Raw genomic sequence first — 115,343 nt, 5'->3', positions numbered from 1 at the left:
ATCAAGAGGCTTACCAAGCAGCACATAAAATGAAACCGACTATAGATTTGTTTGAGCTTGGTGTATTAGATAAATTAATTGAAGTGCAAGATTGGGGCAAGTTTACTAAAACCGATGAGGATGTTACGGCTCAATTAAACATTGTACTTACGGCAGTAAATAAAGCTAGTGCCGAAATGAAATCTGATTTTAAACTATAATGAGGGCAGAAATAATCACTATAGGTGATGAACTTTTAATTGGTCAAGTTGTAGATACCAATTCTGCTTTTATGGCAAAACAGCTAAATAAAATAGGTGTTTCTGTTTTTCAAATTACTTCCATACAAGATGATAAGGCGCATATATTACAAGCCTTAGCCGATGCCGAAAACAGAGTAGATATTATAATATGTACAGGTGGTTTAGGCCCAACAAAAGACGATATTACTAAAAAAACCATAGCAGAGTATTTTAATGATACCTTGGTTAGAGATCAATCCGTTTTAGAAAACATAGAAAACATTTGGAAACAACATGTAAGAACGCAGTTGCTTCAAGTAAATAAAGATCAAGCCTTTGTGCCAAGTAAAGCCAAGGTGTTAATGAATAAGTTAGGTACAGCTCCTGGCATGTGGCTAGAAAAAAACGATAAAGTTTTTATTTCTTTACCAGGTGTGCCTTACGAAATGGAAGCTTTAATAGAAGAGCAAGTTGTACCTAAATTAAAAGTTAAATATAATTGTCCTTTTATATTACATAAAACATTATTAGTTTACGGTTTAGGCGAAAGTGCGTTAGCTGCAAGAATTGAAGCTTGGGAAGATGCTTTACCCAAACACATTAAATTGGCATACTTACCCAATCTAGGGAAAATGCGTTTGCGTTTATCCACCTCTGGGTTTAACGAAGTCCAATTAAAGCAGGAAGTTCAAGCGCAAATAGATAAGGTTATACCTTTAATACAAAAGGAATACGCTGGTTTAGAGGATGAGGATGGATCTGTAGAAGTTGTAATAGCAAAACAATTAACTAAGTTAGGAAAAACCTTAGCCATTGCAGAAAGTTGCACAGGCGGAGCAGTTGCCGAACGATTTACAACACATTCTGGAGCATCGGCATTTTTTAAAGGAGGTATAGTAACTTATGCAACCGAATCGAAAATTAACATTTTAAAGGTTCCAAAAGCAGAAATTGATGCGCATTCTGTAGTAAGTTTTCAAGTTGCCGAGGCTATGGCAAAAAATGCACAGCAATTATTTCAATCAGATTTTGCTATTGCAACAACCGGAAATGCGGGACCAACAAAAGGCGAGTCCGATGCAGAGGTAGGAACGGTATTCGTTGCTATTGCTAGTAAAACAGGCGTTTATTCCAAAGGATTTAACTTCGGGAATTCTAGAATAAAGGTCATAAATAAAGCCGTAAATAAGGCGTTGGAAATGATGCTAAAAGAAATTTTTAAAAATTGATAAAAATATGGTTGTCAGATTATAAAGATTTTATATATTTGCACCTCGATTTTAAGCAACAAAGAATTTAAAGTTATATACAATGTCAAGAGTTTGTGAACTTACAGGAAAGAAGGCCATGGTTGGAAACAATGTGTCTCATGCAATGAACAAAACTAAACGCAAGTTTCATGCGAATTTAGTTAAGAAACGTTTTTACATTCCAGAAGAAGACAGCTGGATAACTTTAAAGGTTTCTACATCTGCGTTAAAAACTATCAACAAAATAGGAATTTCTGCAGCAATTAAAGATGCAAAATCTAAAGGATTTTTAAAATAATAGCTGTATTTAATAAGAAAAAGACATGGCAAAGAGAGGCAATAGAATACAAGTAATCTTAGAGTGCACAGAGCACAAGGAGTCTGGAAAACCAGGAACTTCAAGATACATTACAACAAAAAACAAAAAGAATACGCCAGATAGAATGGAGATTAAAAAATTTAATCCTATCCTTAAACGTATGACAGTTCATAAAGAAATAAAGTAAAAAAAATAGATCATGGCAAAGAAATCAGTAGCATCATTACAAACAGGATCTAAAAGATTAACAAAAGCAATAAAAATGGTTAAGTCTCCAAAAACAGGAGCTTATATGTTTGTTGAATCTATTATGAATCCAGATCAAGTAAACGACTTTTTAGCTAAAAAGTAATAATCCTTGTTTCAAGATATTATAAGCTGCTTTCTATACGAAAGCGGCTTTTTTATTTTATATTTATATGCCATAATAACAGGTATTAAGTTTATGGTAAGGTAATTGACTCTAGTTTTTAGGGCGTTACCGCAAGGGTCGGGCTTTCCGCTGTATCTTTTGCGAAAAAGCAAAAGGATGTCGCTGCAATCCCTAACGCACTTTGTAGTTAATATTAACCAACCAACAAGAAAAATGAGCTTTTTTAAAAAAATATTTTCTTCAGAAAAAAAAGAAACCCTAGATAAGGGATTAGAAAAAACTAAAACTAGCTTTTTAGGTAAGCTAAGTAAAGCTGTAGCAGGAAAATCTAAAGTAGATGATGATGTTTTAGATAATCTTGAAGAGGTTTTAGTATCTAGCGATGTAGGTGTAAATACAACTTTAAAAGTAATAGAACGTATTGAAGCTCGTGTCTCTAAAGATAAATATTTAGGTACCGACGAACTAAATAAAATACTACGCGAAGAAATTGCGGCATTATTAAGCGAGACAAATTCTGGCGAAGAAACCGAATACACAATTCCTACTTTACCAAAACAAGCCAACGGAACCAAAACACCTTATGTGTTAATGGTAGTAGGCGTAAATGGTGTTGGAAAAACAACAACTATTGGAAAACTAGCATATCAATTTAAAAAGCAGGGTTTAAAAGTAGTTTTAGGTGCAGCCGATACGTTTAGAGCAGCAGCCATAGATCAACTTCAGGTTTGGGCAGATAGAGTAGATGTACCAATGGTACGTCAAGATATGGGCAGCGATCCTGCTTCTGTAGCGTTCGATGCTTTAGAGTCTGGTGTAAACCAGGAGGCAGATGTTATTATAATAGATACAGCTGGTCGTTTACATAATAAAATAAACCTAATGAACGAGCTTACTAAAGTTAAGCGTGTAATGCAAAAAGTGGTTGGCGATGCGCCACACGATGTTTTATTAGTTTTAGATGGTTCTACCGGTCAAAATGCATTCGAGCAAGCAAAACAGTTTACAGCGGCAACCGAGGTAACAGCTTTAGCAGTTACAAAATTAGATGGTACTGCCAAAGGTGGTGTTGTAATTGGTATATCAGACCAGTTTAAAATACCTGTAAAATATATTGGCGTTGGCGAGGGTATTGAAGATCTTCAGGTTTTTAATAAATTCGAGTTTGTCGATTCGTTTTTCAAATAATAGGTTTTTATTCTCGCTAAGGTGGGAAATTCACGATATTGCTTCTTACTTTTTAAAACTTCCGCAAGCGAAGTCGCGATTGTGATGCTAATTAATTAGTGCATTAATTTTTGCCCATAAATCATTATCAAAAGTAGAAAGGGCAAAGTTATCCTCATCGGCAGCTTCTCCCATTCGTATTACAACAAGCTTTTTACTAGGCACAATATATATTTTCTGATCATTCTTACCCAAAGCAGCAAACATATCATCGGGAGCATTTGGTATGAGTTTGCCATTAAATTCAATTTGCGAAGCAGGTAAATGATAGCTGTCTTTTCCATTTAACCACCACATATAACCATAAGCTTTATTTATATTTTGAGAAGTATTTGTAGCATCGGTTAAAAAATCTTGAGGTATAATTTGAGAATCTTTCCAAGTACCTTGAGCAGCAATTAATAGACCAAAGCGGGCCATACTTCGTGTATTACTCCAATATACGCTTAGGTCGCCTAAATTAATCCATTGCCCTGTCATACCAATTTTGTCTCTTAGTGTACTATTAAAATATTCAGACCATTCTTGGTTACTAGCACTAGCAATAACATCTTGCATTTTTACATATACATTATGGTAAGCCCAACGCGAACCTGCATCGGCGAGGTATTGTAAGTTTTCTGAAGATACATCATCACCTAAACTATCATCCAAACCAGAATTCATGGATAATAAATGTTTACACGTAATTAAATTTTCTTGTTCTATGGTGACGCTTGTCCAGCCTGTTCCTAAATAATCAGAAACCTTATGCTCTATATTTAGTAATCCTTCATCTTGAGCAATTCCAGTAAGCGTTGTGGTTAACGTTTTTCCTGCGCTTGCCCAATACCATGATTTAGTGTTACTATGGTCGTTCATGTATTCCTCTAAAACAATTTTTCCGTTGTGCAGAATCATAAAACTTTTAGTGTTTTTTTCTTCTAAAAAATCTAGTAGAGGTTGTAAGTTGTTTGTGTTCCAATTTAATTCTGCTATAGTGGTGCTTTCCCAATAGTCACTAGTGTTTTCAGGAAAATACATGGTATCTGGAGTTAATTCTTCTTCTTTTGCAATATCTTCAGAAGTATTAGAGCAACTATTAAAGAGAAGTAGAAAAACTATAGAATAATAAAGTATAGATTTCATCTTGATTTTGTTGTTAGACGATTGAATTTTAATAAGGTTTAATTATGTATTCAAGGTCTTACTATTTTCTTGTGCTGGGTTTAGTAAGGTATAGGCATAATAGATTATAAAATATAAACCAAAAATATAAAAAGTACGATTAATTGTAAATAATATATTAGAATCAAAGCTATAGCCTAAAATATTTATTATGTCAGACAGGATGTACAAGGTTACAAAAACAACAAAATAGCTGGGTATTTTATCCGTTACCATATTAAGCCAAAAGGTAACGGTCGCTAATAATATATGTGCTGCACCAAGACTATATATGGCTATACTACTATATTTTAGTGTGCCAGTATAATAATCCACTAAACCGTTTATGCTGTAAATTAAATAGATGTTTAAAAGAATTAAAACCACCATAATTATGTACAATCCAAAGTTATGATATGTTATTGTTTTATGCTTAGGGTAAATATGTATGATAAAGAAAATATTAGCAAATATTCTAAATAAATGAAGCCAAAGCCTTAGCATGGGGCTTTCATAATCCAAATAGCAAATTGAACTAAAGACTAAAAAAATAAAACCTAAAAGTAAAGTGTAATTTCTTTTAGCGTATGGTAAAAAAAAGATGAATAATATAGAAGTGCTAATAATGTTTACTATAGATAGTGTTAATCTTTCACAAAAAATCACCACTAACCCATTTACTAAAATGAGCAATAAGGTTACTATTAGCGCCTTTTTATTAAATATAAACATTGTTTGGGACAATTTTACTTGTAAATATAATAAAATACTTACGCAATTGTATTTTTTATCCATAAATTCTTTAGCAATAGATTAGCTCTAAGGTAGTTTACTCTTCAAATCATTTGTTATCTTTGCGCACTAATTTTAAGCTATGCGCACAAAAACTCTTAAGAAGAACAAAATTAATGTAGTAACCCTTGGTTGTAGTAAAAATGTTTACGACAGCGAAGTGTTAATGGGGCAGTTAAAGGCCAATGGAAAGGATGTTGCTCACGAAGAAGAGGGGAATATTGTTGTAATTAATACCTGTGGATTTATTAATAATGCCAAGGAAGAAAGTGTAAACACTATTCTTGAGTATGTTAAGAAAAAAGATGAAGGTGAAGTAGATAAAGTTTTTGTAACAGGATGCTTAAGTGAGCGTTACAAGCCAGATTTAGTAAAAGAAATTCCTAATGTAGATGAGTATTTTGGAACCACGGAGTTGCCAGGACTTTTAAAAGCTCTAGGTGCCGATTATAAACATGAACTTATTGGAGAGCGTTTAACGACAACACCAAAAAACTATGCATATTTAAAAATTGCTGAAGGTTGCGACAGACCTTGTTCGTTTTGTGCTATTCCTATTATGCGTGGGAAACATAGAAGCACACCTATTGAAGAGATTATTATTGAAGCTGAAAAATTAGCAGCTAATGGCGTAAAGGAATTAATTCTTATCGCTCAAGATTTAACCTATTACGGATTAGATTTATATAAAAAACGAAACTTAGCCGAATTATTAGAAGCTTTAGTAAAGGTAGAAGGCATTGAGTGGATTCGATTACATTACGCTTTCCCTACAGGATTTCCTTTAGATGTTTTAGATGTTATGAAGCGCGAGGATAAAGTGTGTAACTATTTAGATATTCCGTTGCAGCATATTTCTGATGATATTCTTAAAAGTATGCGTCGTGGTACAACTAAAGAGAAAACTACAAAGTTAATTTCTCAATTTAGAGAAGCTGTTCCAGAAATGACTATTAGAACAACACTTATTGTTGGGTATCCTGGTGAAACTGAAGCACATTTTCAAGAATTAAAACAATGGGTTCAAGATATGCGTTTTGAACGTTTAGGATGTTTTACCTATTCTCATGAAGAAAATACGCATGCTTACAATTTAGTAGATGATGTTCCAGAGGAGGTAAAAGTAGAAAGAGCAAATCAAATTATGGAAATTCAATCTCAAATTTCATGGGAGTTGAATCAACATAAAATTGGGCAAGTACTAAAAGTTGTTATTGATAGAAAAGAAGGTAATTATTTTGTTGGTAGAACCGAATTTGACTCGCCAGACGTGGATAACGAAGTTTTAATTGATGCGACTAAAACCTACCTTAAAACAGGAGAATACACAACTGTTAAAATTATTGAAGCCGAAGATTTTGATTTGTATGCCGAAGTAGTAACAGCGTAAAACCGCATTAAACAAAGGTGTCATCTTTTACCGTTGACTCTTCAAGGGTATCAAAATTATAAAGGTTTCTGTCTAGTAAATGAGAAGGATACACGTTTTGCAGAGCATTCATCATAACAGAACTTCTATCAGGAAAATCGGTTTCCCAATCGGTAATCATTTGTTTTACCTTTTTACGTTGTAAATTCTCCTGCGAGCCACATAAATTACAAGGAATTATTGGGAAATTCATGTAGTTTGAATAGACTTCTATATCACTTTCTTTGCAAAAGGCTAAAGGTCTTAAAACAACTAAATCGCCAGCATCGTTTTTAAACTTTGGTGGCATGGTTTCAAGCTTTCCTGCAAAAAATAAATTTAATAAAAATGTTTCTATAATATCGTTTCTATGATGACCTAAGGCCAGTTTGTTACAACCTAAATCTTTGGCAGCTTCGTATAATGTACCGCGACGTAATCTAGAACACAAGCTACAAGTTGTTTTGCCTTCCGGGGTTTTCTCCATAACCACCTTATAGGTGTTTTTTTCTATTATTTTATAATCAACTCCTAATTGGCTTAAGTAAGTTGGTAAAATGGCTTCAGGAAAACCAGGTTGTTTTTGGTCTAAGTTAACTGCTATAATCTTAAAGGATATTGGCGCTACTTTTTGAAAATGTAACATCATTTGCAACAGCGTATAGCTGTCTTTTCCTCCAGAAAGACACACCATAATAGAGTCGCCATCTTCAATCATTGAAAACTGTTTAATGGCTTCGCCAACTGCACGATGTAATTTTTTTGTAACCTGTTCTTTGTTTTCCATGAATGCAAAAATATTATTTAATTGGATAATATCGAATATTTTAATCTTAAAGAAATTCTTTATTACTTTTGGATAATACCTAATTAATAAGCCATTGAGATTTTTAGAAGTACTTAAAGAAGTAGAAGAGCAGCCAATACAGGTTATAGATGCTTCAAGATATATTCCGTTGGATTTATCTGAAACCAATTCTGAGCTAAATACTATCGATGTGTCATCTGCAGAAAAGCTTGGAGATTATGTTAATAGTGTAATATCAAAAGGTCAGGCAGAAGTGGCTTACGGTGGCTATTTAGAAGTTAGAAACATTTATAAGCGCAGTATTCATTTTAATAATCAAGCCGATAGCGAACGCAATATTCATTTAGGTGTGGATTTATGGTGCGCAGCACAAACCCCAATTTATGCACCTTTAGATGGCCGTGTGCATAGTTTTAATAACAATACCAATTATGGCGATTATGGTCCAACTATAATTTTGGAGCACCATTTTAATGGCATGGTATTCTATACGCTGTATGGCCATTTAAGTTTAGCTTCTATAAATAGCTTAAAAGTTGGAACCGTTTTTAAACAAAATGAAGCAATAGCAACTCTAGGTGATGCTTCTGTAAATGGCGATTATCCACCACATTTGCATTTTCAAATTATTAAGGATTTAGGAGACTTTAAAGGGGATTATCCCGGAGTTTGTAATAAAAACGATTTGGAGTTTTATAAAGAAAACTGTCCAAATCCGGAGCTTTTACTAAGCATCAAGGGCTAATTTGTACTTCAATTAAAAGTACTAGAGTTTTACTGATAGGTGGCCAAAATACGGGCAATTTTAGTTAAATCTGTTTCAGCTATTTCGGTTTCTGGAGCTAAAGGAAACGTTTGTTGTCCTGGTCTGTTTACAAAAGCAGCGCGCCAACCTGCCCAAAGTGCACCGGCAACATCCCAACCATGGGCTGCAATAAGCATACAGTCCCCTGGTTTTACGTCCATTTGTTTTGCTCCCCAAAGATAGGTGTCTGTAAACGGTTTAAATTTTCCGGTAGACTCAACACTAAGCATGTCATCAAAATAATCCGTTAATCCAGCATTTTTAAATTGGTTTTTTAATCCATCTTGCGATGAGTTTGTAAAAGCTACCAATTGGTATCCAGCGTCTTTTAAAGTAACTAAAGCATCTTTGACTTCGGGGTGTGGCCGTAGGTTTTGCATAGAATCTGTAACAATGTTCCGAGCCTCATTTTCAGAAATTGTAATGTTATGGTTTGCTGCTACCATTTGCAGTGTAGCAGCACCTATATGTCCAAAAGAGTGATACGTACCACTTGCCGAAACCACTAACGAATACTGTAACATTGTTGTAAACCACAAAGGGAGCAATTCCTCTTTGCCGCCTAAAGCCTTTCCAATCTGTTTTTTCATAGTAGATAGATCTAAAAGCGTTTCGTTTACATCAAAAAAAAGTACTTTAGGTTTCAATGGTGTCATAGTATTCGTTATATAGGTTTACTAGGTATGAATTCTTCTTATGTTACGTATTAGCTTGTTCCGCCATTAACTCGGTTAGTACTTGTTTAAATGTATCTACGGGTTGCGCTCCTGTAACAGCACTTTTACGATTAAAAACAACTGTTGGTACCGAATTTACTCCTAAGTTTTTCCAATAGTTTTGGGTTTGCCGTATTTGGTAACGCGCGTCTTCATTATCTAATTGGGCTAATGCTTCGTCTGCATTTAAACCTACGTCCATTAAGGCTTCTTTTAAAATATTTAGATCGGACACATCTTTACGGTCGCTAAAAAACGCTTTAGTAAGTGTCATTTTTAATTCGGTTTGCTTACCAAACGCTTTAGCATATTCTAATAAAATATGGGCATCGAAAGTATTTACCATACGCATGTCATCAAAATAATCGAATTTAAAACCGAGTTCTTCTCCAACTTCAGTCATGTGTTGTTGAGATTCCTTCTGCTGTTCTAAAGTAGCTCCATATTTTTCTGCAATATGTTCGGTTACATTTTGACCTTCAGAGGGCATATTAGGATTCAATTCAAACGGTTGCCATTCAATTTCAATTTGGTCTTCAATACCTAATTCCTTAATGGCTTTTTCTAAACGCTTGTAGCCAATGGTACACCAAGGACATACAACGTCTGATACGATATCTATTTTTAATTTTTCTTTCATAAGCTTAAAATTAATAAACCTTCCGTAAATACGGAAGGTCTACTGCTATTAATCAAATTTAAATTATTAAGAGTTTACTTCTTCTTTAGACCAAGCAAATTTTTCAAAAGCGGCATCTACAGGTGTGTTTGCAATATGGTTTGTATAATTACTTATAGTTTTTTGAGATAATCCTAAAATGATATCTAAAACATGTTTTTCTTCATAACCAGCTGCGTAAAAGGTTTCTAAATCTGCTTGCGATACGTTACCACGATTTCTAACAATAGTTAAAGTCATAGTACGTAAGGCTTCTAATTTAGAACTTTCTAAAGGTGTTTCGTTACGTAAAGCTTCAGTAATAGCATCATCAACTTTCATCATTTTTGCGATACCTGTATGTGCAGGAACACAATAATGACATGCATGCTCTACGTTAATGGCTTGCCAAACCACAGTTAATTCTTCTTCGTTAAATGAAGATTGAGTAAATAGCTCATGCAAGGTTTGGTATGCTTTTAAAATTTGTGGAGAACCCGCTAAAACCCCGTGTAAACCAGGAATCATACCGTATGCTTTTTTAGAGTTTTCTAATAAATGTTTTGCTTCCGTTGGAGCCGTTTCAATGTCGTGAATTTTTAAAGTTGTCATAATTTTTATTTTATATTTATGTTAATTATTTCTAAACGTTCGTTTAGTTATTGTGCAAAAAAAAGGGTTATATATTTTTGAAGGTCATTTCAATATAATCTTCAATTTCTTGTGTTGTGTTTACTCTTGCTGCTGCTGCTAAACCATGCTTTGCTAATAGTAAATAGTTAGCTTGTTTTAAAACAGTGTCTTCAGTTTTGGTAGTATCCATCTTTAATTTTTCAATAATGATAGATTTTAAATTATCCATAAAAGAATCCATCTGCTCTTTTATTAATTCGTCTTCAGTTTCAGAAAATTCATTATAAGTGTTTGTTACAAAACAGCCTTTTAAATGGTCGGTTTTAAAATTAGAACTTACAGAATCATAGAAAAATTGTTTAATATCCTCAATGCCCTTAGTTCCGTTTTTAAACTTTTGTAAAACATCGTTTACTCTAGATTTATACTGTTTTAAACTTTCTAGAAACAACCCATGTTTATTGCCAAAACTAGAATAAATGGAAAACTTATTAATGCCCATTTCTTTTTCTAACATTTGCATAGAGGTTGTCTCATAGCCGTTCTTCCAAAAAAGGTGCATTGCTTTTTCAAGGACTTCCTCTTCGTTATATTGTTTGGTTCTAGCCATTATTATGTTTTACACTACAAAACTAACCAATCGTTTAGTAATAAAAAAAGTTTTAACATTATTTTAGTTTTTTGAAAATGAAAATAAGAATGCAATCTATTTAACGGCGTGGTTAAAAACAATAAAGCCACTCTGTTTTAAGAAAGTGGCTTTTAAAAAGATGTGTTTAAAAATTAAGACTTTGTAGCCTTAACTGTAACTTTTAATTCCATATCGTCATTAATAAATTTATCACCTAAATTATCAAAAATAGATTTAGAACCATATTGTACATTCCATTTTGTACGGTCTATAGTAAAGGTTTCACTAGTAAGTGTAATAGAACCGTTTTCATTTGTAACCGTTACAGGAAACGTAACATTGTTTTTAGTTTCTTTAAGTAATAAGTTACCAGAAAGCATTGTTTTACCATCTACTTCTTCTAAACCAGTAATAGTAAAGGCAGCGTTAGGGTGTTTTTCAACATCAAAGAAATCTGCATTTTTTAAGTGGCCAACTAGTTTAGCATTTCCTTTATCGTCTGCAGGAATGTCCAAAACAGTAATAGAGTCCATGTTAATAATAAATGAACCTCCAACAATTTTACCGTTAGCAACATCTAAAATACCATTTTCAATAGCAATAGTTCCATTGTGTGATCCTGTAGGTTTGTAACCTGCCCATCCAATATTAGATGCTTCTGTGTTAACCGTATACTTTTCTGCATTTACTACTTTTTCAACAGCTTCGGCTGCTGTTGTAGCAGCTTCTTTTGCTTTGTCTTTACAACTTGTTGCTGTTACAGCTAATGCTGCTACAAATAAAATCTTTGCAATATTCTTTTTCATTTTAAAATGTTTTAATTGTTATTGTGTAAAATTAGACAATACCAATCAAAAAAAAAATTATAATTATTTTAATGACATTATGACATTTTTATAATAATGGCAGTACTTTTGCCAACTTAAATTTAAGATTGAAAAAATTGGATTTACCATGAGTAATAAAGAAAATAACGATATAGAGAACGAACAAGTAGAATCTACCCAAGACCAAGCAGTTGAGGTAGAAGCACAAGTTGAAGAGCAAGTTGAAGAACAACTTACCAATGAAGAAAAACTTGAAGCTGAAGTAAAGCAAGAGAAAGATAAGTTTTTAAGGCTATTTGCAGAGTTTGAAAATTATAAAAGACGTACAGCTAAAGAACGTATAGAATTATTTTCTACAGCAAGTGAAGGTGTTATGAAAACATTATTACCTGTTTTAGATGATTTTGAGCGTGCTTTAACACATATTGAAGACGATAAAGAGGCTGAAGAATTACGTAAAGGTGTATTATTAATTTACCAGAAATTAATAAAAACACTTGAGCAAAAAGGACTAAAGCCTATGGAAGTTAAAAAAGGCGATGTTTTTAATGCCGATAACCACGAAGCTATAACGCAAATACCAGCGCCTTCTGATGATATGAAGGGTAAAATTATCGATATAGTTGAAAAGGGATATCTTCTAGGAGAAAAAGTAATTCGTTTTCCTAAAGTAGTTATAGGGCAATAAAAAGTATTAATAATTAAAAAATGTCCTTTCTTTTTGGAAGGGTAGGAACAGGAATGGCTAAAAGAGATTTTTACGAAATATTAGGGATTAATAAGGGGGCAACTGCAGCCGAAATTAAAAAAGCTTATAGAAAAAAAGCAATTGAATTTCACCCTGACAAAAACCCAGATGATAAAGGAGCAGAAGCTAAGTTTAAAGAAGCAGCTGAAGCATATGAAATATTAAGTGACGAAAATAAAAAAGCACGTTACGACCAATACGGACACCAAGCTTTCGAGAATGGTGGCGGTGGCGGCGGCTTTGGTGGCGGCATGAATATGGACGACATATTTAGTCAGTTTGGTGATATCTTTGGAGGCGGCGGAGGCGGTTTCTCTGGTTTTGGCGGTGGCGGTGGCCAACGTCGAGTTAAAGGGAGCAACTTACGTATTCGTGTAAAATTAACTTTAGAAGAAATAGCTACTGGAGTTGAGAAAAAAATTAAAGTAAAACGTAAAGTTCAAGCACCAGGAACTACTTATAAAACATGTTCTACATGTGGTGGTTCTGGACAAGTAACAAGAATTGCCAATACTATTTTAGGTAGAATGCAAACTTCTGCACCTTGTAATGTTTGTGGTGGTGCGGGACAAACTATCGATAAAAAACCTAGTGATGCAGATGCACAAGGTTTAAAAGTAGCTGAAGAAACTGTATCTATTAAAATACCTGCGGGTGTTGTTGATGGTATGCAACTTAAAGTTTCTGGCAAGGGTAATGAAGCTCCTGGAAATGGAATTTCTGGAGATTTAATTGTTGTTATTGAAGAAGAAGCACATGCAAAATTACAGCGTGAAGGCGATAATTTACATTACGATATGTATGTAAGTTTCCCTGATGCTGTTTTAGGAACATCAAAAGAAATAGATACCGTAACAGGAAAAGTGCGTATTAAGGTTGAAGCTGGAGTACAATCTGGTAAAATTTTACGCTTACGCGGAAAAGGAATTCCAAGTATAAACGGTTATGGTAAAGGCGATTTATTAGTACATGTTAATGTATGGACGCCAAAAACATTGAATAAACAGCAAAAAGACTTTTTCGAGTCTATGCAAGATGATGAGCATTTCTCGCCAAAACCAGAAAGCTCTGATAAATCATTTTTTGAGAAAGTGAAAGATATGTTTTCTTAAAAATAGTTATATAGTGATTAAAAAATCCGCTTTTAAGCGGATTTTTTTTGTTTATAAAAATGGGAGGTATTTTATTAAAACTTGAAATATCCGTATAAGTTTACAAGTTATTTTGGTGATTATCTAGTATTTGTATTGAAAAAAAACTATATTTGAATATCACTAATTTATTTTAGTGATAATTTTTCTTTTTCATAGCAATTTTTTTCCCATCCTTAATTTATTGAGGGTGGGTTTTGTTTTTTAAGTAAAACTTAGCTTTTAGAAGACTTTAAGTCCTGCTTAAAATGCTAAGTTGATATAATTCTGAATTTAGTTACAGGCTTTTCATTAATTTACAAAGCTTGTATTATAATAATCATAATTATTAGTAAAAGCATCAAGCTTCTATTACAACATTTAATATATTTACGGTCTTACAGTTAATTAAAAATTCAAGATGAATAACTTACTTGAAGTCAATAATGTTTCTAAGTATTTTGGAGACTTTAAAGCTTTAAACGACGTTTCGGTATCCATACCTAAAGGAAGTATATTTGGTCTTTTAGGACCTAATGGCGCAGGAAAAACAACGCTAATCCGTATTGTAAATCAAATTACAATGCCAGATTCTGGTTCGGTAATTTTAGATGGCGAAAGGCTTTCTCAAAAGCATATTATGGATATAGGCTATTTACCAGAGGAACGTGGCCTATATAAATCTATGAAAGTAGGTGAACAGGCTATTTACCTTGCACAATTAAAAGGTTTAAGTAAGGCCGAAGCTAAAAAACGTTTAAAATATTGGTTTGAGCGTTTGGAAATTGGCGATTGGTGGAACAAAAAAATTCAAGAGCTATCAAAAGGGATGGCGCAAAAAATACAATTTGTTGTTACGGTATTACACGAACCTAAACTTTTAATATTCGATGAGCCATTTTCGGGTTTCGATCCTATAAATGCCAATTTAATTAAAGATGAAATTTTACGCTTACGCGAAAATGGAGCAACCGTAATATTTTCAACCCATAGAATGGAATCGGTAGAAGAGTTGTGCGATGATATTGCATTAATTCATAAATCAAATAAAATATTGGATGGTAAATTGGTTGATGTAAAACGACAATTTAAGATTAATAAGTTTGAAGTTGGTATTCGATCAAACAATCAACTAGAGCTAGAAAAAGAAATCTCCGAAAAGTTTAGTGTTTCAAAGGCTAATTTTAAAACCTTAGAAGATGAGCTTAAGTTAAATATAAAAATAAACCCAGGCGAAAATCCAAATGATTTATTAAACTATTTAACCCAAAAAGGCGAGGTATCTCATTTTGTAGAGCTTATTCCTAGTGTAAACGATATATTTATTCAAGCTGTAAATAATAGTTAATAGTATGAACCATTTACCACTTATTATAAAACGAGAATATTTAACTAAGGTTAAAAACAAATCGTTTATTATTATGACGTTTTTGAGTCCGTTAATCTTTATTACGTTTATAGCTGTTGTTGCCTATTTAACACAATTAAATAACGATAAAGTAAAAGTTATTTCGGTTTTAGATGATTCAGGATTGGTGCGTCATGTGTTTAAAAGCACCGAGCATACGGCTTATAATAATTTAGAAGGCATGTCGTTAAATGATGCTAAAGCTTTGGTGCAGGAATCAGAAGGTTACGGATTGCTATATATATCTAAAGTTTCAGAAGGACCAATAAAGTCTAAAAATGTAACGTTTTATTCAGAAGAGTCGCCATCAATTACTTTAATTTCAGCAATAGAAAATAAAATTCAAACGGAATTAACCCTTCAAAATAGAATACATGAAGGCATAGATGTAGAAAAGTTAGAAGCTTCAAAAGTTCAAATTGAAATAAATCAAGAAAGTTTTAAGGGTGAAAAAACATCGAAAGTAGATAGTGTTGTAAAATTAATTTTTGGAGGTGCAGCGGGTTATTTGCTCTTTATGTTTATCATTATTTATGGTAATATGATAATGCGCAGTGTTATTGAGGAAAAAACGAGTAGAATTATAGAAGTTATTATTTCTTCAGTAAAACCTGTACAACTAATGTTGGGTAAAATTATTGGAACCTCGCTAGCTGGGATATCGCAATTTGTAATTTGGATTATTTTAGGCGGTGTTTTAATGACGGTGGCATCGTTTGTATTAGGCGTAGACTTAGCACAAATGCAAACACCACAGCAACAAATGGTGGAACAAGCCATGGCAACTCCAGAGATTAATAGTGAAATTCAAAACATTGTTAAGGCATTTTTTAACTTGCCTTTGCTTAACTTAATAACGGCATTTATTTTATTTTTTATTTGCGGTTATTTACTTTACAGTTCGTTGTATGCAGCTATAGGAGCAGCTGTGGATAATGAAACCGATACACAACAATTTATGCTACCTATTTTAATGCCACTAGTACTGGCGGTTTATATAGGTATATTTACGGTTATTGAAGACCCTCATGGTACGGTGTCTACCGTGTTTTCATTTATACCATTTACATCGCCAGTAGTTATGCTTATGCGTATTCCTTTTGGTGTGCCTATTTGGCAACAAGTGGTATCTTTGATAATATTAATAGGCACATTTATGTTTACCGTTTGGTTTGCTGCAAAAATTTATCGTGTTGGTATTTTAATGTACGGTAAAAAACCGAGTTATAAGGAATTGATTAAATGGATTAAGTATTAAAATGAATCAAAGTATAGAACAAATAGAAGAGACTATAAAAGAAAGCTCACTTTGGGAAAAGATTACAGACTTTTTAAATCTGCACTACGATTTTAGTAAAGATATAAGTATTTCTATTAGGGATGTTATCGTTATTATAACCGTAATTTTTATTACTACCTTATTACTAAAATTAGTTTTAAAAATTATTACTAGAAATTTACCAGCCGAGAATAAGGGTAAATTTAATGTGGTTTATGGCTATTTTAGGTGGTTAATATACTTGGTTATTTTATTAATTACGTTAAATAGTTTAGGTGTTAATGTTACGGCTGTTTTTGCGGCATCGGCAGCATTAATGATTGGTATTGGTTTAGCGTTACAAACCCTGTTTCAAGATATTATTTCGGGTGTTTTTATTCTTATAGACCAAACGGTTCATGTAGGCGATATTATTGAGCTAGAAGGCAAAGTAGGACGAGTAGAAGAAATTAAATTAAGAACCACAAGAGCTACAACTATAGATAATAAAGTGCTTATTATTCCAAATCACTTATATTTAACAACTAGCTTGTATAACTGGACGCAAAACGGAACATCAACAAGAGAAAGTGTTTCTGTAGGAGTGGCTTATGGAAGCGATGTGCAATTAGTTAAAAAGCTACTTTTAGAAGCTGCAAAAAAGCAAAAAGATGTTCTTAAATTTCCAGAACCAACAGTACTATTCACAAATTTTGGAGATAGTTCATTAGATTTTAAAGTGGCCTTTACTATTAACGATAGTTTTAATGCGCGTATTCCACAAAGTGAAATTCGATTTGAGATTGATAGATTATTCAGAAAACACAATATAACCATACCATTTCCGCAAAGAGATGTTCATATTTTTAACCCAAAAGAGTAATACAAATTAAGACCATAATATTTAAACATAGAATTAAAGATGTCCTAAAATACCTGCTTATTTTAGGAGGTTTTGTATGTTTTCAATTAGGTAATGCCCAACTTACAGATTTAGCGCGTTTGGAGTATTCCTTTATTCCGCAAAGTAATTCCGAAGATCAATATACAAGACTAAGAGCGCTTGTAAATTACCCCATTAAAATTAAGGATGATAATTATTTAATAGTAGGTGCAGAGTATAATCGTATTTTACTTAATTTAGAAGACGGTTATCCTTTTGATGTTTCAAGTCTAAAAAAAATTCATGTCATCGATTTAAATTTAGGCTACACATTTAAATGGAACCAAAGTTGGCGGTTTGGTGTAAAGGTTAATCCTCGAATAGCTTCTACGCTTTCTCAACCCATAAGTTCTCAGGATTTATTTATTAATGGTGGCGCGTTTTTTATAAACGATAAAAGGAAAGACGAGAGTTTAAAACGGCCGTATCGCTTAATTTTAGGGTTAACTTATAATGCGACTACAGGACTTCCGTTTCCGTTGCCTTTTGTTAGTTATTTTAGAGAAATAAACGAAAATTGGAGTTTTAATGCCGGGGTGCCAAAGTCCAATTTAAAATACACGTTTAACGAGCGCAACAACATGCAGGTTTTTGTGGGCTTAGATGGATACTTGGCGCACCTTCAAGATGCTACCATTATAGATGGTAAAAAAACAGAACATATATCATTATCTGTTGCTATTGGAGGATTAGGGTACGAACATTGCTTTACAAAACATTTAGTAGCTTACATGTATAGCGGTTATACATTTAGGTTAAATAACGTTTTACGTAATAAAGATAGAGATGAAGTTTTTAAATTTAACACGTTAAATGCTTTTTATTTAAGAACAGGATTAAAATTTAAAATTTAAGTATGTCAAAAATTTTAGTAATTGAAGATGAAGCAGCTATTAGACGCGTGCTTGTAAAAATTCTTTCAGAAGAAAACGAAGCCTATAAAGTAGATGAAGCAGAAGATGGTTTGGCAGGTATTGAAAAAATAAAAGATGAAGATTTCGACTTAATACTTTGCGATATTAAAATGCCAAAAATGGATGGTGTAGAGGTGCTGGAAGCTGTTAAAAAAATAAAACCTGAAATTCCAATAGTTATGATTTCTGGTCATGGCGATTTAGATACAGCAGTAAATACAATGCGTTTAGGGGCTTTTGATTATATATCGAAACCGCCAGATTTAAACCGTTTATTAAATACCGTACGCAATGCTTTAGATAGAAAAGAATTGGTTGTCGAGAACAAAATTCTTAAAAAGAAGGTTAGCAAAAAATATGAGATGATTGGCGAAAGCGATGCCATATCTCAAATAAAAGATATTATTGATAAGGTTGCTCCAACCGATGCACGTGTGTTAATTACTGGACCTAACGGAACAGGAAAAGAATTAGTAGCACATTGGTTACACGAAAAGAGTACACGATCTAAAGGGAATTTAATAGAAGTTAACTGTGCAGCCATACCAAGCGAGTTAATTGAAAGCGAATTGTTTGGTCATGTAAAAGGCGCGTTTACAAGTGCAAATAAAGACCGTGCAGGAAAATTTGAAGCCGCTAATGGTGGTACTATTTTTCTAGACGAAATAGGCGATATGAGCCTTTCTGCCCAAGCCAAAGTATTACGTGCATTACAAGAAAGTAGAGTGCAACGTGTAGGTAGCGATAAAGATATTAAAGTTGATGTTCGTGTAGTAGCAGCAACCAACAAAAATTTAAAAAAGGAGATAGAAGAAGGTAGATTTCGAGAAGATTTATACCACAGACTAGCGGTGATTTTAGTTAAAGTTCCTGCCTTAAACGATAGGCGAGAGGATATACCACTTTTGGTAAATCACTTTGCAAACAAAATAGCCAGCGAGCAAGGAACAGCCAAAAAAGGCTTTTCAGATAAAGCTATAAAACTGCTTCAAGAGTACGATTGGACCGGGAATATTAGAGAACTTCGTAACGTTATAGAGCGTTTAATTATCCTTGGTGGTAGCGAGGTAAGCGAACAAGATGTAAAGCTATTTGCATCAAAATAAATTTAAAATATAAAGACACATGCAAGTAGACAATTATAAAGTAACGTCAGCCATTAGTCTGAAAAAATCGGTAACAAAAGTTGTTGTAGACGATGCCGAAAAGGAACTTAAAAAAGTTCGTAAAAAACTAGGTAAACTTCAAGATACCCTTTATGCACACGGTAAATATGCTGTTTTAGTGTGTATTCAAGGTATGGACACCGCCGGAAAAGACAGTTTAATTCGCGAAGTCTTTAAAGATTTTAATGCACGAGGAGTGGTGGTTCATAGTTTTAAAGTGCCAACGCCGTTGGAGTTAAAACACGATTTTTTATGGCGCCATTACATCGCGCTTCCGGCACGCGGTAAGTTTGGCGTTTTTAACAGAACGCATTACGAAAATGTGCTGGTAACACGCGTACATCCAGAGTATGTAATGGGCGAAAATATTCCGGGTATAAACACTGTAGACGATGTAAACGATGCCTTTTGGGATAAGCGTTTCGAGCAAATAAATAACTTCGAGAAGCACATTGCCGAAAACGGAACCATAATTTTTAAATTCTTCTTAAACCTATCAAAGGACGAACAGAAAAATAGACTTCTACGTCGCCTTAATAAGAAAGAAAAAAACTGGAAATTCTCGGCTGGCGATTTGGAAGAGCGCAAATTATGGGACGAGTATCAAACCTATTATGAAGAGGCTATAAACAGAACATCCAAGCCACACGCACCTTGGTTTACTGTGCCGGCAGACGATAAACCATCGGCACGATTCATAATGGCAAAAATCATGTACGACACCTTAAGCACATACACCGATATTAAAGAGCCGGAATTAGACGATAAGGTTAAAGCCAACATAGAAATGTATAAGCAAGAGCTAAGTAACGAGTAGGTTTTGGGCGTTTTAACACGCTTTCACTACTCAATCTTTTTTGTGTATTTAGTTTTTTCGTAGCATTAAAAAAGGGTGTTTTATTTAAATATTTAACCCATTTATAAGGTATTAGCTAACACAAAAAAGGATTTCAAACATGCCGTTCAATCGTTAACGCACTTGCCTCATGCTATTAACACAAATTTATGTTTCTGTGTAATACTTGATTTTTAAGAAATAGTATCTTTAAAAAAAATAACACCATGAAACGAATACTTCTAATTTTAATAGTAATTAGTACTTCAATTGGCTATTCTCAAACCGATGCCGAAGTTTTAAGAACCATTTACACACAATCTTTAACAAACGGAAAAAGTTACGATTGGTTAAACCATTTATCCAATCAAATTGGTAGCAGGTTATCGGGTTCTCTTGGTGCAGAACGCGCTGTAGCTTATACAAAAGAGGAGTTAGGAGCCTTAGGATTAGATAAGGTTTGGTTACAACCCGTTATGGTTCCAAAATGGGTACGTGGTGCAAAAGAATTTGCCTTTATAGAAACCGAACCAGGTAAAACTACTAACGTTAATATCTGTGCTCTTGGTGGCTCGGTAGCAACGCCAGCTTTAGGATTAAAAGCCCAAGTGATAGAGGTGCATAACTTTCAAGAATTAGAAGCCTTGGGTACTGAAGGCGTAAAAGGTAAAATAGTATTTTATAATCGCCCTATGCAAGCCGATTTAATTCAAACTTTCGATGCTTACGGTGGCTGTGTTAACCAGCGTTACCAAGGCGCAGTAGAAGCTATAAAATATGGCGCTGTTGGTGTTATTGTGCGATCTATGAATTTACGCATGGACGATTTACCGCATACAGGAAGTATGACCTATAGCAATGTACCAGTCGATAAACGTATTCCTTCGGCAGCTATTAGTACAAACGATGCAGAGTTATTAAGTACCATGTTAACCCTCGATAAATCTATTCAGTTTTATTTCAAACAGAACTGTAAGCAACTTAAAGATGTACAATCGCATAACGTAATAGGCGAAATTACAGGAAGCGAATTCCCAGACGAATATATTATTGTTGGCGGCCATTTAGATTCTTGGGATTTAGGTGATGGCTCTCACGATGATGGGGCAGGCGTAGTGCAATCTATGGATGTTTTACGCTTGTTAAAAGCATCTGGAATTAAACCAAAACGCAGTATTCGTGTGGTATTATTTATGAACGAAGAAAACGGATTACGCGGTGGTAATAAATATGCCGAGGTTGCCAAACAGAAAAACGAGAATCATATTTTTGCTCTAGAAAGTGATGCGGGAGGCTTTACACCTCGAGGTTTTAGTTTCGATTGTAGCGATGCTGCTTTTAGTCAAGTATTAAGTTGGCAACAATTGTTTAAGCCTTATCTTATTCATTATTTTGAAAAAGGAGGTAGTGGTGCAGATGTAGGGCCTTTAAAAACAGAATCTAATGTTTTGGCTGGTTTACGTCCAGATTCTCAGCGTTATTTTGATCATCACCATGCTAGTAACGATACTTTCGATGCTATAAATAAACGCGAACTAGAACTAGGCGCTGCAACAATGACATCTTTAGTGTATTTATTTGATAAGTATGGCGTAAACCCTATTTCTAATAGCACTTCAATAAAAAACTAAAGCTTTTCAGGTAAAGTTTAGGTTTATGAGAACTTCACTTTTAATACTCAACTTACTTTTTACTACGGTTTTTATGGCGCAAATAGATAAGGAACTTCCATTTTATGAACTTCCACATAACCCGGAAATATATACTGCAGGAACCTTAGCAGCAAGAACTATTGATGGTTTAGGATTTCGTTTTTATTGGGCTACCCAAGGTTTAAGAAATGAAGATTTAAGCCATAAGGCTAGTGCGTCTGGAAGAACTTCTGCCGAAACTATTCCGCATATATATGGGCTTTCAAAATTTATTAGAAATAGCATCTTAGTAGATAATAAAGACGAAAATAAAACCGAGTTAAGTTTTAAAGAACAGCGTAAACAAACCTTACTTAACTTAAAACTAGTGTCCGATGTGTTACGTGATACAAAAACACCATACAATCTTGAAAACTCCGAGATTCCTTTCTGGAATATCATAAATGGCCCAATAGAAGATGCGTTGTGGCATTGCGGACAAATTGTTATGTTACGTCGCGCTTCTGGAAATCCTTTTAACTCTGATGTAAATCTATTTAGAGGTTCATTAAAAAAGTAATATCTAAGCCTTTTTATTTTTCCTAAATCTTAGTATTAAAAATACTAGAGATAGCACAGCTATACATAATATCGTCGTTATTATTTCATTTTTGCCAAGGCTAGATAAAAAGTAAGCAATAATGCCCATTGCTAAAACGGGTACTAAAAGACCACCCGGAATTTTAAAAACATCTTTCTGCTCGCTATCAGATTTACGTAATTTAATAACAGATACAGCAACACCAAAATAAAGTATTAACATCGAGCTACTGGCAATGACTGCCAGTTGTTCAAAACTACCAGAAATGGCAAAAATAAAACCCAAAGTGGCATGAGTTATAATGGCTATATAGGGGGTTGCAAATTTTTTATGGATTTTAGATAATGCTTTTATTGGGATTACTTTATCTCTTGAAAGGGCATAGGCTATTCTAGGGCTATTAAGTATCGTCCCGCTCATATAACCAAACATGGAAATTACAGCTCCAATAAGTAACAGGCTATATCCAAAAGATCCCATAACCACTTTGGCTGTTTCGGCAAGTGGCGTAGCTTTAAAGTTAGGTAAGTTAGCACCTAAAACACCTTGCGAAACGGTTTGTATTAAAACATATAGTATCACAACAACCGAGATGCTAATTAAAATGGCTCGAGGTATAGTGCGTTTAGGATTAATAACTTCGCCGCCCACAATAATACCTGTTTCGCAACCTTGAAAAGCAAAGAATAAAATAAGAGAGGTTTCTCCTAGCGTTTTCATACTCGGCATATTTTCAATATATAAATTACTAATAGTAACATCTTTAAAACCTAATATAATAAGCAGAAGAAGGGGGATTAGTTTAATCATGGTGTTAAACTTTACTAAGCCAATACCTTGTTTTAATCCAATAACATTAATGTAAACTAACCCATAAAAAAGGACAAATAGAAATAAAAAACGTGGCCAGCCTTCGTCAAAAATAGGATATGCAGTGCCAATAATGTTTACTAATGCGTTTGATACGGCTGCATCGGCAAATAAATTACTTCCAATGGCAAAAGTGCCAGCAATAAAACCGGCATAATCTCCAAATGCTGTTTCTATGTACGTGTACGGACCACCAGTGTTAGTTACTTTGCTTCCAACTTCTGCAAAACAAAGCATAACCATAGCCATTAGAAAACCGCAAAACAAATAGGCTATTATACTAGAAGCTCCCATATAACTAGCAACAACAGCAGGCAATACAAAAATACCAGACCCAACAATAATATTAATTATGTTGGCAGATAGTCCTAATACGCCAATGCGTCTTTTTAAGCCTTCTTCTTTTTTTATCATATTTAACTTATTAAATTATAGATAGCTTAACCACCATTTGTCTTTATTGTTAGCCTTGTAGATCATATATTTTTTTGATGGATAGTAAAGGAGAGCAATTACGAAAACCCAAACCATATAAACCACAAATAGCGAATAGCCATAATCAATTAGTTTAGCGTTCTGGAAGACTTCTTTTGTTAAAATCATGTCTTGCCAATTTCCTCCAAAAAGGAGAATGCCTAGTATAGCTAGAACATGAATAACTAAAATGTGAAGGAAGTAGTAAAATAGTGGCACACGACCAAAAACTAAAAAGAAATCACTTATTTTATTTTTAGTGTTTTCTATTAGATATAGAAAAATTAAAGCTGGACCAATAGTAATTAAAATGTATGCTAAAGATGGTGGGTATTTGGTGACTTTAAAAAAGGCTAATACAGTTTTTGTATAGGTATCTTGTACTGTCCATGGCACTAAATCACCATAAATATTAATGCCTCTAATTATAAAGAATAATACAATGGCTGTGGTGCCAATAGCTAAAAGATATTTTTTTCTGAGTTCTGCTGAAAAACTGTTTTTATAAAGTGTACCAAAACAATACCCTAATGAGATAACCCCAAACCAAGGTAAAATAGGATAAGCAATGGCAAACATAGTATTATTAATTACTAAAAACTGTCGTTGGTGCAAAATATACCATAAAATAGATGCAGTACTTGTACCAGTAAAGGTGATGCCATCCAATAAATTATGTCCTATTACAAGTATAAACCCCAGCGCTAGTATAACTTTAAAAGGTAAATAAATAGCGAAAGCTAATAGCATCATGCATAGTCCAATAGCCCAAATAACCTGCAGAATAATAAAACTGTAGGTAACATCAAACTTCCATAAAAAGTTATTGACTATCAATGCTAAAATAACCAGCCAAATGCCTCGTGTTAATAAAAACTTGAATAATTGATTCTTAGTTTTTTTTGCACCGTATAAAAAAGCAGAAGTGCCAGCAAGAAATATAAAAACAGGGGCACAATAATGGGTTATAAACCTAGTGAAGAATAAAAAAGGTGTAGTGGTCTCTAAATCCATTGGGTCGCTAAAAAACGAGCCGTAATGGAAATAGTCTCTAACATGGTCCAAAGCCATAATAACCATAACTAGACCTCTTAATATGTCTATAGATTCAATGCGCTTGGTTTTAATATGCATGGTTAGTTAGGTCTTAAATATTGGATAGCAGGTTTTTAAATTTATGTAATTAAAGCCTATTTAGTCTTGTTTACTTTTTTTATTCTTTGTAATGCCCTTTTTTCTCGTCATTTGGTAAGTTGTATTTTTAGTTTTTGGATTAAAGTTTTTACTTCAATATTAATCGAGTATGCGCTGTCTTGGTTATTAAGTGTTTACAGACATGGGTACAGTAATTTGATCTATTGCCGTGTGTTTGTCTTTTAAAGCTTTAAGCGAAGGATCGTTTAAAATAGCCTGAAATTTTTCCATATTGGTGACTTCAATTATTAGTACTACCGAATTTGGGTTATCTGCATCTTGAAATGTTTTAAGATCTGATATGGCAGGAGCAAATATATCAAGCCTGTCTTGGTGTCCTTTTAACCAAGTATTAAAATTTCCTACTTTGTGTCTGGTAACAATCGTTTTTTTTCATATTGTTTCGATTTATTGTTATTTAAGTTGGTATTGTTCTAATGCGTTTCATTAGCACTCCACATACCGTAAATGGAAACCCATCTTCCAGTATCGTCGCGTTTTAGTATTTCTGTATATTTACCTATATCGGTAATAATGGTGCCATCTTCAGTTTGAAATTTTAATGTAAACGTGCCAATTTCATACCCCAAATTACCATCACTATTAGCATCGATGGTTTTTACTTTCGCATCAATTAAACCTGCATCAATAGCACCTTGCCAGTAGTTTTTTATGTTTTCTCTTCCCGTAACTATAGGTTCGTTGGGTGGTAATAGAGATGCTGTTTTACCATATGCGTTTGCAGCTGCTGTGGCATCTTTAGCTATTAGAGCTGCTGCAAAATCACGGTTCATTTGTCCGAGTTCTTCAACTGTAGCTGGTTGTTTTTGATCTACTGTAATGGCTTCTTTTTCTTTACAACCTATTAGTGAAACGGCTAATAGGATGGTTAGAGTTAAACGGGATATAAGTCTGTTTGCTTTCATTTTTATAATATATAAATTGTTTATTTATAGGCTATAGCGGCACTCGATGGACCTGCCAAAGGCAATAGTGTTGTAGATTTAAATCCAACTTGTTTTGCCCATCCAATAAAATCATCGAAGGTATAATCAAAGCCATCACCAGTTTCAATAAGCATGTTTAGGCTCATCATCATACCAAAGACGTTTTTGCGTCTCTCATTATCAATAACGTGTTCTATTGCTACAAAAACACCACCTTCGGGCAGAGCGTTATAAGCAATTTGCATTAATTTAATTTTGGTTTCTTCGTTCCAATCGTGAAGTACATTTCCCATCGTGATAACGTCCGCTTTCGGTAAACCATCTTTAAAAAAGTCGCCACTAACAGATTTTACGCGATCTGATATTTGAAATTTTTGAATGGTTTCGTTTGCCATAGTTTCAAGCATTGGCAAGTCAAAGGAACTACAACTCATATTGGGGTTATTTTGAGCAACCATAACTGATAACACACCAGCAGAACCACCAGCATCTACCATAGTCTTATATTTTGAAAAATCAAAAGTTTTAGAAAAGGCTATAAAATTGCCCATTTGCACACCGGTCATACCGTTTACGAATTTCTTAAACTGTGCTGGGTCTTTATATACAAAATCGAAAATGGAGGCTTCATTATCTTGCATGTCATGTTGAATCAATCCAGTTCGTAATCCTTCATCAAGTTTAGCCCAAACTTTCCATCCTTGGTCACTTTGCATTTCTAACAGGCCACCCATGTAGGAAGGCTTGGATTTATCTAAGAAAATGTCCGTATCTACTGTGTTTGAATAGTTAGCAGATTCTAAAAGACCTTCTCGAACTAGAAATCCCAACCCTGTTAAGCAATCTAAAAAGTCAAAAAGGTTTCTATTGCTGCACTTTAATTGTAATGTGTTTTTTATCTTCTTTGCAGACATCGATGGGTGTGTTGCCAGATGTGTAAACAGTTCGAAATTAACGGCAGTAAGTAATACTTTTGATGCCCAAAACCCCGTTCCCATTTGTAGGATGGCTGCTGGTGTTGGTTGGCTAGTTGTGGTTTCCATAATTTTATGTTTAAAATTTCTATAAGTACGTTTTAATAGGTTTGCTTTTAATTAGTTGTAATTATGAAGAAAATGAAAAAGCATCAACTTGTGTTAGTTGATGCTCCTTTATAAAATTAAGAATCAACTGGTAGGCTCTTATTTTTTTTACTTTGATATTAAGCTCTGGCTGTAATAAGTCATTTCTGAAACTATTTTACCATCAGCATCAAAACTATTGCTAAAATGAAATGGAAGTTCAATTTCTTTTTTATCCGATTTACGGATTAAATGATAATTCCACCATGACAGTACCTCGCGACCTTCTCCCATTTCGTATTCTAAATAATCAGGATAGCCAATTATATCAATACTAACTATTTCATACTCATCTAAAAATTTCTGCCACATTGGCTTTATTTCGGCTTTTGTATTAGAGTCTCCAAACTTTTGATGAATACTTTGAAAACTGGCATCATCGCTGTAGTAACTTAAACATTTGTCTATATCTAAGTTTTCAAAGGCATACATCGCTTTTCGAATTGTGTTAATATTATCGTGATGATTGTATATGGTACCGTTTGTTCTATTTACAAAACTGCTACCTATCTCATCAAAAACACTTTGGTTGGAGTAATTGATTATGGTTTTTATTTTATTGTTTTTATTCACAACAAAAAGGCGATGCATAGGCATATTTACTTTTACCCCAGTTTTTTTATGGACTCCTTTAATGTCTTCCCAGGTTTGTACCCAAACCACCTCTTCTTTATTATCTTTCTTGTATTCAATAGCGTCTGGATAAGCGCCTTTTGTTTTAGTTATATTAAAATAATCTAACCCATTTTTCCATCCTATAGCATTCCCAGAAAAAGTTGCTTTATCTGTTCCTTTTTGATTTGTAGTTAAGCCTACTCCATTATAAGACTTAAAATCATCGGTTAAATAACTGGATACTTTTGCCGAATCGCCTTTTACAAAAGCTTGGGTCATGGCTTCAACGGTTTTTATAGCAGGATGTTCTATATAAACAGTGCCATTGGTTTTTGTTTGTGCGTATGTGAAGATACTTATCATCAACATAAAAATTATTGCTTTATTTTTCATGGTTTTTGGTGTCCGACTTTAATGTGCTGACGCTGCACTTTTAATTATATGTTAAGGTTTCTGTTATTCTGAATAATTTTTTAAGGTTTCTATGATAGGTTTAAAATGAATGGCTAGATCCCTTTTAGCTAAATCGTTCTTGTAAATAATACTTGGTTTTTCTTTGGGTTTTTTGTTGTTTAGCATAGCGTTCATATCTGATACTTTATAGGTTTCACTACTTAGTAAATAATCTTTACCATGAAGCCCTGTTGTGGTTGCTGCTTTATATATGGCATGGGCAACATCTTCAACATCAACCATAGCAAATGGTACATCGTTATCAAAAAGCATTTTAATAAAATCGTTAGGCATAATTTTGTTTTTAATGAGGTGTTGTAATCCACTGGATGTGGAATCATCTCTTTTTGAAAGTGATTTACCCATAACAGCAACAGGAGAAACCGATGTAATTTCATAATGTAAATTAGTGTGCTCTTTAATGAATTTCAAGACGGTTTGGTTGGCAATAAATTTTGCTTGTGCGTAGGGATGACTTTCTGCACTGGTAAATCTCGTCTCGTTTTCGTTATAGGTATCTGTAATACTTTTTGTTCCTGCAGGAAATGGGAAATTAGTATTCCAACCTGCTACCGATGCTATTAGTACTACTTTTTCAATACTAGGCGTGTTATTAATAACCTCTAAGAAATTTTCTGTGCCTTTAATAGTAGGGTCGAACAATTGTGTTTTTGGGTTTTCGATATCCAGTATAAAAGGGGTGCCTCCATGGATAACAATATCGCAATCGCTTACAAAATCTTTTAGGGTTGCTTTGTCTGTTACATCTAGTTCGCTTATGTACAAATTATCGGCGTGGTCAAATAGCATGAGATGCTCATATTTTTGTTCGCTAGAAATATTGGTAGTCGATACTTTAACCTGATATCCATGATTTAAAAACACTTTAGTAATATGACTTCCTATGAAACCTGATCCGCCTATGATACCTGCTTTTTTCATTGTATAAAATTTATATTATCTTGAATTTTGAAAGCTCTTAATACTAGAGGTAAGCTTTTGGTTTTATTGTTGTAGATTCTTAATAGAATAAGAGTAATTCTAGTTTAGTTTTAATAGAAAAAACAGGTAGATTAACTATTGCGAGTGACTAACTCTTACTAATTATAACATTAAGTTGAAATTAAATGCTGTCAATTTTGATTATCTACCTGCTTTATTTTAAATCTGAAAGGTTGAAAATCCTTGCAGATTAAGGTTAGTTACTAATTATAGCTTGGTTGAATAGCTTAAATCGTGACGGATAGCACCAGATTTTTTTTCGTATTTATGTGTTAATTCCAGTAATTGCATAAACATTAACTTGTCTTTATCCCCAAATAGAGTTTCTGCATTATCAGATGTTTTTAAATAGGATTCCTCATCTTTTGCCGATATAGACGCTACATAATATTCTCCCATAACTCCAAATCCGCTATGGTAAATTCTATAAGATTCTTTGGCGTTTTTATTAACGTAAATCGCTTTTATAGCTATTAATTTTTCAGCAAAAGCTTTAGATTTAGATGGTGTTACGTGAAAGTAATGCCATTTTCTATAATTTTCACCAGCTATTCTTCCAATGGGCATATACGATAATGCTTCATTATAAAACATAATATAATCGCCATGGGTATCGTAGCATTGGTCAAAGCGTTTAAATAAAGCTTTAAATTTATCTTCACCCATTTTTTCGGCTAAAGGTGCTAATGGATTTGAATCGAAATCGGCCATTTTGTTAATAGGTGTAATGCTTAAATAGACACCATCTTCCATGTAAGCCGTTTTCCAATCCGCATTTTGTAAGTTGTGTTTTTTACAAGCTTGGATAAAATCTTTTGTAACTTGTTCGTACTCATCGGTTTTAGAAAGATTTACTTGATCTTCATGAATCCAATAGGCTTGGTCTTGCGCGTTTAAAATAAGAGCGGCTAATGGTAATAATACCAGGATTAGCATTTTGGTTTTGAGAGACTTCATACTTAAGGGTTTAATGGGTTGGTTTAATAGTCCTAAGTAATGAAATTAAAGCCTTGTTTAAAAACGGGTTAGGACGAAACGGGTTGAATAATGTCCAAAGGCGCTGTTTTATTTATCGGCATATAATGGGCTTGTAGATAAAACGATTTAATTATGTAGTAAATGTTTATACCGCTTGTTCTAATTGAAAGTCGAAAATAAAGGTTGTGCCATTTTGATTTTCTTCTTTCATAATGCCATTTAATTGTTTAGTTAGTAAAGAAACTAATTGAGATCCAAAACCAGTGCCTTGGGTAATTCCGGTTTTTCCGGTGCCATTATCTGAAACCTCTAAATGCAATATAGTATCATTTTGCTTTTCTAACTTAATGGTAACTGTACCTTGATTATTGTTAGGAAAGGCATATTTAACGGTGTTAGTTAGCAATTCATTAATTATCAATCCTAAAGGAACGGCTGTATCAATATCTAAATCTAATTGAGACATAGCCAAATTAAGATTTACCTTTTTTTCTGCGCCTAAACTATCTAAAATGCTCTCGCTTAAATTTAAAAAGTAATCTTTCATTTCAATGGCACCTAGATTTTCGCCTTGATATAATTTTTGGTGTACAATACCTATGGAATTTACACGATTTTGACTTTCTATCATGGCTTCTTTGGTATTGAGATCTTCAATTTGCGCAGATTGTAAGGATAATAAACTAGAAACTACTTCTAAATTGTTCTTTACTCTATGGTGTACTTCTTTTAATAACAGTTCGATTTCTTCATTTTTTGCAGCTAATAGTGTATTGGTTTTACTGCGGTTACGATAGCTTATATAACCAAACACAAGTAAGCCAATTAACAGTGCAACAAACCCCAAACTTAAAGTTTGAATTAATTGTTGCTGAGAAATTTTACTTTCTTGACTTGCAATGGTCTTTTCCTTCTTTTTTGTTTCGTATTGGGTTAAAAGTTCAGACATTTTTGCATCACTTTCAATAGAGGCAATACTATCTCTAAGAGTATATGCTTTTTGCTTATAGTCTAAAGCAAATTTGTAATTTTTAAGCTTACTATATATCGTGCTAACGTGGTTGTAATTTTCTATTAAATTTGAAAAGTCGTTATTTTTTTCTTGCAGTTTTACAGTTTCTAATTGGTATTCTAAAGCATCACTATAATTACCCAAAAGCATATTAACTTCGCCTAAATTGGCAATTACTGTACTGGTGGCATTGGGGTAATTTGCTTTTTTTGCTAGTGCTAAACAGGCTTTATAACTTTTTATGGCCTCAGGATAGTTTCCTAGCCTTTTATAAGCATTTCCTATGCCGTTTGTAACATCTGCCTCGTTAGGTAAGCCTAAGTTTTGCTCTTGTGCTATGGCTAAAGCTGTTTTATTATATTCTAGCGATTGGGCATAATTCTGTTTTGCCATAGCAACATTGGCGGCATTAAAATTAACATAGAACATTTCAGATGTTAAGTTGTTTTCTTCTGCAAACCGTATGGCTTTTTCAGCATAATCTAAAGCCTCAGTTAAGCGGTTTTGGTGAGTTAAATCGGTAGAGACTCTGGTTAAACCATCGCAAATTCCATTTTTGTAACCTAACAACTCCATTATTTTTAAGCCAGATAAGTCTTTTTGTAAGGCGTCATCTAAATTTCCGTTTTTTTTATCTACCCAAGCTAATTTAAAAAGGGTAGTAGCCCTACCTTTTTTATTATCCACAAGGTCATAACCTTTTAGGGCTTTGTTAAAAAATGATGTTGCAGAATCTAGGTGAAGTAAGTTGGCATGCATCCTGCCTTGCATTTCATAAAATTTTGGTTGCCAATTTTTGTTGTTTGCTTTTTCGGATAATTCTACTCCTAATTTCGAAAATTTTAAAGCTTGAGCCATGTCTTGGTTAAAGGCAATGTTAACCATATCATTAATAATTTCTAACTTTTTTATAGATTCCTTTTCAAGATTTAATTTTTGCTGAAGTTGAATAATTGTTATGTTATCTTGACTGTATGAGAAGGTATTTATAATGAAAAATAAAAAGATCAATTTTTTCATATATGAGAGGTAATACTAGTTATACTTTTTGGATAAGTTGCAGTAATAGTTTTTTAGATTCTGAACTAATAGGAATAGCCTTTTTGGAAATAACAATATGGCTAGTTGCAATTTCATCAATGTTTGATAGATTTACAATAAAGGATCGGTGCACTCTAATAAAATGCTGGTTGGGTAGTTTTTCTCCCATATCCTTAAGCGTTGTTGCTAATAGATAAACTTTGTCTTTGCAGTAAATGCGGCAATAGTTCCTTTCGGCTTCAATATAAAATATGTCTTTTATATTTACTCTTACCATTTTTTCTTGATGGCGAACAAAAATACAATCGCTTAAAATGAAAGAGGATGCTTTTTCATCACCTGTTAACGCTTTTTCTTCATTTTCAGATTGAATTCTTTTTACTGTTAATTCAATTGCCCGTTGTAAATCTATTTTTTTGAAGGGTTTAGAAATAAAAGCATATGGTTTGGTGGCTTTAGCCTCGTTAAAATGCGAAGTATCTGCATTGGCTGTAACATATATAATAGGAATGTTATGCTCTTGTTGTATAATTTGTGCGGTTTCAATACCGGAAAGTTCTCCTTTTAAGTTTATGTCCAGTAAAATAAGATCTGGTTTACTTTGAGTTATATGTACTAGGGCATCTTCACCCTTGGGCATAATTCCTGTAACATCGTAACCAATAGAAGTAAGTTGCAATGAGATGTTGGCTGCAATTATCATTTCATCCTCAACAATTAATATTTTAATTGGCTGCTTCATTTGAAGCTGTGTTGAGGTTTATTTGTATAATAACTGTTTAGCTGATGCGAAAAATGTGAATTCAATTTTAACATACAAGTCTTTTTATTTATGCTATTAATAAAAAAGACTTAGGGAATAGGTATAATATTAGATAAAAAATTGACTATTACCAAATGTTTTAAAGTATATATAATATATAAGGTGCTTGTGTAAAAAAAGACTCCGAAATCACTAAGATTTTTCAGTTAGTTTTTTAAAATCTAAGAAGTTAGCTTTTTAAGGTTTCTGCTTCCATTTGCTTTCGTAGTTGTTTAATGGTTAGGGTACTACCATCATGACTCCAACCTGGTGCACCAAAAGCATACATAAATTTATGGTACCAGTTTTTAGATTTCTTCATATCATTCCAGATATCCTTGTATTCATGGGTCAAAATAACTAATGGATTATAAGAGTTTGGAGCGTGCGTTACACCGTATTTTATTTCAATATTTTCATCTAGTTCTTTCCAGGTACCAAACATTTTATCAAAAATATTTAAAAATCCACCATGGTTTTTATCCATATACTCTAGATTTTGAGCGTGGTGTACTTGGTGCATGGTGTGTGTATTCATAAATTTTTCTATGAATCCCATTTTTGGAACATAAACCGAGTGCAACTGAAATTGCCAAAGCGCTTCTATACCTAAACAAACGACTAGCATTTCTGGGGGAAAGCCAATTGCGGGTATCCACATATAGAAAAATGGCTTATAAAATATAGTAAACCAACCGTTTCTTACGGCCGTTCCTAAATTAAAATTGTCTGAGGAATGGTGTACAATATGAGCTGCCCATAAAACACGAACATTATGGTTTTGCCTGTGAAACCAGTAATAACTAAAATCATCTAATAATTGGCAAATTAGCCAGATATACCAAGCATATCCAAAGGATTGCCAACCCATAATGTTCATACGAACACCATCAACAAGTGGATTAAAAACTTCATAAACATAATTAAAAAGTACTATAGCTGCAATAGTTTTGGTAAGTGGTGCTAAAACGGCAGAACCTATACCCATAGTAAGGCTCGCCATTAAATCTTTATTATCGTAAAGCTCTTTACTTTTTTTATCTTTTCTATGATGTCTGCTATATGTAAATTCAAGAAGTATGAGTCCAAGAAAACAAGGTACACCGTAAACGAGAGGGTTTGTAAAATCCATGAAATTATAATTTTATCAAAAATATAACGATTTTAATTGTAATGCTTAATAAGCTTCAATTTATTTCAAAAAAAATGGCTTTAAAACAGTTTTTGAGTTTAAAAGCCAGTAATTTATTTTCAGAAAGCTATTATTTTGCTAACACAGTTTCTTTTTTTGAAGTGAAGTCAACTTCAACTTGATTATTTATAATGTCTTCAAAAGTTTCTCTTTTTCTAATTAAGTGCGCTTTGTTATTATACCACAAAACTTCAGCAGGACGGAATCTAGAGTTATAATTACTAGCCATAGAAAAACAATAGGCTCCAGCGTTTTTAAAACTTAAAATATCACCATCATTAATTTCATTTATACGCCTGTTATTACCAAATGTGTCGGTTTCGCATATATAACCAACAACCGTGTAAAAGCGCTCTCTTCCTTTGGGGTTAGAGATGTTTACAATATCATGGTGTGAGCCATAAAACATAGGGCGAATTAAATGATTAAAACCAGAATCTACTTGAGCAAACACAGTTGAGGTAGTTTGTTTTACAGCATTTACTTTAGTTAAAAAGCTACCAGATTCGCTTACTAAAAACTTACCAGGTTCAAAGGCTAAGGTTAAATCCTTTCCGTAAGACTTACAGAAATCATTAAATCTTGCCGACAATTTTTTTCCTAATTCTTCAATATTAGTCTCTATATCTCCTTGTTTGTAAGGCACTTTAAAACCAGAACCAAAATCGATAAATTCTAAGTTTTTGAATTGTTTAGCAGTATCAAATAAAATTTCACTTGCATAAAGGAACACCTCAATATCTAAAATATCACTTCCAGTATGCATGTGTATACCGTTAATGGTCATTTTAGTGTTTTCCACAATTCTTAAAATATGAGGTATTTGGTGAATAGAGATACCAAATTTAGAATCTATATGACCTACAGAAATATTAGCATTACCACCCGCCATAACGTGCGGGTTAATACGAATACACACGGGCACTTTTGGATGTTTTGTTCCAAATTGTTCTAAAATAGAAAGGTTATCTATGTTTATTTTTACTCCTAGTTTAGAAGCTTCTTCAATTTCATCTAAAGAAACGCCGTTTGGAGTAAATATAATTTGATCTGGCGAAAAACCTGCAGCCAGTCCTAATTGCACTTCTTGTATTGAAACCGTATCAATACCAGAACCTAAAGACTTTAAAAGTTTTAATATCGAGATGTTAGATAATGCTTTAACCGCATAGTTTATCTTTAATTTCTTTACATTTTTAAAGGCAGACGTAAGTCTTTTGTATTGGTTTTCAATTTTCTCAGCATCATAAACGTATACTGGACTTCCAAAATCTTGTGCAATTTTAAGCAACTGATTATCTAACATGATTCATTTAATTTTTGTCAAAGATATTTGTTTGATTTCAAAAAAAAATAAAAAAATAAAAAATATATCAAATTAAACATTTTGTTAATTATTTAACATTTTAAATCTGTTAATATTTTTTAAATGTTTTCGTAAATAAATATTAGGGTAAGTAAACGCTATTATTTACATTTGTGAATCTTAAAAAAGAAGCCATATTATGAATTTACACGAATATCAAGGTAAAGAAATATTAAATAGTTTTGGAGTACGTATCCAAAGAGGTATCGTAGCACAAAATGCTCAAGAAGCAGTTGCTGCTGCAAAACAATTAACAAGTGAGACCGGAACAAGCTGGCACGTAATTAAAGCACAAGTACATGCTGGAGGACGTGGAAAAGGCGGAGGCGTTAAGCTTGCTAAAAATTTGAAAGAAGTTGAAGAAATTTCTGGTCAAATAATAGGTATGGATTTGGTAACACCTCAAACTTCTGCTGAAGGTAAGCGTGTGCACCAAGTTTTAGTTGCCGAAGATGTTTATTACCCAGGTGAAACTGAAACTAGTGAGTTTTATGTATCTGTTTTATTAAATAGAGGTACAGGACGTAATATGATTATGTATTCTACTGAAGGTGGAATGGATATTGAAACTGTTGCAGAAGAAACACCGCATTTAATATTTACTGAAGAGATTGATCCTGCTGTGGGTTTAGTGCCATTTCAAGCAAGACGTGTTGCTTTTAACTTAGGTTTATCTGGTTTAGCATTTAAAGAAATGACAAAATTTGTTACTAATCTTTATACAGCATATGTAAAATCGGATTCTTCTTTATTTGAAATTAACCCAGTTTTAAAAACAAGCGATAATTTAATTATGGCTGTTGATGCTAAAGTGACTATTGATGACAACGCATTATACAGACATAAAAATTATGTTGATTTACGTGATGTACGTGAAGAAAGCGCTATTGAGGTTGAAGCCGGAGAACTAGGTTTAAACTATGTAGATCTTGACGGAAACGTAGGTTGTATGGTTAACGGAGCTGGTTTAGCAATGGCAACAATGGATTTAATTAAGCAAGCCGGTGGAGAACCAGCTAACTTTTTAGATGTTGGTGGTACTGCTGATGCTGCTCGTGTTGAAGCTGCATTTAAAATTATTTTAAAAGATCCTGCTGTAAAAGCAATTCTTATAAATATTTTTGGAGGAATTGTACGTTGTGATCGTGTAGCACAAGGTGTTATTGATGCTTATAAAAATATGGGGACTATAAATGTGCCAATTATTGTACGTTTACAAGGAACTAACGCTGATATCGCTAAGGAGTTAATTGATAACTCTGGATTAGATGTTATGAGTGCTACAGAATTTCAAGAAGCTGCTGATAAAGTACAGCAAGTATTAGGATAAAAGTTAAGGGCTAAAATTTTTAGCACTTTAATTATTATATAAAAAAAGAGCAACATTTAAATGTTGCTCTTTTTTGTTTGTATAAATAGTATGGATAATTCTATTTTTTAATATCCTTTGGTTTAGAGGACTTACTCCCCTTTTTAGGATCAAATTTTGGTTTATCCTTTTGCTCGATTTTTTCATTTTTCTTTGGCATTGGGCCTCTAAGATGAATAACAAGTCCGTTTAAAAAATTACGTAATATTTGGTCGCCACATTCCATATACTTTGGATGATCTTCTTTTCTAAAAAAAGCACCTAATTCGCTTTTAGTAATTCTAAAATCTACAAGCTCTAAAATCTTTACTATTTCGTCGTCTCGCAGCTTTAAGGCTACTCTTAGTTTTTTTAAAATGTCATTATTTGTCATTGTTGCTTTATATTTTCTTAAGGCCTATGCATTTCATCGATTTTGAATTTTGCTAAATGAAATACTACCGTTTTTTACATGTGGTAAAGATACCTTAAAAAATGAATTTTTAAAGGACGCGTTTTTAGAGTTAGAATTTGTGATTATGTTCTTGAAATACAGCGTGTTACTGTGGTGGTTTATATGCTAAATTAAAGGGCTTGTAAAAAGATAAAGTGCAGTTTTATTAGTTTAATAATTCAATTTATTGATGAAACCAATAAAAATCACGATTAAAAGCCTACTGTTTTTCGATAAGTTACATTAAATCCACGATTATTTATGAACCCCTTCTGTGTAACTTTATGTTATAATTAATTCATCCCTTTAAGAAAACCCTCAAAAACCCTTGATAATGGTAAATAGAGTAGAAAAATTAAGCCTTTTGTCAGAAATGATCGCTTTTGCAAAGTATGATAAGGATATTAAACGCATAGAGTATAACTTTTTACTAGGAGTGGCTAAGCAATTAGAAATTTCTCGTGATGATTTTGACTATCTATTAGATAATCCTGTATCGTATACACATTTAAAATCGCATAGCGAACGTATTGTTCAATTTCATAGATTAGTATTACTTTTAAATATTGAACAAGAAACCAATGAGGATAATAATTCTGCTGGCGTAATCAAGTTATATAACTTTGGTTTACGTATGGGGTTAAGTCATGAATCTATTACCAAAGTATTATACCTAATGGAAAGTTTTCCTAATAAAATAGTACCACCTGATGTTTTGATTGATATTTTTAAAACTCAATACAACTAACACATCGTCTCTCACCTTTAATTTTTAAAGGTTTACTATAATAAGTGTTCATTATAATTTACAAAGGTGTTGCTTATAGAAAGCTAAAAGTTTATACTTTTAGCTTTTCTAGTTTTTCTTGGTAAGCTTTAATCTCATCTCTAAGTTTTGCAGCGACTATAAAGTCTAAAGCTTTCGCAGCTTCTTCCATTAGTTTGCGTCGTTCTCTAATTTTCTTTTCCAGTTCGGGTTTGCTTAAATATTCACTTTCTGGTTCGGCAGCTTTTAGCGCTTCAAGTTCATAACTGTAAGTACTTACCGAGTTTTTAGAAAGCACGTTATCTAAACTTTTATTTAATGCGGTAGGAACGAGGTTGTGTTTTGTGTTGTATGCAATTTGTTTTTCCCTTCTATATTCTGTTTCGTCAATCGTTTTTTGCATGCTTTTAGTAATTTTATCAGCATACATTATAGCCTTGCCATTTAAGTTTCTAGCGGCTCTACCAACAGTTTGGGTTAGCGAACGTGCAGAACGTAAAAAACCTTCTTTATCGGCGTCTAAAATGGCTACTAGCGATACTTCAGGTAAATCTAGACCTTCACGAAGTAAATTAACACCAACCAAGACATCAAAAAGTCCTTTTCGTAAATCTTGCATGATTTCTACACGCTCCAAAGTATCAACGTCACTATGTATATAACGACAACGAATTTGAATTCTATCTAGATATTTGGTTAACTCTTCTGCCATACGCTTAGTAAGTGTTGTTACTAAAGTACGTTCGTCTTTTTCAATACGCTGTTGTATTTCTTCAATTAAATCGTCAATTTGATTTAAACTTGGGCGTACTTCAATAATAGGGTCTAATAAACCTGTAGGACGGATAACTTGTTCAACAAATATACCGTCAGATTTTTGTAACTCGTAATCTGCAGGTGTAGCACTAACATATATAATTTGATTTTGAATGGCTTCAAACTCTTCAAATTTTAATGGCCTATTATCCATGGCAGCAGGTAATCTAAATCCATATTCAACCAAGTTCACTTTTCTGCTTCTATCACCTCCATACATGGCGTGAACTTGAGATATAGTTACGTGACTTTCATCTACAACCATTAAATAATCATCTGGAAAATAATCTAATAAACAAAAAGGTCGTGTTCCTGGTAAACGACCATCTAAATAACGCGAATAGTTTTCAATACCCGAGCAATAGCCTAATTCGCGAATCATTTCCAAATCAAATTCGGTACGTTCTTTAAGACGTTTAGCTTCTAAGTGCTTACCAATCTCTTTAAAATAATCATGTTGTTTTACCAAATCGTCCTGAATCTCTTTTATAGCGCCTTGTAAAACATCTGGCGAGGTTACAAACATGTTTGCAGGATAAATAGTTAGTTGGTCGTATTTTTCAACGACTTCATTGGTTTGGATATCAAAGGATTCTATATCTTCAATTTCATCTCCAAAAAAGTGAATTCTAAAGGCATCATCAGCATAGCTAGGAAAAATATCAACGGTATCTCCTTTTATTCTAAAGTTTCCGTGTCTAAAATCGGCTTCGGTTCTAGAGTATAAACTTTGTACTAATTGATGCAGTAATTTGGTTCTTGAAATTTCTTGATCTCTTTTTAAAGTAATAACGTTTTTTTGAAACTCAATGGGGTTTCCAATACCATAAATACAAGAAACAGATGCAATTACTAGAACATCACGACGGCCAGAGAGAAGAGACGAAGTAGCGCTTAAACGCATTTTTTCTATTTCTTCATTTATAGATAAATCTTTTTCAATAAATACTCCCGAAACAGGGATGTATGCTTCTGGTTGATAGTAGTCGTAATATGATACAAAGTACTCAACAGCATTATTAGGAAAAAACTGTTTAAATTCCGAATACAATTGGGCAGCTAAAGTTTTGTTATGCGCCAAAACCAAGGTTGGCTTTTGGACCTCCTCAATAACATTAGCTACCGTAAATGTTTTTCCAGAACCCGTTACACCAAGTAGCGTTTGGTATTTTTCGCCAGAAGTAATTCCCTTAACTAGCTGTTTTATCGCTTGTGGTTGATCGCCGGTTGGTTTAAATTCCGATTCAATTTTAAACTGCATATGCCTTTAATACTTTAAGTGTCTAAATTACTTAAAGTTGATGGAATTAGGAATTTAACTGATGGAAATTTAATTTTTATCGTTTTAAAGCGAAGTGGCCAGAAAACGTTCTACCATCATCTAACTTAACCTGAAACCAATAGTCGTTATTAGGCAGTATATTGCCTTTAGATGTGCCATCCCATCCCCGGTTACTTACTAAAAGTTGCTTAATTAATTTCCCGTAGCGATCATAAATATAAACAGTTGTATTAGGCTGAACTACATTGTTAACGCCTTTTATTTTCCAATAATCGTTTACGCCATCACCGTTTGGTGTGAAATATTTAGGGTAACCTATAACGGAAATATCTAAGGCTGAAACACCACAAATGTCATCTTTTATGTGAATGGTATAAAACCCAGGTTTTACGTTATTAAAAGTAGCTTTGGTTTGGTAGTTTATAAATGGTGAGTTTTCTTCTTGCAACGCATACTGATAATTTCCGTTACCTAAATTTGTGGTATCTATAATTACAGTATTGTTATCTGAAAGATCTTTAATAGTAACAGCATCTTGGGTTATTACTGCTTGTTGAGATGCATCTACAAAAATACTTTGGGTTTTAGTACAGTTTGTGCCATCTGTTTTTGTTAATGTAATATTATATATTCCTGCTTCAGAAACCGAAATAATTCTATTGTTTGAAACAAATTGATTTGTGATTGTACCATCTAAACTAGAAAACACCCATTCGTAGTTGAAGCTTTCTGTAATATTAGCTTCAAAAGGTTGTAAATCGATAGCGAATGAAGGATCTGAAGAACAAACAAGTCTTGGTGTATCTACCGTAAAATTGGGTAGTGAGTTAACAATAAAATTTATAGTTGTGGTTGCTGTACAGGTATTATTCTCGGGGTTTATTACTTCGGCAATAATAGTTTGCGTTTTAGAGTTTAATGGATTTGGCAAGCTACTTTGGTTTGATAACAAGTTCCCATTTTCGTTGGTATAGGTGTAATAAATCTCCATACCGGTTTGACTCCCTAATATGGAAGCGTTAAATGCAGAAGTATCGAAAGGGTAGAAGTTATCGCTATCGTTATCTCCAGCGCTTCCGTCGCAAACAATTAGTTCTGGAATGGTGTTGGCAATAGGCTGTGCATCTACAGTAAAAGTGAGTGTTGTTTCATCAAAACAAGGACCATCAGGAGCAGTAGTAGCCTTATTACTTACCTGAACGGTAATAGTTTGCGAGGCGGTAATAAACGGGTTTGGTAAAGGACTAGATAAGGCTGTTCCGTTTTCATCAAAATAAGAAAACGTAAAATCTGCAGGGTTTAGGGTGCCTAAAATATCATTTTCTATTTGTGTGGTATCAAAAGGGTATTTACCATCGTCATCATCATCACACTGTCTTGCTATAGTTATGGTGTTTAATTCTGGTAATGGCTCTACGGTTAATAAAATATGAGCACCTAAAGCTAAACAGTCGTTAGATAAGGCACTATCCACTCTAACATATATATATTGAGAATTAGGATAACCAATATTTCTATAATTTGAAGGGTCTGTAATTTCGTTAACTTCAGCTAAAGCGTCAACTTCATTTCTGTAGTACCGAGGTGGTAAAGTAGATTGCCCAGGAGGAGTAAAACTTATAAAAGAATTAGTTACACTACTAAAGTCGAAGGTTGCAATACCATCTCTATCGTCGTTATTGGTGGTGTCGTTACCATCAATATCGAGATTATCGTCACATTGATTAAAATTTATAATATATGTTGAAGGTACTACAGTAGTAGAAACATTTATTTCAATTTGAGCTACAGCAGCGCATCCGCCTTGAGATTCTACACGAGCCCAAACTACATCGTTACTAACAGTTCTATTTTCAAAACTAGTAGGATTGCTAATAAAATCGGCACTTGTAATATCGCCTAACACAGCCGAAGATTGCGTTAGGTAGTAAGAAAAGGTTTCATTTGAAGCATTTGCAGAAATTTCGTTATTAGCTTCTGTTAAATTAAAAGGACTAAAGCCTAATGTTGAAAGGTCATCGTCATCGCATTGTACTAAAATTAATGTTGGGTTGATTTTTGGTTGCGCATTTACTAATAATAAAACTTCATCTGTAAACGTGGTACATCTAGTACCTGTGCTGTTCAATTTTGCTCTAAACCAATTATTGTTTAATGAGGTTGGCACATTGGCGATTTTTAAATCTCTAGATTGTGTGCCACTAAAATTGCCTGTCTCTGTTAATGGTGTCCATGTTATTTTATCGGGGCTTGTTTCCCATTGAATAGTTCCGGCATCGGTAACCAAAGAGAAAATAGCTAAAGATGATTCACAAGCGGTAGTGTATTCGGGTTGTTTGGTTATGCTTATTCGTGTTGGGGTTGAGTAATCGGAATGTGGTAAGGTGTAACCATCAGAAGCATTGATAACTACTCCATAATCATCAACAACAGGAGGTGTGTCTCCTAAGTAAAAATCATTATTGCCATCGGAAAAACTAGCTTCATATACATCCGAACAGCCATCACCATCTGTATCTTCATCAATATAACTAAATATATTATCAGCATCTAAATCGTCTAATATATAGCCTATTTGATTGCTGTCGGCAGACGTTTCTGCATTATCGTCCCAACCATTCAATCCAATTGTTGAATTGATATTATCAATTATGCCATCCATGTTGGAATCTAATAATCCGCTACCAGATTCTAATACATCATAAATACCATCATTATCGCTATCCAAATCATAAAAATCGTAAACACCATCGCCATCATAATCTAAAGGAAAGATTGAAAAGAACACATCATCTAGTCCATTTTTATCATTGTCTATTCCAGACAAGGCAATCTGTGAACCTCTATATTCTATACTATCAGGAATACCGTCATTATCAGAATCTAAATCAAATTCGTCTTTAATACCGTCTAAATCATGGTCGTTTTTAAAACACTTTAATCCAATATTTGCCGAAAACGTAGAGGCTGTTGTTATGTTTTCTAGTTTATGAATAAAAGAAAATTGATCTACTTGATTTGCTAAAAACTCGTATGGAATCGTTCCAATGGCGTTGGGGTTGGGTTTAAAATGTATTTCGGATCCTGAAATACTAGTTATACCAGTTTCAAAAATACCATCGAAATTTGAATCAACCAGAAGCCTGTTACTAGGATCAATAAGGGTGATGTTTTTATTAACAGGAAATACTTTTACAATATAAAATGCGCCATCTACATTAGTGTGTGTCGCTGTAATGTCTTCATAAAACTTAACATTAACGGGTTCGGTAAATGTTATATTGTATTCATTTTCGGCATTATTATCTTGCGGAATTGTACTGGTAATATGTCCTGTAGACATTAAATTTATAGTGTTAGTACCAGTAGTTGTACGGTTTAAAACAGTGGTGTTAGTTGCTATAGTGGTGTTACTTGTGCCATCTTCAAACCTAAGGATAGGCGAGCTAGTATTTGACAAATCAAGAATTACATCACCTCGCGATTCTGTACAGTTTAAAATGCCATCATTGTCATTGTCAATATCTATATTATCAATAATACCATCATTATCTCTATCATCGGGGCAAACGCTAATAGGTATTTCTATAGATTCTAATTCTTCTCCTGTACATGTAATAATGCCTACCAATTTATATTTCCCCGGAAGGGTAGGTGTAATGCTTGTTGTGGTAACTAACAAATCGATAAAGCCTGAGCCAGAACCATCATCAAACAGCCACTTAAAACTATCAAAACTTTGCGTATTGGCCGCTTCTAGAGTGATGTTAGGTATACAATTTCCTAGTGTAGCAAATTGTGCATCAAAATTAATTTCTGGTGCCGATGGAAAACCGGAGTAAAAACTTCCGGAAGTGGCTGATCCATTATAATTAAAGTAGGCGCAATATAACTCATCATCACTTTGTACAGCTATATTTCCTGATAGCCCTTTTACTTTATAGGTTATATAATCGGGTTTGCCATTTACAGGATTGGAAGCTACGCTAATAGGTGCACCGTTAATGGTAACTGTAGCACCAACCTTAGTTACTATTGAAATTCCCCCACTGTAATTGGTGTTTCCTATGTTATTTATATTAGCAATATTATCTAGATTACCACGCGTTTCGCAACTTAAAGGCGGTACAAAAAACAGACCTTGGTTGGCCTCATTTGCAGAACCATTATTGCCTAAACCGCCAACGCCTTGGTAAGCAAATGCGGGTTGAGATGTTTCTACGTACATGTTTCCATTGCTATTGTATTGGTTGCCCTCAATAACGTAATAGTCTCCCGCGTTAATGGAAGTAATAGGTGCATTTCCATTTATGCTTACGGTTGTATTATTTGAATGTGCAACAATTAAAACATTTTCCCAAGCGTTATCGCCATCGCCACGAACAAAAATATATTCTGTTCCAACTTTAGACACATCTACAATTTGATCAATACCATAATCTCTACCGTTACCAGTACCAAAACTGCCGTTTGCGGAACCACAATTAACAACAATGGGTTTATCTGAATTTACCAAGCAGCCAATAAGGCCATTTTGATTAATAACAGTGTCGTCGCTATGAGTTGCTAATGTGTAGCTTTCACCCTCGTTTAAAGTTATATTTATTGGTGTTGCTCCTGAATAATTGGTTATTTGTAGACCGCTTGGTAAATTACTAAAGTTAACAGAGGTGTTATCTTCGGTTGCCATTACCGAAACAAAGTTTAAGTAATTATCACTAGGGTTTGCATTGGTAAAACTGCCCACACGAAAGGTTGTGCCTAAAGCAGATAGTCCTTTACTAACTAAGGCGCCTGCTTGAGCGCCTCCACCAGCGTTCATTCTAATAGAAACATAAATAGGAGCTTCTGCTTCTATAATATAACCTCTGTTATTTGTTACCACACTCGACACTGTTGATGGTATAAAAAGTTGACCATATCCTGTGCCTACAGTTATTTGCTGAGGTAATGCATTTGAAACGGTACCAGTAATATAATTTGATGCAGGTTGCCCTACAGGAATAATGGTATAAGGTACGTTAGAATTGTTGGGAGTTGATATATAAATATATTGGTCTTCTGGATTGGCATTACCAAAAGCAGCACTCGTTAATGGCGGTATATAATGCGTTTTGCTTAATTGTGCGAAACCTTGAAGGCTTAACTGAATAATTAGTATAGGAAGTATAAATTTTAAAAACTTCTTAATAAGTAAGACTTTATACATAAGTGCCAATCGAATTGAAATCGCATTACTAAAATATGCTTTTTTAGTAATGTTGGACTTAAAAAAAGTATAAACGTTTAATATTAATTTAAAAACTATCTAAATGCTATACTAATTTGAAATTTTACCTAGTTACCTTTTTAAAGCAAAATGCCCTTTAATATTAAATGTTTCTCCATTTTGAACTATATCTGCAGAGAACCAATAATCGTCCGAAGGCATATTTTGGCCATTAAAAGTGCCATCCCAACCAATGGAATTATAAGGTAGCATTTTTAGTAATTTACCATGCCTGTTGTAGATATATACTTCGGTACCTGGTAATTGATCTGCGCCAATAATGTGCCAAGTATCATAGGCGTTATCATTGTTTGGCGTTACAAACTTAGGAATGTCAAAAACAAAAACGGGCTGCGATATATCCATACACCCATTTAAATCTCTAACGGTTACAAGATGGCGCCCAAATGACACATCGTTAAAAATATTAGATATTTGTGGTTCGCCACCATCTAATATAAAAACATAGTCGCCAATTCTGCCATTATTAATTTCTACAGTAATTCTATTAGGATCTGCAAAATTAACTGTTGATGTAAGTGTTATTTCTGCTTCTTCCGAAGGGATTACCTCAAAGTCATGAGTTGTACTACAGTCCGATCCAACCGTGTTTGGTCTCGTAACAGTAACAGAGTAATTTCCAATGTCTTCTGGAGCAATTATTATTTCGCTTGTTCTGGCTCCGGTAGACCATAAATACTGGTCTCCAGGTACACCGGTATCTGCGACTACAAGTAGAGGTTCGTCATTACATAATGGAACGATTTCTTCTAAAGGAATTTCTGGTTTTGGATTCACCAATAAATCAAATTGTGTGGTGTTAAAGCAGCCAGTAGTTCTGTTTTCTAGTCTTACAAAAATGGTTTTCTCCGTTGAAGATGTGTAATTGTTGGAAAGCGCATCGGTTTCAGTTTCGGCATTATCTAAATTGTCGTAAAAAGTAATGCTATGATTGGAAGCCGATAAACTACCAAGAATGGCATTGTTATTATCGGTTAAATCGAAATCCTGTTCGCCATCAAAATCATCATCACAAATAACTAAATCTGGTGGTCTGTTAGCTGTTGGGTTTTGATTTATTTCTAATACAAATGATGTTACAATTGGACAACTTGTAATAATATCTGAAATTCTAATGAAGATTTCATGGCTACTAGCCGTATAGTTGAACGTATTGCCTATAGGAGCCACATTATCAATAGCTTCTTGTTCTGTAACATGGTATGAAATAGTTACTAGAGTAGGATCGTCAACCACTAGGCTATTAACATCGGTTAAATCATAGGTTTTAGTGTCGTTATCGCAAATAGGAATATTATTTACCGTATTTATTACAGGTGGTAAATCCACATTTAATTCTATTGGCACTAAAGTGAAACAACCTGTTAAGGTGTTAGTAATTTTAATATAAACGGTTTTTGCTTCAGAATCAAGACTTGTTGGATCTGTTATTTCATTGGAATTATCTAACCCATCATCTTGATTAATATCGGCTATGTCTTCAAAATAATTGATGATGAGGTTACTTTTTACACGATCTAATACTTCAAAATCTGTTGTTATAGTATCTAAATTGTAAAATGTTAAATCGAAGTTGGCTATACCTGCTTCTGTTGGTGAGCACTCTGTTATTGAAGGCGAACCGACTAAAATATCGGGAGCCGAAACAATATTCATTCCTAATTCTTCTACAACATAACAAAAAGAAGCACTACTTTCTATTCTTATATAAATACTTTGTGGGTTGGTTACGTTTGTGTAAGTTGAAGATAATGGATTTAAATTGTCCATAGCATCTTGAGGCGATAGGTGAAAAGTAATACCTAACACATCCGATGAATTTGTTTGGATTTCTGTTTCTTTGTCGTCTAAATTAAATTCGAAGAAACCATCATTAGAAGCATCATCACAAACTAAAAAATCAATTATAGGATCGTAAATGGGGTCTGGTGCTACTTGTATTTCAATAGATCCGGTAGCAAAACAGGTTTGGTCTGTTGTATTTTCAACTCTAACATATAGGGTTCTAGAATCGGAATTATAAGGTGTGTCTGCGCCTTTAGGAAGGGCATTTACTATGTTTCTGTTTATTGCATCAATTTCATCCTCAAAGTAGTAAACAATTTTGCCGGTTTGTGCGTTTAAAACTTCTTCATCTATTTCAGATAAAATAAAATCAGCAAAATTATCGCCATCGTCTTCACAGACTTGAAAAAGGATATCTGTTGGGATAATTGGCAAAGTATTTATTATGGCTTCAAATGAAACTATAGAAGTACAGTTTGTATCTGTAATAGAGTTTTCTATACGAATGTAGATGGTTTGAGTATCTGTGTTGTATGCAGCACGTTCCGATTCTGGAATAGCCTCGGTAAGCGTGTTGTTGTTTGCAGCTTCAAGATCTGTAAAAACATCAATATTTAATCCCGTTCTACTGGCTACGGCTTCGTCTATTTTATCTTCAATATTTATAATATAGAATCCATCATCGTCGTCATCACATATAACAATGTCGTCTGGTTGGTTAGAGGATGGAGCAACCAATACTTCTATTTGAAATGGGTTAACGGTGGCACAACCCGTATTTACACTTTCTAATCGAGCATAAAGCGTTTCAGTAGAGCTTGTGTTGTTGTAAAATGGTGGTAGTTGGTTTGCAGTGTTATTCGTTTGGGCATCTGTTTCGTCTGCAAAATAAGTTACCGTAAAATTAGTGTTTCCGCCAGTTACGGTTTCATCTAAAGAATGTAAATCAATACTTGCAAAGCCATCATCATCATCATCACAGTAAGGCACAGTTACTTCTGCAAAAAGTAAAATAGGATTTACTAAAAGGTTTATTTCAGTCGATTCAACACAACCTCCACCAGCAATACTTACGTATAAAACTTGCGGACTTAACGCAGGGTAAGGCACTGTTTTATCAATGGCATTAACACCATTATCACGGTCATCTTCGTCTTCATAAAACGTTACTGTAATAGAGCTAGGTAAATCGTTAGCTATAAAAGTTTCAACGGTATTTAAATCGAAATCTAGGGTATCTGTAGAATCACCATTGTCATCACATAATGCAAAATCTCCTGTATCTGTACCTGTTAATAATAAATTGGTATGAATTTCAAAAGGCACAATAGTTGGACATCCTGTAGTATCGTCTACAATTCTTAAATAAATAGTTCCAGAACCTGGTTCTGTTACGGCGTTAGTGTATTGGTAGTTTGTTTCGTCTGCAATGGCATTAGTGTTCATTTCGGCATCGTTAAACGACTGATGAAAAGTGGTTGTTACACCGGTTAAACCATTTAAAACGGCAGCAATTACTTCGGTTAAATCAAAAACAGCGCTTCCATCTAAATCCCTATCGCAGGCATCTAAATATTGGGTGTCTCTATTTACAATTGGGCTTATGGTAATATCTACATCTAATGTTGTTGTGGTAACGCAACCAGTTTCTGTATCAATAATTCTTACATAAACTAAGTCTGGTGTGCTTGAGTTGATATATGGAGTAGGTATTGGGTTTGCTCCAGTGCCAACATCCAAGGAATTATAATGGTATGAAACCACTAAGTTACTCTGACCCGAAGTAATCTCATCATTCTTTTGTGTTAAATCAATAACCGCAAAACCGTCTGGATTATCATCACTGTCGCAAATTTCTAAGGTTGTAGGCTCTACAATATTTGGTAAAGGGTTAACAACTAAGTTGAAGGTTGTATATGAAAAACAATTACTATCAGAGTCTTGAACGCGTACATAAATAGTTTGAGGCGATGATGTGTTTTGTATTGGTCCCGTAATTGGGTTTATGTTTAGTCTGGCATCACTATCTGATAAATGATAACTGAAAGCGTAGTTTGTAAAAGGCGCATTTGCTGCAACTTCTCCATCTTTTAGACTAACGTTAAAGGTTTCAACGCCATCACCACTAGAATCGTCACATAATTGATAGTCGGAAATAGCATCCATAGGTTCCTCTGTGTTTAGAACAACTTCTACTTCGTCTGTTTCTACACAAGTACTTCCATTTATAGGAACAGCTACTTCAACGCGGTACGTGCCATCTAATATTGCTGTGTATGTTGGGCTAACTGCACCAGGAATTAAAATATCGTTTCTGTACCATGCGTAAGATGCTAGAGCGTTTTCTAAATCGGCATCTAAAGTTACAGAACTGGCACAGGTGGTTATATCTTCTCCTAAATCTAAAACCTTAAAGCTATCACCTTCTATAAATACAGCAGAATCAAATTCTTTATTGTTTTGATCGGCAATGATCAATTTAATTTGGTAAGTTACATTTGGGGTAATCGTACCTGCAGCAGTTAATACCGTTGTTCTACCATTATAGTTTGTGTCTCCAAGATTGTATCCAGCAAAATATTGCTCGTTTTGTGGGTTACAATTTAAAGTACCTGCATTGGCACTAACATTATGAATTGTACTTGTATTTACAGGTGTTGTTGTACCCGGAACTAATGCGATATTTTGATACGGATCGCTACTTCCTGCTTCTCTAATAAGAAAAGCAAAACCATCCGCAAACTGACAAGGATAAATCCCAAAATATTCTTCGGAGGCAAGGATGTAATTAAATTGAAATTGATTAGATATTGAAACAAAATCGAACTCAATAGATGTAGCATTTAATGTATTTGTAATTCCCAATGCAGCTTCTAAATCTGGGTCGGTACCCCAAGTTGTTGCGCCTTCGCTAAGCGTTGGTGTTCTTAATGAATTTCCACCGGAAGTAGCACCACCTGTAGATAGCATGATACCTTTTTCAAAAGGGAAATTAGACCCAGCCTTTTCAAAATAAGCATAACTATTAAAGCCACTTGAAGCTCCGTTAACCGAAGAACTGATGTTTGATATGTTTACACAGCCATTAACTAAATTATCTTGAATTAAGGATTGTAGACCAACATTATCATTTACAGTGATTTGTTGAGAAAACCCAATAGCTCCACAAAAAAATAAGGTAAATATGATGAAGGAAATCGATCTCATAACTGGTAGTAGCTTTCTAGTTCTTTTTTTTAGTGCTTATTAAGCATTTTGTTGGGGTGAAACAAGGCCGAAAATAGATGTTTTTTAGATGAAATGCAAAATTAATCAGATAAAATGCAGTTTTTTTTGATTTGAAATAGACTGACTATTAGTTTATTAGCGAAAAGTGATTTTTGTACACCCTACCGTCTTCTAGTTTAACTGAAAACCAATAGTCGTCGCTGGGCAGAACTTGTCCGTTTAATGTACCATCCCATCCTTTTTCGGTAGCTGTAATCTCTTTTAATAGTTTTCCAAATCTGTTATAAATGTATACCTTAGATTCGGCTTGAAATTGATTAGAGACTCCTAAGATTTGCCAAGTGTCATTCATACCATCGTTATTTGGGGTAAAATATTTAGGGAAACCAATTACGGATACATTTTCATTTACAATACCGCAATCATTTTTAACATCTTTAACTGCAACTTGGTAAATTCCTGGATATATGTTCTCAAAAAGGTTACTATCTTGAAACGGCTTTATAGTTAAATTATTGCTATCAATTAAGCTATATTGATATGTGCCTTCTCCCGAAACCAAAACGGTTATCGTGTTATTTTGAACCGCATCGGTTACATTAAATGCTGGAGCGTTAAATGTTGCAATATTAGATGCTGCAACAGTAACTGTTCTGGTTTTCGAGCAGCCATAAGTTTTGTCTGTAACTGTAACTGTAAAAGTGCCTACAGTATTTATTCCTGTTTCATAACTAGTATCGCCATTAGACCAGCTAAAGTTGTAATTGTTAGGTGAATCATTTATAAGTCCGGCATCAATAGATACCGTATTCGGGAAATCATTTAAGCAATAGTATTCCAAACTTTCAGTTTCAATATTTGGTAAAGGATTTACTGTTAGTAAAACATCGCTAATCCCGTAACAGTTATTAGCATTTTCAACGCGCGCAAATATGGTTTGCGAATATGGTTTTGTATTAGTGTATATTCCTGTTATGTTGTTAGACTCAATTAAGGCATCATCATAAGTTTCAAAATAGGTAACGTTTAGTCCTGTTGGTAAACCATTAACAATATTAATATTTGCGTCGTTTAGGTTAAAACTATGAAAACCATCTTCGGTACCATCATCGTCGCAATGCACTAATTCGGTATTGTTAGCATCGGTTACGCTGGCTTGCAGAGTTAACTCAGAAAAACTACTACAACCCGAAGTGTCGTCTATTACTTCAACATAAATGGTTTGAGGGTTTGATGTGTTTGGGAAATTGTTGCCATTAACTTCAATAGTTCTTGCCGAATCTGTATAGAATTTAAGAGATCGATCTAGAATGCCACCTGTTAAATTATTATGAGATTTGTTGAGGTTGAAAATGGTAAGGCCATCGGTAGTTCCATCTTCATCACATTGTAATAAGGTGTCATTGTAGGCTTCCGGATTAGGGTTTAAGCTCACAAAAGCTTGACCTTCTAAAACACCACAATTTCCGTCGTTAAGATCTATAAAAACTTCATAATTTCCTGTGGATGATACTTCAATATCATGCGCTATGTTTGATAAAGGCGTTTTATTTACTGTCCATATATAGGTAGCACCTGCAATATCTGGAGCGCTTAAAGTGTATTTATAGCCATCGCAAAGGTCTAAAGTTGAAGACCCTGTTCCGTTATTTATAATATCTACTTTTTCGTTAAAGAAAGATTGAATAAAAGGAGGCAAGCCTTGTGATGATAGGTTAGGAGATACACTTAGTCCGTAATGTTCATAATCGCAAGCAATACCAACAGCGTTAGGATTGTTTATAACACCAAGATTAGATAATCCTAAGTCGTAAGTAGCACTTAGAGCTCTATAAATTTTTCCATTTGGACCAAGCTGTAAACCACCTCTGTATAACGATCTGCTATCTATAACAACTTCCGAACTTTGAACATTTCCGGCTAGAAGCTCATATTGCAATAATACAGAAGTATGATTTGAAGGCACATTTCTATTCGCACCATTATAATCGTTCGAGGCATGTACATAGAGTAACTCACTATTTGGTGAAAACTCTATACCATACGGGAAATTACTGCTACCACTTACAACTATGCGATCAAGATTTGATACTTGACCTGTTGCCGAATCAAAATTGAATAACAATAGCCTATCGCTAACATTGTTAAAAAATCTATCGGCTGAGGCATTAGCACAAGCCATTTTTTTTCCGTCGGGAGAAATTTTTAAATTTCCTCTATAGTCATTTATTGCTAAAGGAAAAGTTGATTTTACAGCTGTGGTATTTATACCAAGATCGCTTACCTCGAAGGCATGAAAGGTATTATATTCTTCTAGTAAACCACTTTCTGATGCAAATGCAAGCACCCAAATGGACTTCGTTTCACAGTCTTTTACTACGGCTGATAATTTTTCGGAACAATCTTGAATTAAATTTACGTTTTTTGTGGTAACAGAACCAAGGCCTCCACTTAACGTCATGTCTACCTCGGAGTAATTAAATCCATAGTGCGGTTCATCAGGATTATGATCGTCTACAGTAAAAACATAATATATATCTGGTGTATTTGGCTTAGGAACTATTATAGCCGATTGCGTACTAGAAGGATCGCCATTTAGCCCAGAACCATTGGTCATTACACCATGGTTTTTATTCCAAATGGTTATACCATCTGTATAAAATAATAAATTCCCGAAGCTGTCTGAAATAGCCGCAGAACCTTCGTTAGTAAATAATTGGCCATCATTTAATGCCGAAACCTCTCCGTTTATTTGATTAAAGTTAATACCAGCTCCATAACCAAAATACCAATTCGAAGCTTCAGCCTGCGAAAAAGAAGATATACTTATTACACAGAATATTACGAATAATATAGTCTTTTTCATTTTTTAGTAGCAATTGCTACCAAAGGTATTATAAATCTCGGTTTTTTAATAATCTATACGATAAAAAAACGAAAAGCGCTGTCCAACACATAACAATAGCCAATTCGTGCCAATGCACGGCGTAATCATAAATAAGTTCTCCTTTGTTAGGAAATTTAGTCATGGCTATTCTTTGAAACGGTTGGTCTATTAAATTATACATAGATTTTAAAGGAAAGAAATCCTGAATATTACCAGCTAAAGCAACATCAAATTGCCAAGAAAATATCCCAAACAGTATCCATTCTGTAATAAATAGAATGAATAAGAATGCTAATGCAAACGCCGACCGTTTTACTAACATACCTAAAAACAAACATAAACTAAAGAAACCAATGAGTTTTAATAGGTAAGCAAATAGAAACTCGATTTCACTAAAAATTATGGAAGCCTCGTTATAACTAGAATAATATAAGCCAATACAAAATGAAATTAAACCAATTATAAAGGTTGAAACCAATGAAAAGAATACAATAGTATAAAACTTAGAAAGTATAAATTCCTTTTTGCTTAGTCCATCAATAAGGTTTTGTTTAATAGTTTTATTGCTGTACTCATTACCAATCATGCTCACTACAACAATGGCAAAAAAGAACTTAAATTGAGACGCGAAAAATGTGGTTAAGTGCCAAATAATAGGGAAGTTGAAAATACCTAGTTCACCTAATTCTAGTGTAAAAAAACCAAAAACATTAATTTTTAGTGAGGATAAAAGTATCACGAAAAAGGGTAAAATAAAGGATACGAATATGAGTATTTTGCTCGTTCTATTTAGTAATAGCTTTTGTAATTCTAAATTTAAAAGTCGTAACATTGGGGTTAGTTTTGGTTGTTGTTATCAGTTAATTGTAAAAATTGTTCTTCTAAACTTTCCTTACGCTGTACTAAATGTGTTAGAATAATACCTTGGCTAAAAAGGTATTTGTTAAAATCTTCAGATTTCATAGGTTCATTTAAAAAGGCGGTAACTAGTTGGTCTTCCACTTTAATTTTGCCAAATGAAGGGTTGCTTTCTAATAATGTAATTAATTCGGCTACTTTATTCGATTTAAGTTCAAAAAAGCCATGACTAGAAATCATTTCATCAACCCGACCAGAATACAGTTTTACACCTTTACGAAGTACCACAACATGCGAGCATACTTTTTCAACTTCATCTAACAAATGCGATGCTAACAATATAGTTGTGCCTTTAGCGGCTATTTGTTTTATTATTTTTCTAATTTGATGAATACCTTGCGGGTCTAAACCGTTGGTAGGTTCATCAAGAATTAATATTTCCGGATCGTTTAATAGGGCAGAAGCTATGGCTAAACGTTGTTTCATGCCTAAAGAATAGGTCTGGAACTTACTGTCCTTACGTTCTAAAAGCCCAACAACTTCTAGCTTTTCGTTTATTTTGCTAAGCGGAACATCTTTAATTCTACAAACCAATTTTAAGTTTTGTTCTGCAGTCATGTACGGATAAAAATTAGGGCGCTCAATAATGGCACCTACTTTTTTTAAGGCATCATGAGTTGAGGTGTTTCCGTCAAACCAATGAAAATCCCCTTCGGTTTTATTCACTACATTTAGTACAATACCTAATGTTGTAGATTTTCCGCTTCCGTTTGGCCCTAAAATGCCGTAAACATTACCTTTTTTAATGGTAAATGATAAATTTTTTACTGCTGTTAAGTACCCGAATTTTTTGGTAAGGTTGTTAATTGAAAGTATAGTATCCAAACTAAAAGTTTTTTGGGCCAACCTAAAAAGTTAGCTGTGGTTTGTTATTTTAGTACGACGAATGTATGCCGTTTTTGTTACACCCATATCAATAAAAACATTAAATTTGAATAAGTAAGATGCCTATGCAAGATTTAAAAATATCAAAGAAGAAGCCATCGTTTCCTATAACGCCTAAGTTACACGAGTATTTAAGCGAATACAACAGAAATATAAAAATCCCTATTTTTTATGATGATTTGTTGCGTTTTCAAGGTTCTATTGTGGTTTATGATAAAGATGATAACGACACGTTATGGATTCGGGTATATTATAACGACTATGAACGCGAGGAAATTGATGCTGCCTTAAAAAAGGTATATACCATATTTCATTCTGATGGTAACGATAGTGTTTTGCCGTTTTTAAATGTTGATGCTATTGATTTTTGCACCTTTGGAAACTCCAAACCATTTAGAATAAAAGTTAGAAATATTTTAAATGATAATTATACGTATTTTTATGTAAAAACAGCCGATTCTTCTAGGATTTATGGTTTAGAGCTAGAACATATGTTGTCGCCTTACAACCTAAACTATTTGGTGTATAAGAATACATTAATAGAAGAGCATATTGCAGGTATTCCGGGAGATGAGTTTATAAAGAATTTTTTACCAAAATGCGATAAATCTGAAAAATCTCAAATAGCCAAAGAGTTTGTTAAGTTTAACGAACGTTGTATGATTAGGCTTTTAGGCGATATGCGATCGTACAATTATGTTATTGTACCAACTCACGATTTTGATCATGTGGTGTATAAAATAAGAGCTATAGATTTCGATCAGCAGTCTTATGAGGGGAAGTTTAATATTTACAGACCGCAATTTTTTAAAGAAAACTATGAGATGGTGCAATTGGTTTCCAACAGTATGCAAAAACTGTCTATAAACCAATATAAAACCGAGGAACGTTCTATTTTAGTAAAACGCTTAAAAAGTTTTCATGATCGTATTGATGTATTATTAGATTGTATGGGAGAAGATGCCATTTCAACGGTCGATAATATCGATTTATTAAAATATAAGATATTTGAATACACGCAAGACGTTAACTTTAAACGTTGCGAAAATATGGGGCAAATTCTAAAATACTCATTGGAGTTTTTAACCCGAAATTACGAAAATGTAAATATTGAGAATTTAAGAGAGCAACGAAATACTAATTCCAGTTTTCGTTAAAATCTAGATTGTCATAATCATCTAAATCAATCTCGTCGTCAAACTCGTTATACGGGTCGTCTTCGTCTGCTTCAAACACTTTTTCTGGGGCAGTATCTGGAACTTGACCTTGCACAAACATAAGGTTAGGGTAATCACTACCTTCGGTTTCATCAACAATTTCAGCAAGTTCAACATAGAATGTCCACATGCTCATAAAGTCGTAAACGTATATTAGTTTTGTTTGTGCTTCATGAACCACACTGTCCAAAGATGTTTCGTTCATTAATCGCGCAGAACCATCATCACTTAAATCAAATAAAGAAATTTCTTCACCTTGTTCCCAAATATCGTTACTTAAATAAAATGAAGCCATTTCACTTCCATCAAACCCAAAAGATTGTGTAACTATATTGTGTAAATCTTCAAGGGTATCTGTTTCACGAATTTCTAAATCGCGAAAAATATCCTCTTCTGTATCATTATCTAAAATAACTCTAAATCTATAAATCATGGCAAGCAAATTATGCTACAAAGGTAGCTTTTTTTTAAATTATTTTGAGAATCTATGAAGCGCAAATGTCATGGCGCTTAACAGAAAAAAGGCTCCTATTTGATGGGCAACACCTAACCAAAGTGGAACAGCATAAATTATGGTTAAAACACCAAGCAAAAATTGAAATCCTACTAGAACTAACAAGGTATTTATACCTTTACTTTGTAGTGTGGTAAGCGATAATTTACGGGCTCGAAGCCATAATACTGAAATGGAAATAACAACTAAATACGCTAAAGTTCTGTGAATAAATTGTATGCCGCTTGGGTTTTCAATAAGGTTCTTGTAAAAAGGATCAAGAACATACACGGTATGATGTATGAACTTATTGTCATTCATTAAAGGCCAGTGGTTATGCAGTAAACCGGCTTTTAAACCAGCAACAAAAGCACCATAAATAATTTGAATGATAAGAATGATATAACTAACTATTATAAGTTTTTTAAAGGACTTATTAATTGTTTTTCTGTTCGGAAAATATAGGTCTAAGGCTACCCAAAGTGTAGCTGCAAAGGTTAGGAATGCAGTTGTTAAATGGGCTGCTAGCCTAAAATGACTAACATCTGGCATATCTACCAAACCACTTTTAACCATGTACCAACCTAAAAAACCTTGAAAGCCTCCAAGTATTAATAAAACCAAGCATTTTTTTATGGTGCTTTTGTTAAGTTGTTTGGTTGCTAAAAAATATAAAAATGGAATAATGAATACTAGGCCAATAACTCGACCTATAAGTCTATGTAACCATTCCCAAAAATAAATACTTTTAAAATCTTCTATGGTAAAATGCGAATGTAATTTTTGGAACTCGGGATATTGCTGATATAAATTAAAAGCTTCTTCCCACTCGGCATTATTTAATGGCGGAATAGTACCCGTTATTAATTTATAATTTGAAATGGATAAGCCAGAATCTGTAAGTCTAGTTATACCACCAACAACTACCATAATAAAAATTAATACACACCCGGTAAGCAACCAATAGATTACTTTTTTGTTGTCCTTTTTCATATTAAATTAATGCTTTTTTAAAACATATACTATTTTCAATAGTTGCATATTGTCCGTAGTTAGGTATAACTTGATACTTATTTTTTTTATAAAACTGCACAGCTTCTATTTGTCTTTTTCCTGTTTCTAAAATACATTTTTTATACCCCAATTCTTTTGCCCAATCCTCTAAACCTTCTAAAATTTTAGTAGCAAGACCTAAATTTCTGGCTTCTGTACTTGTAAACATGCGTTTAATTTCTACGGTATCTTTATCCACATGTTTAAAAGCACCGCAGCTTGCTGGTTTATTTTGAATATAGGCCACAATAGTGTTTTTTAAGACATCAATATTGTTGTACTGGTCGTAAAAATCATGATCATCGCCGTCTACTATTTTTAAATAGGCATCTAGTTGCGTCACCAAATCTATGAAGTCCTTGTTCTCCGAGTCTGTTTTAACTAAATGCATCTTGTTATTTCTGTTATAAAACTCGGTTTTTTAAACTTCCTTAGTGTTAACTGCTTGCAGTCCTAAGCGTTTTCCTTCTTTTAGCATTAATTGAAATGCTGCCTCATATTCATTAGGAATGTTTCCTTCAAGTATAGCTTCTTTAATGCTTTCTTTTATAAGTCCAATTTCGCGAGATGGTTTTAGATTAAATGTTTTTATTATTTCTTCACCAGATATTGGCGGTTGAAAATTTCTAACATGATCGCGAGCTTCTACTTCAATAATTTTTTCACGTACAATTTTAAAATTGTTATGGTATTTGTTGAATTTTTTAGGATTCTTGGTTGTTATATCGGCTTCACATAGTGTCATTAAATCTTCAACATAATTGCCAGCATCAAAAACTAAGCGACGTACAGCAGAATCTGTTGCCATATCATCGGCTAAAACAATAGGGCGAGAGCTCATGAAAACCATTTTCTGAACAAATTTCATTTTGTCATTTAATGGCATTTTTAGTCTTTTAAATAAATGATAGACCATTTTAGAACCTTCAAATTCATGCCCATGAAAAGTCCAACCTACTTTTTTACTAAACTTTTTAGTTGGAGCTTTTCCTATGTCGTGCAATAAGGCTGCCCAACGTAACCAAAGATTATCTGTGTTTTTGCAAATATTATCGACTACCTCTAAGGTGTGATAAAAATTGTCTTTATGACGTTGTCCTTCAACCTCGTCAATACCTTTTAAGGCTGTTAATTCTGGTAGGATGTGTTTTAATAATCCCGTTTTTTCTAATAATAGAAACCCTTTTGATGGTTTTTTACTTTCAAGAATTTTATGAAGCTCGGTAACTATACGCTCGTTAGTAATTATTTTAATACGATCGCTATTATTAGTTATGGCTTCCAGCGATTTTGCTTCTATAATAAAATCGAGTTGGGTAGCAAACCTAATGGCGCGTAACATACGTAACGGGTCATCACTATAAGTTATATCTGGATTTAAAGGAGTTTTAATGATTTTGTTTTCTAAATCATTAACCCCATTAAAGGGGTCTAATAAATCGCCAAAAGCATCTTCGTTTAAATTTAGTGCCAGTGCGTTTATAGTGAAATCTCTTCGGTTTTGATCGTCTTCTAAGGAACCATTTTCAACAGAAGGGTTTCTGCTATCTTCCGTATAAGATTCTTTTCTAGCTCCAACAAATTCAATTTCAATATCATCATGCCTTAGCATAGCCGTACCATAAGTTTTAAAAACTTGTACTTTGGTTTTAATAGGTAGGTTTTTAGCAACTTGTTTTGCTAACTGAATGCCATCTCCAATGGCAACAATGTCTATGTCTTTAGCATCACCACGTTTTAAGAGAAAATCGCGAACAAAGCCACCTATTACAAAAGATTCTAGTTGAAGTTCTTTTGCCGATTTTGATATGATTTTAAATATGTTATGCTGAAGTGCTTCTTTGTAATTCATGGTTGTGTTTGAGCGTTTACTCTCGAATAATCTTTACAACATTACTGTTACTAATCTTAATAATTGATGACGGTTTATTGCAAATTTTTTCCTGCTGCAAATTTACTACATAATCGACACCTTTTAAAATCTCATCGCTTATTTCTTTAAACGATTTTGGAGTTGGCGCACCACTAATATTGGCCGAAGTTGAAACCAATGGTTTATTTAGTTTTCGGGATATCCAGTAGCAGAAATCGTCGTCAGGTATTCTTATAGCAATACTACCATCATCAGCAATTAAATTATGTGCTAAATTTTTGGCATCGTCATAAATAATAGTTGTTGGTTTATCTGTTATTTCTATTATGTTTAAAGCCGATTGAGGTATTGTTTTTACAAACTGTTTTAGCATTCTATCATCGGCCACAAGACATATAAGCGCTTTAGAATCTATACGATTTTTTAAATTATAGATCTTTTTAACGGCTTCCGAGTTGGTGGCATCGCAGCCAATTCCCCAGACCGTATCTGTGGGGTAGAGGATAATGCCGCCGTTTTTTAGGATTTGTAGTGTTTTATTGATTTCGTTTTGCATATATATTGTTATAATTCAGCAAAACTAATAATAACGCTTTAAATGTAAAGATTTATATTTGTGTTAAACTATAGTTAATATATGATAAATGTCTCAAAGTCTTTTTTACCTAATCAAGAAGAATATCAAGCACACTTAAAGAAGTCATGGGATAAAATTTGGATTACTAATAGAGGAGAATTAGTAAAGTCTTTGGAGTTTCAGGTAAAAAATAAATTTAATATTACGAATATGATTGCTACTACAAATGGTACGTTACCATTGCAGATAGCAATAAAAGCATTACAATTAAAAGAAGAAATAATTACAACCCCTTTTAGCTATATTGCTACGGCCTCAAGTATTGTTTGGGAAGGTTGTACACCTGTTTTTGTAGACATTGATAAAGAATCCTTTAATATTGATCCTTCTAAAATTGAAGCTCACATAACTAGTAATACTACTGGTATTGTTGCAACGCATGTTTTTGGAAACCCTTGTAATATAAAGGCTATTAAAGCTATTGCCGATAAATATAATCTTAAAGTTATTTATGATGCTGCACATGCTTTTGGTGTAGAATATAAAAAGCAATCTATATTTGAATATGGGGATGTAAGTACCTGTAGTTTTCATGCTACTAAAATTTTTCATACAGGTGAAGGTGGAGCAATGTTTTCTAAAAATAAAGAGTTGCATGATACTTTGTATTATCATCATAATTTTGGGCATGATGGTCCTGAAAAATTTCATGGTTTGGGTATTAATGCCAAAATGAGTGAATTTCAGGCAGCCATGGGATTAACCATATTACCTTATTTTGATGATATTTTTTATAGACGAAAGCTTTTGTACGATAGATATTTGAATCATTTAGAAGATAATAAAGATTTGGTTTTTCAAAAAATTAAAAAAAATGTACTTTATAATTATGCGTATATGCCTGTAGTTTTTAAAAATGAAAAACAATTATATGAGGTTAAGAAAGCCCTAAATGAAAAAGATATACATCCAAGGCGGTATTTTTATCCAGCATTAAATACAGTTGATTATTTAGGTGGGCAAAACATGCCTATTGCGGAAAATATAGCTAAGCGTATATTATGTTTGCCTTTATATTTTGATTTAACAGAAGATCAAGTGGATGCTATTAGCTTAATTATTAATAAAACAATCTAAATGAAACCAACTATATATTTAATTGGTGTTGGATATTATACGGAAGTTATAATAGAACTGGCTAGAGAATGTGGTTATCAAGTGGCAGGGTTATATCATTATAATGAGGATCGTGTTGGAGAAATAGTTCTAGGTGTAAAAATTATAGATACCACTAAAGCGCTTTTTAGTGGTAATATAAAAGGTGAAAAATTTGGCGTTTCTGTAGGAGAAAACAATACTAGAGAGTCAATTTCAAAAACAATAAGGAGCCTTGGAGGGGAAACACCTAATTTGATACATCCAAAAGCAGTTCTAAGTCCATCTGTAGAAATTGGTGTTGGATGTTTTATACACGCCATGGCTATTTTGCATACAGCAACTAAAATTGGTGATGATTGTATTGTGAGTTCTGGCTCTATGTTAGGACATCATGCTAGTTTGGGTAATGTTTGCTTTATGGCACCTTTTTCCTTAGTTGGTGCTTATAGTACAATTGGTGAGCGTGTTTTATTTGGGTTAAATTCTTTAATTCTACCTAATAAGTTAACACTTGGTAACGATTGTATTGTTGGTGCTAAAGCAAACGTTACCAAATCATTTGATGCTAAAACTACCTTAATAGGTAATCCAGCAAAACCGTTAAAATCTAAAAAGTAAAATTTGAAACCACTATTAAGTATTTGCTGTACATCGTATAATCATGAAAACTATATTAAGGAAACTCTTGATGGTTTTTTAATGCAAAAAACCAATTTTCCTATAGAAATTTTAATTCATGATGATGCTTCAACCGATAGGTCTGCGGAAATTATTAAGGAATATGCACAAAAAGATGGTCGGATAATAACGATACTTCAAACCGAAAATCAATATTCAAAAAAAATCAAACCATGGCCCAATTTTCTTTTTCCAATGGCAAAAGGTAAATATTTAGCACTTTGCGAGGGTGATGATTATTGGATAGACCCTTTAAAACTTCAAAAACAAGTAGATTTTTTGGAAACACATAGCGATTTTAATATTTGTTTTAATGCTTCAAAAATTTATATACAAGATACAAATACTTTTAAAGAAGATCCTTTTAGAGGAAAATTTCCAGAAATATTAACTATCAAAGATTTAGCACGTAAAAACTATATAAGAACCAATACTGTTGTTATGCGAAATAATTTTACGTTACCTGAGTGGTTCAATCAATTACCGTTTGGTGATTGGCCTATGTATCTAATTATGATAAAGGATAATAAGGTGAAATATATTGATGATGTTATGGGAGTTTACAGAATTCATAGTGAAGGTGTATGGTCTGGAAAGGATAAAGCTAAAATGATTGAAATGACGTTAATAGGCTTGGATATGCTTATTAAAAGTAACATATTACCAGCTCATATCAATAAGATTCTTTTAAAGCGTTACAGGAAGTACGCATTTAAAGCTCAAAAAGAAAAATTTAGGGGTTATCTTAAAAGCCGTTAAAGCATAGTTGTGTTGTTAAAAGCATCATAGCTAATATTTTGATAATATATGTTTTATAGGTGTTAGAAGGCGGAAAACAATTCTAATTGATCACACTTATATCCGAAATTAAATAAAAATAGTGAGTTTGCGTTTTAAGAGCTCTATAGTGCCTTCTTTAAATACAACTTACACGAATTGACGATAACTTTTTGTTTCCTTAAATCATAGAAAGTAGGATGTGCCAAGGTTTTCCGTTTAAGAATGGTTTTTATGAATTTTTAAAAGCTCTTCATACATTTTCTCTGTAATAACCTCTTTTGTAAAGTTCTCCTTTAAATGCTTAAACCCATTTTTAATAAACTTTTCTTTTAGTTCTTTATTCTCTAAAACAGTTAATACCGCCTCAGCAAAGGATTCTGGGTTTTCTTTTTCGCAAAGCAAACCTGTTTGGTTATGGTTTACTACTTCAGGAATACCAGCCGCATTGGTAGCTACAATAGGCACGTGGCTAGCATAAGCTTCTAATAGAACACCTCCTGTTGGCTCTAGTTTTGATGTGAACAAAAACAGATCAAAATCAGCAAAGATTTCAGGAATATCGTTTCTAAAACCCAAAAATAAAATGTGGTTTTCAAGTCCTAATTCTTTAGTAAACGCCTTTATTTCATCTTCCATTTTACCAGTACCAATTAATAAAAATTTAGCGTTTGGTAGTTTATCTTTTAAAACACTTACTGTTTTTACAAATGTAAAATGATCTTTAAAAGGCACAAAGGCCGATATGTTGGCTATTAATTGTGTGGTGTGAGGTAAGCCTAACTCGTCATGTAGTTTGTATGATTTTGAAGTGAGCTTAAAGTCATCCAAATTTGTAGCGCTTCCAACAATTGAAAATCGCGAATGGTCTTTTATTGATGGTCCTAGAACATCGATAACAGCCTGAGAAACACAAATAAGTTTTACTAAATGCTTATAGTTGTATTTCCATTTACGTAATGGATTAGTTGCTATGTCCTTTATTAAGGTTCTAAAAAATACCAATGGCGTTTTCTTAATGGATAGGAGCGAAGCAATAACACATAAGGTATGTGCGGTACTATTATGGATTAAAACCAAATCGATTTTTTCTTCCTTTACAACTTGTTTGATTTTTTTTATCCAACTTCTACTATATTCCGATTTTAAAGGAAGCGCATGGACATTATAATTTTTTGAAGCCGCAATTTCAGCTAATTTGGTTTCGGTAGGGCAAATTAAAACTTGATGCTCTATTTTACTATCGAAAGCGTCATAATAATAAACAATTTGCTGTTCGTGACCACGCCATACACTGGAAGCCGTTATTTGAAGTAATCTCATATAAATTTGTATTCATCAAATGTAAAATAATATATCTAAATTGTTGAAACTTTATAATAAAAAACGTAAAATATTGTAATATTGCGGTATGAAGAATTCAGTAATTCATGATCATTTTAAGCCTTATAAAACGCAAATAGATAACTTTATTTTCAACTTTGATAATGAAGGAGAAGATTTTGGCAATCAACAGCGTAACAGTTTAAAGCTGTTTACCTTAAATGATAGGTTGGTAAATATTAAGTCCTTTAGAATTCCCAATATTGTAAACCAAATTGCTTATAAATTCTTCAGAAAAAGTAAAGCGGAACGCTCTTTCGAGTATGCTAAAAAACTTACCGAACTAAATATAGGAACACCACAACCTATTGCTTATTACGAGTTTAAAACGCCTTTTTTATTCAAAAAAAGTTATTATATAAGTGAGCATTTAAATTACGATATAACTTATCGAGAACTTACTACAGATTTTAATTATCCAGATCATGAAACTATTTTACGGGAGTTTACAAGGTTTACTTATAAATTGCATGAAAATGGTATTAATTTTTTAGACCATTCTCCAGGTAATACTTTAATAAAGAAGGTCGATGGAAAGTATTTGTTTTATTTAGTTGATTTAAACCGAATGGAATTTAAAGCTATGAATTTTGAAACGCGAATTAAAAATTTTGCTCGCTTAACAGTTCATAAATCTATGGTTGAGGTAATGAGCGATGAATATGTAAAATGCTCCGGTGAAGATTATAATAAGGTATTTAATTTAATGTGGCATGAAACTGAAGATTTTCAAGCTAGATACCACCGAAAGAGACGGTTAAAAACCAAAATGAAATTCTGGAAATAACTCCATTAATTTTAATCGTTTTGTTACCCGTGTTAAAAATAAATTCCAACTGTAATTAGTTTATTTAAAGGAGTGATTTTGCAAATCAGGAAGACTAAAATGAACGATTTTCATTCATGTGAAAATTTATTTTAGAAAATTCGTGTCTAGGTATAAATTAAATTATTTTTGATGCTATGAAAATTGAAGTATCTGTAATTATTAGCACATATAATAGTCCTTTGTGGTTAGAAAAGGTTTTATGGAGTTATGATACGCAGACTTATAAAAATTTTGAAGTTGTTATTGCAGATGACGGTTCAGGCGAAGAAACTATACAACTTATTGCTTCTATAAAGAACAAGTTGAGTTATCCTGTACAACATATTTGGCATGAGGATAATGGTTTTCAAAAAACGATTATTTTAAATAAAGCTACTATTTCGAGTAAAGGTGATTATTTAGTTTATACAGATGGAGATTGTATTGCTAGAAAAGATTTTTTAGAAGTACACGTGGCAAATAGAAAGGCGGGATGTTATTTATCTGGTGGTTATTTTAAATTGCCAGAGCACATAAGTAAGTTAATTTCTAAGGACGATATTTATAATCAATCCTGTTTCGACATAAAATGGCTTAAAAAGCATGGTTTAAAATCTTCTTTTAAAAATAATAAATTAACAGCTAGGGGTTTGAAAATGAATATTTTAAATTTTATAACTCCAACTAAAAGCACATGGAATGGCCACAACTCTTCAGCATACAAAAAAGATATTCTTAATGTAAATGGGTATGACGAACGTATGCAATATGGTGGGGAAGACAGAGAATTAGGAGAACGTTTAGTAAACGCAGGAATGAAGGCTAAGCGCGTTAGGTATAGTGCGATATGTTTACATTTATATCATGAAAGAGGTTATGTAAATCCAGAAATGATAGCAGTAAATAAGTCCATTAGGTTAGTAACAAAAACACAGAAATTAACAAAAACGGCTTTTGGAAATCAGCGAGTTAATTTTTCTAATTCTTGATATCTAAAATAGACACCATAAGCGCTTAAATAGCATATTTGAAAACCTTCTTTACCATCTAAAATACCCAACCTAAAAATGTAATTAGTAACAAATTTAATTACAGGGCGTAAGTATAAATGGTATGGACTCGATTTTTTGCCTTTATTAAATAGTTCTAAGGCTTTTAGCTTAGCGTAACGTTCCATTTTAGATTTATAATGAGCAGAGCTATCAAAGCAATAATGTAACATCGTGTTTTTAAACAATTTGCTTTCGCCATCAATTTCAGGCATTTCATGTACAATTTTATCTTCAATATAATTTACTGTTCCCTTTTTAAATAACCTATAAGTGGTATCAGTTTGAAAGCCACTAAAACGAATTCTTTTCTGTTTAAAAAAGTAGAGACGCTTAACCATATATGCAACACTATCTTTAGGTGTGTTTATTGCTTCTAGGATTTCATTTTTAAGAGGTTCAGGAATACGCTCATCTGCATCAATAAATAAAATCCATTCGTGGGTCGCTTGTTTAAGTGCGTAATTTCGTTGATCAGCAAAGTTTTTAAATTTCCGTTGTATAGTTTTAACGTTCTTTAATTGCTGAAGTTTTTCAAATGTGCCATCAGTACTAAAAGAGTCTACTACTATAATTTCGTCGGCAAAATCTATATTTTTAATTACGCTCTCAATGTGTTTTATTTCATTAAAAGTAATTATTAAAGCCGTTATGTTTTGCTTGTTTTTCAAAGAAAAGTCAGGTTAAAATTATTTAGTAAAAGGGCGGTTATAACTTTTAAGAGTAAAGAAATTTAAGCGTTTTCTAATTTTATATTTTCGAATAAGATTTAAAGGTTTCTTTTTAAGGTGGTTTTTGTTTTTATGTAAAAAATCGATGGTTGCCGTAATAACACGTTCGGATGACTTTCCATCAAAATAGGGGTGTAAATTATTAATGAAATCTTCTATGTTTTCAATCAAACTATTAGGTGCAGTTAATGCTTTTTTAAATGCAGACTCAATAGCATTTGTTTCTGTAACATTTATTAAATAATTGTGATTAAACGTGTGATTGAAAGTAACTACAGGTTTTTTTTGTAATAAAAATTCTTGAATTGCAGAAGTGGTATCTGCAAACATGATATCAGATTTTTTAAATAGCGGAATTAAATTAGTGGTATCAAAAAAGGTGAAATTTTCACCATTTAAACTTTGCCATTTCAATTTCAATTCTTCTGGTAACTTAGGATGCATTACCATTAAAAAGTTATAATTCCCTTGCCTTGATAATTGTTTTATTTCGTTAAAAATATCATTATTATAAGCTAAACTTAATCGTTTAGTAAAAGTTGTAGCAATAAGTATAGTTGGTGTTTTGGAGTGGTTCTTTTCCGTTAAAGGAAATAAAGGGTCAACCTTACTCCAACCTGTTTCTACAATATCAAAATGTGGATGCTTAGGCTGTTGTAATTTAAAACCGTTTGTACTCGAAGGGCCTTGTGTACAATACAAATCAAAGAAACCTCTAATTCTAAAATGAGCTTCTCCGTTATTTTTTTCTGGACGTTTAAAAGATAAAAACCCATGAAATATCTGAACTTTTATACCCGAAATAAAATCTGGTACATCATCCGTAGCCGCTAAAACGATATCAGGTAGGTAATTTATAACTTCTGTAATATCATTTAAAACATTTTCCTTGAGGTTTAAATCAGGATTATTTTTATCAAGATCACTAAACCATTTAACTTCATAACCTCGTTTTAAAATCTCTTGTTCCAAAGGGTTACCAATAGGAATGGCGTAACTATAAGATATGTAAATTAAAAACTTATAACCCATTGGTAGTTATTTATTTAAAAAGCTAATTAGCTTTGGTTTTATGTACTCTGGTTTTAATTTTAAATAATAGGCTTCTATATTTTTTTTAGCCAATGCGATATCATTTTCAGAATATGGTATAAAATCTGAAATGTGAATTGCTACATGTTGGTTGTCACTTTCTACATCTCCAAACCAATTCTTTTTATTTAAGTAAGGCGAAAATATAGTGAAAGTTTTAATACCTAAAGCTTTTGCCATATTGTTAGCACCACCTTCATTACCAATTAGTGCTGTACAGTGTTTTGTAATAGCTAAAAATTCACGTAAACTTTTACCAAATATATCAAATAAAATATGTTGTTGTGTTATTTGGTTACAAGCATCAAAGATGGCTTTAGCATCTTCTCTCTGTTTCGGAATATAATTAAAAAGTATTCGAGAATCTGGTTTTTGCTCTACTATTGTGTCTAGCAATTGGGCCATATAATTTTTAGGGTAGGTTTTATTTTCGCTACTTCCTAAAACACTTATCATATATAATGGATTTGTTAGATCTATATTATGTTTGATTAAATATAATTTAGCGTCCTTAATCTCGGTAGCCGTTAAATAAATTTTTGGTGTTATAGTATTAAAATTTATTTGAAGGGGTTCTAGAAGTTTGAATCTGTTTTCAAAGGCTAGACTAGAATTGTTTTCGGGGTGTTTTAAGCGTTTAGTTGTATGGGAGTAAATAAATGCCGTATGCTTTTTACGGTAAGCACTTTTTATTTTAGATTTAACAAATAGGCATATTAAAGCACTACTTATTTTTCCGTAAACATCTATTACAGCATCATATTCTGCTTTTCGTATTGTTTTTAAAAAAGCAAAAAACTTTAGTTTACTTTTTTCTATTTCAGGTGTGATAAAAATAAAATTGTCTATAAACGGATTATTCTCAACAACTGGGTAGGTGTGTGTGTTTATTAAATAATCCAATTGTGCTTCAGGGAATTTATGGCGAAGACTTTCAAACAATATGCTACTTGTAAGCACATCGCCAATCATTTTTTGTTGAATTATTAAAATTTTCATCCTAGCATCAAATTACAAACAAAAAATCCCAAATTCCAACTTTTAACGTGTTGGAATTTGGAATTTAGTTTTTGGAGCTTTAAAATTTAAACCGCAACACTATGCTCACGAAGTGCATCGTTAAGCGAAGTTTTCTTGTTAGTACTTTCTTTACGTTTTCCAATAATTAAAGCACAAGGTACATTGTAACTTCCAGAAGGGAATTCTTTTGCGTAACTACCAGGAATAACTACCGATCTTGCAGGAACAACACCTTTATATTCTTTTGGCTCATTACCAGTAACATCAATAATTTTTGTACTCATAGTTAATACAACTCCAGCGCCTAAAACAGCTTCGGTTTCTACACGTACACCTTCTACAACTATACAACGGCTACCAATAAATGCGTTATCTTCAATAATTACTGGAGCAGCTTGTAAAGGCTCTAAAACACCTCCAATACCAACACCTCCAGATAAATGTACATTTTTACCAATTTGAGCACAACTACCAACAGTTGCCCAAGTATCTACCATTGTACCTTCATCTACATAAGCACCAATATTTACATAACTAGGCATTAAAATAGTACCTGCAGAAATGTAAGCACCGTGTCTTGCAACAGCATTAGGTACAACTCTAATACCACGTTCTGCAAAGTTTCTTTTTAATGGAATTTTATCATGATATTCAAAAATACCAGCCTCTAAAGTTTCCATTTTCTGAATTGGGAAATATAAAACAACAGCTTTTTTAACCCATTCGTTTACTTGCCAACCATCTGCTACAGGTTCTGCAACTCTTAACTCGCCTTTATCTAATAAATCTACTACGTGTCTTATTGCTGTGGTGGTCTTTTCTTCCTTTAAAAGATCTCTATTATCCCAAGCGCTTTCGATTGTTTGTTGTAATTCAGTCATTGCTATAATAATTTTTGGCAAATATAATGGCTATCATTTAAAAAGGCGTTTAAATTGAATTTTTTTAAGTAAAAAAGCTTCATAAAACAATTAAGAAAATGCTGTTTTTAAGATGAAATACATATATACTCCTAGAAATGCAGACAATAAATAAATTGCAGTGTGGTTTTGTGTTTTTTAGCGTTTAAATTGGTTTTTGGTCTGTTTATCGGTAAAAACATGTCGGTTCTCTTATAAACGAAAATTCGTGGCGTACGACTAATTTTTTGTAGTTGAACATGGTTGTGGTTATATATTTGAACCATCAAACAATGATAAACACAATGAAAGCTAATTTTTACATCTTATTCATCTTATTATTAAGCTTCTCTTTAGGAAATGCACAAAGCACTAATGAAGTTGTAAGTATTGATACTAATGTGATAGTTTCTGTATCAAACGAAACAGAAGTTTCTACTGTAAAAAATGATTCATTATTAATTGATGCCTCTCAAATAAATGAAACAATTGCTCGTAGTTCTAGCGATATTAGAGTATATTTAAATCGCAAAAGAAAAGTAAGTAATATCAATTTACTTTTTAGAGAAATGAATAAAGCTACTAGAGCATAAACGATAATGTTCAAATATTAATAATTAAGGTTAAATATCCAAAAAAAAAGGCTGTCCACTAGGATGGCCTTTCTTGTTTTATTAAGTTATTTTTGAAAAAAAAATATGTCAAGAATTTTAGCAATAGACTTTGGTACTAAAAGAACAGGAATAGCTGTTACAGATGAGTTACAAATAATTGCATCGGGTTTAACTACAGTTAATACAAAAGAGTTAATTGTATTTTTAAAAGACTACGTGGCTACAGAAAGTGTTGAGTTGTTTTTAGTTGGCGAACCAAAACAAATGGATAATTCTGCTTCCGAAAGCGAAGTTCATATTGTTAAGTTTCTTGCTAAATTAGAAAAAGCAATCCCAAACATACCAATTAAACGTGTAGACGAGCGCTTTACATCTAAAATGGCATTTCAAACCATGATAGATAGTGGCTTGAAAAAAAGTCAGAGAAAAAACAAAGCGTTAATTGACGAAATTAGTGCAACACTAATTCTACAGAGTTATTTATATTCTAAATAGCTAAACAAAAAAGAGAATAAATTTTTATTAAATACAAAGCATAAACTATAAGTATTGTATTTTTGCAAAGAATAATAATTTAGAGAATGATTTTACCTATTGTAGCTTACGGAGACGCCGTTTTAAAGAAAAAAGCAAAAGATATTACTAAGGATTACCCTAATTTAGAAGGGTTGTTAGAAAACATGTTCGAAACCATGTACAATGCTTATGGAGTAGGTCTTGCGGCCCCTCAAATAGGATTGCCTATTCGTATGTTTTTGGTTGATACTACGCCGTTTTCAGAAGATGAAGATTTAAGTGAAGATGAGCAAAAAGCGCTAAACGGATTTAAACGCGTTTTTATTAATGCTCAAATTACTAAAGAAGAAGGTGATGAGTGGGCTTTTAACGAAGGTTGTTTAAGTATTCCAGACGTTAGAGAAGATGTGTTTAGAAAACCTAAAATTACTATTGAATATCTAGACGAAAACTTTAAATCACATAAAGAATCTTTTGATGGGTTAATTGCTCGAGTAATTCAACATGAATACGACCATATTGAAGGTGTTTTGTTTACCGATAAGTTATCGAGCTTAAAAAAGCGTTTAATAAAAGGTAGACTTACTAATATTTCTAAAGGGAAAATAAATGTAGACTACCGCATGCGATTTCCAGACCAAAAAAAGAAACGATAATATTTGCAATACATCAATAAACAGTTGATATTTGTCTCTTTCAAAAAATAATTTATGAGTTTAGAAAAAGTAATTTCAATTTCAGGAAAACCAGGGTTATACAAGTTAATTACCCAAACAAGAGGAGGTTTTGTGGCAGAATCGTTAATAGATAACAAACGTATTTCGGTTAGTATGCAAAACAATGTAAGTGTATTAAGTGAAATTGCTATTTATACATTAACCGAAGAGGTGCCTTTACGTCAAGTTTTTCAAAGTATTAAAGAGAAGGAAAACGGAGAGAAAACATCTGTAAAGCCAAAAGACAGTAAAGATAAATTAGAAGAATACTTCTTTAATGTTTTACCAGATTACGATGAAGATAGAGTGTATGCTAGCGATATTAAAAAAGTAATTCAGTGGTATAATTTATTGCAAGAGCATAACATGTTAGATGGTTTAGAAGCTACAGAAGCTGAAACCGTTGTAGACGAAGAAGAATAAATAAAATAAATAATTACGATTAAAACCTTCAAATCTTGAAGGTTTTTTTATGCGTTTTTGTAAGGTGTTATTAAAAATTACGACTATTTAGTATCTAACAAAATTATCTTACATAATGAATTCTCTCTGGTTTTTTGATGATGTAAACCTATTTAAGGTGCTTTGCCCACATAAGTTTAAAGCCTATAAAAAAGGTCATGATTTTGATGCCTATAAAAAGAAAGACTACATCTACTTTGAGGAGGATTCTGCAAACAAAGTATATCTAATAGAAAAAGGAAAAGTAAAAATTGGCTATTACAGCGAAGATGGTAATGAGGTTATTAAAGCCATTTTAACTCGTGGTGAAATTTTTGGAGAAACGGCCATTTTAGGAGAGGAAAAGCGAGAGGAATTTGCTCAATCTGTAGATAATAACACGAGTATTTGCCCTGTAGGAGTTAATACTATGCATAATTTAATGCGAGACAATCAAACCTTCAGTTTAAAAATATATAAGGTTATTGGGTTTAGGCTCAAAAAACTTGAACGTCGTTTACAGCTTTTACTTTTTAAAGATGCAAAAACCAGACTAATCGAGTTTTTAGACGAGTTATGTTCAGATTACGGATACGATTGCGAAAAAACGGGCGATAAAATTATTCATCATCCATATACTCAAAAAGATATTGCATCATTAATAGGTACATCAAGACCCACTTTAAATATTCTTCTAAACGAATTAAAGGAAGAAAATATCATTCAATTTACTAGAAAAGAGATAAGAATCCATCATAAAACGGCTTAATGTTAGATAGCTAACATTTTATAAAACATAGCTGATATATTTTTGAAGTATAAAATAACTAAAATAAATATATCATGATTAAAAAAATGTTTTTAGCAGTATTAGTGGCAGGAGTTTTTGCTACTTCTTGTAGTAATGACGACGACGGAACGGTGTCATCCAGATTAAATATTTCATTAGATGGATTAGAAAATTTAGGAAACGACTTTGTCTATGAAGGATGGATAATTGTTGATGGGAATCCGGTAAGTACGGGCGTGTTTACAGTAGATGATAACGGAAATTTATCTGAAACTAGTTTTTCAATTTTAAAAGAGACGCTTGATGCAGCAACAAATTTTGTATTAACTATTGAACCAGCAGTCGATCCAGATCCAGCACCAGCAGAAACTAAGTTGTTAATTGGAGATTTTTCAGGTAATTCTGCAAGTGTAAGTTCTGCGGGTATTGTTGCAGATTTAGCTTCAGTATCTGGGAACTATATTCTAGCAACTCCAACAGATGCAGATGATACTAATGAGTCTAGTGGTGTTTGGTTTTTAGATAACTCTAGCGGGTCTGCCGTTGCAGGTCTTGATTTACCAACCCTTTCGGCTGGTTGGAAATATGAAGGATGGGTTGTTTTTGATGGCACTCCGGTATCAACTGGTACATTTTTAGATGCAGCTATGGCAGACGATAATGCAGCTACTTCACCTTTTAAAGGTAGCGTAGGTAACGGACCAGGTTATCCAGGAGAGGATTACGTAATGGGTACTGCCGCAGGAGTAACATTTCCAACAGATTTAAAAGGTAAAACTATTGTTATTTCTGTAGAACCAAGTCCAGATAATAGTGCAGCGCCTTTTACTTTAAAACCATTAGCGCATGTTGTACCAGATAATGCAGCCGACCATACTGTAATTTCTATGGGAACAGGTCCTGTAACTATTTTAACAGGTACAGTTACTAGATAGACCTAAACTTTTTTGTTAGATTTAAGGCATGGTTTCAATTATTGAAACTGTGCCTTATTGATTTAAATATGACATTGAATAAAAGTAGAATAAAGAATATTGTTTTTTTCGTTTTAATTGGGGTCTTGTTATTGCCACAAACTCGAAAACCTATTCAAATACTAGTAAATAAAGGGTTTGCGCTTTTTGCTCCGTCTACAATTGATGCTTCAAACCAAAGTACAATAACAGATTATAAATGGCTATTAAAAGGTGAAAACAATACGGACTTTAACTTCACTACAACCAAGGACAAAGTCGTTTTGCTAAATTTTTGGGCCACTTGGTGTCCGCCGTGTATAGCGGAAATGCCTAGTATGCAATTATTGTATGAGGATTATAAAGATAAAATAGAGTTTGTTTTTGTTTCCAATGAAGATTTTCAAACTACGCATAGCTTCTTAATTAAAAATAAATTTTCATTCAGTTCGTATAAAGCCATTTCCAAATTTCCTGAGGTTTTTAATGTTTCTAGTATTCCTAGAACATTTCTAATTGATAAAAAAGGAAATATTGTAATTGATAAAACAGGTGCATCCAACTGGAATAGCGAAACAGTTAGGGAGACTATTGATACTTTGCTTAAAAAATAAATAGCTATGCCATCTAAATTTTTCGTAAATTTTACTATAATTTTATTGTGTAATTAAAAACAAATGGCAAATTGAATATAGTTGTATTAGACGGTTATACACTTAATCCAGGAGATTTAAGTTGGGAAGGTATTGAGCAATTTGGTGATGTAGTTGTTTATGACAGAACAGCAAATAATACCAAAGAAATCGTAAAGAATATTGGCGATGCCGAAATTGTTTTTACCAATAAAACACCACTTCCTAAAGCGGTATTAAAACAAGTGCCACAATTAAAATATATTGGAGTTTTGGCTACCGGTTATAATGTGGTAGATGTGAATACTGCCAAAGATATGGGTGTTACAGTTGCTAATGTACCTACTTACGGCACTCAGGCTGTAGCGCAATTTACCATGGCTTTACTGCTAGAGTTGTGCCATAATGTTGGTAATCATGCCGCTGCTGTAAATGATGGTGAATGGACCAAATCTAAAGATTTTTGTTTTTGGAATTCACCGCTTATAGAGCTGGATGGAAAAACTTTAGGAATTATTGGTTTTGGTAAAATAGGACAAGCTACAGCAAAAATTGGAGAGGCTTTTGGTTTAAATATTGTTGCCTTTAACCGAAGTGAAAATCCAGATCTAGAAACAGAAACTTGTAAATATGTGTCTTTGGATGAATTACTAGAAACATCGGATATTATTAGTTTACATTGTCCGCAAACCGATGCTACAACAGGAATTATCAATAAAGCAAATATTGATAAAATGAAAGATGGCGTAATGATTATAAACACATCTCGTGGCGGGTTGATAGTTGAAGATCATTTAAAAGATGCTCTAAATTCAGGTAAGGTATCTGGGGCTGCAGTCGATGTTGTTTCCTCGGAGCCTATTAAAGCAGATAACCCGTTATTAAGCGCTAAAAACTGTATTATTACACCTCATATTGCTTGGGCATCAAAAGCATCTAGAAACAGATTGATGCAAACTGCCGTAGAAAATTTAAAAGCTTATTTAGAAGGAAAACCCGTTAATGTGGTTAATAAGTAATTTGTTTATAAAACATGTAATTATAGTGTTTTAAAGAAAGCTTTTATAAAACTCCAAGAAAATAAAGAGCTCATTATTTTTAATTCTTCAACGAAAGAGGATTCTTCGTCTAAAAAGCGAAACATAGTTTGAATACTGTTTTTATCATAAAATTTTTCGAAAATCCATTCGCCTTTATAATTTTCATCCTTTAAAACTTTTAAGAATATTTTGTCGTAAAATTTAAAACGTGCTTTAACTAATTGATTTGATGGTATGTTATTTGTTTTGATGTTTTCAATAATTTGAGCTGCTTTTTTTTCGGTATGCTTAAAGGAATAGCCTGTAGATCCTTTAACCCAACCACCACCTGTACCAATTTTAGTTACTTTTTTGGTGTTGAATTTTTCAAAAGGAAAACTAGTCATTGGTATTTGTCCGCTTTCCGTTTCAGTTATCGTATAATGTTCAAGTTTTAAATACTTCTGTATATATTGTTTTATATAATTATCATAAGTTTCTTCGGAAACTATATTGGATGTAAAATAGGTAAATTCAACTAAGGCTTCGGTTTCAGAAAATGGTAATACGTAAGTAAATGTAGTTTGTTCGCCGTCTTTCAGTCTGTAATCCATCATGATTATCCTGTTTTTATCGAAAGCGTTTTTATCGGTTTTAATAACCCATCCCTTAAAATGTTGAATTATAGAAATGTGTTTTTCTGAATGTATTGAAAAAGATTCAGGAACTCGACTGTCAAAAACATGAGATGCCGTATATGCGTTTTTTAAAGTAGAAACACGTACATCATGATTTTCCTGTAAATCTGTTACCTGTTCTATAATGAACGTAAAATTATCTTTTTTTAAAAGCGTGCTAATTGCATGCTTATAAAAGTCTATAGAGCGTATTGATTTATAGGCGTAAGGTTTTAGGGTTAAATCAATGTTTTTTTTAGTTGTAATAACTGAGGCTTTGGACCATGAATTGAGGGTTAAATGGTTCCATGCAGAAGGTTCTGTTTCCCAAAAGCTCCACGTTTTATCATTCGTATCTTTTCTCGAAGGATCGATAAGCGCTATGCTTTTATTTTTAAAATAAGAATCGGATGCTATTTTTAAAGCTAGTTGTAAACCAGCCAACCCATTTCCAATAATAATATAGTCGAAATGGATTTTACTCATTATTAATGCAAGTTGGGAAATCTATTTTTTAAAATATTTAAACGGGACAAACAGCATGCCAAAGCACTCTCCATCATCTTTTCCTAAATGCTTGTGGTGCATTTTATGAGCGCGTCTTACCCCTTTTGCATACCAGTTGTTGGCATTTCTAAAAAGTTTAAATCGTTGATGGATAAAAATATCATGCACTATAAAATATGAAAGCCCATAAGCAAAAATACCTAATCCAATAGGTAAACCAGCCCAAAAGCTTGTATGCTTCCAGAGTAAAAAGAACCCTATGCTAACTACGGCGTAAAATATAAAAAAGGCGTCATTTCGCTCAAACCAACTATCATGATCTTTGTGGTGATGATCTTTGTGTAAACGCCATAAAAAACCATGCATCACGAATTTATGTGTAAACCATGCCATAAATTCCATGAACAAATAGGTGCCTATAAATATGAGTATCCAATACAAAGTTTGCATGTTGTAATTTTACATTAAATTTAATTGATATTTTACATAACTACGCATTAAAAGTTCTATTTTTTTCGGATTAGAAACCCGAATTCTTGAATCTTTAATTTTAAGCGCAGGGGTCTTTTTTAGCTTTTTTAAGAGTTGGCTGTAATATCTATACGCCATAAAAACGCCGAACTTAGCTTCGATTGGTAGTTTTTTAATACCGCTTAATCCTTTTTTAAAATCGGCTTCAATATCGTCAATAATATATTGTTTGGATGTTTCGTCTAGATTTTTTAAATCGGTGTTAGGGAAATAGGTACGGTCTAAACCTTCAAAATCGGCTTTCAAATCTCTTAAAAAATTCACTTTTTGAAATGCAGAACCAAGGGACATGGCCGTCTCTTTTAATTCATTAAATTTCTCGTCGTTTCCATTTACAAAAACACGTAAACACATTAAGCCAACTACATCGGCAGATCCATATATATAATCTTTGTATTCATCTTCATTTAAATAATTAGATTTATGTAAATCTAAGCGCATGCTATTCATAAAGGCATCTACAAACGATTTGTCAATGTTATATTTATAAAACGTATGTTGAAAAGAATTTAGAATAGGGTTTAAGCTAATTTTATGTGTTAAAGCTAGTTCTAAGTCTTCAGAAAATTTATTGAATAATAATTCTTTATCATAATCATGAAAAGAGTCAACGATCTCGTCGGCAAACCGAACAAAACCATATATATTATAAATATCGGCACGAATTGATTTGTATAGCATTTTGGTAGCCAAAGAAAACGATGTACTGTAAGTCTTGGTTACAAGCTTACTACTGTTGTAAGAAACGGTATCAAATATAGATTTCATACTAATAGTTTATGGTGTTTTGTTACTAAATCTGCTACTAATTTTCCAGAGATTAACGATGGTGGTACACCTGGTCCAGGAACCGTTAATTGTCCTGTAAAAAATAAATTATCTACTTTTTTACTTTTTAGTTTTGGTCTTAAAAAGGCGGTTTGTAACAATGTATTTGCCATACCGTATGCATTGCCTTTGTATGAGTTGTAATCTTTTATAAAATCGTTAATACAAAAACTCTCTTTAAAAATGACATGATCTTGCGCGTTTTGTGAGGTTAATTCTTCAAAACGTTTTATAATTTTATTAAAATAAGTTGCTCTTAATTCAGGAGTATCTTCTAGTCCTGGAGCTAAAGGTATTAAAAATATACCAGCTTCCTTTCCTTTGGGTGCTACATGTTTATCTGTTATACTAGGGAAACTTGCATAAAAAAGTGGGTTTTCTGGCCATTTAGGATTGTCATAAATAGCTTCGGCATGTACATCAAAATCTACATCAAAAAACAAAGTATGATGGTTTACGTTTTTTAGTTTCTTGTCGAATCCTACATAAAATAGGAGAGAGGAAGGAGCAAAGGTTTTCTTCTGCCAGTAGGACTCTGTGTATTGTCTTAGAGATTGATTTATTAAGGTTTCGGTATGGTGATAATCTGCACCACTTACTACAACATCAGAATAATATTTTGTTCCATTAGATTCTATACCTACTGCTTTTTTATTATTTACGATAATACTATCAACAGGGCTCTCTGTTTTAATTATTACACCAAGTGATTTTGCTAGCTTTTCAATGGCTATAATAACTTGATACATCCCTTTTTTAGGATGAAATGTGCCAAGTCCGAAATCGGCATAATTCATAAAACTATAAAATGATGGCGTATCACTAGGTTTAGCGCCTAAGAATAATACAGGGAATTCAAGTATTTTAACTAACCTCTCATTTTTAAAAGATTTTCGAACATCTTTTTTTATTGTGCTAAAAAACTGATTTATTTTTTTAATAGTAGCCGGTGTTATTAGCTCTAGAGGAGACACACCTGGATTGTATACTAAATCTTTAATGGCAATATCATAATTGTGTTTAGCTTGTTCAATGAACGTTTTAAGTTTTTTTGAACTTCCAGGTTCTTCCTTCTCGAAAGCTATTATAATTTTTTCCAAGGTATCTTCTATGGTAATAAAATCATCCTTACCAAAGTAAACGCTGTACGCTGGATTTAATTTTTCTAATGTATAGTAATCGGAAGGTTTTTTGTTGAAATCTGAGAAGAAACGCTCAAATACATCAGGCATCCAATACCATGTTGGACCTATATCAAAAGTGAAACCTTGGGTTTGTAGCTGCCTTGCACGACCACCAATGGTTTTGTTTTTCTCGAAAATTGTTACTTCATATCCAGCTTTAGCTAAATAGCATGCCGAAGCTAAAGAGGAGAAACCAGAACCTATTATGTTTATAGTTGTTTTCATATTGTTTAACAAATTTAGTTAAAAATTAAACAATAATGAAATTTTCACAAAGGTTTAACTAAATTTTCAATTGAATTAAAGATAGATATTTTTTCCGGAATATTTTCTACATGCACATCAGAAAACTTTTTACCTAAGAGCATGAGTCTGGTGTTTTCCTTATTTAAAATTAAACTTTTAAAATTATCTAAATAATCTTGAATGTCTTTACTTTCAGGATATACTGTAAAATAGGATACAAAAGTAATTTCATCGAAGAATTCAAGTAAATTATTTAAGTTTTCCATAGGTACACTTTCACCTAGAAAAATAGTATGGTAGCCTTTACTTCTAAGTTGGTAATTAATAAATAGAAGGCCTATGTCATGAATTTCGTTTTCCGGAAGAAATAATACAAAAGTACTAGTACTTGGTTTGGGTTCTAATAGTTGTAAACGTTCTGTGTTTATAAGGATTTTTTGTTTTATAAGTACAGATATAAAATGCTCATGAGCTGGAGTTATAGTGTTTGTTTGCCAAAGCATTCCTATTTCTTCTAGCAATGGAAGAAATACAGAATAGAAAATTTCGCTAAATGTTTTTGAATCTAAAAGATTATTATAAGTGCTATAAAATAAAACTTGATCAAAGTTTATCATAGCCATTTTTAGTGCGTTAATGGAGTAGTCTTCGGCGCGAGCTCTAGAGGCTATTTCTCTAACTTTAATAGGGATTTGTTCGGCTTTAAGGTCTGCAATCTTCGAAATTTTTAAACCATTATTATTAAGGTAAGATATATTTAATAGTTTTTGAAAACTAGATAAACTGTAGTTTCTAATATTGGTATCAGATCTTTGTGGACTAAGTAAATTATAGCGTTTTTCCCAAATACGAATGGTATGTGCCTTAATTCCTGTAAGGTTTTCGAGGTCTTTAATACTAAAGTTAACTTTAATGTTGTTCATCTAAAATGAATTTAAGTTAAACAAAAGTATGTTTTTTTAATGTGAATTCTCTAATTTTTAGTAATAAAAAGAATATTTCGAAGTAAGAGTAGGAAAAATTGTAGTGTTGTTTTTGGTAAAAAAGTGCGCACGAGAAGATTCGAACTTCCACATCCTAAAACGGATACTGGCCCCTCAAGCCAGCGCGTCTACCAATTCCGCCACGTGCGCATTATAAGGATGGCAAAAGTATAAAAAGTTAAGCAATATAGGGTAACTTAATTTTTCCAAATTAATTAAATAATTTAAACTTTTGCAATGTGGGGTTTTGGTTGTTTGTAAGCGAATTATTATTTAATAAGCCAATATTTAGTTGGTTTGCTGTGGTTAACGCAATTTAAAAAAGTTTGATTTGCTATTAGGACTTGGAAAAAAATAATAGATTAAAATAAATAAGCCTGAAACATTAGTTTCAGGCTTTCTGTTTGTGACCGGGCTGGGGCTCGAACCCAGGACCCTCTCCTTAAAAGGGAGATGCTCTACCAACTGAGCTACCAGGTCATTAATTCCAAACTAACATAACATGTGTTTTTGTTAGCGGCTGCAAATATAGTACCTATTTTTAATTATGCAAGGATTTTTTAACTTCAATATTAGGAAAAGAATTTTAGGTAAGTGCAACCTAAGTTTGAGTTTGAATATTTAGAATAAAAATATTAATAAAACAGATGTCTCTAGCTTGAATAGGGAAGAGGCAAATAGAAAAGTGTTAAAAATAAAAAAGCCCGAAACTAAAGTTTCAGGCTTTCTGTTTGTGACCGGGCTGGGGCTCGAACCCAGGACCCTCTCCTTAAAAGGGAGATGCTCTACCAACTGAGCTACCAGGTCATTATTCCAAACTAACATAACATACGTTGTTGTTAGCGGGTGCAAATATAGTACCTATTTTTAATTATACAAGGGTTTTTTTAAATAAATTTTTGTTTTTTTGCACTCGGAATACGTATGTTTTTAAGAATCAATTTATAACGAGAAAATGATAATTATTTTAATAGGGTATATGGCATCTGGAAAGACGTCAATTGGAAAGAAATTAGCAAAAAAATTGAATTATAATTTTCTAGATTTAGATGATTTTATAGAAGAAAAAGAAAATATGTCGGTTAGTGAGATATTTAAAACCAAAGGAGAAATCTATTTTAGAAAGCAAGAAGCACATTATTTAGAAGCTATATTAGAGTCTGAAAATAATACTATTTTATCAGTTGGTGGAGGAACACCGTGTTATAGTGGTAATATGGATGTTATTTTAAAATCAGAACATGCTAAGTGTATCTATTTAAAGGCCACATTACCAACATTGGCAAATAAACTATTGCTAAAAAAAGCAAAACGTCCTTTAATTTCTCATATAGAAACTATAGAGGAGATGACCGAGTTTATAGGGAAGCATTTGTTTGAGCGCTCTCAGTATTACAGTCGAGCTGAAATTAAAGTTTCAATTGATAATAAAAGTAAAGATGATGTTGTAGAGGATATCGTTCTTCAACTATTCTAAAACAGCACTAAACACCCTACCTTCTAAAACCACGTCTATATGTTCATGTAGCGAGGTAGATAATGAAATACCCTTAAAATCTGCTTTTACAGGGTATTTTTTATGGTTTCTATTTACTAATACAGCTGTTTTAAATTGTTTTAATGGCACATTTAAAAAGTGTTTTACACCATAAATTAAAGTAGTGCCAGAGTTTAAAACATCATCCACGAGTACAATAGATTTGTTTTTGTATTCTTCTTCTTTAATAGATGTTTTTACCTCTTGCCAAGGGTGTTTTTTATCAATACTAACTTTACAAAGTACTGGTGTTATATCAGATATTTTTTGAAGTACAGTTTTTAATTTTTTTGCAAATACATAACCATTCTTGTCTATTCCAGCAAGAACAACCTCTTTTTCATTAACATTACTTTCATAAATTTGAAAGGCAATGCGTCTTATTTTATGGTTAATTTCGTTGTGATTAAGAATAACATTAGTCTTAACAGTCATAATTGTGGTTATATAAATTAAAGGTTAAAATTACTCATTTTTATTTGTTTATTATATTTTATTCGGCGGTCAAATTTAACAGTAATATAAATTATAGTAAATAGTTATATATCAGTTATAGTTGTTTCATCTGTATAATCATCAATATCTCGTCTATCTTTTTTAGTAGGTCTTCCAGTTCCTTTTTTTCTGTAATAGTCTTTAGAGTATTTTAAAAGTTCCTTGGCCTCAAATTGTTCTTTTGGTGTAATATCTGTTCGGTAAAGGTCTACGAGTTTTGCTCCAATTCTACTTTCTGGAATATCATTAACCTTTATCTTATAATTTATTTGTTCCTTTCTTAATTGAATAATGTCTAAAGGGTAAACCTCGCGGCTAGGTTTAACAACATCATCATTAACCCTAACCTGTCCTTTTTTGCAAGCAGTTGTGGCTATTGTTCTTGTTTTATAATATCTAATACACCATAAATATTTATCTACACGCATATAATTAATGTGTTAAAGGGCGTTAATAATGTTGTGCAAGATTATATTAAAATTGTATCTTGCAGCCTCAAAAATACGTAATAATGAGTTTAAGAAAAATAGGTTTTTTTATATTAAGTTTTGTTTTAATATTTTCTTCTTGTAAGAAAGACGACGATAACGGTAGTACGACTGTTACCATTGAAGTTGCCGATAGAACAGAACAACAGGTTATAGACGATTCTTTATTAGTTGATTATTTAGAAAGACACTATTATAACTCTAGTGCTTTTGGCGACTCTAATACCAACCCAAGTCTTGCTGATTTAAATATAGAAGAACTTCTAGATGGAGAAACTTTAGAAGATGGTAACACGTTGCTAGGCGATTTATTAGATGTTCCTGGTTCTGCATTAATTACTAAAACAGTTGAATATTTAGATACAGAATACAAAATTTATATTTTGAAATTAAATCAAGGTGGAGGGGCTGATTCTCCAAACTTTTCTGATACAGTTCGTGTTAATTATGAGGGGTTTACTCTAGAGAATAGTGTATTTGATAGTGCGGCTACCCCTGTAGATTTTGATTTAACTTCGTTAATTCCAGCTTGGAGAAAAGTTCTTGTAGATTTTAACGTAGCAGAAGGTTTTATGGATGGAGACGATGGTGTTGTTAACTTTACCAACCGTGGTGTAGGTGTTATGTTTTTACCTTCTGGATTAGGTTATTTTTCTGGAGCTACAACGGGTATTTCTTCTTACTCACCTTTAGTATTTAAGTTTGATTTGTTACAAACATTTGAAAATGATCATGATTTTGATGGTATCCCATCATATCTTGAAGATTTATATAAAGCAGATGGTACGCCAGGAAGCGACGGTGAATATACTGTTAATTACGAAGATTTAACAGATGAAACTGATGATGATACTGATGGTGATGGCTTTGCAAATTATGGTGATTCTGATGATGATGCCGATGGTGTATTAACTAGAGACGAATTACAATCTAATACCTATGTAGTAGATACTAATAATGGTGACGCAGAACCAACTTTAGATGATACCATGGAGTTTGAAGTAGGGAGAACTGAGGTTGAAGGTGTAATTACTATTAAAACTTTAAAAATTGTAGATTCAAACGGTAATAATATTGGAGATTATTTAGATGCAGATATTATAGAAATAAATAATACTGACGATTACTAGTAAAGCAACAACACTTTATAAAACTAAAAAACCTCGCTTTTGCGAGGTTTTTTAGTTTTATAAGAATAGCAATTATTAAAGCAACAACGATAGGCTTAAAATAAGCTGATCTGGTCTTGTATCTAATCTATCCACATTAATACCATTGTTACCTATAAATGTGGCTTCGTTCTCACTAAATCCGCGTTCGTATCTTAAATCAATTCCTAACTTTTTAAAGTTAAGAGCAATTCCAAAGTTTAAGCCCACCGAAAAATCTTCTTCTACATTATCTATAGTAATACCTTCAAATTCGGTATCTAAAATGTATTGTAGCGAAGGTCCTCCAAAAACACTAATTGGTCCTAAAATTTTTACGCCAACCAAAAGTGGTGCATCTAACTTTTGCATGCTAAACGTGTCGTCATTATAATCACTTTTTGTGCTGGTATAAACTATTTCTGGTTTAAAATAAATGTCTTCTCCAACTTTACCAAATAACCCAATATGGTATCCTACATTTCTATCTGGGTTGCTGTAATTATCGCTAATAGATTCAAAATAATCACCATTAGCATTGTAATTTAGCCCACCTTTTATTCCAATACCTTGCTGTGTTTGAGCCATTGCAGTTATAGGTAAAGCAATAGCAGTAATTAAAATTAAAAATAGATTTTTACTCACGCCACTATAATTTTTAAAGTGGTCGTGAAAGTTTTGTAAACTTTTCATAATGTTCGTTTTTTTAGATTTCATTAACAGTAACAAAAACGTTGCCAAAAGTAATTTATTTCGTTTTCAAGCTATCATTTTTGTTTTTTAGTATTCATATTCCTTATTTTCAAATGGTAAAATAATACAAATATTACGTATTTCTAAAATAAAAAAACTTATTACTTGCACTTATTTTATTTGGTAATGGGTATTCTATATCTTTGCCGCTTTATACTGTTGAAATAATGAAATTCGAATTACTAGCAAAAGACGCTCAAAGCAAAGCAAGAGCAGGGAAATTAACTACAGATCATGGTGTTATAGAAACGCCTATTTTTATGCCAGTAGGTACTGTAGCAACAGTAAAAGGGGTGCATCAACGCGAATTGAAAGATGATATAAATCCAGATATTATTTTAGGTAATACCTATCATTTGTATTTACGTCCTCAAACTCATATTATAGAAAAGGCTGGCGGACTTCATAAATTTATGAATTGGGATAGAAATATTTTAACCGATTCTGGAGGTTACCAAGTCTATTCCTTATCGGCCAATAGAAAAATTAAGGAAGAAGGTGTAAAGTTTAAATCACATATTGATGGAAGCTACCATACATTTACACCAGAAAATGTAATGGAAATTCAACGTTCCATTGGAGCCGATATTATTATGGCTTTTGATGAGTGTACACCATATCCATGCGACTACAATTATGCAAAACGATCTATGCACATGACGCATCGTTGGTTAGATAGATGTATTAATCATTTAGAAAAAACACCTTTAAAATACGATTATAACCAAGCGTTTTTTCCTATTGTTCAAGGAAGTACATATACAGATTTACGTAAACAATCAGCAGAATACATAGCAAATTCGGGAGCTGTTGGTAATGCTATTGGAGGACTTTCAGTAGGTGAACCGGCCGAAGAAATGTATGCCATGACCGATGTGGTGTGTTCTATTTTACCCGAAGAAAAACCAAGATATTTAATGGGTGTGGGTACGCCAATCAATATTTTAGAAAATATTGCGTTAGGTGTAGATATGTTTGATTGTGTTATGCCAACTCGTAATGCTAGAAATGGTATGTTATTTACAGCACATGGGAGCATAAATATTAAAAACTTAAAGTGGGCAGACGATTTTTCTCCTATTGATGACATGGGAATTACTTTCGTGGATACCGAGTATAGTAAAGCTTATTTAAGACATCTATTTACTGTTAATGAGTTGTTAGGTAAACAAATAGCAACAATACATAATCTAGGGTTTTATTTATGGTTGGTTCGAGAAGCAAGAAAACATATATTAGCAGGAGATTTTAGAACCTGGAAAGATAAAATGGTTAAACAAATGGATAACCGTTTGTAAAACATAAATAGATATTAATTATTTAAGCGTTATTGATATCTTTTTTTTGAAGGAAAGCAAAAAATGAAAATACTTGATTGGTACATATTAAAACGGTATTTGTTTACTTTTACCATGTTACTATTATTATTTATACCAATAATGATAACAGTTCACCTTGCTGAAAAAATTGGTAAAATACTTGAAAACGAAGTGCCTTTTGGAGAGGTAATGGCTTACCTATTAGATTTTACTATTTACTTTAGTTATTTACTTTTTCCTCTTTTTCTATTTATTTCTGTAATTTGGTTTACTTCAAAATTAGCTAACAATACAGAGGTTATTGCCTTTTTAAGTTCTGGAGTGTCATTCTCAAGGTTTTTAAGACCATATTTAATTGGAGCTGCTATTGTTGCTGTTTTTTCAATAATTCTAGGTTTATATTTAGCACCTAAAGCTAGCGAAGGTTTTAACGATTTTAGTTATAAGTACTTTAAAAAAGGAAAAAGCGCTGTCGATAATACCAATGTATTTAGGCAAATTAATGACAACGAAATTATTTATGTTAGTAATTTTAATGTGAAAAACAAAGTAGGTAATAACTTTACTTTAGAGCATTTTGAAGATAATAAACTTAAATATAAAATTACAGCTAGTAATATTAGATACTTGCCCGAAGATACTATTTATAGATTAACAAACTATTTAAAGCGTGATATTGGAGAACACGAGGATGAAATCGAAGTTCTAAGAAGAAAAGATACATTGTTCGCTTTTGATGTCGATGAGCTAATCCCCGAAATTTATGCTGCCGAAACTAAAATGTATGGCGAGCTTAAAGAATTTATAGATAAAGAAGAAGCAAGAGGATCCTCAAACGTGGGGCGTTTTAAATTGGTATTATATAGAAAATGGAGTTTACCGGTTTCTGTTTTTATCTTAACTATTATTGCTTTGGCGGTGTCTTCAAAAAAACGACGTGGAGGAATGGGCGTTAACTTAGCTATAGGTATATGTATTGCTATGGTTTTTGTTTTTTTCGATAAAATCTTTGGTGTTATGGCAGAGCAATCCGATTTCAACCCAATTATTGCGGTATGGTTTCCTAATATCTTATTTGGTATTTTAGCAGCATATATGTTGTATAATGCTAAGCGATAAAATAAAAAACTTTCTTCACCTTCACCTTTTAGTTTTTATAGCAGGTTTTACAGCTATTTTAGGTGAAATAATAACTATTACGGCTATTCCTTTAGTTTGGTTTAGAATGGTAATGGCTACCGTGTTAATTTTTATTTATGTTTTATTAGTTAAAGTTAAACTGAAAATAACTTTAAAATCGTTTTTAAGCCTATTTGTGGCTGGAGTTATTATTGCATTACACTGGATTACTTTTTTTGGGGCCATCGATGCCTCAAATATATCCATAACATTAGCCATGTTCTCAACAGGTGCTTTTTTTGCATCATTAATAGAACCTATTATTTATAAGCGTTCCATTATTTGGTACGAAATACTGTTCGGCGTTATTGTAATATTAGGAGTGTTCATTATTACACAAAGTGAAATAAAATACCTTACAGGAATTGTTTTAGGGATTTTATCGGCCTTTTTGTCTTCGTTATTTGCTGTTCTAAACGGTCATTTTTTAAAAAAACATTCTGCAACTGTTATTTCCTTTTACGAGTTTATTAGTGGCGTGGCATTTATTAGTATTTATATTTCGTTATTTGGCGAAGGGTTTACCAAGGATTTCTTTATTTTAAGCCTATCAGATTTTTGGAGTTTGTTCATTCTGGCTTCTGTTTGTACGGCCTATGCATTTATAGCTTCTGTATATATAATGAAAAGCATAAGTCCTTATACTGTGGTGTTAACCTATAATTTAGAGCCTGTTTATGGTATTGCAATGGCCTTTATTCTATTTCCAGAAACAGAAAAAATGAGTACATCATTTTATTATGGTGCGCTTGTTATAATTAGTGTTGTGCTTTTAAACGGGATACTTAAAAACAGTAAAAAGTTAAAAAGAAAGACGCCATAGCCCGTAAACAAAATTAAAGTTTTTATATTTGCCATCTAACTAAAGCTAATAGCCAAAAAAGAAATTCTTATGGAATATTTAGAATTTGAATTGCCAATAAAAGAACTAGAAGACCAGTTACAAAAGTGTAAGGTCATTGGAGATGAAAGTGAAGTTGATGTTACAGAAACTTGTAAACAGATTGAAAAGAAGTTAGCGGCTACTCAAAAAGAAATTTATAAAAATATAACACCTTGGCAGCGTGTACAATTGTCACGCCATCCAGAACGCCCATATACTCTAGATCATATTAAAGCCATTTGTGGTTCTTCTTTTTTAGAATTACACGGCGATAGAAGCTTTAAAGACGATAAAGCAATGATTGGTGGTTTAGGTAAAATTGGCGACCAAAGCTTTATGTTTATTGGTCAACAAAAAGGTTTTAATACTAAAACAAGACAATATAGAAATTTCGGGATGGCAAATCCTGAAGGCTATAGAAAAGCTTTACGCTTAATGAAGTCTGCCGAAAAATTTGGCATTCCTGTAGTGACGCTTTTAGATACTCCTGGTGCTTATCCTGGTTTAGAAGCTGAAGAGCGCGGACAAGGAGAAGCTATTGCTAGAAATATTTTAGAAATGACACGCCTTAAGGTACCTGTAATAACTATTGTTATTGGAGAAGGAGCTTCCGGAGGTGCATTAGGAATAGGAGTAGGAGATAGAGTATTAATGTTGGAAAACACGTGGTACTCTGTAATTTCCCCAGAATCTTGTTCTTCTATTTTATGGAGAAGCTGGGAATATAAAGAACAAGCTGCCGAAGCTTTAAAATTAACTGCTACAGATATGAAAAGGCTGAAGTTAGTTGATGGTATTATAAAAGAACCTTTAGGAGGTGCACACAGAGACAGAGCAAAAACATTTAAATCTGTTAGCGATGCCATCGTGAAAAATTATAATGAGTTAAAAGACTTATCTCCAAAAGATTTAGTAGCACAACGTATGGATAAATATGCTCAAATGGGCGTGTACAAAGGCTAGAACTTTTAAAACAAAATTTATTAGAAAAGACTGAGGTGAATAACTTCAGTTTTTTTATGCTTATTCACAATATTTATGACTTATTAACAGTTCAATTGTTAACGAGTGGTGAACATTGAAATACGATTATTTACCAAAACCATTTTCTTTTTAATTACTTTCGTTGCTATGAAACAACCCAATAATTTACAAGGCTATAAAGTTGATAAAAGTACTATTATCAACCTAGAAAAAGGTAAAATACCGCCACAAGCTCTTGATTTAGAAGAGGTTGTGCTGGGTGCAATGATGATTGATAAAAAAGGTGTTGATGAAGTTATCGATATTTTAAGTGCAGATGCATTTTATAAAGAAGCCCATCAACATATCTTTGAAGCTATTTTTCAGTTATTTGAAAATAGCGAGCCGGTCGACTTATTAACCGTTTCTACGCAATTAAAGAAAAACTCAAAACTAGAATTATCTGGAGGCGATTTTTATTTAATTTCTCTTACTCAAAAGGTGTCTTCTTCCGCACATATCGAGTTCCATGCGCGTATTATTTTACAGAAATTTATTCAGCGTAGTTTAATTAAAATATCAAGTGAGATTATTGAAGAGGCTTACGATGAAACTAGAGATGTTTTCGATTTGTTAGATACAGCAGAATCCAAATTGTACGAAGTTACACAGGGTAATATTAAAAAATCAAGTGAAACTGCGCAAGATTTAGTAATTCAGGCTAAAAAGAAAATTGAAGAAATTTCAAACAAAGAAGGCCTAAGTGGAATTCCAACGGGTTTCAATAAATTAGATAAGTTAACTTCTGGTTGGCAACCATCCGATTTAATTATTATTGCTGCACGTCCTGGTATGGGTAAAACAGCTTTAACATTATCTATGGCTAGAAATATTGCTGTAGATCAAAATATGCCAGTAGCTTTTTTCTCTTTAGAGATGGCTTCTGTACAATTAATTACCCGTTTAATTTCTAGTGAAACTGGGCTTTCTTCTGAAAAATTAAGAACAGGTAAACTTGAAAAACACGAATGGGAGCAACTTAACGTTAAAGTTAAGGGTTTAGAAAAAGCACCATTGTTTATTGATGATACACCATCACTTTCTATTTTCGATTTAAGAGCAAAAGCACGTCGTTTATCCTCGCAACATGGTATTAAATTAATCATGATTGATTATTTGCAGTTAATGACGGGTGGTAGTAATCATGGTGGAAACCGTGAACAAGAAATATCGATGATTTCTCGAAACCTTAAAGCCTTGGCAAAAGAACTTATGGTTCCGGTTATCGCACTTTCTCAGTTATCGCGTGCGGTTGAAACGCGTGGAGGAAGTAAACGTCCGTTACTTTCAGATTTACGTGAATCTGGAGCGATCGAGCAGGATGCCGATATTGTAAGCTTTATCTTTAGACCAGAATATTATAAAATTGACGAATGGGATGATGAAGAGCGTTCGCCAACCGAAGGTCAAGCCGAATTTATTGTAGCAAAGCACCGTAATGGTGGTTTAGAAAATATTCGTTTAAAGTTTATTGGACACTTAGGTAAATTTGATAACCTAGAAGATTTTGATTCACCATTCGAGTTTCATTCTAAAATGAATGCGGCCGCTAATGATGATACTTTTAAAACAGATAATTTTAAAGCAAGTCCAGATCAAGCTTTTGGAAGTTCGTTTAATGATGACGATGATAATGAAGTACCGTTTTAATTATCGAAGAACTTAAATTGAAAATAATTTTAATTCCTTTCAATTTTTTAAGTTAAGGTGGTTCTGGTTGTAGTGGTTTTTTTTAACATCTAATATTTTTATAAAATTTTTAATCAGGCATATTTTTTGAGTATCTTTCAACCTATGAAGAAAGCCCTATTCATATTAATATTATTCTGTTCTACACAAATGTTTGCGTCATACATCCTAATTCCTATGGATGTGGAAAGTCAAAAAAATCATCTAAAAGCATACGGAATAACATATTGGACACTCAATAAACAGCTAAAGGTAAAATGGCTGCTTAATTATAAAGGAGGTTCTTTTTTGTTACCAGATACCGAAGCTATTCAGCGAGAATGCCAAATTAGAGGTGTGTCTTTCGAGGTACTTTCCAATGCTAAGGCAGAACAAATTTTAGAAAATATAGCGAGTCCTAGTCAAAATATGGAGGCTGTGGTTTTAGAAAAAGCTCCAAAAATTGCGGTTTACACACCAAATGGGAAGCAACCTTGGGATGATGCTGTTACTATGGTTTTAAAATATGCCGAAATTCCTTATGAAACCGTATACGATGAAGAGGTTTTAAACGATGGTTTGTTACTTTTCGATTGGTTGCATCTTCACCATGAAGATTTTACGGGACAATACGGGAAGTTTTACTCGCAATATCGAGCGTCGTCATGGTACATAGAAGAAAAAAAAGCAGCTGAAGCTTTAGCTCAAAAATTAGGATATAGTAAAGTGTCGGATGAAAAGTTGGCTGTAGCATTAAAAATTAGAGATTATGTTGTGGGTGGTGGTTTTATGTTTGCCATGTGCAGTGCAACTGATAGTTTTGATATTGCACTCTCTGCAGAAGGTATTGATATTTGCGAACCTATGTTTGATGGCGATGGTAGCGATGCTGGTTATCAAAACAAAATAGATTTTAATAAAACCTTTGCATTTAAAAATTATATTCTAGAAACAAATCCAAAAGTTTATGAGTTTTCATCCATCGATATGACTAGAAAACGTAAGATACCTAAAACAACCGACTACTTTTCTTTAATGGAATTTTCTGCTAAATGGGACCCAATACCAACTATGTTATGTCAAAATCATACTGCCTTAGTAAAAGGTTTTATGGGGCAAACTACATCTTTTAATAGAGAAGAAATAAAATCTAACGTTTTGGTACTTGGTGAAACTAAAATAAATGGTGAAGCCAAATACATACATGGTATAAAAGGGAAAGGGTTTTTTACGTTTTATGGTGGTCACGATCCAGAAGATTACCAGCATAGAGTCGGAGATGCCAAAACCGAATTGGATTTACACCCAACTTCACCAGGTTACAGACTTATTTTAAACAATGTTTTATTTCCTGCCGCCAAAAAGAAGAAGCAAAAAACATAATCTATTTTATTATTCAATAATGTCTAGGGTATCCATAGCGTTTTGAATCTTATTTTTTTGTTCGTTATAAGTGTCTATGGCAAAATCAGTATTAGGAATGGTTTTAGCCAAATTTAAATAGTTTTGCTCTTTGGCCAAATCGCCTAAACCAAAACACGCTTCTGCAAGTGTAACATAAATCCACTCTTTATCGCCTCTGTTTACAAACTCTGGAGCTTCCACAATTTTACTCCACTTGTTTAGTAACTCTTTCCATATTTTTTTTGCTTGTCCGTAGTTAGCATATTTATCAAATTTATCTTTACTTAAACTAGCTTTTAAAGTGTAAAGAAAAGCAACGTTAATTCCATTGTAATAATCTTGTTTTACGTAATAGCCTCTTTCGTAAAAATGGATAGCTTCATTTAAAAATGACAAATTTTCTTTGTTTTCGTAAAGTCTTTTGTTAATGGCTCCCAATAAACCTAATGTTTCGGGATCGGTAGTGGTTTTTGGGTTAAGCGATTCTAATATTTTAAGAGCCTCTTTTAAAGCTTCTTCTTCCGATGGTTGTTTGGATTTATAGGTCGTTAATGCAAATCGTTGAATAATAAAACTATCATTGGGTTTGCTTTTAATGGCTTCTTTAAATAAATCTTTGGCAAATTGGAATTCCCTAGCCTTTGTTTTACGTTCGGCCAGATCCAATAAATCCGAAACTGAATGGCTTTCGCTTTTAACGGTTTCCTCTATTTTTTCAATCTCATTTTCCGAAAAATTAGGCGGTTTTAAATTTGGTAGAAAGGTGTAAATAGGGCTGTCAGTTTCAGGTTTAGACAAAAAGCTTTCAACTTGTGTTTTTAGGTGTTTTTGAAACCTTACAACTTCAGAATATCCAATATCCGATTCTAAATGTTCGTAAAAATGAACTAAAATATGGTTTACATCAAAAGGTATGTTAACCTTGTTTTCGGCAATTACAATAGTTGTGTTTGGTCTTAAGGCGTGCCTAACTCCCAGTTCATACAATGCATTGGCATTTAATGTTGATATATCTGCTACTACAAAATCTGCTTTAAATATACTTTCATACATTTTTACATCTATTACGCCAGATTGTGGTAAATCGCAGGATCTGAAACAAAAAATATCTAAGTCTTCAAAAACTGGTTTAATAATGCTTTCAAAGGTTTTATCGAGATTTATGGTACGCCCCGTTTCAAAATCGGTTTTAGTTCCAAATCCAATGATTACAAAACATGTTTTTTTCATCTGTTAATTTTTATAGCTCTTAATGTCAGTAGTCTATAATTATATAGGTTGTTTGAGCTCTTGTTATATTATACGATATGTTCTGGTTTAATTTGAAGCGCAGCGGACTTAGAGCCTATTTCGTAAAGCTTATCTTTATTTTTAGAATCCGACATTTCTCGAAGTGACATCAGGTCTATTTCATTGTAATTCAATCCCAACATATTCATCTCTTCTTTTTCAAGCATTACATTGTATCTTACATAACTTAAAGCGGGCTTTGGAGTTAGTAAATCGTTTTTTAAATCTAATATTTCAGAATCTATTTTCCGCGGAACAGGGGAATTTGAAAGATACTGCAATATCGTTTGGTTTAGGTAATTGGCATCTTCCATAAACATTTCGGGTATTAAGGAAGCCCAACCTAAAAGTCCTTTTTTGGAAATTTTTTCAGCATTATAACGTTTTGTAAAAGTTCCGGTTCCTAATGAAAGTAGGGATAGGTTATCTTCACCAGTTTCCCATTTGTAAGGATATTCCTTTAAGGTAGCCACTAAAAATAATTGCAATGCGGGATTGTTTGCTAAACTAACTCCACCATCAATAAAAGCTCCAATTTCTCCATTTCCAACATCAATTTTCTGAGGAATAAAATAACTTGGAGCTGCCGCACTTGCACGTATTACATTTCTTAGTAAAATGTCTTTATTTTGCTCGAAAAACTTTCCTTCAGGATGGTTGAGAATGGGCCATGTACTTAGTGTATCGGCACGTTTGGTAACACAACATAATCCTGTTTTTATTTTGTCGCTTCCCATTGTAATGTCTCCAAATACTTCTTTTAGAGCGTTTTCAAGGGGCTTAAAATCAAATTCTGCTTTATATCGTTTTAAGGGGTTTAAGAGCCAACTTCTTTTTACACCAAAAATTTTATCTCCAATATTTAGATACAAATCTTTAATCTCTGAAGCGGTCATGCCAATGGCCAACCCAGATGCGATTATAGCTCCGGTAGAAGTACCCCCAATTAAATCGTAATACTCACATAATTTAAGATTTGGGTTTCCTTCCCTTTCACGTAAAATGGTTTCAATACGTTCAAGGAATCCAAGTGTAATAGCACCTCTAATGCCACCGCCATCTAAAGCTAAAATTCGTTTTGGTTGATTGTTACTCATGTGTTTCGAAATTTTATATTTTATGCAGGTTTATTTTAAGAAGGGGAAATGCTATAAGTATTTTTATTTTGGGTAACGCACTTGTACCCATGCCGCCACACCTTCATATATAACATCTACTACAAATACGATTTCACCCGAATAAATAATGTCGCCGTTAAGGCTGGCATTTGCATCATAACTAGGCATTGAAGTCCAAACATTGGAATTGGTAAGCGCAATAATAAAATCGTTTGGCCTAGGAAAGTCATCTATAGCTGTTTCAGCTATACGATTAAAATAGCGTTGCGTGTTATTTGCATTTGTGTATTGGATGTAGCCAGACTTTACTAATAATTTTTCTATTGCATTTGCAGCTTTCAAATAATGCTCGTTTCCTTGGCCGTATGTAGAAACGTAGGTCAAATACATTTGTAACGTATTTGTTTTTACAGCCAAATTCCAATCTGCATCATATACCTTGGAATTTATTTCTGGATACGGAGTAACTGTATCGTAATCTCCTTCATCCATAGAGCCAAGGACAAATAGAAATACTAGAAAACAAAAAATGATAGTAATAACAACACCAATGATAATTACTGTAGTACTACAACCAGAACTTTTAGTTACGGTATTTTGTTGGGCCTTTAAAATTTGAGCTTTTTGTTGCTCCTCTCTCTGTTGTTTTTCTTTTAGCTTTTCTTCTTTTAATTTAGCTTCTGCTTCTGCTTCTGCTTTTGCTTGCGCTTCCCGTTTTAGTTTTTCTTCTTCCTCTTTTTTCTTCTGTTCTTGGTTGTCAACTTCTACAGAAATATCCGATAGTTTTTCTGCAACTTCGGTTTCTAAATTAAGAGCTTTTATAAGACTATTAATTCCTTTTTGGTGATCCTCGGTAAAATTGGCATATTGAAAACGGCGAAGCCTAAAAGGAATTTCGCAGGCTTCCATAAGTACAGGAACTATTTTTTTGTTTTCCTCAAGGGCATAGGAAACCTCGTCCATTACATTATGGGACATTACAGAGCTGTTGGATAAAATAACTAAAAGAACTGGCGAGGTCTTTAACGCTTTTTCAATGGATTTGTCCCAGCGCGCTCCAGGGTCAATGTCTAGTTGATCAAGCCAAATGTCTGCACCAGCACTCCTCAGCTCTTTGGCGAGATTCAATACAAATTTTGAATTATCTCTACTGTAGCTAAAAAAAATTCTTGAAGACATGATTTATATTTTTTTTATTTACTATAGATAATTTTTACCCAAATAGTGCTACCGCTTTTAATTACATCTGTTACTCGTACTTTTTCACCTTTTTTTATAACGTCTCCATTTCTAGCAGAATTTGAATGCACACCAATAACGCCCTTCCTAACATTTCGAGCTTGTTTAGCTATAACAATGTCTTGGTTGTTTGGATTTCCTGTGTCTTGATTAAAGCTGAATTCTCCATTGACATCTTTCCAAAAATATTTTGAAAATAAACTGTTACCATTGGATTCTTTATATTGAATAAAGCCTTCTTTTTGAAAAATCGAATTAATGGCCTTATTGGCTTCATCAAACTGCGGATTTTCTGAACCGTATTTTTTCATATAATTTAAATACTCATCAATTGAGTTAGTGCGTTCTGCAAAGGCCCAATCGGCATCATAAATGTTAGTGACAGGTTTTGGAGGGGTTACCTTCGCTATTGAATCTTTTATGACTTCTAGATTTTTAATAGAATCTCTTTCTTTAATAGAGTCTCTTTCTCTAATGGAGTTTGCTTTATTAATAGAGTCTGCTTTTCTTTTCAAATTTAATTTGTTAATGGAGTCCGCTTTTTTCACGGAATCTGCTTTTGTAAAAGCATCTGCCTTTTCTATACTCGTTTTTACAAGTTTTTGGTTCTTATCGCCTGGGTCTGAATTAAAAACCCCAGAAAAATATAATACACCACATAATATTGCTAGAGCCCCTACTACATAATAAAATGTATTGTTTTTGGATGGAGTAGGAGTTGTAGGTTCTGGGGTAGAATGGGTTATGGGTTTTGTATGAGAGGTAGCTTCTTTTTTTTCTTGGATTTCCTTTTTTATCTGTTCTGCTTTTTTAGTTTCTTCAGCTGTAACATTACTGCTATTTGATGCTGCTACATCAACCAGTTTTGAAGCTACATTTTGCTCTAACCCAAGTGTTTTTATTAAGGCGTTTATCCCTTTTTTATGGTCTTGGCTAAAATCTGCATATTGCAGACGTCTTAGCCTGAATGGAATGTCGCATGTTTCTAAAAGTACAGGAACCACTATCATGTTTTCTTCTAGAGCAAAAGAAACTTCGTCCATGACGTTGGTAGATTCAACCGAACCTTTCGATAAAATAACTAATAGGGTATTGGAATCGGCTAATGCTTTTTCTATGGATTTATCCCAACGTGTCCCTGGTTTTATGTCTAGTTGATCCAACCAAATATCCGCTCCTGCTAATCGTAAATCTTTAGCGAGATTTAACACGAACTCCGAATTATCACGCGAGTAGCTGAAAAAAATTTTGTTTTTTGACATGTTTATATGTTATATTAATATTAGATTAAAATTTGTGCTATTAATTAATTCTAATAATAAGTATATCTATAACAGGTCGTAGGTTTCTTTAAAAATTGAGTTATCGCATGGGTACATCTCACCATGTATACCAATCATGAGCCAATCGTTTTTTTTACCTTTCATTATGCCTTCCATGGTTTCTACTTCAAAAGGCTCTTTTATTTGAATGCAATTTACAGGAATAGGCTTCTTTACCGCTTTTTTGAATTCCAATTCTGGAAGCTTACCTTTTGTAAATTTGAGCATCTTATAAATTTTTAATTAATTTACGACAAAAATTTTAATTTCAAGAATTTAATATATTCATCATCAATGTTTTCCGTGTTCATCATGGTCGTGTAGGCAGTAAAAGCATTGGTATGTATAGATATTTTTTCTCGAATTCCAGCCATTGTCGAGGCCTTAGCGTAATATGCTTTTGATGTTTCCAAATCGCCTAAATATAGATTAGCTTCCCCTAATGTGGCAAGTTTCCACATGTTGTTCAGTGGTGTTTTTATAGTTGCGTCAATGGCGAGTTGTGCATAGGTTTTTGTTTTGTCGTAATCTTGATGAATTACCAAGTTTAAAAAAGCTAAATTAATGGCGTGGTAATATATTTGATCGTAATTTTTCTTTTCGCTAGCAATATCTAGTGCTTTGCTATAAAATTTAATAGCATCATTACCAAAGGAGGGATTAAATTCGCTTAAATATTTGCGTTTATAGCGTCCTGCCAAAATACCCAATAGGTTCGAATTGTTTTTGGCAAGTGGATGGGTTTTTAATAGGCTTAAAGCCTCTTCGTTTCTGCCCATGCCTTCTAATGCAAAAATTAATTGTTCAAGTCCACGTTTATCTATATGCTCTATTATTGGCAAGAGTTTGTTTATAACGGTGTTGTACTGGCCAAGTAAAATATTTATTTCTTCTTCTGAAGTGTAAGTGTTAGAGAATGAGTTATTTGTAATTGTGTTTTTTATCAGTGTGTAGGTGTCATTGTCTTTTTTTGATTGCTTAACCATTGAAAAATGGGTGCCGGCAACCGTTACACATTCCTCGGGATTAAAAGCACTAAAGTTCGATTTTACCGATACAAATTCATCGTGCGTTGCAGAAATTACTTTTAATGTAAACGGATAGCCACTTTTAAAATGTTGCTTCCAATCGTTTCTAAGGGTTTTTATAAAAGGGGCGTTTTTACTTAAATCTTTTAAAATGGTTTGCCACGCGTTGTTTTTTGTAGATTGTTTTAAGCCATTATTGGGTGTTCCAAATAAAAAAACATGGCTTATTTTATCTCGTAGACTTTTATCTAAATCCAAAATGGCCCGTTGTACAACCAATCCACCCAAACTGTGAGCAACAATGGATATGCGGCTGTATTTTCCAAATTTATGTTTAATCGATGTTTTTAAATAATCAGTGTTAATATTAATGTCGTTTTTTGAGGCCCAAATACTTTTTCCAAGTTCGGGATGCACGCTTTTACTGTAACCAAGAGGAAACATATCCCAGCCGTCTAGTTTTTTTTCTTTTGCCAAATAATTTGGTATGTTTCCAAAACTTTCAGTGGCATCTCCGGAAAATCCGTGTACAAATAAGAGAACATTGTTAGCAGTTTCGGTTTCCTTATATACAGTAATCAGTTCTTTTTGTGCACTTTTATCTGCTTCAATGGCAGCGGTAACGGTTTGGTTGATTATGTTTTTTGAATTAGTTGGAATGCTACTTAATATGAAATCGTCATAAATTTGAAGGTTGGCATACGGATTTTGAATAGGGTTGCGCTCTGGTACTTTTTTAAAAATATACTGCACAACTTCAGAAATCCTAACAAAAGGTTCGTCAAAATGGTTTTTGTGCTTTCCTTTTAAAACTTCAATTAAACATTTTGTATAGAGGCTATTGCTGTCACCTTCTAAAATATACGAAAGTTGATTTTCTCTGCACGATGAAACAATAGACATGCCTTGTCCATCGTCAATACGCTGCGCCAAACCATCGGCCTGATCCAAATGGTCTTCTGGGGTTTGAGTAGATGCGTTTTCAACCGATTTAGTCATTCCAGCGGCATGACAACAATCTAGAAAAAAGATTAAGCGTTTGGATTTTATTTGGGCTATTTTTTCTCTTAACTCTTCAGCTTTTACCCAAGTGCTTTCATAGTTTACGGGATCAAAATTATTTGGAACTAAATAAAATTGTTTCCAGGGTTCGTAAAAACCACCATGTCCGGAATAGAAAAGCATAACGGAAGAGGATGGGGCCGTTTTTTGTATTAATGCGTCAAAAGCATCTAATATCCCTTGTCTTGTGGCGGCCTTTTCGGTTAAAAGTATAATGTTTTCAGGAGGATAACCAGCTAGTTTTTCATCGGCCAAAATATTATATATAGCCTTGGCGTCTTTAACAGTAACAGGTAAATCGTTTCCAATTCCAATAAGTAAAGCGTAAGCATTTTTTAAAGTTGACATAAGTTATGTTCAATTAAATTTTACATTATTGTATAGTGTTTTTACCTCGTTTACTTGTTGTTGGCTTATTGATGAGTCTGCCGAATTAATTATATCTAAAACGGCCGAAATTAGTTTTTCGTTATTAATACTCAATACACCAGTTTCTTTAAGTTTGTCGCTTAGCATAATGCTTGTTAAATTTTCGGGATCCACCGTATTTGATTTTGCTAAAGACACTAATTGGTTTTCTAAATTTACTTTTAAATCTATTAGTTGTTGGTGGGGTGATTTAGAGCCTTTTGGTGTAATGGAAATTTGTGGAGCAGATTTCGAAATTGTACTGGGTTGAATGTTTTTTAATAATTGTTTTGCTTCGGTTAATTTTTTTTCGAAAGTTAAAGAAAGTCCAGTACGGTCTGCTTTAATAGAACCTAAGCGCTCAAAAGTTTTTGCCAGATATTTTCTGAATAAAAGCAAAATTATAATTAGAGTTAATGGCCAAATAATAATTTCTACTAACTTAACAATAAGCTCCAAAGTATTGGGTTGTTGGATTAGTTGTTTCATTTTTTATAAATGTTGGTTTATAGTTAACGCTATTAATCCATAACATTTTTAAAATATTCTGTATGTTTTTAGGGGAGAAAAGAAGGAGATTTATAAATGTTGTTAGGGTTTATAAATTTTATCTACAACAGGTTTAAGTAAATTATCTTTGGTTTTAATTATTAGTTAATCGCATCTATATTATTACATAACAAATATTCAAGTTTTGCAAAACGGCATAGATTGAATCATTTATAAAAGCATTAAAATTCATTATTTAATTTTGTGTGCCCTCTATACTCATAGTATGTAAGCTAAAATTTTGTTTAAGTTACATAATTTTAGTAATATAGTATATAAGTGGGGTGTAAAATTTGTATTCTTTATAATTCACTTTAACATATACTAATTTCAAATTAGGCACTTTTCCTGTGTTTAAAAATAAAAATATAATACTATGGCATCTAAAAAAGCAATCATAAAAAAAATACAAATTGTTTTAACTAAGCATTTCGATTCTCCGCAAGATGCTTTTAATTTTTTTGATAAAAATGGAGATGGTAAATTGTCTAAAGCTGAAATTGTAAAGCTTTTAAAGGAAGCAGAAATTAGTGGTTTTATTCGTGGTTTGGTGGGGTCAACACTTATTAGTGGTTATGATAAAGATGGAGATGGTGAAATAAACTGGAAAGAATTTAAAAAAGCAGTAGCAGAAATGACCAAAGATATTGATTAAATCTGTGATGCAAATATGAAGTGGTTCCAAAAAGAGTTAAAACTTAAAGCTTTTAGTAGAGGTTTTCATTTAATTACAGACGACATTTTACATGCTATTCCTGAAATTAAAGAAATAAAAATAGGGCAGATGCAGGTGTTTATTAAACATACGTCTGCTAGTTTAACCATTAACGAAAATGCAGATTACACCGTAAGGTTAGATTTTGAGAGTCATTTTAATAAAATGGTTCCAGAAAATGCACCATATTACAAACATACCTACGAAGGTCCAGACGACATGCCTGCGCATATTAAAGCATCACTACTAAGTACATCTGTGCAGATACCAGTTACAAACGGAACACCCAATTTAGGTATTTGGCAAGGTGTTTATTTATGTGAACATCGCGATTATGGCGGATCAAGAAATCTTGTAATTACAGTTTACGGCACTTAATGTTTAGCTTTTATTAGTTTATCTAAAATGTATTCCACGCCAAAATTATCGTTACTTTTTGTTTTGTGGTTGGCTATGGCTAACACATTATCATGAGCATTGGCCATGGCGAAGCTATAAGTGGCTAGTTTTAGCATTTCAATATCATTATTATAATCGCCGAATATTAAAGTTTCATCCTGCGAAATATTATAATTTTCCTGTAGCATGTTTATAGCATGACCTTTATTTGCTAAATCATCGGAGATATCAACCCAGTTTTTCCCCGATACTTTTATTTTATAATGCGATTCAAAAGGTTTAAATACGGGGTAAATATACTTTTCAGAATCTTGAGAGTGGTATAAAGCTATCTTTATAATATCCTCTTCAATCTCTTTTATATTTTCAATTACTGAATGGTTAGGATAATACTCTTCCAAAGTATTTAGTAAACCATTGGATATAGATTTTTTACTAAAATAAGCTTTTGATGGCGTACAATAAACAGGATGAATGTGGTTATTGCTATCTATTAAATTTACTAACTCAATTAAGTTGTTGGTTTCTATAGGCGTCGACAATAAAAGCCTGTCTTTATTAATAACAATGCCACCATTTTCGGCAACAATTATAATATCATCTTTTATGGTTTGTAGCTTTTCTGTAATGCTGTAATAAGGCCTTCCGCTTGCAGCGACAAACAAAATGTTATGTTGTTTTAATGATTTAAATAATTCGAAAAATAAAGGACTAACTTCATGTTTGGAGTTAAGTAAAGTACCATCCAAATCGGTAACAACAAGTTTTATGTTCGATAAATCCATAGGCTAATTTTAATAATAATTATGTTCTTATGTCAGTTTGAGCGGTAGTTCAACTAAAAAATGTATCGAGAACTAATATAAGTACAAAAAAATCCGATTCTTTCGAATCGGATTTTTTATTAAGCGAATAATATGTTTTACAATAGGCTAAGCGCCTTATTTTACTTTGTCAACTACGGCTTTAAAAGCCTCAGGGTTATTCATAGCTAAATCTGCTAAAACCTTACGGTTTAATTCAATTTCATTAGCTTTTAATTTCCCCATAAATTGAGAATAAGATAAACCATGTAATCTGGCTCCAGCGTTAATACGCGTAATCCATAATGCACGGAATGTTCTCTTTTTTGCTCTACGGTCTCTGTACGAATATTGCATCGCTTTATCAACCGCATTTTTTGCTACTGTCCAAACGTTTTTACGTCTTCCAAAGTAACCTTTTGCTTGTTTAAGCACCTTTTTTCTTCTGGCTCTTTTGGCTACAGAATTTACTGATCTTGGCATAATTTTAAATGTGTTTTGTAGTAGGCGGTCAAATACATGACACTTTTAATTGAGCCTAACTCCAGGGTTTATTAATTGTTTTAACCGATTAAAACGAATGTTACTTTAAACGCATCATTGTTTTAATGTTATCCTCATCTGCTTTATGTACTAAACCATCATGAGTTAACTTAAGCTTACGCTTTTTAGACTTCTTTGTTAAGATGTGACTCTTAAAAGCGTGCTTTCTTTTAATCTTACCAGTACCTGTAAGCTTGAAACGCTTTTTGGCACTAGATTTTGTTTTCATTTTAGGCATTTTCTTTTCCTAGTTTTTAATTATTTCGCTTAATTATTTTAGTGCTGTTGGTGTTTCAGCATCTTATCTTTATTCTTATTTACGCTATCAACTTAAGTTAATGTAGTATTCAGAATTAAATTTTATTACTTTCTTGGAGCAATAAACATGGTCATACGTTTACCTTCTAATCTAGGCATTTGTTCAACCTTGCCATATTCCTCTAAATCTTGAGCTAATTTTAATAATAAAATTTGCCCTTTTTCTTTAAAGATGATCGAACGTCCTTTAAAAAATACAAATGCTTTTAGCTTTGCACCTTCTTTTAAGAACTTCTCAGCATGTTTCTTTTTAAATTCGTAATCATGATCATCTGTATTAGGACCAAAACGAATCTCTTTAATAATAACTTTAGTCGCTTTAGACTTTAAAGCTTTATCACGTTTCTTCTGTTCGTAAAGAAACTTTTTATAGTCCATAACTTTACAAACAGGTGGGTCAGCATTTGGAGAAATCTCCACTAAATCTAACTCTTGTGCACTGGCTACTCGCATAGCGTCTCCTTTGGTGTATATTCCAATTTCTACGTTGTCTCCAACTAGACGTACTTTTTGAGCAGTAATCTTCGAGTTGATTTTATGCTTATCTTCTTGCGAAACCCTTCTAGGTTGCTGTCTTCTTCTAATTGCTATGGCTTTATGGTTTTAAATTAAACTTATTATTCTTTTATGTATTAAAACGTTTTTAACGTTTTTTTAATGTCTTCTTTTATTATTTCAGAGAAGGCTTCTACACTAATCATGCCTAAATCTTCTCCACCGTGTTGTCTTACAGTTATTTTGCCTTCTTGCTCTTCTTGCTCCCCAATTATAATCATATACGGGTGTTTTTGCATTTCGGCCTCTCTAATCTTCTTACCTATAGTCTCATTTCTATGATCTACAAGGGCGCGAATTTCGTCATTTTCTAGCAAATTTAAAACTTTTTCAGAGTATTTTTCATATTTCTCACTAATTGATAATATAATAGCCTGAGTTGGCATTAGCCAAAGCGGGAAATTACCTCCAGTATGTTCTAGCAATAATGCTACAAAACGTTCCATACTTCCAAAAGGAGCGCGGTGTATCATAATCGGTCGGTGAGACTCGTTATCACTACCTTTATACGTTAAATCAAAACGCTCTGGTAAGTTGTAATCTACCTGTATGGTTCCTAATTGCCAACGTCTTCCTAAAGCATCTTTCACCATAAAATCTAACTTAGGGCCGTAAAAAGCAGCTTCACCTTCTTCAATAACAAAATCTAAACCTTTATCAGTTGCAGCATTTATAATAGCTTGTTCTGCTTTTTCCCAGTTTGCTACATCACCTATATATTTGTCTGGATTTTTTGGATCCCTTACAGAAACCTGTGCAGTAAAGTTTTCAAAACCTAACGATCCAAATACATAAAGTACCAAATCAATAACATCTTTAAACTCTTTATCCAATTGTTCTGGCATACAAAACAAGTGAGCGTCATCTTGAGTAAATCCACGTACACGGGTTAAACCATGTAATTCGCCACTTTGCTCGTATCTATATACAGTACCAAACTCAGCATAACGCTTAGGTAAATCCTTATAACTCCATTGGCTACTATTGTATATCTCGCAATGGTGTGGGCAGTTCATAGGTTTTAATAAAAACTCTTCGCCATCTTTAGGTGTTAAAATGGGCTGAAAACTATCTTCACCATACTTTTCATAATGTCCAGAAGTCACATAAAGTTCTTTTTGTCCAATATGTGGTGTAACTACCATTTCGTAACCAGCTTTTTTCTGTGCAGCTTTCAAAAAGTTTTCTAAACGCTCACGTAAAGCAGCACCTTTAGGTAACCATAAAGGCAAACCTTGTCCTACTTTTTTCGAGAATGTAAAAAGCTCCAACTCTTTACCTAATTTCCTGTGGTCGCGTTTTTTAGCTTCCTCTAACATAGCTAAATACTCTGTTAACTCTTTTTGCTTCGGAAAAGAAATTCCATAAACACGAGTTAATTGAGGTTTGTTCTCATCACCACGCCAATAGGCGCCAGCAACACTCAGTATTTTAACAGCTTTTATAATACCAGTATTAGGTATGTGGCCACCACGACATAAATCAGTAAATGTAGAGTGGTCGCAAAACGTAATTGTACCATCCTCTAAATTCTCAATCAATTCAGTTTTAAAAATATTGTCCTTGTATAAAGATAAAGCATCCGCCTTCGAAACCGCTCTTAAACTAAAGTCATGTTTCCCACGCGCAATCTCTAACATTTTAGTTTCAATAGCTTTAAAATCCTTTTCAGATACCGTATGTTCACCAAAATCTACATCATAATAAAACCCATTTTCAATAGCAGGTCCAATGGTAAGTTTCGCGCCATCGTACAATTCCTCAATAGCTTGAGCCAAAACATGGGCACTACTATGCCAAAAAGCAGTTTTACCAGCATCGTCTCTCCAGGTATATAAAATCAAAGAGCCATCCGTTGTTAATGGCGTAACCGTTTCTACAGTTGTACCATTAAAACTCGCCGAAATAACATTTCTAGCAAATCCCTCACTAATGCTTTTTGCAACATCCATTGGTGTAACGCCTTCGTCAAACGTTTTCACGCTACCATCAGGTAAAGTAATATGTATCATAAATTAAATTGAAATTCGGGTGCAAAGATAATGAGTATAAAAGTATAAACAAACCAACACTATATATATATAGGTATAAATTTTTAAATAGGGCGTTACCCAAGGGTCGGGCTATCCATTTCAAGTCCTCGCACCTCCTACGTCGGGCTGTGGGCTTTCCATTATTATCCCTAACGCGGGTATGTCTGTAAAGGTCTAGCTAAACGATTAACAATAAGTGAATCCTTTTATATAAGTACATTATAAAAACTGAATCTTTTATCCTGTTTATTAAAGGAGTAAGCTTAACATACATTATATAGAAGGTTGGGAGGGAGGTAAGCTTGTTCTATACAATAAAGTTAACCAATCATATTAGTATTAAGGTAGAGTAAATAATAATGTCTATCACCGTGAATTATGTATATGTAATTAGGAGGCTATGCGCTATATAATAACAAGAACGATTAAAAACTTACCTAGTCCCAGGTATATACAGTCAAGATCATATAGGCATAATTATGTAATTATAAAGATAGGTTAAAGGACAAAACGAGCAATATCAGGTTAAACAAGTCTGTTAAACATAAAAAGAGGTTAGGAGTTTTTTATAAAGTGGGTTTTTACGTGTTGTAAATAACAGTAAATAAGCTTATTAAAGGAGTTGTAATAGAAAAGGAAAAAAAATCTAAAAAAAGTCATTGTCAAAATAAAAAAGGATAGTAAGTTTGCACCCCGTTAAAAACGCAATATGTGTTTAATGGAACGTTCATAAGAAGGTTGATTGATAATTTTAAGAGGTTTAAAAAACTTTTCAAAAAAAATATCAAAATCACTTGTAAGAGTTAATAAAAAGGTTGTAGATTTGCAGCCGCTAAAAACGGTAATTATCGCAGATAGCAAAACGCTCATATAAAGGTTTTGGTTTTAGGTTTAGGAAGTTAAAAAAAACTTTTTAAAATAAATCAAAAAACTATTGTGAGAGTTAAAAAAGGGTTTTATATTTGCACCCGCTAACAAGGAAACGAGTTAACAAAAGAGAAACAAGTTCATAAACATATTGAATTGACAGCGTAAAAATTAATTTGGAAACGAATTAATTTAACAAAGAGAATAGACCATTTTGAGTACTAGAGATTCTGATTAGTTGTTAAAAGATGTTGACTTAATTTATTAAGATTAACACACAAAAATTAACGATGAAGAGTTTGATCCTGGCTCAGGATGAACGCTAGCGGCAGGCCTAACACATGCAAGTCGAGGGGTAACATGGTAGCTTGCTACTGATGACGACCGGCGCACGGGTGCGTAACGCGTATAGAATCTACCTTTTGCTGAGGAATAGCCCAGAGAAATTTGGATTAATGCCTCATAGTATGCAGCCTTCTCATGAAGATTGCATTAAAGGTTACGGCAAAAGATGACTATGCGTCCTATTAGCTAGATGGTAAGGTAACGGCTTACCATGGCAACGATAGGTAGGGGCCCTGAGAGGGGGATCCCCCACACTGGTACTGAGACACGGACCAGACTCCTACGGGAGGCAGCAGTGAGGAATATTGGACAATGGAGGCAACTCTGATCCAGCCATGCCGCGTGCAGGAAGACTGCCCTATGGGTTGTAAACTGCTTTTATACAGGAAGAAACAATCTCACGTGTGAGATCTTGACGGTACTGTAAGAATAAGGATCGGCTAACTCCGTGCCAGCAGCCGCGGTAATACGGAGGATCCAAGCGTTATCCGGAATCATTGGGTTTAAAGGGTCCGTAGGTGGATAATTAAGTCAGAGGTGAAAGTTTGCAGCTCAACTGTAAAATTGCCTTTGATACTGGTTATCTTGAATTATTGTGAAGTAGTTAGAATATGTAGTGTAGCGGTGAAATGCATAGATATTACATAGAATACCAATTGCGAAGGCAGATTACTAACAATCAATTGACACTGATGGACGAAAGCGTAGGTAGCGAACGGGATTAGATACCCCGGTAGTCTACGCCGTAAACGATGGATACTAGCTGTTGGACTTCGGTTCAGTGGCTAAGCGAAAGTGATAAGTATCCCACCTGGGGAGTACGTTCGCAAGAATGAAACTCAAAGGAATTGACGGGGGCCCGCACAAGCGGTGGAGCATGTGGTTTAATTCGATGATACGCGAGGAACCTTACCAGGGCTTAAATGTAGATTGACAGGTTTAGAGATAGACTTTTCTTCGGACAATTTACAAGGTGCTGCATGGTTGTCGTCAGCTCGTGCCGTGAGGTGTCAGGTTAAGTCCTATAACGAGCGCAACCCCTGTTGTTAGTTGCCAGCGAGTCATGTCGGGAACTCTAACAAGACTGCCAGTGCAAACTGTGAGGAAGGTGGGGATGACGTCAAATCATCACGGCCCTTACGTCCTGGGCTACACACGTGCTACAATGGTAGGGACAGAGAGCAGCCACTGGGCGACCAGGAGCGAATCTATAAACCCTATCACAGTTCGGATCGGAGTCTGCAACTCGACTCCGTGAAGCTGGAATCGCTAGTAATCGCATATCAGCCATGATGCGGTGAATACGTTCCCGGGCCTTGTACACACCGCCCGTCAAGCCATGGAAGCTGGGAGTGCCTGAAGTCCGTCACCGTAAGGAGCGGCCTAGGGTAAAATCGGTAACTAGGGCTAAGTCGTAACAAGGTAGCCGTACCGGAAGGTGCGGCTGGAACACCTCCTTTCTAGAGAAAGACGACTAATAAGTATCAAAAACTATTATGAAGAGTAGTTTATTCTCAAAGCTGTTAATTTAAAATAAAGATTTAGTAGAGTCTCATAGCTCAGCTGGTTAGAGCGCTACACTGATAATGTAGAGGTCGGCAGTTCGAGTCTGCCTGAGACTACTAACTACTAAATATAAAGGAAATTCTAGAAGAGAACTATCCACCAAAAGTCGGCAACAAGCGACTGCATACTGCAGACTGTGGACTGTTAACTTAAAGAAACGGGGGATTAGCTCAGCTGGCTAGAGCGCCTGCCTTGCACGCAGGAGGTCATCGGTTCGACTCCGATATTCTCCACGAATTACGAAAGTAATTAAAGTTCATTGACATATTGAAAAAAGATACATGAAATATGATTAGATAAATCTAATCTATTAAAAGTAATAATTAGGATTAATTAGAATCACCACGAGCGATATCTAATTAATCATATTATAGTTATAAAATCGTTTATAATTATAATAAACTCATTAAAAAAGCAAAAAGTACAATAAGCTAAATAAGGGCGTATGGGGAATGCCTAGGCTCTCAGAGGCGATGAAGGACGTGATAAGCTGCGAAAAGTTGCGGGGATCTGCACACAAGAATTGATCCGCAAATATCCGAATGGGGCAACCCACTATATTGAAGATATAGTATCCGAAAGGAAGCAAACCCGGAGAACTGAAACATCTAAGTACCCGGAGGAGAAGAAAACAAAAGTGATTCCGATAGTAGCGGCGAGCGAAATTGGATTAGCCCAAACCAAAGTTGTTACGGCAATTTTGGGGTTGTAGGACCACGATATTTGAAGCACGATGAATTAGAATTGTTTGGAAAGACAAGCCATAGACGGTGATAGCCCGGTATAAGTAAAGACTGTGAATCTAGTGGTATCCTGAGTAGTGCGGGGCACGTGAAACCCTGTATGAAACAGTCGGGACCATCCGATAAGGCTAAATACTCCTGAGAGACCGATAGTGAACTAGTACCGTGAGGGAAAGGTGAAAAGAACCCTGAATAAGGGAGTGAAATAGAACCTGAAACCATACGCTTACAAGCGGTCGGAGCAGACTTGATCTGTGACGGCGTGCCTTTTGCATAATGAGCCTACGAGTTACCGTTGCTAGCAAGGTTAAGTACTTCAGGTACGGATCCGTAGCGAAAGCGAGTCTGAATAGGGCGCTTAGTTAGTAGTGGTAGACGCGAAACCGTGTGATCTACCCATGGGCAGGTTGAAGCTGTAGTAACATACAGTGGAGGACCGAACGGATATACGTTGAAAAGTGTTCCGATGACCTGTGGGTAGGGGTGAAAGGCCAATCAAACTCGGAAATAGCTCGTACTCCCCGAAATGCATTTAGGTGCAGCGTTGATTTATAGTTTTATAGAGGTAGAGCTACTGATTGGATGCGGGGGCTTCACCGCCTACCAATTCCTGACAAACTCCGAATGCTATAAAATGTTAATCAGCAGTGAGGGCATGGGTGCTAAGGTCCATGTCCGAGAGGGAAAGAACCCAGACCATCAGCTAAGGTCCCAAAATATATGTTAAGTTGAACTAACGAGGTTGAACTGCTTTGACAGCTAGGATGTTGGCTTGGAAGCAGCCATTCATTTAAAGAGTGCGTAACAGCTCACTAGTCGAGCGGTTCGGCATGGATAATAATCGGGCATAAACATATTACCGAAGCTATGGGATAGAAATATCGGTAGGGGAGCATTGTAGTGTCGTCGAAGGTGTGATGTGAGTCATGCTGGAGAAGCTACAAAAGAAAATGTAGGCATAAGTAACGATAATGCGGGCGAGAAACCCGCACGCCGAAAGACTAAGGTTTCCTCAGCTATGCTAATCAGCTGAGGGTTAGTCGGGACCTAACGCGAACCCGAAAGGGGTAGTGGATGGACAACAGGTTAATATTCCTGTACCTGCTCTCAATAAAAGTGACGGAGGTGTAAATTTGGTGCGTACTGACGGAATAGTACGTTGAAGCGAGTAGTGATACCGCGATAGTACACTGAGACTTCGGTCAAGGTGATAATCCAGAAAAGCAACTTCCAAGAAAAGCAAGAGAAGCAGCCCGTACCCTAAACCGACACAGGTAGTTGGGATGAGAATTCTAAGGCGCTCGAGAGATTCATGGCTAAGGAATTAGGCAAAATAGACTCGTAACTTCGGGAGAAGAGTCGCCACCCTTCGGGGTGGCCGCAGTGAAAAGGTCCAGGCGACTGTTTATCAAAAACACAGGGCTATGCTAAATTGAAAGATGATGTATATGGCCTGACACCTGCCCGGTGCTGGAAGGTTAAGTGGAGGGTTTAGAAGTTTACTTCGAAGATCTCAAATGAAGCCCCAGTAAACGGCGGCCGTAACTATAACGGTCCTAAGGTAGCGAAATTCCTTGTCGGGTAAGTTCCGACCTGCACGAATGGTGCAACGATCTGGACACTGTCTCAGCCATGAGCTCGGTGAAATTGTAGTATCGGTGAAGATGCCGATTACCCGCTGTGGGACGAAAAGACCCCGTGCACCTTTACTATAGCTTAGTATTGGTTTTGGATAAGTAATGTGTAGGATAGGTGGGAGACTTTGAAGTGGCGTCGCTAGGCGTTGTGGAGTCATTGTTGAAATACCACCCTTTGCTTATCTAGAGTCTAACCTTCGAAGAAGGGACAGTGCTTGGTGGGTAGTTTGACTGGGGTGGTCGCCTCCAAAAGAGTAACGGAGGCTTCTAAAGGTTCCCTCAATACGGTTGGTAATCGTGTGTAGAGTGCAATGGCATAAGGGAGCTTGACTGAGAGACCTACAAGTCGATCAGGTACGAAAGTAGAGCATAGTGATCCGGTGGTTCCGCATGGAAGGGCCATCGCTCAAAGGATAAAAGGTACGCCGGGGATAACAGGCTGATCTCCCCCAAGAGCTCATATCGACGGGGGGGTTTGGCACCTCGATGTCGGCTCGTCACATCCTGGGGCTGGAGAAGGTCCCAAGGGTTGGGCTGTTCGCCCATTAAAGTGGCACGCGAGCTGGGTTCAGAACGTCGTGAGACAGTTCGGTCTCTATCTACAGTGGGCGTTAGAAATTTGAGTGGATCTGACTCTAGTACGAGAGGACCGAGTTGGACTAACCTCTGGTGTATCTGTTGTTCCGCCAGGAGCATTGCAGAGTAGCTACGTTGGGAAGGGATAAGCGCTGAAAGCATATAAGCGCGAAACCCACCACAAGATGAGATTTCTTTAAAGGGTCGTGGGAGATTACCACGTTGATAGGCTATAGGTGTAAAGGCAGTAATGTCATAGCCGAGTAGTACTAATAACCCATAGGCTTATTGTACGCCTGTTTTTTTACTAAGTTCAATATTATTACAACAATCATGTCTCTTATTTTCAATATGTTAAGATATTTGTTCATCTATAGGATGAACGCTGAAGACTCGAGGTGAAAGCCGACAGTCAGCAGCTATAACTTAAGGTGGTTATAGCGATGGGGCTCACCTCTTACCATTCCGAACAGAGAAGTTAAGCCCATTAGCGCCGATGGTACTACATTTGTGGGAGAGTAGGTCGTTGCCTTTTTTAATCCTCAACATTTATTTGTTGAGGATTTTTTTTGCGCTATTCTGAAGGATGGGGGAGAGTAGCGTTAAGAATATACTTAAGGCATATATTTTTCCAATAACTCACTATGATCTGTTTAAAAACAGATATTGTATAGTACCAGAGTGATCAGAATTGTAATGACGTTGCTGAGTTTTATAATTGTAAACTCCATCAAATAAGCTTATTAAAGGAGTTGTAATAGAAAAGTAAAAAAAATATAAAAAAAGTCATTGTCAAAATAAAAAAGGATAGTAAGTTTGCACCCCGTTAAAAACGCAATTAGTGTTTAATGGAACGTTCATAAAAAGGTTGATTGATAATTTTAAGAGGTTTAAAAAACTTTTCAAAAAAAATATCAAAATCACTTGTAAGAGTTAATAAAAAGGTTGTAGATTTGCAGCCGCTAAAAACGGTAATTATCGCAGATAGCAAAACGCTCATATAAAGGTTTTGGTTTTAGGTTTAGGAAGTTAAAAAAAACTTTTTAAAATAAATCAAAAAACTATTGTGAGAGTTAAAAAAGGGTTTTATATTTGCACCCGCTAACAAGGAAACGAGTTAACAAAAGAGAAACAAGTTCATAAACATATTGAATTGACAGCGTAAAAATTAATTTGGAAACGAATTAATTTAACAAAGAGAATAGACCATTTTGAGTACTAGAGATTCTGATTAGTTGTTAAAAGATGTTGACTTAATTTATTAAGATTAACACACAAAAATTAACGATGAAGAGTTTGATCCTGGCTCAGGATGAACGCTAGCGGCAGGCCTAACACATGCAAGTCGAGGGGTAACATGGTAGCTTGCTACTGATGACGACCGGCGCACGGGTGCGTAACGCGTATAGAATCTACCTTTTGCTGAGGAATAGCCCAGAGAAATTTGGATTAATGCCTCATAGTATGCAGCCTTCTCATGAAGATTGCATTAAAGGTTACGGCAAAAGATGACTATGCGTCCTATTAGCTAGATGGTAAGGTAACGGCTTACCATGGCAACGATAGGTAGGGGCCCTGAGAGGGGGATCCCCCACACTGGTACTGAGACACGGACCAGACTCCTACGGGAGGCAGCAGTGAGGAATATTGGACAATGGAGGCAACTCTGATCCAGCCATGCCGCGTGCAGGAAGACTGCCCTATGGGTTGTAAACTGCTTTTATACAGGAAGAAACAATCTCACGTGTGAGATCTTGACGGTACTGTAAGAATAAGGATCGGCTAACTCCGTGCCAGCAGCCGCGGTAATACGGAGGATCCAAGCGTTATCCGGAATCATTGGGTTTAAAGGGTCCGTAGGTGGATAATTAAGTCAGAGGTGAAAGTTTGCAGCTCAACTGTAAAATTGCCTTTGATACTGGTTATCTTGAATTATTGTGAAGTAGTTAGAATATGTAGTGTAGCGGTGAAATGCATAGATATTACATAGAATACCAATTGCGAAGGCAGATTACTAACAATCAATTGACACTGATGGACGAAAGCGTAGGTAGCGAACGGGATTAGATACCCCGGTAGTCTACGCCGTAAACGATGGATACTAGCTGTTGGACTTCGGTTCAGTGGCTAAGCGAAAGTGATAAGTATCCCACCTGGGGAGTACGTTCGCAAGAATGAAACTCAAAGGAATTGACGGGGGCCCGCACAAGCGGTGGAGCATGTGGTTTAATTCGATGATACGCGAGGAACCTTACCAGGGCTTAAATGTAGATTGACAGGTTTAGAGATAGACTTTTCTTCGGACAATTTACAAGGTGCTGCATGGTTGTCGTCAGCTCGTGCCGTGAGGTGTCAGGTTAAGTCCTATAACGAGCGCAACCCCTGTTGTTAGTTGCCAGCGAGTCATGTCGGGAACTCTAACAAGACTGCCAGTGCAAACTGTGAGGAAGGTGGGGATGACGTCAAATCATCACGGCCCTTACGTCCTGGGCTACACACGTGCTACAATGGTAGGGACAGAGAGCAGCCACTGGGCGACCAGGAGCGAATCTATAAACCCTATCACAGTTCGGATCGGAGTCTGCAACTCGACTCCGTGAAGCTGGAATCGCTAGTAATCGCATATCAGCCATGATGCGGTGAATACGTTCCCGGGCCTTGTACACACCGCCCGTCAAGCCATGGAAGCTGGGAGTGCCTGAAGTCCGTCACCGTAAGGAGCGGCCTAGGGTAAAATCGGTAACTAGGGCTAAGTCGTAACAAGGTAGCCGTACCGGAAGGTGCGGCTGGAACACCTCCTTTCTAGAGAAAGACGACTAATAAGTATCAAAAACTATTATGAAGAGTAGTTTATTCTCAAAGCTGTTAATTTAAAATAAAGATTTAGTAGAGTCTCATAGCTCAGCTGGTTAGAGCGCTACACTGATAATGTAGAGGTCGGCAGTTCGAGTCTGCCTGAGACTACTAACTACTAAATATAAAGGAAATTCTAGAAGAGAACTATCCACCAAAAGTCGGCAACAAGCGACTGCATACTGCAGACTGTGGACTGTTAACTTAAAGAAACGGGGGATTAGCTCAGCTGGCTAGAGCGCCTGCCTTGCACGCAGGAGGTCATCGGTTCGACTCCGATATTCTCCACGAATTACGAAAGTAATTAAAGTTCATTGACATATTGAAAAAAGATACATGAAATATGATTAGATAAATCTAATCTATTAAAAGTAATAATTAGGATTAATTAGAATCACCACGAGCGATATCTAATTAATCATATTATAGTTATAAAATCGTTTATAATTATAATAAACTCATTAAAAAAGCAAAAAGTACAATAAGCTAAATAAGGGCGTATGGGGAATGCCTAGGCTCTCAGAGGCGATGAAGGACGTGATAAGCTGCGAAAAGTTGCGGGGATCTGCACACAAGAATTGATCCGCAAATATCCGAATGGGGCAACCCACTATATTGAAGATATAGTATCCGAAAGGAAGCAAACCCGGAGAACTGAAACATCTAAGTACCCGGAGGAGAAGAAAACAAAAGTGATTCCGATAGTAGCGGCGAGCGAAATTGGATTAGCCCAAACCAAAGTTGTTACGGCAATTTTGGGGTTGTAGGACCACGATATTTGAAGCACGATGAATTAGAATTGTTTGGAAAGACAAGCCATAGACGGTGATAGCCCGGTATAAGTAAAGACTGTGAATC

Annotated in this window: 100 protein-coding genes, 7 tRNA genes and 5 rRNA genes (2 of these 112 running past the window's edge); 53 read left to right on the top strand and 59 right to left on the bottom strand. The window is 33.8% G+C overall.

All coding sequences use genetic code 11. The features are described from left to right. The 6 genes from AAFN75_RS01720 to ftsY form a co-directional block, all read left to right on the top strand. Positions 1-200: the 3' portion of an Hpt domain-containing protein gene (locus tag AAFN75_RS01720; protein ID WP_411807959.1), read on the top strand. The gene continues 142 nt to the left of window position 1, outside the view; the window shows 200 of its 342 coding nt (coding positions 143-342); the start codon falls outside the window, past its left edge; the stop codon is at positions 198-200. Continuing rightward, the gene (locus AAFN75_RS01715) at positions 200-1,450 is read left to right on the top strand and encodes a competence/damage-inducible protein A (RefSeq protein WP_411807958.1); all 1,251 of its coding nucleotides are present in this window, start codon (positions 200-202) and stop codon (positions 1,448-1,450) included. Before AAFN75_RS01720 ends, AAFN75_RS01715 begins: the two co-directional genes overlap by 1 nt. 82 nt (positions 1,451-1,532) lie before the next feature. Continuing rightward, positions 1,533-1,769, top strand: coding sequence for a 50S ribosomal protein L28 (gene rpmB, locus AAFN75_RS01710; RefSeq protein ID WP_092852938.1), 237 nt, complete (start codon positions 1,533-1,535; stop codon positions 1,767-1,769). Between the two features lie 25 nt (positions 1,770-1,794). Further along, positions 1,795-1,977 (top strand): 50S ribosomal protein L33, encoded by a 183-nt coding sequence (gene rpmG, locus AAFN75_RS01705; protein ID WP_144116497.1) that lies wholly within the window; start codon positions 1,795-1,797, stop codon positions 1,975-1,977. Positions 1,978-1,989: 12 nt separating this feature from the next. Then, positions 1,990-2,142: a DUF4295 domain-containing protein gene (locus tag AAFN75_RS01700; protein WP_144116496.1), complete on the top strand. Its 153-nt coding sequence runs from the start codon at positions 1,990-1,992 to the stop codon at positions 2,140-2,142. 234 nt (positions 2,143-2,376) lie between these two features. Next, complete coding sequence (gene ftsY, locus AAFN75_RS01695) at positions 2,377-3,351, top strand: signal recognition particle-docking protein FtsY (RefSeq protein WP_144116495.1); 975 nt, start codon at positions 2,377-2,379, stop codon at positions 3,349-3,351. A gap of 87 nt (positions 3,352-3,438) precedes the next feature. Here ftsY and AAFN75_RS01690 read toward each other — a convergent pair whose 3' ends face one another. Together AAFN75_RS01690 and AAFN75_RS01685 are read right to left on the bottom strand one after the other, a co-directional pair. Further along, positions 3,439-4,518, bottom strand: coding sequence for a serine hydrolase domain-containing protein (locus AAFN75_RS01690; RefSeq protein ID WP_411807957.1), 1,080 nt, complete (start codon positions 4,516-4,518; stop codon positions 3,439-3,441). A 42-nt stretch (positions 4,519-4,560) separates the two neighbouring features. Next, positions 4,561-5,331, bottom strand: a complete 771-nt coding sequence (locus AAFN75_RS01685; RefSeq protein ID WP_411807956.1) for a hypothetical protein — start codon at positions 5,329-5,331, stop codon at positions 4,561-4,563. Positions 5,332-5,410: 79 nt separating this feature from the next. Between AAFN75_RS01685 and rimO the strand changes: the two genes are divergently transcribed. Beyond that, positions 5,411-6,718, top strand: coding sequence for a 30S ribosomal protein S12 methylthiotransferase RimO (gene rimO, locus AAFN75_RS01680; RefSeq protein ID WP_411807955.1), 1,308 nt, complete (start codon positions 5,411-5,413; stop codon positions 6,716-6,718). A gap of 7 nt (positions 6,719-6,725) precedes the next feature. Here the strand turns inward: rimO and ttcA are convergent, their stop codons facing one another. Then, on the bottom strand, positions 6,726-7,523 hold the full coding sequence (gene ttcA / locus AAFN75_RS01675; RefSeq protein ID WP_411807954.1) for a tRNA 2-thiocytidine(32) synthetase TtcA: 798 nt from the start codon (positions 7,521-7,523) through the stop codon (positions 6,726-6,728). Positions 7,524-7,617: 94 nt separating this feature from the next. Between ttcA and AAFN75_RS01670 the strand changes: the two genes are divergently transcribed. Continuing rightward, positions 7,618-8,289 (top strand): peptidoglycan DD-metalloendopeptidase family protein, encoded by a 672-nt coding sequence (locus AAFN75_RS01670; RefSeq protein WP_411807953.1) that lies wholly within the window; start codon positions 7,618-7,620, stop codon positions 8,287-8,289. 29 nt (positions 8,290-8,318) lie between these two features. Here the strand turns inward: AAFN75_RS01670 and AAFN75_RS01665 are convergent, their stop codons facing one another. The 5 genes from AAFN75_RS01665 to AAFN75_RS01645 all read right to left on the bottom strand — a co-directional run bounded on the left by AAFN75_RS01665 (position 8,319) and on the right by AAFN75_RS01645 (position 11,793). After that, positions 8,319-9,005, bottom strand: a complete 687-nt coding sequence (locus AAFN75_RS01665; RefSeq protein WP_411807952.1) for a haloacid dehalogenase type II — start codon at positions 9,003-9,005, stop codon at positions 8,319-8,321. 43 nt (positions 9,006-9,048) lie between these two features. After that, positions 9,049-9,705 carry a DsbA family protein gene (locus AAFN75_RS01660; RefSeq protein WP_411807950.1) on the bottom strand — a complete coding sequence of 219 codons (657 nt, stop codon included), beginning with the start codon at positions 9,703-9,705 and terminating at the stop codon, positions 9,049-9,051. Between the two features lie 66 nt (positions 9,706-9,771). Next, complete coding sequence (locus AAFN75_RS01655; protein ID WP_411807949.1) at positions 9,772-10,335, bottom strand: carboxymuconolactone decarboxylase family protein; 564 nt, start codon at positions 10,333-10,335, stop codon at positions 9,772-9,774. Between the two features lie 67 nt (positions 10,336-10,402). Further along, a complete protein-coding gene (locus AAFN75_RS01650) occupies positions 10,403-10,966 on the bottom strand; it encodes a TetR/AcrR family transcriptional regulator (RefSeq protein ID WP_411807948.1) in 564 nt (187 codons plus the stop codon). A 173-nt stretch (positions 10,967-11,139) separates the two neighbouring features. After that, positions 11,140-11,793, bottom strand: a complete 654-nt coding sequence (locus AAFN75_RS01645; protein WP_411807947.1) for a YceI family protein — start codon at positions 11,791-11,793, stop codon at positions 11,140-11,142. A 148-nt stretch (positions 11,794-11,941) separates the two neighbouring features. Between AAFN75_RS01645 and AAFN75_RS01640 the strand changes: the two genes are divergently transcribed. From AAFN75_RS01640 to AAFN75_RS01595, 10 genes are all read left to right on the top strand, one after another. Next, a complete protein-coding gene (locus tag AAFN75_RS01640; RefSeq protein ID WP_411807946.1) occupies positions 11,942-12,502 on the top strand; it encodes a nucleotide exchange factor GrpE in 561 nt (186 codons plus the stop codon). Positions 12,503-12,555: 53 nt separating this feature from the next. Continuing rightward, complete coding sequence (gene dnaJ / locus AAFN75_RS01635) at positions 12,556-13,674, top strand: molecular chaperone DnaJ (RefSeq protein WP_144116600.1); 1,119 nt, start codon at positions 12,556-12,558, stop codon at positions 13,672-13,674. Between the two features lie 439 nt (positions 13,675-14,113). Beyond that, entirely contained in the window at positions 14,114-15,040 is a 927-nt protein-coding gene (locus AAFN75_RS01630; RefSeq protein WP_411807945.1) for an ABC transporter ATP-binding protein, read from the top strand. A 4-nt stretch (positions 15,041-15,044) separates the two neighbouring features. Beyond that, positions 15,045-16,358, top strand: coding sequence for an ABC transporter permease (locus AAFN75_RS01625; protein WP_411807944.1), 1,314 nt, complete (start codon positions 15,045-15,047; stop codon positions 16,356-16,358). A 1-nt stretch (position 16,359) separates the two neighbouring features. Next, the gene (locus tag AAFN75_RS01620; RefSeq protein WP_092852970.1) at positions 16,360-17,241 is read left to right on the top strand and encodes a mechanosensitive ion channel family protein; all 882 of its coding nucleotides are present in this window, start codon (positions 16,360-16,362) and stop codon (positions 17,239-17,241) included. A gap of 119 nt (positions 17,242-17,360) precedes the next feature. Then, positions 17,361-18,155 (top strand): DUF6268 family outer membrane beta-barrel protein, encoded by a 795-nt coding sequence (locus AAFN75_RS01615; protein WP_411807943.1) that lies wholly within the window; start codon positions 17,361-17,363, stop codon positions 18,153-18,155. A gap of 2 nt (positions 18,156-18,157) precedes the next feature. Next, positions 18,158-19,321 (top strand): sigma-54-dependent transcriptional regulator, encoded by a 1,164-nt coding sequence (locus tag AAFN75_RS01610; RefSeq protein ID WP_411807942.1) that lies wholly within the window; start codon positions 18,158-18,160, stop codon positions 19,319-19,321. 19 nt (positions 19,322-19,340) lie between these two features. Beyond that, the gene (locus AAFN75_RS01605; RefSeq protein ID WP_411807941.1) at positions 19,341-20,198 is read left to right on the top strand and encodes a PPK2 family polyphosphate kinase; all 858 of its coding nucleotides are present in this window, start codon (positions 19,341-19,343) and stop codon (positions 20,196-20,198) included. A gap of 245 nt (positions 20,199-20,443) precedes the next feature. Further along, positions 20,444-21,847: a M20/M25/M40 family metallo-hydrolase gene (locus AAFN75_RS01600; RefSeq protein ID WP_411807940.1), complete on the top strand. Its 1,404-nt coding sequence runs from the start codon at positions 20,444-20,446 to the stop codon at positions 21,845-21,847. Positions 21,848-21,872: 25 nt separating this feature from the next. Beyond that, positions 21,873-22,427, top strand: a complete 555-nt coding sequence (locus tag AAFN75_RS01595; RefSeq protein ID WP_411807938.1) for a hypothetical protein — start codon at positions 21,873-21,875, stop codon at positions 22,425-22,427. Between the two features lie 3 nt (positions 22,428-22,430). On the opposite strand, the gene AAFN75_RS01590 is transcribed toward AAFN75_RS01595, so the two are convergent. The 11 genes from AAFN75_RS01590 to lysA form a co-directional block, all read right to left on the bottom strand. Then, complete coding sequence (locus tag AAFN75_RS01590) at positions 22,431-23,732, bottom strand: APC family permease (protein WP_411807937.1); 1,302 nt, start codon at positions 23,730-23,732, stop codon at positions 22,431-22,433. A gap of 15 nt (positions 23,733-23,747) precedes the next feature. Then, a complete protein-coding gene (locus AAFN75_RS01585) occupies positions 23,748-24,926 on the bottom strand; it encodes a DUF1624 domain-containing protein (RefSeq protein ID WP_411807936.1) in 1,179 nt (392 codons plus the stop codon). Between the two features lie 494 nt (positions 24,927-25,420). Continuing rightward, complete coding sequence (locus AAFN75_RS01580) at positions 25,421-25,912, bottom strand: YybH family protein (protein ID WP_411807935.1); 492 nt, start codon at positions 25,910-25,912, stop codon at positions 25,421-25,423. Between the two features lie 20 nt (positions 25,913-25,932). Next, positions 25,933-26,976 carry a methyltransferase gene (locus AAFN75_RS01575; protein WP_411807934.1) on the bottom strand — a complete coding sequence of 348 codons (1,044 nt, stop codon included), beginning with the start codon at positions 26,974-26,976 and terminating at the stop codon, positions 25,933-25,935. A 147-nt stretch (positions 26,977-27,123) separates the two neighbouring features. After that, positions 27,124-28,062 carry a nuclear transport factor 2 family protein gene (locus AAFN75_RS01570; protein ID WP_411807933.1) on the bottom strand — a complete coding sequence of 313 codons (939 nt, stop codon included), beginning with the start codon at positions 28,060-28,062 and terminating at the stop codon, positions 27,124-27,126. Between the two features lie 63 nt (positions 28,063-28,125). Continuing rightward, a complete protein-coding gene (locus tag AAFN75_RS01565) occupies positions 28,126-29,064 on the bottom strand; it encodes an NAD-dependent epimerase/dehydratase family protein (protein ID WP_411807932.1) in 939 nt (312 codons plus the stop codon). 267 nt (positions 29,065-29,331) lie between these two features. Then, positions 29,332-30,081, bottom strand: a complete 750-nt coding sequence (locus AAFN75_RS01560) for a hypothetical protein (RefSeq protein WP_411807931.1) — start codon at positions 30,079-30,081, stop codon at positions 29,332-29,334. 166 nt (positions 30,082-30,247) lie between these two features. Then, a complete protein-coding gene (locus tag AAFN75_RS01555) occupies positions 30,248-32,134 on the bottom strand; it encodes a tetratricopeptide repeat protein (RefSeq protein WP_411807930.1) in 1,887 nt (628 codons plus the stop codon). 19 nt (positions 32,135-32,153) lie between these two features. After that, complete coding sequence (locus AAFN75_RS01550) at positions 32,154-32,897, bottom strand: LytR/AlgR family response regulator transcription factor (protein ID WP_411807929.1); 744 nt, start codon at positions 32,895-32,897, stop codon at positions 32,154-32,156. A gap of 250 nt (positions 32,898-33,147) precedes the next feature. Then, positions 33,148-34,089 (bottom strand): sterol desaturase family protein, encoded by a 942-nt coding sequence (locus AAFN75_RS01545; protein ID WP_144116473.1) that lies wholly within the window; start codon positions 34,087-34,089, stop codon positions 33,148-33,150. A gap of 130 nt (positions 34,090-34,219) precedes the next feature. Continuing rightward, positions 34,220-35,455, bottom strand: a complete 1,236-nt coding sequence (gene lysA / locus AAFN75_RS01540) for a diaminopimelate decarboxylase (protein ID WP_411807928.1) — start codon at positions 35,453-35,455, stop codon at positions 34,220-34,222. A gap of 199 nt (positions 35,456-35,654) precedes the next feature. Here lysA and sucC point away from each other — a divergent pair, with 199 nt between their 5' ends. After that, positions 35,655-36,845, top strand: coding sequence for an ADP-forming succinate--CoA ligase subunit beta (sucC, locus tag AAFN75_RS01535; RefSeq protein ID WP_411807927.1), 1,191 nt, complete (start codon positions 35,655-35,657; stop codon positions 36,843-36,845). 100 nt (positions 36,846-36,945) lie between these two features. On the opposite strand, the gene AAFN75_RS01530 is transcribed toward sucC, so the two are convergent. Continuing rightward, positions 36,946-37,257 carry a DUF1456 family protein gene (locus tag AAFN75_RS01530; RefSeq protein WP_411807926.1) on the bottom strand — a complete coding sequence of 104 codons (312 nt, stop codon included), beginning with the start codon at positions 37,255-37,257 and terminating at the stop codon, positions 36,946-36,948. Between the two features lie 394 nt (positions 37,258-37,651). Here AAFN75_RS01530 and AAFN75_RS01525 point away from each other — a divergent pair, with 394 nt between their 5' ends. Continuing rightward, positions 37,652-38,065 (top strand): TerB family tellurite resistance protein, encoded by a 414-nt coding sequence (locus tag AAFN75_RS01525; protein WP_144116469.1) that lies wholly within the window; start codon positions 37,652-37,654, stop codon positions 38,063-38,065. Positions 38,066-38,156: 91 nt separating this feature from the next. On the opposite strand, the gene uvrB is transcribed toward AAFN75_RS01525, so the two are convergent. From uvrB to AAFN75_RS01495, 6 genes are all read right to left on the bottom strand, one after another. After that, entirely contained in the window at positions 38,157-40,160 is a 2,004-nt protein-coding gene (uvrB, locus tag AAFN75_RS01520) for an excinuclease ABC subunit UvrB (RefSeq protein WP_411807925.1), read from the bottom strand. Positions 40,161-40,236: 76 nt separating this feature from the next. Continuing rightward, the gene (locus AAFN75_RS01515; protein WP_411807924.1) at positions 40,237-45,390 is read right to left on the bottom strand and encodes a T9SS type B sorting domain-containing protein; all 5,154 of its coding nucleotides are present in this window, start codon (positions 45,388-45,390) and stop codon (positions 40,237-40,239) included. Positions 45,391-45,522: 132 nt separating this feature from the next. Further along, positions 45,523-50,463, bottom strand: a complete 4,941-nt coding sequence (locus AAFN75_RS01510; RefSeq protein WP_411807923.1) for a choice-of-anchor L domain-containing protein — start codon at positions 50,461-50,463, stop codon at positions 45,523-45,525. A gap of 148 nt (positions 50,464-50,611) precedes the next feature. Further along, the gene (locus tag AAFN75_RS01505) at positions 50,612-53,350 is read right to left on the bottom strand and encodes a T9SS type B sorting domain-containing protein (protein WP_411807922.1); all 2,739 of its coding nucleotides are present in this window, start codon (positions 53,348-53,350) and stop codon (positions 50,612-50,614) included. A gap of 28 nt (positions 53,351-53,378) precedes the next feature. Further along, positions 53,379-54,203 carry an ABC transporter permease gene (locus tag AAFN75_RS01500; RefSeq protein ID WP_411807921.1) on the bottom strand — a complete coding sequence of 275 codons (825 nt, stop codon included), beginning with the start codon at positions 54,201-54,203 and terminating at the stop codon, positions 53,379-53,381. 5 nt (positions 54,204-54,208) lie between these two features. Next, positions 54,209-55,114: an ABC transporter ATP-binding protein gene (locus AAFN75_RS01495; protein ID WP_411807920.1), complete on the bottom strand. Its 906-nt coding sequence runs from the start codon at positions 55,112-55,114 to the stop codon at positions 54,209-54,211. A 125-nt stretch (positions 55,115-55,239) separates the two neighbouring features. Here AAFN75_RS01495 and AAFN75_RS01490 point away from each other — a divergent pair, with 125 nt between their 5' ends. After that, a complete protein-coding gene (locus AAFN75_RS01490; RefSeq protein ID WP_144116462.1) occupies positions 55,240-56,331 on the top strand; it encodes a hypothetical protein in 1,092 nt (363 codons plus the stop codon). Here AAFN75_RS01490 and AAFN75_RS01485 read toward each other — a convergent pair. The 5 genes from AAFN75_RS01485 to AAFN75_RS01465 are packed head-to-tail and all read right to left on the bottom strand — an operon-like array spanning position 56,312 to position 60,366. After that, the gene (locus AAFN75_RS01485; RefSeq protein WP_411807919.1) at positions 56,312-56,824 is read right to left on the bottom strand and encodes an IS1096 element passenger TnpR family protein; all 513 of its coding nucleotides are present in this window, start codon (positions 56,822-56,824) and stop codon (positions 56,312-56,314) included. The genes AAFN75_RS01490 and AAFN75_RS01485 overlap by 20 nt on opposite strands. 39 nt (positions 56,825-56,863) lie before the next feature. Next, positions 56,864-57,877 (bottom strand): COX15/CtaA family protein, encoded by a 1,014-nt coding sequence (locus tag AAFN75_RS01480; protein ID WP_411807918.1) that lies wholly within the window; start codon positions 57,875-57,877, stop codon positions 56,864-56,866. A gap of 1 nt (position 57,878) precedes the next feature. Next, a complete protein-coding gene (locus AAFN75_RS01475) occupies positions 57,879-58,328 on the bottom strand; it encodes a GNAT family N-acetyltransferase (RefSeq protein ID WP_411807917.1) in 450 nt (149 codons plus the stop codon). Positions 58,329-58,358: 30 nt separating this feature from the next. Then, on the bottom strand, positions 58,359-59,789 hold the full coding sequence (locus AAFN75_RS01470; protein ID WP_411807916.1) for a CCA tRNA nucleotidyltransferase: 1,431 nt from the start codon (positions 59,787-59,789) through the stop codon (positions 58,359-58,361). A gap of 16 nt (positions 59,790-59,805) precedes the next feature. After that, positions 59,806-60,366, bottom strand: a complete 561-nt coding sequence (locus tag AAFN75_RS01465; RefSeq protein ID WP_411807915.1) for an L-threonylcarbamoyladenylate synthase — start codon at positions 60,364-60,366, stop codon at positions 59,806-59,808. Positions 60,367-60,447: 81 nt separating this feature from the next. Here AAFN75_RS01465 and AAFN75_RS01460 point away from each other — a divergent pair, with 81 nt between their 5' ends. From AAFN75_RS01460 to AAFN75_RS01450, 3 genes are read left to right on the top strand one after another with little or no spacing between them, the layout of a single operon-like run. After that, the gene (locus AAFN75_RS01460) at positions 60,448-61,524 is read left to right on the top strand and encodes a DegT/DnrJ/EryC1/StrS family aminotransferase (protein WP_411807914.1); all 1,077 of its coding nucleotides are present in this window, start codon (positions 60,448-60,450) and stop codon (positions 61,522-61,524) included. Then, positions 61,525-62,163: a DapH/DapD/GlmU-related protein gene (locus AAFN75_RS01455; RefSeq protein WP_411807913.1), complete on the top strand. Its 639-nt coding sequence runs from the start codon at positions 61,525-61,527 to the stop codon at positions 62,161-62,163. Between the two features lie 3 nt (positions 62,164-62,166). Then, positions 62,167-62,982: a glycosyltransferase family 2 protein gene (locus AAFN75_RS01450; protein WP_411807912.1), complete on the top strand. Its 816-nt coding sequence runs from the start codon at positions 62,167-62,169 to the stop codon at positions 62,980-62,982. 237 nt (positions 62,983-63,219) lie between these two features. Here the strand turns inward: AAFN75_RS01450 and AAFN75_RS01445 are convergent, their stop codons facing one another. Then, entirely contained in the window at positions 63,220-64,323 is a 1,104-nt protein-coding gene (locus tag AAFN75_RS01445; protein WP_411807911.1) for a glycosyltransferase family 4 protein, read from the bottom strand. Positions 64,324-64,411: 88 nt separating this feature from the next. On the opposite strand from AAFN75_RS01445, the gene AAFN75_RS01440 reads away from it, so the two are divergent. Then, entirely contained in the window at positions 64,412-65,170 is a 759-nt protein-coding gene (locus AAFN75_RS01440; RefSeq protein ID WP_411807910.1) for a lipopolysaccharide kinase InaA family protein, read from the top strand. Between the two features lie 176 nt (positions 65,171-65,346). Further along, on the top strand, positions 65,347-66,180 hold the full coding sequence (locus AAFN75_RS01435; protein ID WP_411807909.1) for a glycosyltransferase family 2 protein: 834 nt from the start codon (positions 65,347-65,349) through the stop codon (positions 66,178-66,180). On the opposite strand, the gene AAFN75_RS01430 is transcribed toward AAFN75_RS01435, so the two are convergent. The 4 genes from AAFN75_RS01430 to AAFN75_RS01415 all read right to left on the bottom strand — a co-directional run bounded on the left by AAFN75_RS01430 (position 66,153) and on the right by AAFN75_RS01415 (position 69,964). Continuing rightward, on the bottom strand, positions 66,153-66,911 hold the full coding sequence (locus AAFN75_RS01430) for a glycosyltransferase family 2 protein (RefSeq protein WP_411807908.1): 759 nt from the start codon (positions 66,909-66,911) through the stop codon (positions 66,153-66,155). The two genes, AAFN75_RS01435 and AAFN75_RS01430, sit on opposite strands and share 28 nt — an antisense overlap. A gap of 18 nt (positions 66,912-66,929) precedes the next feature. After that, positions 66,930-68,003 (bottom strand): UDP-N-acetylglucosamine 2-epimerase, encoded by a 1,074-nt coding sequence (locus AAFN75_RS01425; RefSeq protein ID WP_411807907.1) that lies wholly within the window; start codon positions 68,001-68,003, stop codon positions 66,930-66,932. 6 nt (positions 68,004-68,009) lie between these two features. Next, positions 68,010-69,062: a glycosyltransferase family 9 protein gene (locus AAFN75_RS01420; RefSeq protein ID WP_411807906.1), complete on the bottom strand. Its 1,053-nt coding sequence runs from the start codon at positions 69,060-69,062 to the stop codon at positions 68,010-68,012. Between the two features lie 86 nt (positions 69,063-69,148). Then, on the bottom strand, positions 69,149-69,964 hold the full coding sequence (locus AAFN75_RS01415) for a 2,3,4,5-tetrahydropyridine-2,6-dicarboxylate N-succinyltransferase (RefSeq protein ID WP_411807905.1): 816 nt from the start codon (positions 69,962-69,964) through the stop codon (positions 69,149-69,151). Between the two features lie 323 nt (positions 69,965-70,287). Here AAFN75_RS01415 and AAFN75_RS01410 point away from each other — a divergent pair, with 323 nt between their 5' ends. The 8 genes from AAFN75_RS01410 (at position 70,288) to AAFN75_RS01375 (ending at position 75,663) form a co-directional block, all read left to right on the top strand. Further along, positions 70,288-70,575: a hypothetical protein gene (locus tag AAFN75_RS01410; RefSeq protein WP_411807904.1), complete on the top strand. Its 288-nt coding sequence runs from the start codon at positions 70,288-70,290 to the stop codon at positions 70,573-70,575. A 105-nt stretch (positions 70,576-70,680) separates the two neighbouring features. Further along, on the top strand, positions 70,681-71,091 hold the full coding sequence (gene ruvX / locus AAFN75_RS01405; protein ID WP_144116445.1) for a Holliday junction resolvase RuvX: 411 nt from the start codon (positions 70,681-70,683) through the stop codon (positions 71,089-71,091). An 86-nt stretch (positions 71,092-71,177) separates the two neighbouring features. Then, complete coding sequence (gene def, locus AAFN75_RS01400; RefSeq protein ID WP_411807903.1) at positions 71,178-71,768, top strand: peptide deformylase; 591 nt, start codon at positions 71,178-71,180, stop codon at positions 71,766-71,768. Between the two features lie 54 nt (positions 71,769-71,822). After that, positions 71,823-72,251 (top strand): DUF5606 domain-containing protein, encoded by a 429-nt coding sequence (locus AAFN75_RS01395; RefSeq protein ID WP_411807902.1) that lies wholly within the window; start codon positions 71,823-71,825, stop codon positions 72,249-72,251. 115 nt (positions 72,252-72,366) lie between these two features. Further along, on the top strand, positions 72,367-73,038 hold the full coding sequence (locus tag AAFN75_RS01390; RefSeq protein WP_411807901.1) for a Crp/Fnr family transcriptional regulator: 672 nt from the start codon (positions 72,367-72,369) through the stop codon (positions 73,036-73,038). 74 nt (positions 73,039-73,112) lie between these two features. Beyond that, positions 73,113-73,994 (top strand): hypothetical protein, encoded by an 882-nt coding sequence (locus AAFN75_RS01385; RefSeq protein WP_411807900.1) that lies wholly within the window; start codon positions 73,113-73,115, stop codon positions 73,992-73,994. Positions 73,995-74,062: 68 nt separating this feature from the next. Continuing rightward, positions 74,063-74,626: a TlpA family protein disulfide reductase gene (locus AAFN75_RS01380; protein ID WP_411807899.1), complete on the top strand. Its 564-nt coding sequence runs from the start codon at positions 74,063-74,065 to the stop codon at positions 74,624-74,626. Positions 74,627-74,697: 71 nt separating this feature from the next. Next, positions 74,698-75,663: a D-2-hydroxyacid dehydrogenase gene (locus AAFN75_RS01375; RefSeq protein WP_411807898.1), complete on the top strand. Its 966-nt coding sequence runs from the start codon at positions 74,698-74,700 to the stop codon at positions 75,661-75,663. 20 nt (positions 75,664-75,683) lie between these two features. Here the strand turns inward: AAFN75_RS01375 and AAFN75_RS01370 are convergent, their stop codons facing one another. The 8 genes from AAFN75_RS01370 to AAFN75_RS01335 all read right to left on the bottom strand — a co-directional run bounded on the left by AAFN75_RS01370 (position 75,684) and on the right by AAFN75_RS01335 (position 81,426). After that, positions 75,684-76,826, bottom strand: coding sequence for a lycopene cyclase family protein (locus AAFN75_RS01370; protein ID WP_411807897.1), 1,143 nt, complete (start codon positions 76,824-76,826; stop codon positions 75,684-75,686). 21 nt (positions 76,827-76,847) lie between these two features. Further along, positions 76,848-77,297 carry a beta-carotene hydroxylase gene (locus tag AAFN75_RS01365; protein WP_411807896.1) on the bottom strand — a complete coding sequence of 150 codons (450 nt, stop codon included), beginning with the start codon at positions 77,295-77,297 and terminating at the stop codon, positions 76,848-76,850. Between the two features lie 9 nt (positions 77,298-77,306). Then, positions 77,307-78,146 carry a phytoene/squalene synthase family protein gene (locus AAFN75_RS01360; RefSeq protein WP_411807895.1) on the bottom strand — a complete coding sequence of 280 codons (840 nt, stop codon included), beginning with the start codon at positions 78,144-78,146 and terminating at the stop codon, positions 77,307-77,309. Next, positions 78,143-79,615 carry a phytoene desaturase family protein gene (locus AAFN75_RS01355; RefSeq protein WP_411807894.1) on the bottom strand — a complete coding sequence of 491 codons (1,473 nt, stop codon included), beginning with the start codon at positions 79,613-79,615 and terminating at the stop codon, positions 78,143-78,145. Before AAFN75_RS01355 ends, AAFN75_RS01360 begins: the two co-directional genes overlap by 4 nt. 44 nt (positions 79,616-79,659) lie before the next feature. Next, positions 79,660-80,559 carry a MerR family transcriptional regulator gene (locus AAFN75_RS01350; RefSeq protein WP_411807893.1) on the bottom strand — a complete coding sequence of 300 codons (900 nt, stop codon included), beginning with the start codon at positions 80,557-80,559 and terminating at the stop codon, positions 79,660-79,662. 124 nt (positions 80,560-80,683) lie between these two features. Next, positions 80,684-80,769, bottom strand: a tRNA-Leu gene (locus AAFN75_RS01345). Positions 80,770-81,026: 257 nt separating this feature from the next. Continuing rightward, positions 81,027-81,099 (bottom strand) — tRNA-Lys (locus AAFN75_RS01340). Between the two features lie 254 nt (positions 81,100-81,353). Then, positions 81,354-81,426, bottom strand: a tRNA-Lys gene (locus AAFN75_RS01335). 148 nt (positions 81,427-81,574) lie between these two features. Between AAFN75_RS01335 and AAFN75_RS01330 the strand changes: the two genes are divergently transcribed. Continuing rightward, entirely contained in the window at positions 81,575-82,096 is a 522-nt protein-coding gene (locus AAFN75_RS01330) for a shikimate kinase (RefSeq protein WP_411807892.1), read from the top strand. On the opposite strand, the gene AAFN75_RS01325 is transcribed toward AAFN75_RS01330, so the two are convergent. Then, positions 82,088-82,591, bottom strand: coding sequence for a phosphoribosyltransferase domain-containing protein (locus tag AAFN75_RS01325; protein WP_411807891.1), 504 nt, complete (start codon positions 82,589-82,591; stop codon positions 82,088-82,090). The two genes, AAFN75_RS01330 and AAFN75_RS01325, sit on opposite strands and share 9 nt — an antisense overlap. A gap of 104 nt (positions 82,592-82,695) precedes the next feature. After that, positions 82,696-83,079, bottom strand: a complete 384-nt coding sequence (locus tag AAFN75_RS01320) for an RNA-binding S4 domain-containing protein (protein WP_411807890.1) — start codon at positions 83,077-83,079, stop codon at positions 82,696-82,698. 83 nt (positions 83,080-83,162) lie between these two features. Here AAFN75_RS01320 and AAFN75_RS01315 point away from each other — a divergent pair, with 83 nt between their 5' ends. Then, entirely contained in the window at positions 83,163-84,269 is a 1,107-nt protein-coding gene (locus AAFN75_RS01315) for an FKBP-type peptidyl-prolyl cis-trans isomerase (protein ID WP_411807889.1), read from the top strand. Positions 84,270-84,344: 75 nt separating this feature from the next. Here the strand turns inward: AAFN75_RS01315 and AAFN75_RS01310 are convergent, their stop codons facing one another. Beyond that, entirely contained in the window at positions 84,345-84,980 is a 636-nt protein-coding gene (locus AAFN75_RS01310) for an outer membrane beta-barrel protein (protein ID WP_411807888.1), read from the bottom strand. A gap of 227 nt (positions 84,981-85,207) precedes the next feature. Here AAFN75_RS01310 and tgt point away from each other — a divergent pair, with 227 nt between their 5' ends. The 6 genes from tgt to AAFN75_RS01280 all read left to right on the top strand — a co-directional run bounded on the left by tgt (position 85,208) and on the right by AAFN75_RS01280 (position 92,495). After that, positions 85,208-86,338 (top strand): tRNA guanosine(34) transglycosylase Tgt, encoded by a 1,131-nt coding sequence (gene tgt / locus AAFN75_RS01305; RefSeq protein ID WP_144116428.1) that lies wholly within the window; start codon positions 85,208-85,210, stop codon positions 86,336-86,338. Positions 86,339-86,401: 63 nt separating this feature from the next. After that, entirely contained in the window at positions 86,402-87,478 is a 1,077-nt protein-coding gene (locus AAFN75_RS01300; RefSeq protein WP_411807887.1) for an LptF/LptG family permease, read from the top strand. Then, a complete protein-coding gene (locus AAFN75_RS01295) occupies positions 87,465-88,361 on the top strand; it encodes a DMT family transporter (RefSeq protein WP_411807886.1) in 897 nt (298 codons plus the stop codon). The genes AAFN75_RS01300 and AAFN75_RS01295 overlap by 14 nt, the downstream gene beginning before the upstream one ends. A gap of 69 nt (positions 88,362-88,430) precedes the next feature. Next, on the top strand, positions 88,431-89,384 hold the full coding sequence (locus AAFN75_RS01290) for an acetyl-CoA carboxylase carboxyltransferase subunit alpha (RefSeq protein ID WP_144116425.1): 954 nt from the start codon (positions 88,431-88,433) through the stop codon (positions 89,382-89,384). A gap of 168 nt (positions 89,385-89,552) precedes the next feature. After that, positions 89,553-91,094, top strand: coding sequence for a replicative DNA helicase (dnaB, locus tag AAFN75_RS01285; RefSeq protein ID WP_144116599.1), 1,542 nt, complete (start codon positions 89,553-89,555; stop codon positions 91,092-91,094). 144 nt (positions 91,095-91,238) lie between these two features. After that, positions 91,239-92,495 (top strand): asparagine synthetase B, encoded by a 1,257-nt coding sequence (locus tag AAFN75_RS01280; RefSeq protein WP_411807885.1) that lies wholly within the window; start codon positions 91,239-91,241, stop codon positions 92,493-92,495. A 9-nt stretch (positions 92,496-92,504) separates the two neighbouring features. On the opposite strand, the gene AAFN75_RS01275 is transcribed toward AAFN75_RS01280, so the two are convergent. From AAFN75_RS01275 to AAFN75_RS01245, 7 genes are all read right to left on the bottom strand, one after another. Continuing rightward, positions 92,505-93,746 carry a TRAFs-binding domain-containing protein gene (locus tag AAFN75_RS01275; RefSeq protein WP_411807884.1) on the bottom strand — a complete coding sequence of 414 codons (1,242 nt, stop codon included), beginning with the start codon at positions 93,744-93,746 and terminating at the stop codon, positions 92,505-92,507. Positions 93,747-93,814: 68 nt separating this feature from the next. After that, on the bottom strand, positions 93,815-94,903 hold the full coding sequence (locus tag AAFN75_RS01270; RefSeq protein ID WP_411807883.1) for a patatin-like phospholipase family protein: 1,089 nt from the start codon (positions 94,901-94,903) through the stop codon (positions 93,815-93,817). Between the two features lie 63 nt (positions 94,904-94,966). After that, a complete protein-coding gene (locus AAFN75_RS01265) occupies positions 94,967-96,103 on the bottom strand; it encodes a toll/interleukin-1 receptor domain-containing protein (protein ID WP_411807882.1) in 1,137 nt (378 codons plus the stop codon). Between the two features lie 14 nt (positions 96,104-96,117). After that, on the bottom strand, positions 96,118-97,425 hold the full coding sequence (locus AAFN75_RS01260; RefSeq protein WP_411807881.1) for a TIR domain-containing protein: 1,308 nt from the start codon (positions 97,423-97,425) through the stop codon (positions 96,118-96,120). Between the two features lie 66 nt (positions 97,426-97,491). Beyond that, positions 97,492-97,713, bottom strand: a complete 222-nt coding sequence (locus AAFN75_RS01255) for a hypothetical protein (RefSeq protein ID WP_144116420.1) — start codon at positions 97,711-97,713, stop codon at positions 97,492-97,494. Positions 97,714-97,733: 20 nt separating this feature from the next. Further along, complete coding sequence (locus tag AAFN75_RS01250; protein ID WP_411807880.1) at positions 97,734-99,923, bottom strand: caspase family protein; 2,190 nt, start codon at positions 99,921-99,923, stop codon at positions 97,734-97,736. Between the two features lie 9 nt (positions 99,924-99,932). Next, positions 99,933-100,472 carry a hypothetical protein gene (locus AAFN75_RS01245; RefSeq protein ID WP_411807879.1) on the bottom strand — a complete coding sequence of 180 codons (540 nt, stop codon included), beginning with the start codon at positions 100,470-100,472 and terminating at the stop codon, positions 99,933-99,935. A gap of 436 nt (positions 100,473-100,908) precedes the next feature. On the opposite strand from AAFN75_RS01245, the gene AAFN75_RS01240 reads away from it, so the two are divergent. Beyond that, the gene (locus AAFN75_RS01240) at positions 100,909-101,187 is read left to right on the top strand and encodes an EF-hand domain-containing protein (RefSeq protein WP_411807878.1); all 279 of its coding nucleotides are present in this window, start codon (positions 100,909-100,911) and stop codon (positions 101,185-101,187) included. 15 nt (positions 101,188-101,202) lie between these two features. Further along, positions 101,203-101,625, top strand: coding sequence for a secondary thiamine-phosphate synthase enzyme YjbQ (locus AAFN75_RS01235; protein ID WP_411807877.1), 423 nt, complete (start codon positions 101,203-101,205; stop codon positions 101,623-101,625). Here the strand turns inward: AAFN75_RS01235 and AAFN75_RS01230 are convergent. The 5 genes from AAFN75_RS01230 to thrS all read right to left on the bottom strand — a co-directional run bounded on the left by AAFN75_RS01230 (position 101,622) and on the right by thrS (position 105,877). Next, positions 101,622-102,431, bottom strand: coding sequence for an HAD family hydrolase (locus tag AAFN75_RS01230; protein WP_411807876.1), 810 nt, complete (start codon positions 102,429-102,431; stop codon positions 101,622-101,624). The genes AAFN75_RS01235 and AAFN75_RS01230 overlap by 4 nt on opposite strands. Before the next feature lie 156 nt (positions 102,432-102,587). Then, a complete protein-coding gene (rplT, locus tag AAFN75_RS01225; RefSeq protein WP_092853079.1) occupies positions 102,588-102,932 on the bottom strand; it encodes a 50S ribosomal protein L20 in 345 nt (114 codons plus the stop codon). A 100-nt stretch (positions 102,933-103,032) separates the two neighbouring features. Beyond that, the gene (rpmI, locus tag AAFN75_RS01220; protein WP_067150881.1) at positions 103,033-103,230 is read right to left on the bottom strand and encodes a 50S ribosomal protein L35; all 198 of its coding nucleotides are present in this window, start codon (positions 103,228-103,230) and stop codon (positions 103,033-103,035) included. A 125-nt stretch (positions 103,231-103,355) separates the two neighbouring features. Continuing rightward, complete coding sequence (gene infC / locus AAFN75_RS01215) at positions 103,356-103,901, bottom strand: translation initiation factor IF-3 (RefSeq protein ID WP_222103375.1); 546 nt, start codon at positions 103,899-103,901, stop codon at positions 103,356-103,358. 41 nt (positions 103,902-103,942) lie between these two features. Beyond that, positions 103,943-105,877, bottom strand: coding sequence for a threonine--tRNA ligase (gene thrS / locus AAFN75_RS01210; protein WP_411807875.1), 1,935 nt, complete (start codon positions 105,875-105,877; stop codon positions 103,943-103,945). Positions 105,878-107,052: 1,175 nt separating this feature from the next. Here thrS and AAFN75_RS01205 point away from each other — a divergent pair. From AAFN75_RS01205 to AAFN75_RS01165, 9 genes are all read left to right on the top strand, one after another. After that, a 16S ribosomal RNA gene (locus AAFN75_RS01205) occupies positions 107,053-108,570 on the top strand. An 88-nt stretch (positions 108,571-108,658) separates the two neighbouring features. Continuing rightward, a tRNA-Ile gene (locus tag AAFN75_RS01200) sits at positions 108,659-108,732 on the top strand. Positions 108,733-108,835: 103 nt separating this feature from the next. Beyond that, positions 108,836-108,909 (top strand) — tRNA-Ala (locus AAFN75_RS01195). Positions 108,910-109,100: 191 nt separating this feature from the next. Next, a 23S ribosomal RNA gene (locus AAFN75_RS01190) occupies positions 109,101-111,925 on the top strand. A 134-nt stretch (positions 111,926-112,059) separates the two neighbouring features. Further along, positions 112,060-112,167: ribosomal RNA gene (gene rrf / locus AAFN75_RS01185) — 5S ribosomal RNA — on the top strand. 749 nt (positions 112,168-112,916) lie between these two features. Further along, positions 112,917-114,434 (top strand): 16S ribosomal RNA (locus AAFN75_RS01180). Between the two features lie 88 nt (positions 114,435-114,522). After that, a tRNA-Ile gene (locus AAFN75_RS01175) sits at positions 114,523-114,596 on the top strand. A gap of 103 nt (positions 114,597-114,699) precedes the next feature. Beyond that, positions 114,700-114,773: transfer RNA gene (locus tag AAFN75_RS01170), tRNA-Ala, on the top strand. 191 nt (positions 114,774-114,964) lie between these two features. Further along, a 23S ribosomal RNA gene (locus AAFN75_RS01165) occupies positions 114,965-115,343 on the top strand (it continues 2,446 nt past the right edge of the window). The 16S, 23S and 5S rRNA genes sit together here with 4 tRNA genes alongside, the layout of an rRNA operon.

The organism is Algibacter sp. AS12 (genome assembly GCF_046736315.1).
GTDB classification, from domain to species: domain Bacteria; phylum Bacteroidota; class Bacteroidia; order Flavobacteriales; family Flavobacteriaceae; genus Algibacter_B; species Algibacter_B amylolyticus.
The sequence above is the reverse complement of the archived record's forward strand: the minus strand, read 5'-3'. Positions and strand labels throughout refer to the sequence as shown.

Bases quoted from the DNA above. Each gene is read 5' to 3' on its own strand.
- AAFN75_RS01640 (WP_411807946.1), top strand. From the start codon at position 11,942: ATGAGTAATAAAGAAAATAACGATATAGAGAACGAACAAGTAGAATCT.
- AAFN75_RS01265 (WP_411807882.1), bottom strand. From the start codon at position 96,103: ATGTCTTCAAGAATTTTTTTTAGCTACAGTAGAGATAATTCAAAATTT.
- AAFN75_RS01275 (WP_411807884.1), bottom strand. From the start codon at position 93,746: ATGAAAAAAACATGTTTTGTAATCATTGGATTTGGAACTAAAACCGAT.
- AAFN75_RS01260 (WP_411807881.1), bottom strand. From the start codon at position 97,425: ATGTCAAAAAACAAAATTTTTTTCAGCTACTCGCGTGATAATTCGGAG.
- tgt (WP_144116428.1), top strand. From the start codon at position 85,208: ATGAAATTCGAATTACTAGCAAAAGACGCTCAAAGCAAAGCAAGAGCA.
- AAFN75_RS01605 (WP_411807941.1), top strand. From the start codon at position 19,341: ATGCAAGTAGACAATTATAAAGTAACGTCAGCCATTAGTCTGAAAAAA.
- AAFN75_RS01255 (WP_144116420.1), bottom strand. From the start codon at position 97,713: ATGCTCAAATTTACAAAAGGTAAGCTTCCAGAATTGGAATTCAAAAAA.
- AAFN75_RS01280 (WP_411807885.1), top strand. From the start codon at position 91,239: ATGAAGAAAGCCCTATTCATATTAATATTATTCTGTTCTACACAAATG.
- AAFN75_RS01230 (WP_411807876.1), bottom strand. From the start codon at position 102,431: ATGGATTTATCGAACATAAAACTTGTTGTTACCGATTTGGATGGTACT.
- AAFN75_RS01385 (WP_411807900.1), top strand. From the start codon at position 73,113: ATGATTAAAAAAATGTTTTTAGCAGTATTAGTGGCAGGAGTTTTTGCT.
- AAFN75_RS01500 (WP_411807921.1), bottom strand. From the start codon at position 54,203: ATGTTACGACTTTTAAATTTAGAATTACAAAAGCTATTACTAAATAGA.
- AAFN75_RS01655 (WP_411807949.1), bottom strand. From the start codon at position 10,335: ATGACAACTTTAAAAATTCACGACATTGAAACGGCTCCAACGGAAGCA.
- AAFN75_RS01595 (WP_411807938.1), top strand. From the start codon at position 21,873: ATGAGAACTTCACTTTTAATACTCAACTTACTTTTTACTACGGTTTTT.
- AAFN75_RS01365 (WP_411807896.1), bottom strand. From the start codon at position 77,297: ATGCAAACTTTGTATTGGATACTCATATTTATAGGCACCTATTTGTTC.
- AAFN75_RS01460 (WP_411807914.1), top strand. From the start codon at position 60,448: ATGATAAATGTCTCAAAGTCTTTTTTACCTAATCAAGAAGAATATCAA.
- AAFN75_RS01690 (WP_411807957.1), bottom strand. From the start codon at position 4,518: ATGAAATCTATACTTTATTATTCTATAGTTTTTCTACTTCTCTTTAAT.
- AAFN75_RS01315 (WP_411807889.1), top strand. From the start codon at position 83,163: ATGAGTTTAAGAAAAATAGGTTTTTTTATATTAAGTTTTGTTTTAATA.
- AAFN75_RS01660 (WP_411807950.1), bottom strand. From the start codon at position 9,705: ATGAAAGAAAAATTAAAAATAGATATCGTATCAGACGTTGTATGTCCT.
- AAFN75_RS01420 (WP_411807906.1), bottom strand. From the start codon at position 69,062: ATGAAAATTTTAATAATTCAACAAAAAATGATTGGCGATGTGCTTACA.
- AAFN75_RS01570 (WP_411807933.1), bottom strand. From the start codon at position 28,062: ATGAAAAATAAAGCAATAATTTTTATGTTGATGATAAGTATCTTCACA.
- AAFN75_RS01325 (WP_411807891.1), bottom strand. From the start codon at position 82,591: ATGACTGTTAAGACTAATGTTATTCTTAATCACAACGAAATTAACCAT.
- AAFN75_RS01490 (WP_144116462.1), top strand. From the start codon at position 55,240: ATGCAAGATTTAAAAATATCAAAGAAGAAGCCATCGTTTCCTATAACG.
- AAFN75_RS01465 (WP_411807915.1), bottom strand. From the start codon at position 60,366: ATGCAAAACGAAATCAATAAAACACTACAAATCCTAAAAAACGGCGGC.
- AAFN75_RS01550 (WP_411807929.1), bottom strand. From the start codon at position 32,897: ATGAAGCAGCCAATTAAAATATTAATTGTTGAGGATGAAATGATAATT.
- AAFN75_RS01505 (WP_411807922.1), bottom strand. From the start codon at position 53,350: ATGAAAAAGACTATATTATTCGTAATATTCTGTGTAATAAGTATATCT.
- AAFN75_RS01455 (WP_411807913.1), top strand. From the start codon at position 61,525: ATGAAACCAACTATATATTTAATTGGTGTTGGATATTATACGGAAGTT.
- AAFN75_RS01590 (WP_411807937.1), bottom strand. From the start codon at position 23,732: ATGATAAAAAAAGAAGAAGGCTTAAAAAGACGCATTGGCGTATTAGGA.
- AAFN75_RS01525 (WP_144116469.1), top strand. From the start codon at position 37,652: ATGGTAAATAGAGTAGAAAAATTAAGCCTTTTGTCAGAAATGATCGCT.
- dnaJ (WP_144116600.1), top strand. From the start codon at position 12,556: ATGGCTAAAAGAGATTTTTACGAAATATTAGGGATTAATAAGGGGGCA.
- AAFN75_RS01575 (WP_411807934.1), bottom strand. From the start codon at position 26,976: ATGGAAACCACAACTAGCCAACCAACACCAGCAGCCATCCTACAAATG.
- ruvX (WP_144116445.1), top strand. From the start codon at position 70,681: ATGTCAAGAATTTTAGCAATAGACTTTGGTACTAAAAGAACAGGAATA.
- thrS (WP_411807875.1), bottom strand. From the start codon at position 105,877: ATGATACATATTACTTTACCTGATGGTAGCGTGAAAACGTTTGACGAA.
- AAFN75_RS01290 (WP_144116425.1), top strand. From the start codon at position 88,431: ATGGAATATTTAGAATTTGAATTGCCAATAAAAGAACTAGAAGACCAG.
- AAFN75_RS01515 (WP_411807924.1), bottom strand. From the start codon at position 45,390: ATGTATAAAGTCTTACTTATTAAGAAGTTTTTAAAATTTATACTTCCT.
- rimO (WP_411807955.1), top strand. From the start codon at position 5,411: ATGCGCACAAAAACTCTTAAGAAGAACAAAATTAATGTAGTAACCCTT.
- AAFN75_RS01545 (WP_144116473.1), bottom strand. From the start codon at position 34,089: ATGGATTTTACAAACCCTCTCGTTTACGGTGTACCTTGTTTTCTTGGA.
- AAFN75_RS01310 (WP_411807888.1), bottom strand. From the start codon at position 84,980: ATGAAAAGTTTACAAAACTTTCACGACCACTTTAAAAATTATAGTGGC.
- dnaB (WP_144116599.1), top strand. From the start codon at position 89,553: ATGAAACAACCCAATAATTTACAAGGCTATAAAGTTGATAAAAGTACT.
- AAFN75_RS01350 (WP_411807893.1), bottom strand. From the start codon at position 80,559: ATGAACAACATTAAAGTTAACTTTAGTATTAAAGACCTCGAAAACCTT.
- AAFN75_RS01235 (WP_411807877.1), top strand. From the start codon at position 101,203: ATGAAGTGGTTCCAAAAAGAGTTAAAACTTAAAGCTTTTAGTAGAGGT.
- AAFN75_RS01560 (WP_411807931.1), bottom strand. From the start codon at position 30,081: ATGAAGTCTCTCAAAACCAAAATGCTAATCCTGGTATTATTACCATTA.
- AAFN75_RS01440 (WP_411807910.1), top strand. From the start codon at position 64,412: ATGAAGAATTCAGTAATTCATGATCATTTTAAGCCTTATAAAACGCAA.
- AAFN75_RS01530 (WP_411807926.1), bottom strand. From the start codon at position 37,257: ATGACAAATAATGACATTTTAAAAAAACTAAGAGTAGCCTTAAAGCTG.
- AAFN75_RS01370 (WP_411807897.1), bottom strand. From the start codon at position 76,826: ATGAGTAAAATCCATTTCGACTATATTATTATTGGAAATGGGTTGGCT.
- AAFN75_RS01585 (WP_411807936.1), bottom strand. From the start codon at position 24,926: ATGCATATTAAAACCAAGCGCATTGAATCTATAGACATATTAAGAGGT.
- AAFN75_RS01620 (WP_092852970.1), top strand. From the start codon at position 16,360: ATGAATCAAAGTATAGAACAAATAGAAGAGACTATAAAAGAAAGCTCA.
- rpmG (WP_144116497.1), top strand. From the start codon at position 1,795: ATGGCAAAGAGAGGCAATAGAATACAAGTAATCTTAGAGTGCACAGAG.
- AAFN75_RS01665 (WP_411807952.1), bottom strand. From the start codon at position 9,005: ATGACACCATTGAAACCTAAAGTACTTTTTTTTGATGTAAACGAAACG.
- AAFN75_RS01245 (WP_411807879.1), bottom strand. From the start codon at position 100,472: ATGAAACAACTAATCCAACAACCCAATACTTTGGAGCTTATTGTTAAG.
- uvrB (WP_411807925.1), bottom strand. From the start codon at position 40,160: ATGCAGTTTAAAATTGAATCGGAATTTAAACCAACCGGCGATCAACCA.
- AAFN75_RS01510 (WP_411807923.1), bottom strand. From the start codon at position 50,463: ATGAGATCGATTTCCTTCATCATATTTACCTTATTTTTTTGTGGAGCT.
- AAFN75_RS01320 (WP_411807890.1), bottom strand. From the start codon at position 83,079: ATGCGTGTAGATAAATATTTATGGTGTATTAGATATTATAAAACAAGA.
- AAFN75_RS01240 (WP_411807878.1), top strand. From the start codon at position 100,909: ATGGCATCTAAAAAAGCAATCATAAAAAAAATACAAATTGTTTTAACT.
- AAFN75_RS01380 (WP_411807899.1), top strand. From the start codon at position 74,063: ATGACATTGAATAAAAGTAGAATAAAGAATATTGTTTTTTTCGTTTTA.
- AAFN75_RS01300 (WP_411807887.1), top strand. From the start codon at position 86,402: ATGAAAATACTTGATTGGTACATATTAAAACGGTATTTGTTTACTTTT.
- AAFN75_RS01565 (WP_411807932.1), bottom strand. From the start codon at position 29,064: ATGAAAAAAGCAGGTATCATAGGCGGATCAGGTTTCATAGGAAGTCAT.
- AAFN75_RS01715 (WP_411807958.1), top strand. From the start codon at position 200: ATGAGGGCAGAAATAATCACTATAGGTGATGAACTTTTAATTGGTCAA.
- rpmI (WP_067150881.1), bottom strand. From the start codon at position 103,230: ATGCCTAAAATGAAAACAAAATCTAGTGCCAAAAAGCGTTTCAAGCTT.
- AAFN75_RS01425 (WP_411807907.1), bottom strand. From the start codon at position 68,003: ATGGGTTATAAGTTTTTAATTTACATATCTTATAGTTACGCCATTCCT.
- AAFN75_RS01555 (WP_411807930.1), bottom strand. From the start codon at position 32,134: ATGAAAAAATTGATCTTTTTATTTTTCATTATAAATACCTTCTCATAC.
- AAFN75_RS01355 (WP_411807894.1), bottom strand. From the start codon at position 79,615: ATGAAAACAACTATAAACATAATAGGTTCTGGTTTCTCCTCTTTAGCT.
- AAFN75_RS01625 (WP_411807944.1), top strand. From the start codon at position 15,045: ATGAACCATTTACCACTTATTATAAAACGAGAATATTTAACTAAGGTT.
- ftsY (WP_144116495.1), top strand. From the start codon at position 2,377: ATGAGCTTTTTTAAAAAAATATTTTCTTCAGAAAAAAAAGAAACCCTA.
- AAFN75_RS01415 (WP_411807905.1), bottom strand. From the start codon at position 69,964: ATGACTGAATTACAACAAACAATCGAAAGCGCTTGGGATAATAGAGAT.
- ttcA (WP_411807954.1), bottom strand. From the start codon at position 7,523: ATGGAAAACAAAGAACAGGTTACAAAAAAATTACATCGTGCAGTTGGC.
- AAFN75_RS01610 (WP_411807942.1), top strand. From the start codon at position 18,158: ATGTCAAAAATTTTAGTAATTGAAGATGAAGCAGCTATTAGACGCGTG.
- AAFN75_RS01700 (WP_144116496.1), top strand. From the start codon at position 1,990: ATGGCAAAGAAATCAGTAGCATCATTACAAACAGGATCTAAAAGATTA.
- AAFN75_RS01410 (WP_411807904.1), top strand. From the start codon at position 70,288: ATGAAAGCTAATTTTTACATCTTATTCATCTTATTATTAAGCTTCTCT.
- rplT (WP_092853079.1), bottom strand. From the start codon at position 102,932: ATGCCAAGATCAGTAAATTCTGTAGCCAAAAGAGCCAGAAGAAAAAAG.
- AAFN75_RS01475 (WP_411807917.1), bottom strand. From the start codon at position 58,328: ATGCATTTAGTTAAAACAGACTCGGAGAACAAGGACTTCATAGATTTG.
- def (WP_411807903.1), top strand. From the start codon at position 71,178: ATGATTTTACCTATTGTAGCTTACGGAGACGCCGTTTTAAAGAAAAAA.
- sucC (WP_411807927.1), top strand. From the start codon at position 35,655: ATGAATTTACACGAATATCAAGGTAAAGAAATATTAAATAGTTTTGGA.
- AAFN75_RS01650 (WP_411807948.1), bottom strand. From the start codon at position 10,966: ATGGCTAGAACCAAACAATATAACGAAGAGGAAGTCCTTGAAAAAGCA.
- AAFN75_RS01480 (WP_411807918.1), bottom strand. From the start codon at position 57,877: ATGAAAAAGGACAACAAAAAAGTAATCTATTGGTTGCTTACCGGGTGT.
- AAFN75_RS01445 (WP_411807911.1), bottom strand. From the start codon at position 64,323: ATGAGATTACTTCAAATAACGGCTTCCAGTGTATGGCGTGGTCACGAA.
- AAFN75_RS01630 (WP_411807945.1), top strand. From the start codon at position 14,114: ATGAATAACTTACTTGAAGTCAATAATGTTTCTAAGTATTTTGGAGAC.
- AAFN75_RS01360 (WP_411807895.1), bottom strand. From the start codon at position 78,146: ATGAAATCTATATTTGATACCGTTTCTTACAACAGTAGTAAGCTTGTA.
- AAFN75_RS01435 (WP_411807909.1), top strand. From the start codon at position 65,347: ATGAAAATTGAAGTATCTGTAATTATTAGCACATATAATAGTCCTTTG.
- AAFN75_RS01645 (WP_411807947.1), bottom strand. From the start codon at position 11,793: ATGAAAAAGAATATTGCAAAGATTTTATTTGTAGCAGCATTAGCTGTA.
- AAFN75_RS01470 (WP_411807916.1), bottom strand. From the start codon at position 59,789: ATGAATTACAAAGAAGCACTTCAGCATAACATATTTAAAATCATATCA.
- AAFN75_RS01580 (WP_411807935.1), bottom strand. From the start codon at position 25,912: ATGAAAGCAAACAGACTTATATCCCGTTTAACTCTAACCATCCTATTA.
- AAFN75_RS01390 (WP_411807901.1), top strand. From the start codon at position 72,367: ATGAATTCTCTCTGGTTTTTTGATGATGTAAACCTATTTAAGGTGCTT.
- lysA (WP_411807928.1), bottom strand. From the start codon at position 35,455: ATGTTAGATAATCAGTTGCTTAAAATTGCACAAGATTTTGGAAGTCCA.
- AAFN75_RS01270 (WP_411807883.1), bottom strand. From the start codon at position 94,903: ATGAGTAACAATCAACCAAAACGAATTTTAGCTTTAGATGGCGGTGGC.
- AAFN75_RS01250 (WP_411807880.1), bottom strand. From the start codon at position 99,923: ATGTCAACTTTAAAAAATGCTTACGCTTTACTTATTGGAATTGGAAAC.
- AAFN75_RS01395 (WP_411807902.1), top strand. From the start codon at position 71,823: ATGAGTTTAGAAAAAGTAATTTCAATTTCAGGAAAACCAGGGTTATAC.
- AAFN75_RS01485 (WP_411807919.1), bottom strand. From the start codon at position 56,824: ATGATTTATAGATTTAGAGTTATTTTAGATAATGATACAGAAGAGGAT.
- AAFN75_RS01685 (WP_411807956.1), bottom strand. From the start codon at position 5,331: ATGGATAAAAAATACAATTGCGTAAGTATTTTATTATATTTACAAGTA.
- AAFN75_RS01600 (WP_411807940.1), top strand. From the start codon at position 20,444: ATGAAACGAATACTTCTAATTTTAATAGTAATTAGTACTTCAATTGGC.
- AAFN75_RS01330 (WP_411807892.1), top strand. From the start codon at position 81,575: ATGATAATTATTTTAATAGGGTATATGGCATCTGGAAAGACGTCAATT.
- AAFN75_RS01295 (WP_411807886.1), top strand. From the start codon at position 87,465: ATGCTAAGCGATAAAATAAAAAACTTTCTTCACCTTCACCTTTTAGTT.
- rpmB (WP_092852938.1), top strand. From the start codon at position 1,533: ATGTCAAGAGTTTGTGAACTTACAGGAAAGAAGGCCATGGTTGGAAAC.